We start from the raw sequence: 115,343 nt of genomic DNA, 5'->3' as shown, positions 1-115,343 counted from the left end.
CCGGCTGACAGTGCAATCCGCGGTGTCGGGATGCGGATCAGCTCTGCCCGGATGTCGGTCAGGCTCAACCCCGACAGGATCTGGCTGAGCGCGCCGATACCGATCAGCACGACGACGAGCATCAGCACCGCCACCCCCGCAGTGCGCGTACGCTGTGATGCCCCCAGTCTACCGATGCGGGTGGTACGTAGCGGGAGTTGGGGTGGTAGCTCGCGATCGATCAGGGCATGGTCCTTCACAACTGGCGGATCAGGCGGATGCCGGGCCGGGGGCGCCAAGCGTCGCCGTCGTGGCGCACGGCACCGAGGCCCATCTGCAACTGGAAGCTGTGGCCGATATCCTGCTGGACCTGCGGCATGATGAGGGTCGACCGCTCGCGACCGAGGCGCATGTTGACCTCCACGCCAACGGTGGTGGTCGCCGCCACGTCGTAGAAGCTGGTATGGTTGACGAGCAGCGCGCGGGTTTCGCGTCCGCCCGCGCCGACCTCGCCTACGCCGATCATGGTCAGCGTGCTGGCCCGGTCGTCGAAGCGGTTACCGATCACGTACAGCAACGAACTGTCCCAGCGTCGTCGCTCGCGGTTCCATAGCCCGAGATACTGCACGCCGTGGATGGCGCGGCCCCGGTTGAACACGCCGAAGGTGCCCTGCACCCCGAGCTTGTAGTCGGTGACTCGGCGGTTCTCCAGCGGCAGTTCGAGCTCAACTGCAAAGCCGTCGGCAACGGCATATTCGATCTCGGGTGCCCATTCGACGCTGCGATCTGGACCAGACAGGTTGCGCTGCGCCAATGCGTTCACCTCCAGTTCGCCGCGCCGCGCGCCCAGCGGGCGCACCAGATCGAAGACCATGGGCTCGGCGATTTCAGGCGCCTCCTGCGCTCCTGCCGGAACGGATGCGAGCAGGAGAAGCGGCGCGTACAGCGACCGACGCATCACCGATCACCGCCCATGGCGTATGCGTCCAGCACGTCGCGATAGGTGTCCCACACCATCGCCGACGCCCGCGCCCAGCTATAGTCGGCGCTGGCCTGCCGGGCGCGGCGGCCGATCAGGTGCCTCCGCTCGGGAAACATGATCAGGCGAGCGATCGCCTGTGCAGCGCCGTCGGGATCGCCACCGTCATAATAGACGCCCGCCGCCTCACTTAGCAGCGCGCGCGCGCTGGCGACGTCGACGCTGACCGTCGGCAGGCCGCTCGCCATCGCCTCCAGCGTCACGTTGCCGAATGCCTCGGTGACGCTGGGGTTGAGGAAGATGTCGGCACTGGCGATCGCCCGCCCCAGGTCCGCGCCGTCCAGATGCCCCAAGGCGAGAGCCGCTGGCAGTCGACGGCGCAACCATGCCCGTTCGGGCCCGTCGCCGACGACGACCGGGCGGACGGGCAACCCCGCCGCCGTCAGCCGGTCGATGACCTCAGCATATTCGGCGAGCCCCTTTTCCCGCACCAGGCGACCGAAGAACAGCACCACGCAGCTATCGTCGGCGATACCGATCGATCGCCGCCATGCCATGTCGCGCCGCGCCGGATCGAACCGGACGCGATCGATGCCGCGGCTCCAGAGCCGCACCGCTGCGCCGTGGCCATGGCCGGCGAATTCGTCGAGGATCGGCCGCGTCGGCACCAGGATGCGGTCGTTCCGATCGTAGAAGCGGTGCAGGTGCCGCTCCAGTGCGGGACGGACCAGCGCGGCACCGTAGAAGTCGGCATAGGTCTCGAACCGCGTGTGCAGGCTGGCGACCAGTGGCACGCCCAGCGACCGGGCCAGCTTCTGCGCGGCTACCCCGGTCCAGTCGGGGGCGGAGACGTGGATGAGGTCCGGAGCGAAACGACGGATGTCGGCGCGGACCCCGTCCGGTAGGCCCAGCCCGAGCCGGTATTCGCCGCGCCCTGGTAGGCGGATCGAGGGCACCGACACCAACGTGCCGGTTGGCGCGAAGGCCGGCGTGCGCGTGGTCGGTGAATAGACCCGCACCTCTGCGCCGCGCTGTTCTAGATCACCTACCAGATGGTTGAGTGCACGGTTGGCGCCGTCGCGGACATAATTGTAGTTGCCTGAAAACAGCGCGATGCGAAGCGGTCGTCGCGGCCGGCTGGCGACATCCGACGAGGGGGGGAAGGCGCACGGGTGCGCGAAGGGCGGCAGTCGTCATGAACAGGCGTTTCCATCGCTCGGGTGCCCGCATCCCGGCGAACACCGGTGCAGGAGCGTGCAAAAGCGGCTAGGCGGGGCGGCTTACACACACCTTACGGCCATCCGGCGGGTCAGGGAGCAGAGGCGTCTTTCCATGCGGTTGTTGATCGTCGAGGACAGTATCGACCTCGTCGACGTGTTGCGTCGGCAGTTCGACGCCGCCGGCTTCCCGGTCGATCATGCCGGCACCGTAGAGGATGCACTGCTGATGCTGGGGATGGGACACTACGCTGCCGTGGTGCTGGACATCGGCCTGCCGGATGGCGACGGACGGACCGTGGCGCGGCGGATGCGCGATGTCGGCGACACCACCCCCGTGATCCTGCTGACCGCGCGGGGCAGCGTCGCCGACCGGGTCGCAGGACTGGCGGCAGGCGGTGACGACTATCTGATGAAGCCCTTCGCCCCAGAGGAACTGATTGCGCGCATTCAGGCGTTGCTGCGGCGTTCGGGCATGGTGGTGGACCGGGAACTGGCGTGCGGCAACGTCGTCTATGATCCTGTGACCCGCGACATCCGCGTTGCGGGCCTGCCGACGATCCTGAGCGCGCGCGAGCTGGGCGTACTGGAGGCGCTGATCCAACGGCACGAGCGCGTCGTTGCCAAGGGCCGCCTGGAGGCACAGCTGTTCGGAATGGATGACGAGCTGGGATCGAACGCCGTCGAGGTGTACGTTCATCGCTTGCGGCGTCGACTGACCGACGCGGGCGCCACTGCGCAGATCGTGACGGTTCGGGGCGTCGGCTACATGATGATCGAAGCTGCGCCGTGATACGCCTGCCACGTTCGCTACTCGCACGTATCCTGTGGTGGCATGGCATTGCGGTGGTCGTGACAGCGTTGGCGGTCTCGGCGAGCGTGTACGTGTTCCTGGACGCCACCGTCGATCATCTTGAGCGACAGACGCTCCGCGCACAGGTGCTGGCTGTACGCAGCGCCATCGTCGTGCGGCCCGGCGGCACGGTCGACATCGCCGCATACGACGCCCGGCGCCCTCCGCTGGCGGCGGGGATGACCGTGATGGTGCTCGATGAGCGGCGGGTGCTCACCGATGGCATGGTTACGCCCGCCCCACTCGCCGCTCCGCGCATTCCCCGGCGGGACGACGAGACGTACTTCACCCGGCGGTCGCGGCAGAGCTTCTATGCCGGACTCAGTGTCCCGGTCGTCGTCGCCGGCCGGCGCCTGTGGATCGTGGCGATCCAGAACCTGGACCACCCCGCCAACGTCATAGACGACGTCGTCCGCCAGTTCCTGCTGCATGGTTTCTCGGTCGTATCGCCGCTGCTGCTACTGCTGCTGGGCATCGATGCGCTGATCGTGCGCCGCGCACTTCGTCCGGTCCGGCGCGCCTCGGCGCTGGTGCGAACCATTGATGCGTCGCGGCCCGATCTGCGCCTGACCGATCCAGCCATTCCCACTGAGGTCCGGCCGCTGGCCGACGCAGTCAACAGCGCGCTCGACCGGCTCACCACCAGTTTGCGCATGACGCGCGATTTCACCGCCGACGCCGCGCATGAGCTGCGTACCCCGATCACCGTCGCGCGAGTTCGTGCCGCCCAGGTCGAAGACCCGGCGCTGAGGGCCGCGCTGATCGCGGATCTGGACGCGTTGGCAAGCACCGTGGGACATCTACTCGACATCGCCGAACTGGATTCGATCGGCCAACTGGCAATGGCGCCAGTCGATCTGTCGGCGACCGCGCAGCACGCCGTCGCGACGATTGCGCCGCTTGCCTTCCGGCAGGGCAAGACTCTGGAGATGCGCGAGGACGGTGCCAACATCGTCGACGGGCAGCAGCAGTTCATCGAACGCGCACTGGGGGCACTTCTGGAGAACGCCGTCAAGCATACGCCGCGCGGCTGCCACGTCGTCGTCGACGTCCGCGAGGCCGGGGTAATCTCGGTCGCCGACGATGGGCCGGGTATCGCCCCGAGCGATCAGGAACTGGTGTTTCACCGGTTCTGGCGGCGCGACCGAACGGCCGCGGCGAATTCCGGATTGGGGCTGGCGATCGTCCAGCGGGTTGCACTGGCACATGGTGGCAACGTGGTGCTGATGTCGCGGCCAGGGCTCACGGTTTTCACGCTCAGGTTTTTCGCTACGTGAACGGGGGAGGGGGCGTGACGCCGCCATGGTCCAGATCTCATAATTCCCCACGCATTTACGCCTTGGGAGCTGATACCCAGGATTCTAAACCGCCGTATTTGACGTGAGGCAGGGCACAGGCTGCTGTTACTGCCCATTTTGGCGAGATGTAAGTTATGGAGCGACCGTATATTCAGTATAAATAAATAATCATCGAGTCACTGCAGGTTGTACGCGATAAAATAAACTTTATCTTGATCGTAAGTATGCGACGTTTCAAAAATACTTCACCTATTTTGATATAATTCTGATTTAAACGTCTGCAGCAAAATTCGTCATTCGATGAAATACTATCTTTAAAAACGCGGTGTGTATGCCTGCGGAGTGGCGAATATCTGATAATAGTTTTGAAGAATATGATAAGGGTATCTTATGTAACCAAGAAGTGGCTGTTAATACCAGCGCCGACGGGGAATCTGGCCAATTAATTCATTAAAAATTACCTGTTTTGCATGAAGTTTCGAAAATACACGTAATACCCGGATTACGGATACGATCAAAGCTATCCTGAGATGGCAATATTTTTCCTGACAGTCATCGTGTCGATGCTATATTCGAGCAGATCGGCATGGACTGACCTCCGGCGCCTTCCAACATGGGCTTAGTTGACCACGTCAGCTGATACGTAACCCGGACGCCGTCATGATCCGACAGCCTCGGACTATCGGCCGAGCCATCGAACATGGCCTCGATCCGTATCGGATGAATCTGAACCTCGGAGCCGCTTTCGAAGAGCTGCAAATCCTGCGTATCCATCCACGGCTCGTCGCCGTCCCACGACTGCCTGACGTCACATGGAAGCGGATTGTCGGTGCAGTATCGCTGCACGATCGCGAACGGCTCCGTGACGTTGCGAAACCGCTCGAAGCGTATGGTCGAAGCCTTCATATTGAAGTCGCCGCCGACGACCGTGGGGATGTTCCGGTCCCCCACGGCAGTGATGAACGCCCCGAGTGCATCGACCTGCAGTCGATGGGCGCGAGCATGGCGTCGTGGAGATACCCGAGACGACGCCTGCGAGTTGAGGTGGGTGTTGAACAGGTTGATCGTGCCCGGAACGCCAGGGATGGCTATCCGGGCGTATAGTATGCCCTTGTTGCTTAAGCAGTCGAGACCGGCACAGCGGTGCTTCCCAAAAGGTTCGGAGCGCACCTGGACAATCGGGTAGCGGCTAAGAATGGCCAGGCCAGAATTGACGAGGTGAACGCCGATCTCGCCCTTGCTCCACCTGAAGGGGGGCGGCATCCTCTCGTCGTCGGGAAGGGTTCCGCCCTGGGTGCGCGACGGTCCAGATACCATGTTCAGATAGCCCAAGTCCCGAACGGCACGCACTGCAGACCTACTGAACATCTCCTGCACCATGACCACGTCCGGCGCAGTGCCATGTTCCCTCATGTTTTTTAGCGTCGCGTTGATTCTTCTCAGCGCCCCACCACGCCTTCCTCGCGCAGGCCATGCGAGACCTTCAATGTTGTAAGTCAGGACGTCGAGGGTGGTGCTGGCACGGGCACCGTCTGCCGACTTGAGGACCTTGCTGTGCCCCGGTGGCGGGCAGTTACGCAAGAGGGGGGCGGGTAGCGCGACGCATCCAGTCGTGAAGGTCAGCATGCAGATCAGGGACCAAGGCCGCATTGCGGACCGTGCAGGTCGATGGATGTCGCGGCGGTTGGGAAACAGCATTAGAAGCCTGCATCTGCAAAGAAGAAGGCGGAAATGCAAGCGAAGGTCCCAGTGCTGAACATCGTCCGGTATTGTAGTACCGAGGATCGTCGATCCGCGTACACGGGCCACTACCCTCTTTAGCGATCTGCGTATGATAGAACGTGCCCGGCTTCGACACCCCGTTCACATCCACTGCTTTCGTGTGTCCAAGGCATACATCGGCCTAGCGAGCCGCCAGGCTTGTTCCGATCGATAGCGTGCTGGACCCACACTTTCGCGTCTGCCATTCGCCTTTCCTGTTCCAACACACTTGATCGAATGTCGGCAGCGGCGCGGGTGAGGGTTGCAGATACCTTGGGAATTGCTGTTCGCCGTAAGGCGTGAGACTGTTGCGCAGCTCACGCAATCGCATTCGAGCGATCGTTGCGAGGCTTCCTCTGGAGCTGAATATGACGTCGCGTCCAACGGCTGCCGCGGTCCGGCAAAAACCAAGCTGCGATGCAACGGTCGCAAAACCGGAATATGTGCGCGTTCCATACTGATCCAAGGCGTTCTGGCCGGCTCTGGTCGTCTTGTTTTGGCGGGTGAAGTACCGATCGAGTGCTAACCATGAGGATTTCAATTCCTCGCCGTGATCTACGAGCAATGCATTATACGTCCCCTGTGTAAGAAGCATTGGCTCGAATTGGCACTGGAGCGCCGCCACGTTAAGCGCGGCTCTCAATGTCCAGACCATGCCCGCCGCCATCTCCGCGTCGAAAGCTCCAGGCAGTTGCTGCATGATGTCCGGTTCGATCCCGCTCACTGGATCACCAGCATAGTTATATTCCTTGATGTAAAACTGAGCAGATGCGGGTGTCGTAAATATTAAAAAATATACCGCTATTAGCAAAGACACGTTCGTACGCACGATAGTCAAGCCTCCGTTTGCTTGGCATTGCGTCCCATCAAGGATGAAAGTGGCGGAGCCAGGACTGGCTAGATCCATTTACTATCATACTTATTCTGATGATCGGCTTGGATGATTCATCTTCCAGCAATGCACTCATCCAACTGCCACCAAGGCAGTTGACCTGACTTTGCTTACACACACCTTACATTATGAGGTGCCGATCGGGATATTCCTCGGCTCGGTCAGCTAAGATGATCATATAGCCCACCGGGCAGACTTGCCGCCGCTGATGGGGAATGAGGATCAGCCTGATAGCCCTTTCACGATTTTCAACGCATTTGACGCATTTGACGCATGCCGTGGGCATCAGCATGTCTGTCGTATTCACTGGTGTCTGAAAAGCAGTCAGGCCTCGCATCGTGGCGCGAGGCTTGACTGCTCATGCTTACTTAGAAATGACCAATTACGCCAAACATCGGTCGCACCGTGTTGAAGTCGCCAGTGGTAGTGATTTCAGTACGAAAGCGAACGCCCTCTTTCTTTACCAGACCGTCGAGGCCAATGGCCTTGGGGCCAAACTCACCGCCGATACCGTACGAGATACGGCCAAAGTCACGACTGTCGGTGCCATAGCGATCGAAATTGACCCAGCGATATCCGACCTTGCCATAGAACAGCCCGGTCTCACCGGCGCGGACGCCTGCGCGACCATGGACCCCATATTCCCAGTCGATGTCGCCTGTGAAACCCTTGGCGGCATGACCTTCAGCGCCAACGAAAAACGCACCGATCGGGATGTTGACGCCGGCGACACCTTCAACCAGGCCGCCCTTGAGGCGGTCGCCACGGACCGACGAGGGAATGCCGCCACCCGGATTGCTTTCGAAACCTTCATAGCCTCCCATCAAGCCGACATAGGGATCGATCCCGAACTTGCGTGAGCCATCGGCCGTCGTATCCTGTGCAGACGCGACCGTGGGAATCAGAGACGCAACGGCAAATGCCGCGACCAGCAACTTGTTCATACTTGTATCCTTTAAGCGACCCGCCATCGTTGCGGCGTGGGTCAAAAGGCAAATGCCTTTTGCAGCTAAGTGTTTCATGAACATAGCATAAATGCGACAAACTGTGCCCCTAAGGCCACCGACACTCAGGCCTCTGCCCAGCCCGTTTGACGGTAAGAGGCGGGGTCTAGCCATCCATTGAGGTTATCGACGATGCGGTCAGCCCAGCTTGCCCCCCTCGAAAGCAAACCTTTCGTTTGCCACCATTTCAAGCCGTCCAGCCGACCGATTCTGGTCGCGTGTAACCGTCAAATATCGATGTGAATGAATGTCTGAAGTTGCGATGCGGGAGAGGGGGCGTGAACGTCCGGGTCTGGGTCTTGCTCGCGCTGGCGATGAAGGATAGCTGGATGGGATCACCGGTGACCCGCAGACTCTTCAGAGCCCTGTTTCAGGATCAGGCTGAGGCGCTTCCAGCGGCTTCGGTCGAGAGCCGGCAAATCCTCGCATAAGCGTGGGTGGCTCGATCGCGTTGTCTCGGCAGCGGCAATACCTTTTTGAAGGTTGTCCTCTACCTCACGCCATTGCGGGCTGCCAAAAGCAGCTTTGGGCAGGATGCCCTTGCGATAAAGCTGTTCCTGCCGCTCCATCGCCCAGCCGGGGCAGTTACGCACGATCGTCATAGCGTAGCCGACCGCCCACACGTCTGTGCCATCATGATGGGGCGGGGGATCCGCCGACGGCATAGCAAGCGTAAGCATCATTGCTATGTACGGCACCATCTTTAGCGACCTTTCACGACTAGTTCGCCTGTGACGGCGGACGCGGCGACATCGACGAAATTCAATCCAGTCGCACGCGCTGCAATCACCCGCGTCGCGAGATCGTCAGTGGCCCCGGTCCAGCCGGTGCCGGAGATACGGAAGATGTCTGCCGGGGGGGCGTAGCCATTGCGCCAGACCACCCGGGGCGCGGGGCTGTTAGGCTGCGGAGACTGCTTCTCCCATCGGGTGACGCTAAAGCCGTCGGCGTCGGTCATTTCGACCATCCTGCCATCGCTGTGCTTTGTGTCCAAAGGATCGCTCTCCATGTGGATCGTCATGGTAACGTAGCCGCGAGCCTGAACAGGAGACGCACACCGGGCAGTATCCACCGGATGGAATGAGACAACACCATCGGGCAGGGCCATCGCGTCGACCAATCGACGAGACACGAAGATATCGCCGTCCTCGAAAAAATCGAGACTGAAGGACGAATCGCGGATCTGCAGCACGGGTGTGACGCGGTCAGGTCCCGATGAGGTACGGGTTTCTCGTACCTCGTCCTTGTTGCGGATGAGGCTGAAGTTTGCTTCTCGTTCCGCCAGCTTGAAGTATCGTTCCAGGCCATCAAGGCTCTGTTGAATTGTCCACAACATCGGCGGCCTCATCGTAGCCGCGGGTAATAGCGACCGCGATCGGTCTTCAGCGCGCCTCGGAAACGCAGGGAAATGGCGTTCATCTGAGCTTTCAGAGACGCGGGGGTAGAGCTGTTGCCCGTGCGACCAAAGGCCCAAGGGCGTTCCTGACGTCGTTGTCGTAGCTCACCCCTTGAGAGCCATTGTGAAACGGCAGTTCGGTTAGATTCGGCGGCAGAACATACGTGGCCATGTTCGCGGGCAACGCGATGAGGTTCCCAACCGAATCCATCTTCCAGCCGGAGGCGGCAATCGCCTGCTGCACCGGGACAGGCAAACCTGCAACGACGGCGAAGGGGACCAGATGGTGCGCCTGCCAGCGCTGGTTACCCATGATAGAAAGAAGGGTCCTGGCGCGGGTGCTACTGGCGCTGAGAGTGGGAGACACGGCAGAGGTTCGCTCGACCACGAGAGGTATCTGCGCCGGCGCCGCGGCAACAGCTTCGTCCACGATCCTGTCGATGGCCGCGATGGCTGCAGCATCGCCACGTGAGGCTAGGCCAGCAGTACCGGGATGGGCGCGCTCATAGCGCATCACGCCAGCGGCGACGCGCTCATTGACTGGGCCGGAATATGGGACCTTGCTCCAATAACGGTAGTTCACGGCAATGTAATTCTGCGCCCAGACGTATGCCCGTGCCGCGAGGACATTCGCCGCATTCCCCCGATCGAGGCCGAACCTCTGCATTACATCGGCGACCCGCGATCTCTCTGCGGCGTCATGAAGCTGATTGAGCAGATCCGAGGCAGTGAGGATGTTGCCGCCTAGACGGATGGCTCCCCTTGGTAGCGTGGCAGGCCCGCCTGACCCCCAGGGTACGCTGGATGCCGTTCCAGCCTGGACAAAGCGCGTACCCGGCACCGTGCCCAGATTTCCCAGCATACGACCTTCGAATAGCATCGACGTCGTGTCGGTTCTCGATCCGGTCAGACCATCGATGACGCTGAGAGCATCGGACAGATCCGCCGGCATGGCGGCCTTCGGCAGGCTCATGTCGATTTCCCGTTCGTGCTCGATGAGATAGCATGTCCTCCCGCTATCACCAACCGGATGTCTTTCAGCGCCTAGGCTAAGCCTGATGCCGAAACCCGCCGTACGCGAAGAGAATGAGCGTTTGAAGTTGAAGGGCGGGGAAAGGGCCGTGAATGTCTGGTGTGGATTCTCGTGCTCGCCGACGGGACGAATTACAGCCAATCCAATCACTGAAAATTCACCTGTCGGCATCGCGGCGACACCAAAATATCGTATCTCAGCAAACCCCGAACGACATAAACAAAGGTTCGATAATATTAGTTATGTTAAATAAATATTTATTTCCAAATTTGGCATTGACGCAACTTCATCGGCCGACGCCAAAAGCGGCGGGTCGTTCGGCACGAGAAGCAAAACCTGTACGGCATCGCATTTCATCAATATACCACAGGATGATATTGGACGCGACAAGATAACCATCAGTGCGCCGCTATACGTTCTGTCCGGAAGCCCCATAGGCTTTTGGCGAGATCCAATTCATCGCGCTTCGCCTTTCCAATCATCCCCGCAAAATAGGCGCCGGGGGTGAGACGGATTTCGGCGCGCGAGTGGCGTTCGGCAGTGATCATGATCGCCACCGCCGCAGCATCGGGGCCGAGCTTATCAAGCGCATCAACGTAGACACCGATCCGAATGCCGAGATCGTTGCGAAGACGAGATGCTGCGCGATGAATATCAGACCAGGCCGGCCTGCGGGCTCCGACGTACATAGCTGCCGTGGGGAACATCTCCATCAGTTCCGCCGGCCGCGCGTCGAACCGACTGTTCGACGGCGAGGCTGGAAGGTCGGCTGCGATATGGGCGGGACCGTTCGGATCAGAACTACAATTTCGTGTAGCTTGTACATCTTTGATGGAATGAGGTCTGGTTTGTATATGTATGGAGGGCTCATTTTTTGACCCCGACCCACCATTATTCTCGGGAAACATGTACCTATCGATGGTCGTTGCGACCAACTGCTCGACCTCACTCAACCGGCCAAGCGCATCTTGAAACGGGTCGCTATCACGGGCTGAGCTCGCCTTGGCTGCTTCTGCCGCAACACGATCGATAGCGAGCTGCAGATCAAGCCAATGCGACCCGGTCAGCCGCATGTCTGCGGCCTGCGCAACTGCCTGACTGACAATACGCCGCACTCGGGCGATCTCCTGACGCCCTTCCTTGAAGAGGCGAGATTGCGCAGAATACGCGTCTGCGAGCTGCCGCAATTCCTCAAAGCGGATACGCAATGGCGAAAGATCAACGCCAAAGGCGGCGGAGATCGCGCCGTTCTCGTCGCGACGGCCCGTACGGCGTCCGTGACCGCTGTCGCGTGCAAGGATCAAACCCAGTGCACGCAGCTGGCGCAGCCGGGCCTTAATGGCGCTTACGGTCTTGCCTGCGACCTCGGCGAGTGTCAAATTGCTCGGCCAAGCAATCGGCGAACGGCCGGCCTTCCAATCGTCTGCATGCGTATAGCCGATGAGGTGCTCGAGCGTCTGCAGCGCACCGATGCCGATCCCGAGCGCTGGTGCTGCCCGCTTGACGATCGCGAATACGGCTTTGCGCTCGACTTCGGCAGGCGCATCGGCGAGCCTTGCCTCCAGTGCTCTCGCGATCTGACGTGAAAAGGCCGTTATCGGTCGGGCGCCTGTCCCGCCGGTAAAGGCCGTTTGGATATAGGTCATCGTTCGTCCCCTCTGTCGAGGGACCGTCAGCAGGCAAAGCGGAGGCGTGGCGCGAAGCGCGCTCCCTTGAACCGAGGTTCGGAAACCGATACGTGGAGGGTCTCTGTGTGACCGGTCAGCGTTTGGCGACGCTACCACGTTGCGATTTCTGGGTGCCCGGCCTTCGCGTCGGGCATTCGTTTATGCGCTCACAGTCACTCTTTCCGTTCGCCCCGCACACGTCGACGACCGACGGCCGGGAACACAAGGGGAAGATGCCAGCTCAGCGATTGTCTCGAAAGCAGTACGATTCGTGCTTTCACGGACTTTGAGTGTTTAATGTTCGTGCTTTGGCGGACCCCAAACTGCGCCGTTCGTGCTTTGACGGACCGAAGATCGTGCTTTGGCGGACCGGATCCGGCGAACTCATCGACGCGCGTTCGTGCTTTGACGGACCAATCGCCGAATCGGTCTGCGCCTGATTCGCCAAGGGCTTCAGCTGGCGACTACGGCCTTTTTCGGCGTCAGTGTAACAAAGGTAGGGGCCGCGACTCGACGTTTCGCAGCGCTTTCCGGGGGTACATCCACTTCATTCAGGATAATGCCGTAATCCGGGATTGTATCCGCGTCAGCAATACCCCTGAGAACATGCCGGAAATGCTTGAGGGTGTTCTGATAACCGAGTTGGAGACGCAGATCGTTCAGGCCAACCTGAACGGGGCCGTCAATGCAAGTCGACCGCGCGACTTCATACAAACGACGTTCGACCGGGCCGAGTTGAAAATAGTGGGATGAATACTCTAGAACGCGGCGGTCCTGCAGAATCGCGCGGTATAACCAGTCGCAAAGGCGAACTTTCACACCCTTGAGGCGCTGTTCGCCGGTTCTTGTCTTCGTGTATTGAAGGATTGCTTCCGAAAGCCACGAGAAGAAGCCAGTTTGCCCCTCACCGCCTGCTTCGATGTTGGTCTTGATCTGCGTGCCCTGAAGTCTTCCCAAGGCGTCCTGCAGGCGCGTGTAGGATCGAGCGGATCCGTTGACACCCGTCACGCGGAAGAGATCATGGGCCGTAAAGTAGAACTCTTGAGCAACGCGCTCGCCAGCATCCATCTTCGCAACCAGCAGGCTTGCAATATAAAGAAGGATTTCTTTGTCGTAGATCGTCGCGACCCCGCTTGGGCCGGCACCGATTTCGATCGAGACGGTATCTGTCTTGTAGACAAGTGACTTTTTCGACCCGGCCTTTGCAAGCGCGAAAAAGGGGTACGCCATGAGCGAATGCTCGCCGCGAACCTCGGTTAGAAGGGGGCTGTCCAGAACGAACAGGTCGCCTTGGCTGGGGTATACCTCGGTCATGCCGCTGTCGCCTCGGTCCGCAAAAGCACGAAAAGCCCTCGTTGAAGGTCCGCGAAAGCACGAAACGAACGAATTCTTACGAGGAGAAAAGCGACGATCGGGGCCAAGTTAGAGTGAACTTCGTGTTTTAGCGGACCTACCGTCAGCCTGCCCTTAGGCGCCTGACGGTCGACCTGGAGGATATGGGGAAGGCTTGGAATCATGGGCTGACGTTTAACAGGTTGGTTGCGGATATCACAGCCGTAGAACGACGCTTTGCCCCGATGCGAGGTGCCGCCCCGATGGGCCGCTCAATCACTGGATTGGGCTGCTCGTGCAAACAACCCTGCTCATCCACGCATAAGGAAAGCTGTAATCTGCAGGTCGAGCCTTTGCTCGATCGCAAAGCGTAGGCGCGGCAACATCGTCACGTTCGCCCTGCGGCGACGACCGCGGTCAGTGCGGCACGATCACGGCCATAGGTCTCGTAGATCCACTGGATGATCTCCTCGCGGCGCTCATGCTCGAAGTCGACGTCTATATCCGGAGGCTCGCGGCGTTCGCCTGACACGAAGCGTTCGAACAGCAACTCGTGCTTGATCGGATCGATGCTGGTCACGCCGAGCACGAAGCAGACGCAGCTATTCGCGGCCGAGCCGCGGCCCTGGCAGAGGATGCCGCGCCGGCGGGCTTCGCGCACGATCGCGTAGACGGTGAGGAAGTAGGGCGCGTAGCCAAGCTCGCCGATCAGCCGCATTTCGTGAGTGATCTGGTCGGTATAGTTCTGCGGCACCTCGCCATCGAACATCCGCTCGACCGCCTCGGTCGCCAGCCGTTCAAGCGCACCTTGCGCGCTCAACCCATCGATCAGCTTTTCGTGGGGATACTGGTACTGCAGCTCACCAAGGTCGAAGGTGCAGATGCGCGCGATATCGACGCTCGCCTGCAGCGCGTCCGGATAGGCGCGGAAGCGGCGGACCATCTCGTCAGGCGATTTCAGCGCGCGATCTGCGTTGACCTCGCGGCGATAGCCAAGCTCGTCGACGGTGCATTTTTCGCGCACCGCGGTCACCACGTCCTGCAGCAGCCGCGCCTCTGGCGCATGGTAGAGCACGTCGCCGGTGACGACGGCGCGCACCCCGGCGCCACCCGCCTGCCGTGCCAGCGCGTCGATCCGCACCGCGTCCCCCGGCCGTCGCCGCTGGAACAGCGCCATGTAGCCCCGTCGCCCGTAGATCGCCCTCAGGTCCTTGAGCGCAGCGAGGTTCTTCTCATCCGCCTCATGCGGCAACAGGATAGCGACGACGCCGTCCGACCACGGCTGCAAGTCATGCCAGTGCAGCAGGCAGCCGCCCTTCCCGGCCCGTTTCTTGCCGACGGTCAGCAGCCGCGTGATCCGCGACCAGGCGGGACGATCGGTCGGATAGAGCAACAGTCGTCGTCCGCAGGACAGGTCGACGCGGGTCCCGGCGATCGAGCGGACGCCGGTCGCCTTCTGGGCTTCCCATGCGCGGACCACGCCGGCGACGGTGCCGATGTCGCTGACGCCGATCGCCGGATAGCCAAGCAATGCAGCAGCCGCGAACAGCTCGTCGGGCGACGACGCACCGCGCAGGAGCGAGAAGTGGGTGAGCACCTGCAGCTCGACATAGTGGGTCATCCAAAGACCCCGTGCATCCACCAGGACAGGTCGCCGGTGTCGTCCTCGAAGCCGTCGCCGCGGCGGAACACCCAGAAGCGACCACCTTCCTCGTCCTCGACCCGGTAATAGTCGCGCACCGCCCACACTTCCGCATCGCGGCGCCACCATTCGCCGTGGACACGCTCGGGTCCGTCGCCGGCGACGACCTTGTAGGTGCGTCCACGCCATTCGAAGCGTCGCGGGGGCTGGTCGGGCATCAGCGCGATCACGCGGGACAGCGGTTCGGGCCGCGCAAACAGGCGGATCGGCCGTTGCCAAGCCGGCCAGTTTCCGGGCATCCCGGTCGGGTCGGAGCGGGCGACGGCTCGCTCCGGCACATGGCTGTCGACGGGCGCGATCCGGAACACCGCTTGTGGCCCGATCCGGCCAGCGATCACGTCGACCAGCCGTGCCGGATCACGCACCAGCGTCTCGCCGGCGAGGACCGCACCAAGGTCGNGATCCGGAACACCGCCTGTGGCCCGATCCGGCCAGCAATGACATCGACCAGCCTTGCCGGGTCACGCACCAGCGTCTCGCCGGCGAGGGCCGCGCCAAGATCGACCGCATCGAGTGGTTCGGTATGCACCGCGATCAGCCAGAACTGCTCGAAGCCCATACCGGGATCGATGCGCTCGATGCGCAGCTTGAACAGCCGCAGCAGGTGCGGCACCTCGCGGGTCGGCCGTGACGTGCCTACGCCCACAACCTGCTCGCTGCCGTCAACGCGCAATCCCGTCAGGCGCAAGGCGCGGGCACCCAGGCCCCTTGCCTGCAGCAGCTCGGCAAGATCCGCCAATAGATCGGCCATGACCTGCTCGATCGCCTCGGCGGTGCCGATCGGCTCCAGCAGGCGGCGCTCGACCATCGGCACCTCCGGATCCTCGCGCGGCGTGATCGGCTCGGCGACGCCTCCCAGCGCCTGATCGAGCCGAGTGATCGCCGCCAGGCCAAGCCGGCGGGCGAGCGGCCCGCGCGCCACTGGCAGCAGGTCGGCGATGCGTTCGAAGCCGAACTTGCGTGCGGCCACCAGCGCGGCCGGCGCCAGGCGCAGCGCGGCGATCGGCAGCGGCGCGATCGCGTCCACTGTTCCTCGCGGTTCGACGCGGATAAGGTCACCGTGCCCGAAGCGAGCCAGGGCATGGGCGGCACCGGCCGTGTCGGCGACAGCAAGACGCGCAGTGAAGCCGGCACGTCGGCAGAAGGCGAGCAATCGCCGGCAGAACCGTTCCTCCCCGCCGTGGAGGTGGTCACAGCCGGCGAGGTCGATCCACAGGCCATCTGCCGGGGTTACCGCCGCGATCGGCGACCAGCGTCGGACCACGAGCAACGCCAGCCGGTCGAGCAGCGCTGCGTCCGCCTCCGGTTCGGCGGGGCGAAAGTCGAGATCGGAGACCAATGCGCGAGCGTGAGCGGCGGCCATGCCGCGGTGGATGCCAAGCGCCTGCGCGCCGGTGCAGGCGGCCACTACCTCCTCGCGTCGGCCGACCTTGCCGACCAGCGCCAGCGGCGCATGCTCGATCGGCGCGAGGACAGCTACGACCGGTCGTGATGCCGGCGGTGTTGCCTTGTAGGGATGGCTGGCCGCTTCCGAGCGTCGACCAAGCTCGCGCATCGGTGGCTGGGCGTGGACCGGCAGCGCCGCGATCTGCGCCTCGATGTCGCCGCGTGATGGTGCGCTCTCGCGCGCCCACCGCGCACCCGGTCGCCATCCGCCGCCCCGCGGCACCGAACAGGCACCCGGATCGTCGTCTACCGGTAGCTGGAGGACGGGCCGCTCAGGCAGCCGCGAAGCGGGCCGTTCCAACCGTCTCAGCCGCTCGATGGCCAAGTCCGGCAGGAACAGCGAGACGACCCGTCTCATCGCTACCCTCCACGATCAGGGAAAAGCCTTCACCACCACGTTGCCGTGCTAGTTCAACCAACCATCTCCCTCTTCCTACACCCGCGACATTCAGCCGCTCGGACGACGCGGTGCCAATCCGCCAGCGTGTCCACGCGGCGGATGGCTCGGCAAGCGGGTCTTCATTCAGCCCCCGTCGGCGACGCAGCAGCAGTACCGGCATGTCCGCCTCGGCCGCGACCAGTTGCAGGCGGCGGGTGGCGACCATCGATACCTTGCTCGCCTCCGCGACGATCGCGGCTGGCGTGCCGTCACGTATCGCGTCCTCAACCACCGCCAGCAGTGCGGCATCGTCGCGAGGCTGGGCGTGGATGACGCTGGCAGACGGCAACCCGACTTGCGCGAGGCCGGGTGCGTAGAGGTCACACCGGCAGCTTGCCCAGAGCACTGGACCGCCGGTACCGGCCGCCTCGCGGGCAGCGATCCCGGCGATGAATAGCGTCGTGGCCGCGTCGTCGGCCAGCGATCCGGCCCGCGCGGTTGCCTCGTGGAGAGCCCCGGCACGCAAGCCCCCTGCCCCAAGCCGGCCGTCGATCGCCTCGACACCGAACGGCATCACGCGGTAGTCGGTCGCCGGCGTGGCGATGGTCCGCAGCTGCGCTATGCTGGGCGCTAGGGAGGCAAGGGCGGACATAAGGGCTATACTCGATTCGTTCCCTTTATGTTCTGTTAACGGGGGCGATCGGTCAAGGGGCTTTCTCGCCGCCTCCGTCTGCTCCGCCGGCAAGGCCGACCACGATGCTCTCGACCGCTACCCGATTACGTCCGCCCTGCTTGGCGCGCTGCAGCTGGTCGTTGGCAGCGGCCAGGACAGCCTTGGCTTCCCGACCACGCACCGCAACGACGCCGGCAGACAGGGTGACATGGCCGAGCGGCTGGTTGCTCTCTCGCACCCGCATGTCGCGCGCGCCGAACGCCTCGCAGGCCCGGGTGACCATCTTGCCAGCAGCAGCGAGGTCGATGTCACTGGCCAGGATAGCGAACGTCCCCCCCTCCGATCGGGCGACGACGTGGCCCGGGCACTGGTCGATCAGGTCTCGCGCCACGATCTTGATAAGCCGATCGCCGACCTCGGCTGAATGTGCCTCGTTAATGCCGCGCAAGCCATCGATGTCGACCAGCGCCACGCATGTGCGTTGGCTACCTGGTTCGGCTGCCAGACGCTCATCCAGTGCGGCTTGATTGATGAGACCGGTCAACGGGTCATGCTGACCGATGGTTTGCAGCGCCGTCAGCTCAGCCCGGATATTTCTTGCCTGCCTTGCTGCTTCGGCAAACCGGACTTCGGCATTTTCGGCCCGTTCCAATACCGTGGCAATCAGCGGTCCGGCGCCGCCATCCGGGGAATCGAGAAGGGCCGCAGAGGCGACGATCAGTTCACGGTTGAGGTCGCTGACGGTTTCCAGGGCGTCGCTGACGACGTCGAGGACGCGCAAGGTGATGTGGTCGATCTGGGGCGCGAGCAAACGCAGCGTGCTGCTGGGCCGGAACCTCTTGACTTGGGCGGGCGTGAGCCGGGCACCGCCGTCGATGACGCCGTCGACCTTGGCCCGAAAGTCTTGATCGTCGCCGTTAAGGTACTCATGCGCAAACGAATAATGGTCTGGCGTATGGGAGAGCCGATGTCGATCGAGGAACGCAAGGACCTTGCCCCCACCCTGCGATTGACTGTTGTGATCCGTCACAAATTTCCCCGTTTCGGAATGGAAGGCATGCCCCGCCTACCAGCCTGCCGATGGTCATGCTGAAGCCGCTCATGACAGATGTGTCCTAACGAACTCACCCAATATGACCGATGATCCACCCGTCGTGGCGCAGCGTGAGATTTCCCAATCTCGCCTTGCAAGTTTGCCGTCTCCGTGAAAGCTTTAATCGCGAAGGGCGAGCGGTGGCTAAACGACCGAAGTGAACCGCACCGGGTTTGATGGAGCATCCGTCTTTCAAAAGGCGGATGCCATATCAAAAGGTCGCCCCACAACCGGCGGTTCATGCCGTTCCGATACCTTCTCAAATTCCGCCGTTCATTCATTTTACCGGATGGATCGTTAGGCTACCCGGATAATTTGTTTCTACGGTTTCAAACGACCGGAGAGCGGATGTCCGTTATAGGATGATGTCATCATATTCCTGGCCGTCCGTTTAAAGGGAAACGAACGGCTCTGAGCGGCCCCGGTTGTAATCTGGTGGTGGAACGATGTCGCAGCAGGCTGCTTTTTAAGCGGCCTATCAGCTTTGTGAGGATGATGATGGCCACCAAGCACTTCACTGGGAACGAGGCAATCACAGGGTCAGATGCGCTCATCATCGTTGATCCGCAAATCGACTTTTGCCCCGGTGGCCGACTGGCAGTTGCGGGGGGAGACGAGATCATGACCGGGATCAGCCTACTGGCCACGCAGTACCAGCACATAGTTATGACGCAGGATTGGCATCCAGCCGGGCATCTGTCTTTTGCGAGCAGCCATCCCGATCGGCAGCCATTCGAAACAGTGCCGATGCCGTATGGCGAGCAGGTGTTGTGGCCTGATCACTGCATCCAGGGAACAGCTGGCGCCGAGTTCCATCCCGGCGTGCACAGCGCACTCACACGCGCTCACCTCGTGATCCGTAAAGGCTACGACCCGACGGTGGATTCCTATTCGGCCTTTTTCGAGAACGACAAGACGACGAGGACGGGGCTGGCCGGCTATCTGCGCGAAAAGCAGGTTCACCGGTGCGTGTTCGTGGGATTGGCCTATGATTTCTGCGTTGCCTGGTCGGCGCTCGATGCTCGGCGTGAGGGCTTCGAAGCGTCTATCCTGAAGGACTATACGCGAGCGATCGCCATGCCGGTACCCGGTGGGACGACAGTCGACGCGGCGGAAGCCCAGTTCCGCGCGGCTGACGTCCGGTTTTCTTGAAACGCTAAACGACCCACAAATGGACGTTCAGGCCGCCCCGCTCGCTTCCTAACTTCGGTCATTCATTCATGTAGACTGGTTCGTTCCCCGTAAACGACATGTCGCGGACGCGGAACGGCAAAAATGGCACTTTGCGGTCGTCCTGTTGCAAGGTCTGAACGGCAGCTGTTGACAAAGCTCGTTGTTCACATGCGGCAGGTTGACCGTCAGCTCTTGTCAAAATACGGCGTTTAGCGCTTATTCGTGCGGCATGGCGTTGCGACTGGAGCTGGGCCGGTAACAGACTGGCAGCTCTCGACCGCGATTTAGGAGCAGTAGGACGTCAGTTAATGTCAGTGCGATGGGCGCAAAGACCACAAGCAGTCGCACAGACCGAAGACGTTTCCATCTATTCATATCCAGCGTCCTTCCGCTGCCGATGTTAACGGTGTGCGGTGCCGGGCGAAGTTATTCGGGAGGTGGTGTTGATGAAATTTGAGGGGGACGCAGGGTGAACGGGACACAGCCGACCGAGCAAAACGATCAAATCCAGATTGCGATCATCGACGAGACCTATGGGGTCATCGAGGAGGACGCTGACTGGAAGATCGCTCGCGAAGAGCTCCGACGCACGCTGGAAGCGGAGCATGGCCTCCCTTTTGAAGACGGTGACATCGGCCCAGGCGCTAGCCTACCGGCCTTTATCACCTTTCTTAGCGGCACGGCGCCGGTTCCGCTTTGGACGATGAGTGCCGCGCTATTCTTTCTCGGCAAGCCGATCATGGAAAACCTAACGGCGTGGCGCGATGTGGCGAGCAAACTGCGCGCCTTTCTGAAACGTCCTGTAGCGCTAAATCGGCACGGCGCGGCTATTATCGCCGTTGAAGCGGTGTTCGATCAGATGGGTGGCCTACCGCGCGAAGTGCGTCTTTTGAGCTATGGTACACGGCATGTGGATGACGACGAGGAAATAGTCGACACCGGCATCGCCGGAGCCACGCCGACTTTGTTTCTTGGCTTCATCCGCCACGTCTTTCGGATTGAAGCTGATGGCGTCACGTTTGCAGTCGAGGTCGATGGCCGCATCGCGACCACCAAGCGGATCGATTTAGAGGGTATCCCATCGTCCTAAGGCACTGGGACAGGAGAGAAAAAAATTCATGGCTCGCAAGGAAAACCCGAGCGCAAAATCGCGTTCAGCGCCTTCCCCTTTGCCGGCTTGGAAGAAGCCATGGATTTGGTTTGTAGGCGTGGTGGCGGCCATCGCGTTGTTACTGACCAACGTCAATGCGATTCTTTCTAACACTCGCGCGCTACCGGACGAGATTCGAAAGACCAGCGATCAGTTTTTCGACTGGTATGCTGATTATGCGGGCTGGAAAGGCAAGTGGAGTAATTATCCTGAGGGACGCAGTAATATGGCCGAGCTTCGGCTCACCGGTGAAGCATTTCGTCTCGACATAGATGACGTAGGTTCAGGATCGCTGACCGGGTCGATCGAGACGAAAGGTATTTGCGACGGGGTGCCGCTGTTCGACCGACTGCTTATCGAAGGAAATGTCACAAGTTCGCGCCATGCGAAAATCAAAGCGTTCGATTATATTGGCGGCCACAAACGCACGTTTGCAGCTCTCGCGCTGCAACGAAACGGCGAGGTCATGACTGTAACTCCAAACGAGGATCCATCCGCGCTCTTTGCCAAGGAAAGCCGGATCGCACTCGATCCGGACGATCTACAGGCAAGCGCGGACCGCGAGCCAATCTGTGGCAACAAACGCAAGCAGTTCATCAAACGCGTATTGGAGAACGCTTCGCAAAAAGGAACGTAATTCGCATGCGTATGCAGCGGTTGCATGTCCTAGAGGCTGTTATGAGCCTATGGCGAGTTAAGCGGCTTGCTTCATCATGAGGCATACGAAGGCGACGACATGAAGTCCGTCAAGTGTTTCGGCATAGCGTTCATAATCTTTCACGAGGCGGCGGTAGCGGGTTGCCCAGGCGAATGATCGTTCGACAACCCAGCGGCGCGGCAGTAGCACGAAGCCGCGTTTGGCTTCCGGCAGCTTGACGACCTCCAGGGCGATACCGTGCCCGGCCTCTGCATTGGCGGCGCGCTCGCCGGTATAGCCCTGGTCTACCAAGGCGATTTCGACGTGGCCATCGGTGACGGCCCGCACGGTGCGGGCGAGCCGTTCGACCTCACCGCGATCCTCGGCGCTGGCGGGTGTGACATGCAGGGCTAACAGGTGTCCCAGCGTGTCCACCGCCATGTGGATTTTCGAGCCTTTCTTGCGCTTGGCCCCGTCATAGCCTGCCCGCTCGCCGCTTTCGGGCGTGGAGCGCAGCGTCCGGCTGTCGATGATGGCGGCGCTGGGCTCCGCCGGGCATCCTGCGGCCAGTCGCAATACACCGCGCAGATCGTCCACCATTGCCTCGAAACAGCCCGCTGGCAGCCAGCGTTGCGTCTGCTGGTACACCGCAGCCCGGGGCGGCAGGTCGTTCGGCATCCACCGCCACGGTGCGCCCGTCTTTACGATGTAACGCAGGCCATTGAACACCTCACGCAGATCATGCTCTCGCTGACTCGTATCCTCTCGCTGCAACAGCAGGTACGGCGCGATCAGCGACCATTCCTCCTCGTTAATGTCAGACGGATAACCTCAGCCATCGAGACGCGCGAAGTTGAGGTCATCGGTGAAAGCCTCCATAGTCTCGCTTTCGGTCTCGCAAAAGCGGACCAGATCCAACCAGAGCCGCCAGCCGCTTTTCATATTGCGGATGCGAACCGCCGCTTTTGGGCCCAGATCGGTGTCGATCATGTCGAGATCGCCAAGACCATAGACGTCCAGCTGATTGGCGCGCTCGCCGATCGCGCGTTCGCCAAGGCGGAACGCCCCTTTGAGATCACTCGCCAAGATTCTAATACCGTCGAAACCGATGCGAACGGCGTTGGTGTGTTCCATCTTCGCCGCTCGCTTCGCGACCGCCCCGATGAAGCGGCGAAGTTCTACGGGCACATCGCGCAAGCGCTCGACATAGTCCTTCAGCTCAATCGCGGATTCAGCGAGCTCGTGTGGCGCATGGCCCCAGCCCACCGCCGCATCTAGCCGGATCAGATTTGTCGCGTGGCTCGGTTGATCCGCCTCGGTCCAGTCGGTCAGCTTCTCCAAGATGGCGCGATCGGGGTGTGAGAAGCGGCTCTCGTGATCGGCCTTCATTTTTTTCAACTTTGCCACGGTGTAGACCGCGATGTCATTGGTCTTCTGGTGGTGCGGGTAGCACATAAGCATCAGGTTCGCGGCTTGGCGGCGCGCTTCGTTGGTCATGGCCACGTTGAAGCGTTCGCCATCGTCCTCGGCCGCTTCGATATGACAGACCTGACCGATGAAAGTGCCTTCGGCGTCCATCATCAGCGCGCCGCATCCCGGAAAGGCGCAGAGATTGCCAGACTTGAGGAACACCTCGCGCAGGGTCTGGCTTTTCGGCGTCAGGCGCTTCGCCTTTTCGGTCACTATCGTCATGATGCCGATATAGGGACAGAATTTTCGGGGGGCGATATGACGCACGAGGAACTTGGATACCGCGTGACCGGCGAGCGCCGCTCCCCGAAGCGCTGCTATGTCTATGCGCATCTCGGGCCAGACCGGGTGCCCTTCTATATCGGCAAGGGGACGGGCACGCGTGCCTGGTCAACCGATCGCGATGCGCAATGGCACCGACTCGTGCGCACCCGGTGCGACAGTGCCTATGAGATCGTGATCCTGGCAGAAGATCTGGGCGAGGAGGACGCGCTCGATCTGGAAGGCGACCTGATCGCCAAGCATGGCAAGACCCTCACCAACTGGGTCAATCCCGGGCGCCAGTTCGACTATGCGGAACTTGACCACTTCCATAAGCTGCGCGACGCGAACACCAGCTTCATTTCCGCCACGCGCCCGCTTGAGACGAGCGACCCCGAAGCCGCGGTCGCGCGCTACCGGCAGGCGATCGAACAGATGCATGAATACTGCGCGATCACTTATGAGGCCGGGCTGGTCGCCGAGCTGCGTAACGAGATCGGCCATCCGGCGCATGGCGACATCGCCGCGCTCGATCGACTGACGCTGGTACTCCGAAAGCTCGGGCGCTACGCCGAGATCGCCCAGGCAATCGACGCCTATTTCAAGCGCTATCCCTCCTGGGTGTCCCCCAATCATACCGTCGTGAAGCGCCGCGCCGAGGCAGGTGCGATCCTCGCCGGCGAGCGCAAGGCCCCGCGACTTTCCGTGCCCAAGCCACGCAACCGCAAGACCGGTACGGTGCCCGAGGAGGAACTTGCGCCGATCCTGGTGAAGGCGCGCCGCGACCGTGCGCCGTGGGATTGGATGGTCGCCGCCAAGCTCTGCCGTGCGCATCATGATCATGATCGCGAGATCGCGTTGCTCGAGGAGTTTCTGAGCGGCCCCCGCGTGCCGGGGCGCTCCTGGCTAGATGTGGAGGAGCGGCTGTTCAAGCTCAGGGCGATGTTGTCTGCCTGATCGATCGCGGCGCGCCAGCGCCGCGACAAAGGACGCGCCCGTGGTCGGCAACAGCCGGGCAGGTGACCTGTCGTGCTGGCAGCTCAGCCACGGTGCTGCGATCTATAAAGCAAAATGGGATAATGGCGGCTGAGTCGCAGCTGCATGTCTGGCCGTCGCGCACCACAGCAAACTAACTTCTGTCCGAAATTTGTTTCTGCTTTTCGGACAATGGTGTATCGGTTGTGTCCGAAATATGTGAGCAAATCTCAGACATGGATACGCCAGACCTGAAGACACAAATCGTGAAGCGCATGTCGAAGGCGACACCCCGTGCCGCCTGGACGCCTGTCGACTTTATCGATCTCGGCACGCGGGATGCGGTCGATAAGGTACTGCAGCGCCTGGTCAATGCCGGCGACCTGCGCCGCATTGATCGCGGACTGTACGACAAACCCGCCATCAACAGCCTGACTCGCCAGCTCAGCGCGCCCGATCCGCGGCAAGTGATCGACGCGATCGCGCGGCGTGATCAGATCCGGGTGCTGGTCGACGGCATGACCGCCGCCAACGATCTGGGACTGACCAACGCAGTGCCCTCGAAGATCGTGGTGCATACCGATGCGCGGCTGCGCTCAATCCAGCTCGGCAACATGATCATCACGTTCAAGCCGACGGCGGCGAGCAAGCTCTACTGGGCGGGCCGGCCTGGCATGCGGATCGTGCAGGCGCTGCATTGGCTGCGCGACACGCTGGCCGATCCCGACGGCGTAAACGACCTCAGGGAGCAACTCGACAATATCCTGCACAGCGGCCCGAACGCGACCAAGGTCCGCAACGACCTTCGCGACGGGCTGTCGACCCTACCGACCTGGATGCACAATTTCCTAAAACCCCTGCTGACCGCGAGGCGCGCCGCATGAACCCCGCCTATGACACGATCCTGTCCGCAGATGATGAGACGCGCGCCGGCCTTTTCACGGCCGCCGCGCAGCGGATCGGAACGACGCCGCAGAATGTCGAGAAGGACTTCTGGGTATGCTGGACGCTCGACGCGTTGTTCAACGGCCTGCCCGAAGGGCCGCGCCTGTTGTTCAAGGGCGGCACCTCGCTGTCGAAGGGATTCGGACTGATCCACCGCTTCTCGGAGGATATCGACGTCACCGTGTTCCGCGACGATCTTGGCGAAGCCTATTCGGTCGAGGATCTCCATGCCCTGAGCGGCAAAAAGCGTGAGAAGGCGCTCGATGCGATCCGCGAGGCATGCGAGGCGTTCATCAACGGACCGATGCTCGAGAACCTGACGCGGATCGCGGCAGAAGCGTCGGCGCGAAACGGCATTGCCGCGGGCCAGTTGAAGGTCACGCCGGACGCTAAGGACAAGCAGGCGCTGCTGGTCCAATATCCGACCGCGACCGATCCCGACCCGTACATCCCCAAGGCGGTGAAGATGGAATCCGGCGCCAAGTCAGCGCTCGACCCGAACTCGGTGCGCTCGATCAGGCCCTATCTCGAACAGGATGCACCCGGCCTCGACCTGGAGGTGAAGAACGTCGCCATCGTCGATGCTGAGCGCACCTTCTGGGACAAGATCGTCATCCTGCACGGGCTGCGGCACTGGTATGATTCCAAAGGTGTGCTGCGCGGCGGCGGCAACCGTATCTCACGCCATTATTATGACCTCCACGAACTGATGCAGGCGGAGCTCGGCGCGCAGGCGATCGCGGATCCTGAACTTGGCGCGGACTGTGTCGCGCACGCATGCATGTTCTTCAACAGGCCGGCATTCGACCTCGCGAGCGCCGTCCCACCGACCTTCGCGCTTATGGCAGAAAGCGACATGTATGACGCGCTAAAGCAGGACTATGCGGCAATGTCGGGCATGATCTTCGGCACGCCGCCAAACTTTGAGGACGTAATGGAGAGCATTTCGATCCTTCAAGCTAAGGTAAACCAATTGCCGGAACAAAGTCCAGCTGTGCCATAATCCCGCTTTCGCAGCCTATGTTCGACGTCTTCGCGCTGACGCTGCCGCGCGGACACGCCTTTCAGCGAAAGCCAGCGCTCACATCAACGAGACTGAATAACGTGAGATGGTCGGGAGCAGCCGCCCGTTACTTCTGCGCCATGACCCAGTTGCAGTCGCGCGAGTGACCATTCTGCCTACCCAATTTTCGCCATTTATTGATCATGGTCGTCTCGGTACCATTGACCGCTCCGCGAGGCCGCCCGACGCCGGTCTTACAAGCGGCCGATAAGCCTCGCCTTGGTTGACTCGTCGCAGAACGCCGCCGCGATCGCGGAGTGGGTGATCCTCGCATCGACATCCGGGTCGCCGATCGCGCGCCGTGCTAGCCCGTATTCCTTCGCAGAGGTGGTCGAGAAGAACGCGGGATCGTCAGTCCCTAGCGTCACGACGCAGCCCGCAGCGGCCAGCGCCGCGATCGGATGCTGGTCGATGTCCAAGCATACGCCGAGCGCGACGTTGCTCGAGAGGCAAACCTCCAACGGAATGCCGAGCCGGGCCAAGGCGGCCATCACCGCCGGGGACTCGGCGGCGCGCACGCCATGGCCGACGCGGTCAAGGCCGAGCGCCTCGATCGCCGGCAGGATTGTCTCCGGTCCGAGGTGCTCGCCCGCGTGGGCAGTCACCTTCAGGCCTTCCGAGCGCGCGATGGCGAATGCCGGGCGGAACTCAGCCGCGTCATGCATCAGTTCGTCGCCGGTCAACCCGAACCCGACCAGTCGCGGCGATCGGCACGCGATGGCGGTCCGCGCCGCGTCGATCGCCGCATCGGGCCCGAGCTGCCGGACAGCTGTCGCGATCACGCGGCACTCGATGCCGGTCAACTCGCGCGCTTGGTCCGCCGCGCGATCGAGCGCTGCCAGCTGGTGGGCAAAGGGAATGCCGCCACGCCGTTCGTGCGGCGGGGAGAGCATAAACTCAACGTAGGCCGTGCCCGCGCGTCCGACGCGGACGAGGTGCTCATGCGTGACCTCTTCGAAATCAATGGCGGTGCGAATTGCGGCCGCCACCTCGTCATAGACCCGTAGGAAGGAGGGGAAGTCGTACCAACCGTAGCCCGGCGTGCTGAGCGTCCCCTCGCGCATTGGAACGCCGTTCCGCCGCGCCAAGCGTTCGGCAGTGGCCGCGGCGATGGTGCCGCGCAGATGGACGTGAAGGTCGACGTACATGCGCTAGGCGACTAGGGCAGGTTTATCAAGATTGTAACTGGCGCAAGGCGCCGCGCGGAAGCCGACGATGACGCCAATTCGATTCCTTTCCAGGAACGAGCATAAGATAGCCGAGGGCGCCCGCATCCTCGCTAGCGCTGACGTGCGGGTCGTACCCATACACTTCCCCCTTACCGAGCTCCAGACGGACGACGTGCCCGCGCTGGTCAGAGACAAGACGCTCAAGGCATTTCACAAGGTGGGTCGCCCGCTTTTCGTCGAGCAGACCGGCCTGTTCCTCGACCGGCTCGAGGGCCTGCCCGGTGGCCTCACCCAAGTTTTCTGGGATGCGCTCGGCCCCGATCGGGTCAGCTCGCTGTTCGGGCAGGGAGGAGGCACGGGCGTGATCGCACGCACCCGGATCGGCTTCTGTGACGGACGTGCAATACATCAGTTCGAAGGCGAAATCCGCGGGCGGATCGCCGCCGAGCCCCGAGGCGACCGGGAGTTCCAGTGGGATTGCGTGTTCATCCCGGACGGTTTCGAACAAACCTTCGCGGAGATGGGCGAGCGAAAGGATGATATCTCGATGCGCAGACGCGCCCTCGACGCCTTTGTGCACTTCCTGAAGGAGGTGGCACGTGCTTGAGGACCTCGCCAGGCAGATCCGCGAACGCAAGGTCGTCCTGTTTGCCGGGGCCGGCCTGTCCGCCCAGCTCGACCTGCCTACCTGGAGCGGCCTGATGGCACATATGGCGAGCGAGCTGGGCTACGATCCCGACGTACTAATTAGACCGGGGGCCGACTACCTCCAGATCGCAGAATACTATCGCCTAGAGAAGGGCAGCGTTGGTCCGCTCCGAAGCTGGATGGACAGGAGCTGGCATGTAGATGACGAGCGCCTCCGGACGTCCCGTGTCCACAACCAGATTGTCGACCTTGAATTCCCCTTCATATACACGACGAATTACGACCGTAATATCGAGCGAACCTTTGATCTCAGGGGTAAGAGATATTCTAAGGTCGTCGGAATGCTCGATGTCGCAGAAGTCCGAGCAGAACTGCCCCACATCGTCAAATTTCATGGCGATTTCGACGATGACGCTTCTCTCGTGCTGACCGAGTCAGATTACTTCGAGAGACTCGACTTCGATACCCCGCTGGACATTAAGTTCCAGGCGGATGCCCTCGGTAGGAGCATCCTGTTTGTTGGCTACAGTCTCGCCGACCTGAACCTTAGACTGCTGCTCTACCGGCTGCAGCGCCTTTGGGAGCGGTCAGGCCAAGCGCGACGCCGCCCGAAGTCGTACATCTTCCTGATGCGCCCCGACCCGGTGCAGGAGCGCGTGTTCGCAAGCCGGGGCCTTACGCCGCTGGTCCACGAGGGCGAGACCACGACGGACGCGCTCGCCGACCTGTTCGATCAGCTGCTCCACATCGTGCGCGCCAGGGTCTGAGGCACTTTGCCTGACGGAGGAACACCTCCTCGCCCGAGACGCTTAACCTCGCTCAGGCAAGATCCTGCCGTGGGACAACAGGCGAGGGCATCGCCACAACACGACACAAAGGAGGAAGAAATGACGCAAATGAGGAAAAAATGACACTTTACGTAAGATTCGACTTCAAAAACCCAATTGTCGTGGTGTCTGGCGTTGACGAACCAACGGTGCTGCACGGCGCCTATGTTGGTGTGCAAACGTCGAATGATGCCAACCTATTCAACTTATACGCGATGTCGCACGAGGGAAATCTGGTCGGTACGGTCCTTGGGCATATGGGTTGCCAAGTGGTGGAGAACATGGAACCAGGATTCCAAGCCGGCACCGCGTCACCTAGTGGATAGATTTTGACGAATGCACCCCGCCGAAATGGCGGGAATCAGCCATTTTATGCCGAAGGCGAGGGACTCATCCGTTGTGTTCTGACTACTAGGAGCTCGGATCGGAACCATCCGGCGTAGGCGAAGTCGAGCCGAAGATTACATCGCGACCATCCCGTCCGGGCCACGAGCTGCCGACCCACTTCCCTGCTCACCGACTTCAGACTTCCATTCATTTCCGCGATGCGATCGGACGTGTTCGACTATATCGAGCGCTTTTACAACCTGACGCGTCGGCACTGGACGCTGGGCTATTCAGCCCCCTAGACTTCGAGCGGCAAGCGCATGTAGCCTAACGTGGTGTCCATGGGACCGGCAGCAGCTCACGTCGTTCCTTCCTCGAGCCAAACTGTCATAGTCGATAGATCACTCAAAAGGGGGCAGCTCAGGAACGTTAATAGGCTCAACGGGCGGACGTTTCTGATCTGCTAGTGTTAGGTGAAACGCTCACACGATAAGCGCCCTCGGCCTCAGAAAGGACCGTGCCCCACTCCTTGGTCTCGTCAAGCAGGGTAGAGTATACCCCATTCGACAAGCGCCGCAGTATCGTAAAGCCACCGCTAAAATCCCCCGTTTGCTCGACCGTGCTCCTCCACTCACTCCAGTCAACGACGAACGCGTTCAGAAGCCGCTCAAGTGTGTACTGCGCGGTCACGGTACGGATGTGACCCTTGGTCCCTCCAAACAGCTCATTGCCCGCTAGGCTTGCGGCCGCTGCAGCGAGGAGGATGTAACCAAGCCGCGATACGCCGGTCCATGTCGGCACGGCGGTCTCCAACAGAGGACATGCCAGCCCCGCCGTTCCAAAGAGGAAGGCGGACCAGCGAAACAACGAGGCCGTCCGTCTGCGAGCGGTCCGCGTCCGGTAGTAGTACGTGACCTCCGCCTGAAAGAGCGTGGTTGTGGCCGTAGCGAGTTGGTCCAGAGACGAGGCGGTATCCTCCTTCGCCCATGTGAGAGTCTGAAGCGCCTTAAAGTAGTCAGTAAGGCGAGCCGGATCCTCGACCGGTCTGCGTCGTCGCGCATATACCGCCGCAAGGACGACGCCGACAAATACAAGAACCACCATCGCCGCCACCCATCCAAGCCATGGCGAGAGGCCATCACCCAGCGGATTTACGCTGAATGAAACCACTTGACTGTTGGCTCCCGCCTTCATCATGCAATTCTCCGATGCCGCGTTAAGCTACCTGCCTCATTAACCGAACAGCGATGGACGCTATCCTGATCATGGGGTTTGTCGACGGTGCGTTAGAGCAAAATCCGAACAGCGTGAATCGTTGAGGGATTCCTAAGGGGGCTGCAGTCTGATTTATGCTTGTCACCGGCGACGGGAGGGCCGTCAGATGGGTAAGCCGTTATCGATGGACCTGCATGAGCGGGTTGTTGGTGCCATTTCGTGAGGCATGTCGTGCCGAGCGCCGGCAGCGCGGTTCGAGGTGAACGCAGCCAGGGCGGTGAGGGCGGCACTTCAACGCGATCAGGGAAAGCCAACGGTCAAGCCACAGGGTGGTGACACGCGCTGGATGTTTGGTCCCAACGATTGATGGTGCAACAACCACAAGCGAGAGGAAGGAAGCGCTATGGGTCAGGTTCTACAGGGGAGCGCCACGACGACAGAGGTCGTCCGTCGAGCGATACAACATAGTAAAGCCTGTCCTGAGCCTGTCGAAGGGAGAGCCTGAGAGCGCTGGCCAGGCGCCACGGCGTCAACCAGAAGACGATCGCCAAGTGGCGCAAGCGCTCGTCGACAGCCGATCTGCGAACCGGACCCAAGGAGCGCAGGTCCACGACGCTGACGATCGAGGAGGAGGCGGTCGTCGTGGCGTTCCGACGCCACACGCTGCTGCCGCTCGACGAATGCCTCTACGCGCTACAGGCGACGATTCCGCATCTGACCCGCTCCTCGCTGCATCGTTGCCTCCAGCGGCACGGCATCTCCCGCCTGCCGGACATCGAGGGCGACAAGCCAAAGCGTCAGCTCTTCAAGCGCTGTCCCATCGGCTTCTTCCATATGGATATCGCCGACGTGCAGACCGCCGAAGGCAAACTGTGCCTGTTCGTCGGCATCGACCGCACCAGCAAGGTCGCAGTCACCCAGCTGTTCGACAAGGCTGATCGACGGACAGCGTGGGAGTTTCTCGAACACCTGCTGAAAGCCGTGCCTTACCGAATCCGCACGATCCTGACCGACAATCCTGCCCTGAGCGAAGTCGAAGGGGGCATTCAGTTCGCCGAGCAACCCCGCAACCGAAACACCGCCTGGTCGCGTCAGATGCGCTTCGACATGATCTGCGAGGTAAATGGCATCGAGCACCGGCTCACGAAACCGAACCATCCGTGGACGAACGGTCAGGTCGAGCGGATGAACCGGACCATCAAGGAGGCGACCGTCAAGCGCTTCCACTACGAAAGCCATGACCAGCTGCGGACACACCTCGCCGACTTCATGGCCGCCTATAACTTTGCCCGCCGGCTCAAGACGCTCAGCGGTCTCACGCCCTACGAATACATTGCCAAGATCTGGACGTTAGAGCCAGACCGGTTCATCGTCGACCCAATCCACCAGATGCCGGGACTGAACACCTAGGGGCCGTTGAACACTTCCCGCAAATCGTGCTCCCGCTGTCCCGCATCTTGGCGTTGCAGCATCAGGTACCGCGCCACCAGGGACCATTCCTCGTTGCTTAAATCAAATGGATACGGCTTGCGGCAAATGCTCATCCCAGCACGGATGACTCACCAAATCTCACAGGTCGATAACAGCCTCTAGTATCGTACTTTTGCATTTCTGATCATTCTTCAGAAATAGGCGGTCTGAAGTAAACTTCCATCGTTACGATTTTGCCGCTAGCTTGGCGATCACCTGGTCGCGCGAGCGTTTCGCCGCTCACGCGCCAGACCGTAACGGACGGGGCGTAGTTTTGCGCAACAAGCAGGCAGCACAGGCTGAAGATTTTGGGCCCAAAAGGAATTAGTATCGGGCGCGACCTTTGGACCAGACCATAGACTAGGGTCTCAAGTACGGCGTGCACTCGCGCCGGCTCTTCAACCGAATAGCTCATCGAGCGGTCATCGCTGAGCATCACTTCGAGGCTACGATTTGCTTCCTTGACAGCATCATCATAGCGACGGTCCTCACCGGTCGGTATAAATGCCCATGCTGCGGTTGGTTCAAGGAACTCGAGCGCCCCCAAAGCTAGGTCTGGCTCATAGCCGAGCCCCACGACCGCTGTGATTGGCAGTTCAGGCTTTGACGTCCAACCAGCAAACTCTGGAGTTACGGGCTGCGACACGGCCACTGGCGCATGTTCCGCATTACCTTTCACATAAGCCGCAGGGAGATACACGAATGTCGCATTCACGCCGTGGGGCGCGTCAAGCTCAGCAATAAGACGAATGATGTCGGCAAGCATCGGGCGTGACATCGATGATATATCAATCAGTACTGAGACGGGGACTTTGCTGAGATTACAATGCTCCTCAACCATTTCCTGTAACAGGTGAGCAATGATCGGGCGCCGGTTATCGAGGATATAGTAGTCGCTAGCGCTTAAGAACGTGCGGTTTGCAAGATACGAGACATAATCTTCATTTGGAAACGCCAGTGCGACCTTTCGTTTCGCATTGACCAGCTGTTTACGGGCCAAATGGGTCGATCGGCTTTCATACCCCAAAGTGCCAATAAACAGATCATGCACTTCCTCGAGTTCGCCGCTTCCAACCACTTCGATTAGCATGGTCATATGTCATCTCGAAACAACGGGGTCGGGTTATTGCGCTCATCCACGAGAAGGCGATGCAGCGACCCTTCACGCCCCAAAAGTAGCGGCAGCCGGTAGCTCGTGGCGAGCATGTATGACAAGCGGAAGCGCTTGCCCTTAATCGAACTGGCGATTGCTTCGGCACCTGAATCCGGCACTAGAATTATAGCTCCGGCGTTAAGCGCCTTACCCAAGGCCTCGATCATTGCTTCCGAGGTGTTGGCATCTATCGTGAACGACAAAACGGGATCCGGCGTAAAATCGTCAATGACGATATGCCGAAAGAAGCGGTCGCCAATCGCATCCAGCAGCGAGAGTAGTCCGCGCGAAGTCACTTGGCGCTGGCGAAATGTGTTGGACCCATCCGGGACGTATGGAATCGTCTTTAAAAGCGCCCGGAAGCGGTGCGCAGCGGTTGAAATCGCAAAAGCCTGAGTCTCTCGCGGAACGCGTCGGCGGTCCTCGACATAGCGGCGAATTAGTGGCCCCATGAGGCCGATCAGCCAGCGCGGATTGCCTTCAACGATCGCCAGCATGGCCTCGACGCCGTAGTAGATGTTTGGATTTTTCCGGCTTCGGCCAAGTCGCTTTCCACCGCCAATCGACTGTTCCTCGGACCGAAATGTTTCGCGCGTGGCGACAATCGATGTCACCTTGCGTACGATGCTCGCCCGCACGCTGGACGGCAGCGTGTCCATCGCCTCCAGATCAACGTCATTAACGCTAAGATATCGCGCAAAACTTGGGTCACGAGCGGCCAGTCGCTTGTAGCGCATTTGGAGGTCTGATCCGGCCTTGTAGGCGGAGGCGTGAACATCCCTGCTTTGTTCGACCATATCGACTGATGCTGACCCAAAAATATCTTCAGGACGTGCATCGCTGCAACCGGCATCGTCGATCATCGCCTCGAGCAATGAGCGCGAGAATTGAAAACCCTGCTCCTTGCGCGCATACCACAACTCAATCGGCTGATAGTCCTGCGACGGCATCGCTGAGACCGCTTTGTTTAGTAGGTCAGCGTCCTCGTGATAAGGACTGAGAGACAGCTTAAAAAGTAGATTCTGGTTCGTGCTTCGCAACGCTTGTAGGAGTGCTTGGCGAATCGGCTGCGGAGCAATCTCGAGTTCGTCGAACAACAATGCCCACTTGCGATAGGGCTGATCCGCGACCGCATTGAATTGTTCGACGCCATATGAGACGGCTGACAAAGGACTGAGAAAAAGGAAGCTGGTATCGGAAGATTCAGGGTTAAGCCGATCAACGCCGGCCATCGCTAGCTTATTAGCGATCTGCGCTATCCTCAACAATCTTCCCTGCAGCGCAGCTTGGACCGCTCCAAGCGTTGGTAGTTCAGTTGTAAGCTCCCACTGCATTGCAAGCGAACGCGACAAGGCGCTTATTTCTTCGCGTTCGAGCTTAACGTGCAGTCGCGCGAGCGAAGGAACTTTCGCTACCGCCGGGCTCATCGTCTCGATCATTGCGCGAACGACCGCAGACAGGATGTGGGTCGTGAACGCCGAAAAACCGAGGATAGTGCGCACGTCTTCGGATAGTCGCTCTTCCCCAAGGGCAGTCAGTTGGGCGCCCCAGCTGATATCGGCTGCCACGAACACACCAATGAAATCAATCTTCTCACGATACCCGTCTGCTGCCGGATGATTCCAAGAGGCCAGCGCCGGCAGCTGCAACATTTTGAGCAACGTCGTCTTGCCGCTGCCGCGGGGACCAACAACAATTCCGTGATTTCGTAAGATCAGTTCGTTGAACTGCTGGGGCGGAATGAAGCGCTGCGCGACCTGCGTTGGATCAAGATTCCGAGCGTTAAACGATTCAAAGACACTGGGAGCTGCAGATAGGATCGTCATTTGCGTCCCACCTCAATGATCTTTCCATCTTGCATACGCATGACAATTTGATGATCCTGCCTCAATCTCAAAATAACAGCTTGAAGATCCTGTGGGTGCAGGAAACGCAACCTTGGCAATAAGCCAATGAGTTCTTCGCCGCTTAAAGCACTGGCCTGGGCCGGGAAGTATGAGGCAATGTCGCGAGCAATACTTCGGACAGCTTCGCGGCAGCCAAACCCTAAGCTGTGCGGTAGGCCGGATAAATTGCCTGCCGGCTGCCAGCCCATCAGCGTTATCCAGTCCCATGCAGTGATCGTACCGGCGATGTCGAGACCCAAACTATCAAGATCACCGACCGGAATTTCAAGGATGTAAAACTGATTGCGCGCTCGCGCGCTCTGACTGTGATGGAGTGCGACACTAAACGAGCCAGCCGAGAAAATCACTGGTGATGATGAGCTACCGGTCGCGTAAGCCAAGCGAGGAAAATGCTTATGTCCGTGTATCAATATCCATGACCCATGAGCGCCAGAATCAAGGAGCTCAATCAGGCGGTCGCCGCCGAGCATTTCGCTATAATCTTCTTCTTCAACCGGGTTGTAGGGCGCCGGGTGATGATGACAGACTAAGATATTAACCCGGCGGTGATCGGTCGCCAAGGAGGCTCGCAGTGCAGAAATCGTTTTCGAGCTGACGCGGCCATACTTGTATTCAGGACTAGCATCGGTGCCGTAACCGTGAAACGCTGCTGAGTTTAGAAGAACAATGCGTAAATCTCCCTCAGTGAAAACCGCAAAGTTTCGCGACCAGTATTTGTCACACTGCTGCTCGCTAAGGCCAGGGAACATCGGATCGAGTGCTTGGAGATTGCCCTTTGGGTCGACGTCTCCGTGTGCATTGCGCGAATCGACATCATGGTTACCGCTCGTCGCGAACAGGTTTTGCGCTCCCAGCTGAGTTTTAAGTCGCTGAAGCTTTTCCCACGCAAACATGAGGGCGGCGGGGTCCGCCCTATCCGCGAGGTCACCGGGGCAAATTAAGAAATCTGCAGATAGCCCCTCATCGGCGATCAGCTTCTGAATCCCCTTGAATGGATGCTTCTCCGGCGAATCCTGCGTATCGGCCGTCCCGATGAACGATGGCCCGCCTGCACTCGAAGAGCCATTGAACACGTGGAGGTCGCTTACCACCGCGATCTTGATCACTTGGGCGCTCAAGCGGGGGCGCTCATTTCGCTCTCGGCGATAGGCTCACGTTGTATCGCCATTGAAACTGGTTTCACCAATGCGGCTGGGGTAGGTTGCCGGTCGGCAAAGCGCGCTCGTATATCTTGGTAGGCGACGAAGATGTTCTCCTCTACAATATGCTTTTGCGGACCTTTTGAGCCACCCATCGTCGAATGCAAATGTGACATTTTGACCGGTTGATCGACATATTGAAAATGGCAGCAAAGAAGATCGACCACTCTGTCGGTTGAGTTTCCAAGCAGTCCGTTGCTCGGATAGCTCAGTACAAAGACAGCCGGCAATCGTGCTGCGGCAGAAACGAGATCGCTAAATGCAGCATCAACGGACGATTTAAGCGAAAAAGCTGAACTGAAGCGGTCCGCACGGTATTGTCCTTTACTTGCGGTCTCTGGGTAGTCGTAGAGAACAATATTTTCGAGCAAATGGTAATAACGGGAATATTGGTCACTTGTGTAAGGGGGGTCGGCATAGATGACCGCTGGTTTCCGCTTCATGCTACGCAGCGATTTTAGCAGATCGGCAGCATTTCTACTGAACGTGCGATTACCTCGCCGCCACTTAACCGTTCCCAGAGGGCGGGCGTTGATCAGGGCATCGCGCCATAACGACCACATGCTCATCCGGCGCTTGCGCACAATGCGATGAATGTTGGTTGGACTGGGTGACAGAAACTGCGCGAAATGTCCTGTGGAATTGTTCGCAGTGATGATTGCCTGACAAAGCGCCAGCACCATCCAGCGATGTTCGGTCTGGTCAATATCGCCATCTAGAAGCAGCCTGTCCGCAGCGTAGCGAATTGAGTCAGCTTCTATCGCCTGCGTCAGTCCCACATAGGTGCCACCATGGGTCGTCGCCACCATGCAGTGGGCGCCCGCTGCGCGAAGCTCTACGCGCTTCTCTGTGCCTAAAGTGCTGATATCATCGATCAGCGTCTTCAAACGAGAAGGGTCAGGCGCGCCAAGCAACAGTTTCTCCTCAGAGACACTTGGTCCAAATACCTCAGTCAAAACATGCCGATTGTACGCGAAATGAACTAAAGCCTTTTGGACAAGGTCCGGCGCCGTGGTGAAAGCCATAGCGGCGCAGAAACGCTGCTGCGTTAGTAGTCCAGAGAAGGATTGCACATCATTGGACCAGATGGCACGGTTCGACCCAACCTGGGTCCCCACCGCCGCTATACCCGAGAAAAGATCGAGAAAAGGACCAGGTGCCATGGAGCTAACCAGCTCCGCGATGCGCGGCGCCAGCAGCTTTTTGGTTCCCATGTAAGTGAAATCCGCCACGTCGTCCCGCTGACCAATCCGATTTCACACCTCGATCCGCTAGCGATCGCTTACCGGTTGATAACGGCGCTCGCTCAATATCGCAAATCAAGACCGAGTTTACGGGCTTCCCAACATAAGTCGACCGAAGGCGCGTCGGTTCCGTACATTATTCACTGTCGGTTTGTCATCACTGCGATTTTGGGCGGGGTCCGAACCGCATTTCTATCGCGCCGTTCGGCGCAATCGAAGGGTCGCTGGCGGTGCGATGGCATGGTGAACGGTCGATGACGTGTAGTAGCCATCACCCCTATCCCAGAACCTAATACCAAACCGTATTTACCACAATCGCCAAGAGTCCGCCCCCGCCGGCGGCATGAGCTAAGTGCCGGTTTCGGCGGCCGCCACCCGAAAGCGGCCGGTCCGCTCTCCATCATCGACGGGGTCCGAAGCCCCCGGCCCCCTCCTGAACAAACGGCAGCTTACAGCAGTGGACTGCCCGAAAGCGGACCGACCGCAATCCACCAATTCAGACATAACGTCGTCGCGCATATCCTGCAGACTGTGTGAAAGCCCGGCCTGAGGATTCCCGTAGATCTCGGCCCATGGTATGTTTCTGCCATGGCGCATCTGGCTGGAACGGACCGCTCGCAGCTCCTGCTGCTGCCTGAAGCGGTGGATGATTATGTCGGGCAGGACAATCCGGTCCGGTTCATCGAGGCGTTCGTCGACGGGCTCGACCTTGGCACGGCCGGGTTCGTCCGCGTGCAGCCGAAGGCGACGGGGCGGCCAGGCTATGACCCGGCCGATCTGCTCAAGCTTTACATCTACGGCTACCTCAACCGGGTTCGTTCAAGCCGGCGCCTGGAAGCCGAGACCCACCGCAACATCGAGGTGATCTGGCTGCTGCGGCACCTCAAGCCGGACTTCAAGACGGTTGCCGATTTCCGCCGCGACAACCGTGCCGCCTTCAAGACGGTGTTCCGCGAGTTCGTGGTGCTGTGCCGCCAACTCGACCTGTTCGGGCGCGAACTCGTGGCGGTGGACGGTACGCGCATCAAGGCGGTCAACAACAAGAACCGCAACTTTACTCACACCTCGCTCACCAGGTTCATCCAGGAGGCCGACGAGAAGCTCGCCGGGTACATGAAGCGGCTCGATGAGGGAGACGCCGACGATGACCACACGCCGGGCGGCGGTTCCGGCCGGGGTAACGGCAAGCTGGCCGAGAAGATCGCAGCCATCCAGGGCAAGCGTGACCGGCAGAAGGCGCTGCTGGGCGCGATGGAGCGCACCGGCGCCGAGCAGATCTCGCTCACCGATCCGGATGCCCGCGCGATGGCGCGCATGACCAAGGTGGGCGTCGGCTACAACATCCAGCTCGCCGTTGACGTGAAGCACAAGCTGATCGCCGAGCAGGCGGTGAGCAACCAAGTTCTCGACCTGGGCCTGCTCGCCGAGACCGCGACAGCGGCAATGGAGGCGCTCGGCGTCGACCGCATCGAGGCGGTCGCCGACCGCGGCTACTTCAAGATCGAGGACATCGAGGCCTGCGAGAAGGCCGGCATCACCGCCTATGTCCCCAAGCCGATCCGCGGCCCTGCCGTGCGCGATGGCTTCTTCAGCAAGGAGGTGTTCCGCTACGAGCCTGACCGGGACGTGTTCGTCTGTCCGGCTGGGGCGGTGCTCTCGCCGCGTCACTTCGGCAAGTCGCGTGACAATGTGAAGGTCGACTACACCAACCGCGCTGCCTGCAAGGCCTGCGAGCTGAAGTCTCGCTGCACCCGGACCTTCCGCCGCGTCTCGCGCCTGGAGAACGAGGCGGTGCTTGACCGCATGGCGGCGCGGCTGGCACTTCGTCCCGGCGTGCTCGACGAACGGCGAAACAGCGTCGAGCACCCGTTCGGCACCATCAAACAGTGGATGGGCCAGGGCGCGTTCCTGATGCGCCGGCTGGAGAACGTTTGCGGCGAGTTCAGCCTGACCGCGCTTGCCTACAACATCAGGCGAGCCATCACCCTGGTCGGCGTACCGGGCATGATCGCTGCGGTAAGGCCATAATCGACGCCTTTCCGAGCCTGAGCGTTATCTCGGATGTCACATGAGCCGCCTATGGGCGCCTCAAGGCCGCCGGAGAGCGGCATCGAGCTGATCTCGCCAGAAATTACACCGGCCAATGACAGCGGAACTTACGCAGCCCCGGCTCACGGCTTTCCACACGGTCTGCCTGAGTTTCGGACGTCGCGTATGTCGTTGTTTTTGCCACAGAAGCCATTGATTGGAAGGGCGGACCAACCGTAGCTGCCGGTGAACGTGATGACGTCCACGTAGTAGCGCAGTAGTAGTTCTGCACTGCGAGTGTGGGCACACCATCAGCGTTGACCAGTTCGGCGCGGCTGGCACGGTCGTGTCCCGGCACACGACCGCAGCGGGCTCCAGTCATCAAGCAAGTGGTCTGCCGGTGCTGCTTCAGGCACACGCTTGGCCGTAAAAGTCTCCCAATAAATCCTACCATTGCTTAACTCGATACACTCTCATTCCGACGGCAATGCGGCTTGATCAACCAGCCAGAACAACGCCTCCCTTGTCTCCGCGACAAAGATGCCAATGATCTCATGGGGGTGTTCTTGCTCGGCCGTCAGACGGACAAGGTAGGCGGTCATGACAGAAGTGTTATGCCAACGCCTGTTCAGATCAAATAAAAAAAGCCACCAGCCTCTTTGCCAGCAGCACCCCAGCTATTCCAGACCTATGGAATAACAATCGTCACAGGTCTTATATCCCGCTTCCGCCTTCTGTCGCAGACAGCCAGAGCAATAACCTTGGGCGATCAACTCCGTCCTTCTAGCAGCTTGAAGCTCGATAAAGCGCAGTGGATACGCAAACATCCGTGTGAGGGCCGTCCACATACGGGTTGCCATCATCTGCCGCACCAGATCAATTCAAGCTTTTAAAATTGCAACCATATCGGCTGATATATCAATTGCTTATGATTTTAGCAACTGCCTCAACTGACCCACTTTCAGGTCGAGCCGCCAAAAGGCTCAGCCCTGATCAGACCAAAAAGGGCCGCTGACTTTTAATCAGCGGCCTCGCACCTTCACCTGAACATCGGGAGAAAATCAGGCGTAAGTGACTTTGTCAGAACGCCGACGATACCGAGCGGTTGCACCGATCATACCCAAACTGACGAGCATCATCGCCTATGTTGCTGGCTCAGGAACGACTGGCGTCGGGACGAACGATGTTACCGAAGACGTCGCAGCATCAGGATTGCCCACAACTGCCGCTAGTATGCCGGAGAAGCCTACACGCGCGCGGTTGACGTGGTATCACGGATGCGATGGATCGGTTGAGGTTGGAATAGCCGATGTGAGCAAATGGTAGAATTTAGAGAGGGGGAAGGGTAATTCAGATGTCGAGATATATTTCTTAGGCTCATTGCCGTTCAAAAAGTTTCTATCTCTTCGGTGGTACCCTTTCTGACATCACCCCGAGGTGATCGAAAACATTTCCTCCAGCGTGCTTCGACATTAGCTATGTGGCCTGTCTCAAAATGGGACTCAATGAACCTGACCGCATCCCTGCGTTTGCTCTGGACGTATGTTGTACGGGTGGAACCCCCACCCGCATCACGGGAGAAGCAGGGATGAGATCGACAGTCAAAGGAGCCGCGCTTGCGCTGGCCATCAGCACAATGTCTATTGCAGGGTCGGCCAATGCGGCGACTATTTTCGCCGTCGACGGGCTGAACAACCTCGTATCCTTCAACAGCGCGGCACCCGGCACCTATCTGTCATCGGTCAGGATAACCGGCTTCTCCGACAGCGTTCAAGCACTCGACTTCCGCCCCGCCAATGGTGCGCTGTATGCGCTCGCTGGCAATCGGACGCTCTACACGATCAATACGATCACTGGTGTCGCAAGCGCCCTTGGGGGCGGGGCGCTGGCGATCGAGGGAACACTGTTTGGCTTCGATTTCAACCCAGTCGCCGATGCGATCCGGATCGTGAGCAACACGAACCAGAATTACCGGGTCAACCCCAACACCGGCGCGATCATCGCCCGGGATACGGACGTCTTCTATCCCGGTGCTCCGGGACAGGATCCCGACATTATTGCCAATGCCTATGTCAGCGGTAGCACCACGCAGTATGCGATCGATTCCGCCGCCTCGACGCTGGTACGGCAGAACAACAACGCCGGCGGTCTAACGACGGTCGGTGCGCTGGGCGTCACCGTCGGCGGGCGGACGAGTTTCGACATCGCCGGTTCCGACGCCTTTGTGCAGAGCGGTCGCAATTTCTACTCGGCCAACCTCCAGACCGGCGCCCTGACGCGGATCGGCCAGACCGAAGACGAGCTGTTCGGGCTTGCGATCGCGACGCCGGCCATTCCCGAGCCTGCCACTTGGGCGATGATGCTCGTGGGCTTTGGCATGGTTGGCGCCGCTACGCGCTATCGGCGCAAGAGCGTGAAGGTATCGTTCGCCTGATACCCTGCCCGCTTTGGGCATGGAAAAGCCGTCAGTCGGAAGGCTGGCGGCTTTTTCGTGTCGGTAAGCCTCGTCAGGGACAAATTTCGCGCCAGTCGCTGCTTAAGCGTCTCGCTGCACAGTACACCAATGACAAATCATTACTGAAACCGAGACCTGCTCGTTTGCGGCGACTACATTCCCCGTACACCAAGCTTGGCTATCTGAAACCGGTACTAGGTGCTAAACGCCGATCAAGTACGGAGATGAATACACGATCGAAGATGTGTAACGATGAATAGGACGCAATATCCGATTTTGATTAGATTCCTGTCATCGTCAGCTGACGCAAAACACATGATTGCCGACACCCCAGACCGGCGGTCCCGCCGGCGCCCTCAGGCTCTCTTCACTATGCTGTATCGCTCGACGCACGACCTCTGTCGTGGTGGCGCTCCCGTGTAGAACCTGGCCCATAGCACTTCCTTCCACTCGCCTGTGGATGATGCACCATCAATCGTCGGGACCAAACATTTAGAACGTTCTTCCAAGGGTTGGCCGGATATTAGCGACCGCTGGCGCGCGCCGGTGCAGCAAATTCTGCGTTTTGCAATACGGAATGACCGGTTGTGGTGGAAAGCCGAACGTCCGCTTCGGAACGACGCTATATCCGAGCAAGGTCATTCTCTTAGGGAAGGCCGCAGATTGTTCGTTCCGTTCCAACGATCACGGTGTGTCCTACCGCAGCAGCCACGCCGTGGTTCTGTTCTCACTGGTGGAAGATCACGCTTTCCTCAATTGGCGCTTTACCGATCCGGTATTTGTTCGCTGCGTGCGTCTCATCGGGGTAGCCGAAGGACACACCGAACAGCATCTTCAACGACGGGTCGATATCCAGAACCTTGCGGATTGTGTCGGCATAGAAACCCAGCATGGTCTGCGGAATGCCGCCCAACCCATGAGCGGTCAGCGAGAGCAGAAAGGTCTGGCCATACATACCCATGTCCCCAGCGACGCGGACGTTGTCGCCGAACGATGGCATGAACAAAAGGGCGACATGTGGCGCACCGAAGAAGCTAAGGTTGAGTCGGGAAGCTGTCCGGCGATCCTCAGTGGCTTCTCGTGCCACGCCCATCGCCTGATAATAGGCAGCCCCCTGACTTCGGGCACGCTCGCTGTAAGGACCGTAGAAGTCGCTGTGCGCGAAGCTAAAATCGGGAGTGCTGTGCCCCACATCGTCGTCCGCGAGGATCTCCCGGCTCAACTCGTCCCGCTTGGCACCGGAAACGATGTGCATCTGCCAAGGCTGGGTGTTGCAGTTCGAGGGGGCGAGTTGCGCGTCTTCCAGCACGGCTCGAAGCACCTCGTCGGGCACAGGGGTGGGCAAAAAGCTTCGCACGGAGTGGCGTTCTCGCAGGACAGCATGGAATAGCTTAAGCTCAAGCACTTAGATAAACTCCGCTCTAGAACCAGCAGAAGCACCTTCCCACCAGTCAGACGCGCATTATCTAGTGCGCAATACATATGTCCGCTAGAGGCCTTTTTATGAATGATCATGTTTCGAAGAGCCGTGGTGAGGTAGACAAGCAGCTCGCGTTTGCCCTCTACGGAGCAGCCAGCCGCATGGCCCGAATGCATAAACCGCATCTGGAGCCGCTCGGACTGACTTTCCCCCAGTATCTAGTGATGCTTGAGCTGCTCGACGTCGCGCCCGTTTCCGTCGGCGAACTTGGTGGGCGGGTCGGCATGGATACCGGGACCATTACGCCTTTGGTCAAACGACTGCAGGCTTCGAGCCTCGTGACACGGACACGCGACACGGTAGACGAACGACGTGTATTGGTTGACCTTACTCCCGAAGGGCGCGCGCTTGACGTCGAAATCCGGGGGGTCGCTGGCAAGATCACCTCGGCCTGCAAACTCACCGATGATAACGTAGATGAGCTACGTCGCTCGCTTGAGAACCTCGCCGGAGGCGTCAGCGGCTAGCCCTGTAAAGGCGGGAGAGAGCGTCTTCCTTTAGGAGCTGCAGCGAACTTCCCGAGTGTCGGAATTTGGGCGACTGCCGACATAGCCCTATCGCGTATATGCCAATTAACGCGGCAATGGTCTGGACGTCTCGTTGAATGCCAAAAAGTGACGATGTGCCGTTTCGTCCATCAGGTGCTGCATGAGCGTCCAATATCCAACGACTGCGGCCTCACCAGCGGCGGCATAAGCACGTGCCATATTGGCTTGTAGCTGATCGAATAACTCATGTTCCAGCGCAGCCCCCTTATCGGTCAGGTACAGCATTTTCACCCGACGATCCTGTGTAGAGGTACGGCACTCTAGGAGCCCATCATCGGTCAATTTCTTTAAAACCCGACCAAGCGACTGCTTTGTGATACCCAATGTACTGAGAAGACTTCCGACCGATATACCCGGCCGTCGGGATACAACATACAGTGCCCGGTGATGAGCTCGTCCCAGACCTTGAGCCGCCAGACTTTCGTCTGCCCGGTTAAGATGCGACTTATGGGCAAACATCAACAGATCCATGCCGCCACGGATCGCGTCTGCGCGGAGAAATTGAGCGGCGGGGGGTACAATCGGTTTGGTCACGTCCACCGTATATAAGACCCTGCCTCAGTCGCAATTCATTCGATTGTTAAACAAATATCAAAACGACCTCGAACGGCAGCATCCCGGTAAACCCAACCGCCCCTTCTCGGCCGCCTACATTCCCCTGTTGGACATATCGCGACTTCCAAAGGCAAGGGGGCGGACGATGTGCCGGTGTCGCACAATACTGTCGCAAAACTAATTTGATCTGATGCATATCTGCGACTGCGTGTTCCGATACCCCTGGCCGCGGGCTCCAAACATCACCTGCCTCCTAGCGCAACCATTCCCTACCGCTTGGGTTTTTGATACATGGGCATATGCCTGTGGTGTTTCGTATTGATGGCCTGCGGGTCGTGATCTGGCCCAACGATCATCGCCCGGCACACGTGCACGTGAAGGGTCCGGCAGGGGAAGCGGTGTTTAACCTGAACTGCCCTGGCGGACCACCCGAACTGCGAGAGAGCTACGGCTTCAGGCTGTCAGACGTGAACAGGATCGAGGCCGCGCTGGCGGAGGCGGTGCCGATGCTGTGCGAGGAGTGGAGGACGATACATGGCGATTACTGAGCAGGAACTGGCGCAGGCTGAAGCGCGGATGGCCGAGACCCGTGCCGCGGGCCATGCAGTGTCCGCACGGTATGATCGCCGGCGATCTCGCGTTGTGGTGGCACTCAACACCGGGGTCGAACTGACCTTTCCAACCCGGATTGCCGAGGGGCTGGCTGATGCCTCACCGGAAAGCCTGGCCGAGATCGAGATTAGTCCAGCTGGGCTGGGCCTGCATTGGCCCAAGCTCGATGCGGATCTCTACGTCCCTGGACTGCTTCAGGGGGTATTCGGATCCAAGCAGTGGATGGCTCGCCAGCTCGGTGCGGAAGGGGGCAGGGCGCGGACCGAAGCCAAGGTTGCCGCATCCCGCCTGAACGGCCGCAAAGGTGGCCGACCCCGCAAGCACGCCAGCGCCTGACCCGTTGCCATACCCGTCAGCGGGGTTGATCCCGTCGATACCACCACGCCTCTGCCGCCTGAGGTTGTCGTCAGGGTTTCGACAGAGTGGGTTTGGCCTTCGTCAGCTGGCTTTCACGATGCTCGCGCAGCACGCGCTGAACCGTGGAACGCGATACCCGGAACAGGCTGGCGAGCTGGGACGGCGACCCTTGGCCTGATTCAGCCTTGGCGATGATCTCGGCACGCTGTGGCGCGGTAAGGCTAGGCCGGCGACCCAGCAGCCGTCCGGCACTGCGCGCATGCGCCAGCCCGTTCATGGCGCGCTCGAACTCGGCGAAGGCTCCCAAAGTCTGAGTCATCAACCGGCCTGCGGCCGTTGTGGTGTCCACGGCCTCGGTGAGGGACCTGAAGCCGGCGCCGGCTGCGGTGATCGCCTCCAACGTGAATAAGAGGTCGTATACCGAAGCCATGTCGCCGATTGTGTTGGCTGCGAACTGAAGCCCCGATGCACCGTCAGCCGGAAACGCAGCATCACCCGCCTCGTCAGTGAGGATGCCCGCGATACCGTCCGCGCTCTTGCCGGCACCGACGCGTATGCGCACGCACGGCGTCGAAGACAGCGCATCGAGCGCGTGTTCGGCCACCTGAAACGTAATCTGGGGCTACGAACGCTTAAGCTGCGGGGCCTCGCCGGAGCAGCCGAGGAATTCACTATGGCTGCCGCGGCATACAATCTTCAGCTGCTCGCCCGGCAGGCCGCGCCGGCCTGATACGCGGCGCATCCTCCGGTGCCCGGCGCCGCCAGCCGTTCGCCACGACGATCCCAAGCAGCCCTTTTTCAACAGTCTCGAGGGGTTTTGACGCCACGTGCATCGTTACCTGGGAACGGCCGGGGAGTAGAACCTCTCACCTAAATCACCCTGCCCCAGCCAGACGCTGCGCCACTCTGGGCCTCACATCGCGGTGCCGATGCGACGATGGAGCCGTCATGCCGCGGCGATGAAAGTTCTTTAATTTCCCGGCCTTATTATCGCTTTGGCAGCGGTGGTAGGGATGCTGATGTTCAAGAACCTGTTCAGGGAACGACGCCGTTCCGATGTCGTACATGGCCTCTCCAGCCACGATGCATCGGCAGAGCCTGTCTTCACGCGTTTCGCCGATGATGCGGCACTGGCGTTCAATGCACCCATCGCCGCCCTGACCCTGATCCATGACGACCTGCAGTCGATCATGGCCAGCCACGGTTTCCCGATCGGCTGCATGGTCAGGAGCAACAGCTTCTGCACCTATGCGATCGATCATCCAGGCGTACTGGAATGTTGCGATCCCGATGTGGATGCCCGCTTTGCGCATCTGCCCAGCGTGACCGGCGACCCGGGGGTCCGTTACTATATCGGCGCGCCGCTGCGACTGCTGAGCGGTATCGATGTCGGCACGCTGTGTGTGATCGATACCGTCAGGCGTCTACCCGCATCGGCGGATCAGACCGCTTACCTGCTCGGCTTGGCACGGCAGGCATCGATGGCGCTCGACGCCCGGCTGGATATCTGGGGCCATGCGGCATGATGCGGGTCGCCTGGTGCATTGCGCAGGAGCACGACCTGCGTCTCGTCGTCCTGGCGCTTCTGGTCGCGCTGGTGGGCTCGGCGGCGACCATCCAGCTCTCCGGCCGGATCAGATCGACCGGGGGATATAGCCGCCTCGGCTGGATCGTGCTGACGGCGGTGGGAACGGGTACCATGGTCTGGGCAACCCATTTCGTCGCCATGATGGCGTTTCGCACCCGTGCCCCGGTCGTACTCGATCCGGTCCTGACGCTCGTCTCCCTGCTCGCCGCCATCGTGCTGGCGGCGCCCGGCCTGGCGATCGCCGTCCATCGACGACGATGGGCAGGGCTGCTCGGTGGCGGGATCGTCGGCCTTGCGATTTCGATCATGCACTATCTCGGCATGGCCGCGTACCGGGTCGATGGCCTGGTCACATGGGATGGGCGGTATGTCGCTGCATCCGTAGCCCTTTCCTCACTGCTTGCGGGAGCCGCGTTCCACGTCCTGCGCGGGCGTGATGTCCGCAGCAGCGTAAGCGCTGCCGGGTTACTCGCCCTGGCGGTCGCCGCCCTGCACTTCACCGGCATGGCGGCGGTGAGCATCGCCGTGCTGAAGCTGGGTGACGGGCTGTCGGATCTGACGATGACGACGCTGGCCGTCACGACGGCGGTGGCGGCAGGCATCATCGTCGGCTGTGCTGCGATCAGCGCCCTCATCGATGGTCACACCCGGGGTGAATCCTACCGCCGGCTGCGGCGCATGGCCCTTCATGATGCCCTGACCGATCTTCCCAACCGGATGAGCTTCAACGAGGAGCTGGAGCGCCGGTTCAAGGTGAAGGGCGGATACAGCTGCATGGCGATCGCGATGCTCGATCTTTCGCGCTTCAAGGTCGTCAACGACACCTATGGCCATCAGGCGGGTGATCAGGTGCTGATGGCGCTGGCGGCCCGGCTCTCGGCCAATCTGCAACCGGGGGAATGCGTGGCGAGACTGGGCGGCGATGAATTCGCCGCGGTCATATCCTATCAGGAGCCGGACGACCTGACGCGGTTTCTCGCGCGAGTGCGCGCCGCCTTCGACCACCCGTTCGTGTTCGATCGCTTCAGCGCCTCGATCGGTGCCAACATCGGCGTTGCACTGGCCCATCACGATGGCTTCGATCCCGACGCCCTGCTCGCAAAGGCCGACCTTGCCATGTACCGGGCCAAGGCCGCCCATTCGGCGGAGCCGTGCTTTTATGACGCGCAGATGGACGATGCGGTACGTGCGCGTCGTGAGCTCGTCGCCGATCTGCGCAATGCCATCGAGGCCAGGGCGTTCGAGCTCCACTACCAGGTCCAGGCATCGCTCCCGACCGGCGAGATAAAGGGTTACGAAGCGCTGGTGCGCTGGAACCACCCGACCAGGGGCATGATCTCACCGGCGTGCTTCATCCCGCTGGCAGAGGAAAGCGGCGAGATCGTACCGCTGAGCATCTGGATTTTGCGCCAGGCTTGTATTGAAGCCGCCCTCTGGCCGAACCGGCATGTCGTGTCGGTCAATCTGTCGCCAAAGCACTTGGGCGACCCCCGTCTGGTCGAGACCGTACGCGCCGCTCTTGTCGAAAGCGGACTGCCCGCCGAACGGCTGACGCTCGAGTTGACCGAAAGCGCGATCATCGATGACCGCCGGTTCGCGCTTGAGCAACTGCGAGCGCTGAAGGCGATGGGTATCGCGATTGCGCTCGACGATTTTGGCATCGGCTACTCGTCGCTCGACGTGCTGCGGTCGTTTCCGTTCGACTGCATCAAGCTAGATGCCTCGTTCGTTGCCGAGATCGACCATGACGAGCAGGCGGTCCTGATCCTGAGATCCGTCGCGACGCTGGGCAAGATGCTCAATATGGCAGTCCTGGCGGAAGGGGTCGAACAGCCGTCACAGCTGGCAATCATCGCGCGGGAAGGATGCTCTGCGGTTCAGGGCTACATCATCGGCAGACCTTCACGCCGTCTCATCGATCCTGAACACGTCAGACGGATGATGATGCTTAAACCTCACCCGGTCCAAGCCAACCCGGCAGCGGCGCGAACTCACGTCACAACGCTTTGACGCGCTCAAGCAGAAAGTGATTTCTCTACTTTTATATCGCAATCTCGCTGGCTGTTTCTCGATGTGAGGCATGTCTCGTACCTAACCGTTGACAGGAAGTGTCTTGTACCTATGTGCTTGATAAGCGTTTGACAGCACCCAATGCATCAAGCCTTCCGCATCATTTCAGGAATCTCATGACCCCCGAAACCAACACCATCGAGCNCTGCAGCAGCTCGGCGAGGTCCGCCAACAGGTCGGCGATGACCTGCTCGATCGCCTCGGCGGTGACGATCGGCTCCAGCAGGCGGCGCTCGACGATCGGCACCTCTGGATCGTCACGCGGCGTGATCGGCTCGGCGACGCCTCCCAGCGCCTGATCGAGCCGGGTGATCGCCGCGAGGCCAAGCCGGCGGGCAAGCGGCCCGCGCGCGACCGGCAGCAGGTCGGCGACCCGTTCGAAGCCGAACTTGCGCGCTGCCGCCAACGCGGCGGGTGCCAGGCGCAGTGCGGCAATCGGCAGTGGTGCGATCGCGTCCACTGTTCCTCGCGGTTCGACGCGGATGAGGTCACTTTGCCCGAAGCGAGCCAGAGCGTGGGCGGCACCGGCCGTGTCCGCGACAGCGAGACGCGCAGTGAAGCCGGCACGCCGGCAGAAGGCGAGCAACCGCCGGCAGAACCGCTCCTCCCCGCCGTGGAGGTGGTCACAACCGGCGAGGTCGATCCAGAGGCCATCTGCCGGGGTTACCGCCGCGATCGGCGACCAGCGCCTGACCGCGAGCAACGCCAGCCGGTCGAGCATCGCGGCGTCGGCTTCGGGTTGGGCCGGACGGAAGTCGAGATCGGAGACCAGCGCGCGAGCGTGGGTGGCGGCCATGCCGCGGTGGATGCCAAGCGCCTGGGCGCCGGTGCAGGCGGCCACCACCTCCTCGCGTCGGCCGACCTTGCCGACCAGCGCCAGCGGCGCATGCTCGATTGGCGCAAGGACAGCTACGACTTGGCGCATTGCCGGCGGTTTTGCCTTGTAGGGATGGCTGGCCGCTTCCGAGCGTCGACCAAGCTCGCGCATGGGTGGCTGGGCGTGAACGGGCAGCGCGGCGATCTGCGTCTCGATGTCGCCGCGTGATGGCGCGTTTTCGCGTGCCCACCGCGCACCTGGTCGCCATCCGCCGCCCCGCGGCACCGAACCGGCACCCGGATCATCGTCGACCGGCAGCTGGAGGACAACCCGGTCAGGCAGCCGCGAAGCGGGCGGTTCCAACCGTCTCAGCCGCTCGATGGCCAAGTCCGGCAGGAACAGCGAGACGACCCGTCTCATCGCTACCCTCCACGATCAGGGAAAAGCCTTCACCGCCACGTTGCCGTGCCAGTTCAACCAACCATCTCCCTCTTCCCACACCCGCGACATCCAGCCGCTCGGACGACGCGGTACCGATCCGCCAGCGTGTCCACGCAGCGGACGGCTCGGCAAACGGGTCTTCATTCAGGCCACGCCGACGACGCAGCAGCAGCACCGGCATGTCCGCCTCGGCCGCGACCAGCTGCAGGCGGCGGGTGGCGACCATCGATACCTTGCTCGCCTCCGCGACGATCGCGGCCGGCGTGCCGTCGCGCACCGCATCCTCAATCACCGCCAGCAGCGCGGCATCGTCACGGGGCTGGGCGTGGATGACACTGGCTGACGGCAGGCCGGCTTGCGCGAGACCGGGTGCGTAGAGGTCACATCGGCAGCTTACCCAGAGCACTGGACCGCCGGTACCGGCCGCCTCACGGGCCGCGATCCCGGCGAGGAACAGCGTCGTGGCCGCGTCGTCGGCCAGCGATCCGGTCCGCGCGGTTGCCTCGTGGAGAGCGCCTGCCCGCAAGCCCCCTGCCCCAAGCCGGCCGTCGATCGCCTCGATACCGAACGGCATCACGCGGTAGTCGGTCACCGGCGTGGCGATGGTCCGCAGCTGCGCTATGCTGGGCGCTAGGGAAGCAAAGGCGGACATAGGGGCTATACTCGATTCGTTCCCTTTATGTTCCTAGACATTCTCCAACATTGCAACCCCCTTTGCGCGTCCCATCGTGGCTCACCCATTCAGTTGCCCGGAGGCGCTGACTACGACCCGCGCAAATGCGCTGCCATTATCCACGTGTCCGGCGATAGCTCGCGCCAGAAATACCGAGCACTACCAGTCTGTTAACCTTATCCGGTTACGAATGCCGTCAGTAGGCGAGATCGCGCCTTCCCGGGATATGTGACGATGCGCATTCTGCTGATCGAAGACGAGCCAACGACGGCGCAGGCCATCGAGCTGATCCTCACCACCGAGGGCTTCATCGTCGACAAGACCGATCTGGGCGAAGAGGGTTTGGACCTCGGCAAGCTATACGATTACGACATCATCCTGCTCGATCTGAACCTGCCGGATATGCATGGCTATGACGTCCTCAAGAGGCTTCGCACCGCGCGCATCGCAACGCCGGTGTTGATCCTGTCGGGGGTTGGCGACATCGACAGCAAGATCCGCTCGTTTGGCTTTGGCGCCGACGAGTACATCACCAAGCCGTTTCACCGCGACGAACTGACCGCACGCATCCATGCCGTGATCCGCCGGTCCAAGGGCCATGCGCAATCCGTGCTCAGGATCGGCAAGCTGCTGGTCAACCTGTCTGCCAAGACGGTCGACGTCGATGGCACGCGTGTGCACCTCACCGGCAAGGAATACGGGATGCTGGAACTGCTGGCGCTGCGCAAGGGCACGACCCTCACCAAGGACATGTTCCTCAACCACCTCTATGGCGGCATGGACGAGCCCGAGCTCAAGATCATCGACGTCTTCATCTGCAAACTGCGCAAGAAGCTCACCCTGGCATGCGGAGGTGAGAACTACATCGAGACCGTCTGGGGGCGTGGGTATATGCTGCGTGACCCGGATGTGGCTGATGCGGCAGCCGGCATTGCTGCATAGGCCATGACTGCCTCTTGAAACGGCCAGCAGACGGCGGCACTTGCCATGAACGCAAACCGTCAGCAGTTCGAATGCCAACCACTATCGGCAACTTGCTTAGCATGTAACAAGATAATGTTTTCCTCTTTCGCCTTGTTCCTACGGTGTCAGCGGCATGATCGTTGACGTATTGTTGACTGAAATGTGCATGAGTGAGGCTTGCTGACAAAGCGGTATACGGCATCGTTGCTGTGCTGGCCTTGTACCTTAGCAACGGCACGCCCACGTCAGCTATTTGGAAGGGTGCCGATGAGCTACATCATGGTCTATTTGAAAGATGCCAGGGAAATTAGCCGCGAGCCAGTTACGGGTAAGCTCGGCGAGGCCATGGTTCATGCTGAGGATGCCGTACGAAGCGGCGAGCATGAACGGGTTGAAATACGCAACGAAGATGAGAAGGTCATATACAGCCATCCTCGCTTGATATTTGGTGTTCCCTGAACCTTCAGGTCCGGTAGTCACTCATGAAGGTGCCGCGTCAGATATCGGATTACCTTGAGAGCACCAACACGAGTGCCGATCAGCCGGATAGTTTGGCGGCGCGGATCGTTCTGTCAGCCTTCCCGCAGTGATCCTGGAGCAGGTTTTTGACCAACGTTGCACTCGTCGCCGGTGCAGGTGGCATCATCGGCAAGGCTCTCCTCGAAGAGATTGCCGGAACGGCAGGCTGGCGTGGGGTGGCCCTGTCGCGTAGCCATGGTGAAGTTGTTGCCGACCTCAGTGACGCTGCGGCAAGCCGAGCTGCATTAGCAGGCGCAGGCGATGTCACTCACGTCTTCTATGCGGCCTATGGACCGGGCGGCGGCCTGGCAGAGGAAGACACGCGCAATTCAGCCATGCTCCGCAATCTGCTCGATGGTCTGGAGGCGGCCAGTGCCCCGATCGAGCGGGTGGTGCTGTACCAGGGGGCGAAAGTTTACGGCGTTCACCTCGGACCAGTGACGACGCCATTCTACGAGGACGAGAACCCGCGGCCCATTGGGCCGAACTTCTATTTTACGCAGGAGCGCGAGCTACAACGGCGCCGCGCTGCGGGTGGACCGGAATGGTCGATCCTGCGACCCGACGTTGTCGTCGGCGACGCAGCCGGCAATGCGATGAATATCGCGACGGTGATCGGCGCCTACGCCGCCTTGTCTGCTGCGGACGGGGCGGCTTTCCGCTTCCCGGGCTCCCGCACGACCTACGATGATTGTTTGGTTCAGGTAACGGATGCACATGCGCTGGCGCGTGCGAGCCTATGGGCCGCTACTGCCAGCGAAGCAGCGGATCAGGCGTTCAACTATGTTCATCCCCCGTTCCGCTGGCGGCGCCTGTGGGAAAAGGTTGCCCGGCATTTCGGCCTCGAGAATGGCGAGCCTATTCCATTCACGCTCGCCACCCATATGCCCGCGCTCGAGCCCGTCTGGCGCCAGCTATCCACGGGCTTACTCCAGACCGATTTCACAAAGGCGGTGGGGTGGGGCTTTGGCGACTTCATCTTCGGCACCGAAGCCGATGTAGTCTCCGATATGACCAAAATCCGTCTCGCCGGCTTCCATGAGGATCTTGACCCCGTTGATGCCTTGATCCGGGCGATCGAGCGTCAACAGGCTGCGGGCGTAATTCCTCAAATCAAACCAGTCAGCCAGATGGCGCTGTAACGGCTTGGTTCGGCGCTTCGTACGCGAGAGGGCGACGACCTTTCGCCAGCTGACGATAGCGGGTTGACCTAATCCCGGCCGCTCCCGCCCCCTTCCCCGCTCCCCACCTTCAGACGCTCGTTCATGGTCGCTCTGCCGCCTGATGTTACGGCTTCGAATATCGTGATGAACACCAAAACGTGGAAATCTTAATCGTTTTGAGTGCAATTCGAGCATAGGTATCGCTCATGCTTACAGCCCGACAGATTGACCTGGTGCAGGACAGCTTTGCCGAGGTAGTGCCGATTACCGATGCGGCAGCGGCAGAGTTTTACCGTCGCCTTTTTGAGATCGCACCCGACACCCGCGCCCTGTTCAGCCACGATATGGCTGAACAGGGCCGTAAATTGTTTTTGACCCTGGCCACAGTCGTAGACGCACTGGATCCGCTAGATACAATTGTGCCGGTCGCGCGCGAGCTGGCAATCCGCCATGTCGCCTATGGCGCACGCGAACCACATTACGCTGCAGTCGGTTCAGCACTGGTGGAAACGCTACGTGTAGGCCTTGGGCACGCGTTTGACCGTGATACGGAAGCAGCCTGGATCGCTGCCTACCGTATTCTGTCCGATACCATGCTAGCTGCGGTTCGCGCGCGAGCCTGACCTCCCATGAGCGAGATCATGGCGTACAATGACGACGGGCTGCGTGTGCAGCTTCGCGCCATGGCGACGCGCCTGACCGATATTGCCGGGTGCGTGGCATCTGAAGCCGAGGCGGCAACTGCGGTTGTGCGAGGAACCGTAGAGCAGGCTCACCGTATCGCCGATCTGGCCGCGATGTTAGCGGAAGCGGCTGGCGCGATTGAAGAGAGTGCGCGCCGGCAAGCAGATACGCTGGCCCATATCCGCGCTGGTCTGGCGATCAACAAGCCGGTGATCGATGCGCTGACGAGTTCGGCACAGGGCGTTGCCTTGATCAGTGCGGATGTATCCGTGATTGCACGAGAAAGTCAGATGCTCAGCTTCAATGCACGGATCGAGGCGGCGCGAGCGGGGGACGCAGGTCGAACCTTTGCTGTCGTAGCAGCAGAAATGTCGGCATTGACCGGCCGTACCAAGCGAGCCACCGATGACATCGGTGCCCGCGCATCAGCCATCGCGCGCGATGTCGGTGCCGCAGATAAGGTCGTTGCGGCGCATGAAGCATTGACCGTTGAGCAGGACAAGTTGCTGTGCGCATCGCTGGTTCAGGCTCAGCGTCAACGTGAGGCTGTCGCGGAATTGGCCATAATCACGGCCGACACGGCTGACGCGGCTGATCAAACGGCAACTGCGATCGGGCGTGTCGGTGCCAACGCAGTCGCGGTCAAGGTGCTGGCACGCCAGCTTGCCAAGCTCGCAAGGGTACCCCTAGATTCGACGTCAGCATGATGCATGTGGCGTGTGTTCGCCAACTTAGCTTCTGTCTCTGAAAATTCGACCCACAACGAGACGTTCAGGCACCTTTCCTCGCTCCCTGATTTCCGCCATTCGTTAATCTGGATGGTAGACTGCCAAACTGCGACGATGCGGGGTCGCTGAAACACGCATTGACGGTCTAGCACCACGTCAATGGCTCATGGCGGTGGCGACGCTGCCAGAAACCCTTTGCCGGGTTCGCCGTTGGCACCATCGGGGCATAGGGCACCGGAGTACCCAGAGATGAACGATCCGCGCGTCGAGGTTATGATCGTATCAGATGCGGCCATGACGCCATGACGATCCCGGCACTGTTCCGCCCGCTGACGGTTGGTCGGCTGACCCTGACGAACCGGATCGTGATTGCCCCCATGTGCCAGTATTCAGCGCAAGATGGCTGCATGAACGACTGGCATCTGATCCATCTTGGTCAGCTGGCGCTTTCGGGCGCAGCACTGCTGACGATCGAGGCAACCGCCGTCGTGCCAGAGGGGCGCATCACTTATGCCGATGTCGGCCTCTGGGATGACGCCACCGAGGCAGCGATGGGACGGGTGCTGGACGGCATCCGTCGGTGGTCCGACATGCCGATCGCGATCCAGCTGTCGCATGCCGGGCGAAAATCATCGACCGAGGTGCCGTGGAAGGGAGGCGCGCAACTACCCCCTGGCGCCGCTCACGGCTGGCAGACGGAGGCACCGTCCGCTCTTCCCTTCGCGACCGATGGGGCGCCACCGACAGCACTTGGCCAAGACGGACTGAGGCGGGTTCGCGACAGCTTTGCTGCCTCCGCTCGGCGCGCCGCGCGGTTGGGTATTGACGTGATCCAGCTTCACGCCGCGCATGGCTACCTTCTTCACCAGTTCCTGTCGCCGCTGTCGAACCGGCGCGAGGACGAATATGGGGGCAGCCTGAAGAACCGGATGCGCTTTCCGCTCGAGGTGTTCGACGCGGTTCGGGCCGCCTTTCCCGCTGACCGGGGCGTCACCATGCGTGTGTCAGGCACCGACTGGGTAGAGGGTGGATGGGATATTGCAGGCACGATCGCCTTTGCACAGGCGCTTGAGGCCCGCGGCTGTGCTGCCATCCACGTATCCAGTGGCGGTCTTGACCCTCGTCAGGACATCCCAGTCGGCCCCAGCTATCAGGTGCCGCTGGCACGCGCCGTCAAGCAGGCATGCAGCATGCCCGTCGTCGCCGTTGGTCTGATCAGCGACTATGAGCAGGCGGAAGCGATCGTTGGCACCGGTGACGCTGACATGATCGCGCTCGCCCGCACGATTCTCTATGATCCGCGCTGGCCCTGGCACGCAGCTGCGCATCTCGGTGCCCAGGTAAAGGCGCCGCCCCAGTATCTACGCTCGCAGCCACGTCGCTTCCGCGACCTGTTCGGCTCGCCATGATCACCCACAAACAGACATTCACATACCCTTCCCCGCCTCCCAACTTCTGACGCTCATTCATTTCCGCGCTATGACTGCTTTTGGCAGCCAGCGTATCATTCACAAATATCGCAATCTGGTGGTGAGTGGTCCGGCCGCCTTGGGGCGGTGATTTCGGCCAATGGCGGTCGCCCTAGCGCCAGGCACGGGCCCATACGCCTGAACGTGACGCCAGCGCGTCCTTTAGCAACGTCCGCTTCAAATTGCGCAACAGCTTCTGCGAGCGCCAGCTTTGGGTCAGGTATAGGGGCCCGGGCCGGGACGGCGCACCTTCGAAAACACGAACTTTTTCGCTCGGAGGCGTCATGCTACGTGCCGCTCCGGAGTGTCGGCTGGGGGATGAATCGGATTGAAGCGAGTTAAATCGGCGGTGACGGCCATGGGGTTGCTAGTCACCGCCGGGGCGTCCGCCGCGACACGGTCACCCATGGGTCTGCGGTGTACGGCAGTCACGACCTGGGCATGCGGGGAAGCAAAGACCTGCGAGCGCCGCGGCAGCGAGGTCAAAGAAAGCTACAGCTTTGATTTGGTGACGATGACGTATCAGGCACCGCACGATCGGGGAGCAATCACCGAGTTCGAAATCGACGACGGTGGCTTCATGACCTTCGTGCTCGGGGGCGGGCGGCGTTACGTCCACAAGAACGCTGACGCGGACGATCCGATGACGTCGTTCCTGTACATGTTGTCGCACGATATGCGCGAGTTGCAGTGCAACGCCCGCTACGCTCCGGATGCATCAGCGGTTGAATCCGGCGCTAGCCGCGGTCTCACCGGTCATTACTACCTGTCAGGTGTGATGGAGACGGGATCTGAGCTGGTGCTAAGTCCCGATGGAAGCTTCGCCTGGTTCATGAGCCATGGTGCCGCGGATCAGGCGGCGGAGGGCAAGTGGCGGATCGACGGCGAAATGCTCGTGCTGGACGCCGGACCCAGCGCTGGCGCAGAGCCGGCCTTCCGGCAATTGCGGCTGCGGATCGACCATGGTGCGCTGCTCCTGAACGGCGCGGGTAAGGGCCGGTACGAACGGCATCCATAAAAGCCGGAGTTGATCCTTCGTACCGGCGAGGTAACACCCCGAGCATGGATCATCGCCACCACCGCGCGACCACGGCGCCGACGCGCTCTGCCCCGAGGCGTATTCCCGTGCGAGCGATGGTCACCGCCGCGCTCGCTAGCGCTTTGGCGGCATCGCCATCCGTAGCCCAGGCCGAGCATGAGGCCGTGCTGACGCCGGCATCGCTGACGCAGGTGCTGTCCTGCCAGTCGCGCGACGCGCTCGGCACCTTCGCCGAGCTGCTTTTCCTGCAGAATCGCCCGCCGGCGTGGATGCGCCCAAGTAAATTGCCCGAGGCACTCGACGGCATGATCGGGTTGTATGGCTTCGCGGTCGAGGGAGATGTCTCGGTGTTCGGGGAGCCGGTCGACCACGTCTATTTCATGAGCGACTGGGTCATCGCGCTGCTGCCCCGCGCAAGCGCCGAGCGGGTGATTGCTGCCCAGAAGATGGCACGCGCGCCGATCGCGATGACGGAACAATATTACCGCTTCGTCGATCCCGAGACCGGGCCGATGATCGGCGGGTTCGCGCCGACCGGCGATGCGATGGCGAGAGTGTTGCTCGATGCCTTCGGTGCTGATCCGACGCCGAAGTCCACGAAGGGGCCGCCGTCGTTGACACCGAAAATGCTGCTGGTCGGGTGCAATTACGCCGTGGCGTCTCAGGAGGATTTTCTGGCTGCGACACGTGGCGCGGAGGATACAATGCGCAAGGCAGGCGCGGATATTCGGCGGATGGCTGAAGAGGGTGAGGCTCGCCCGCCACGGTGATCGTTTTGCGGCAGGCGCGCGGCCGGAAGCGACGTGTATCCGGCCGAGCTGGCAGGATGCCTTCGGATCGCGAAGATCACCACGATCGCCAAGCACTCGCAGTTTCGGAATGCTCGATGCCAGGTTTTACGCAATGGGCATTCCTACCGTCTCGTCGGGACGGGAGTTGCCATCGAGAACACGGTACGTCGATACGCCGTGTCGAGTGGGAAAGAGACAGTGGCGATGACGTTGCGCTTTGCAGCCTTGGCGACGATCCTTGGCGCGTTATTGTCGCCTGTGGCTGAAACCTGGGCAGCATCAGCGAGAGCCATATCGACGATCGACCTATCAAAACCGTTCGCGACACGATCACCCTGGCAGTTCATCGCTACCCAGGGTGAGGATGTCGAGGGTTTATCGGGCGAAGAGGCGCCAGGCCCAGTCTCGCTGTGTATCACCAACGATAACGGTCAATCTTGCCGCCCCGACGCCGACGACATCCTCACGCCACAGGACGGGAAAGATGTGTTTTCCGAACCCCATGTTCTCGGCAACGTCGCCCTGGTGCATCCCAGTGACACAACGACCCTGCTGCTCGTCGAGATCGGCAGCCTCTCGGCCATGAACGGCGATCGGCGGGTAGCAACGCAGCTGTTCGGATATGATCGCGGGCGGGATGTGTTTACCCAGGTTTACGCGCACGTGACCCGCAAGAACAACAATCAGGAAATACGGTACATCGCCAAAGGCGTACTCAGAGGATCCATCATCTCGGCCGAACCAACCAGCGACGCACCATTCGGTTTCTGGATCATCGTCAACCGGTCCGTCGCGTCGGGCGTCTACAAGCAGGTGCTGCGCTACCGCAGCGCGACGACATACGGTGACGGAAACCGTCTGGCGGTCATCGACTCCGAGATGCCGGGTATTCAACAGCGGCTCGGCTTGTGGAGGCCAGGACAGCCCTTGCCGCTGCCGCAGTCCGGCTGCGCCAATCCTCATATGCTGGATGGTGCATTGTGGTGTTGATGCCGTGACCTCCGGCCGGCCTATCCAGATCGCACTTGCTCCACACCGTCCCGACATCCGTCATGATGCCCGGGACGGTGCGAAGAGCTGCTGCTAGATGATGCGGTCGGTCTAGAAGCGGACCATGCTCTCGAGTTCGTTAGCACGGGTCGCAGTCTTCATGACCAGGCAGGTGCTGTTGATCGTCTCCTGATCAATCTTGCACTCATAGTCCCGGGCCTTCAACCACGAACGCTGCGCGGTACGAAGGGCCAGGCGCTTGTCCGGCGTCTTCGCCAGCTGACGCATGACTTGCTGATATGCCTTGTTCAATCGCGCGTCCTGGGCGGCGATCTCAGACTGGGCGCAGATACCCTGTTGCACCGTGTTTGTTCCCGCTCGGGACGCACAGGCGGTGTATCGATCCGAGATACCCGCCGGCGCCACCTGGGCAAGCGCGGGACTACCGGCGGACACCAGAAATGCCGCTGCCGCCAAAAATTTTAACTTCATTGAATGTTCCCCTGCTGCCATGATCGTTGCGACACCAATGTAGTTACGATCCCCGCCTCGTGTCCACGCGCCGGCGCCAACGCCTCAAGCCCTTTGCCACTCCAGCACGTAACCGCTTGTGAATCCACGACTGTCGATGCGAGAAACATGACGAAGATTGCCCTTTTCCTCGCGACCGCTGGGCTTCTCACCGGACCCGCAAGGGCCAATGACAGCACTGCGGAGCGTGCGGCCGGTGGCTTGGTCCTGACCCGCACGGACGCGATCGACATGGTCTCCGAAGACCTGTTCGTGTCGGCCGGACTGGTGAAGGTGCGCTACGTCTTCCGTAATCGCACCGCGGCCGATGTCCGTACCACCGTTGCCTTTCCGATGCCCGACGACGACCTTGCCCAACGCGACTATGCTGACGTTGCCGTCCCAACGGAATTCGCGACGTTCGTCGGCGGCAAGACAGTGAAGATGTCGGTCGAGCGCAAGGCGATGGTGAGGGGTGAGGACCGTACGTCGCTGCTGGCGGAACTGGCCGTTCCGCTTACAGGCGACATGGATCTGCAGCTTGACCGGCTCGGCCGGCAGGAACGTCAGCGACTGATCACGGCAGGGCTGGTCGTACCGGAAGACGGCGGCGATGGCATGGCGGGACATCTGGAGCCGCTCTGGACCGTCAGGGAAACGTGGCACTGGGACCAAGTCTTCCCTGCCGGTCGCGACCTTATCGTCGAACATCGATACGTACCCGGCACCGGCGGAAGCGTCGGCACCGACCTTGTCGCGTCCAGCTATCGGCGGAGCGGGCAGGGCAAGGCTTATGTCGCGCGCTATTGCGCCGATGCGCGCTTTCTGGCGGGTGTCGCCAGGCTTGCCGAACACGCAGGGGCCGCATCCGCTGCTCTCCCAGAATATCGTGTGGGCTATGTACTCAAGACGGGTGCCAACTGGCGTGCGCCGATCGGCAGTTTCCGGTTGGTCGTCGACAAGGGTGCGGCCGCGAATCTCATCAGTTTTTGTGCGGACGGCGTGCGTAAGATATCGCCGACGCAGTTTGAAGTGCGTCGAACGAACTGGCGCCCCGATCGCGACCTGTACGTGCTGATTGTGACGCCGCGCTGATGATTGACAGCTGGGTTTGCAGGCGTCGCGGAGATGCCGCTTCCTCATGATAGGAGGACGATTGCTTGATCGGGTTCCAGACCATTCTTGCCCGTGTGGTTCAGATACCGACGGCTGGCAGGCTACGGACCATCTTTATCCGTTATCGTATATCCTAGGTCCTCTCGTGCAGCGTTCCATTGCCCCCGCAGAGGATCGAGAAAAGGACGCCAGCATGGTCTCCTCCGACCCCGTCGCATGGAGTTCCGGAAAAACCGTGGCGGGGCGGATTGTCTCAGTGACACTTCCTGTCGCCACAGTTAGTTAGTTCGCGTGCAGGCCATCCGGCATCTTCTGACGCAACGCCACTTGGCCGTGCTGATCTGCGCGGCGACGCTGCTGCTGAAGCTGCTCGTCCCGACCGGCTACATGATCGCAAACGATCACGGCCGCTTCGCCATCACGATCTGCTCGGGCATCGCACCCGCAGCAATGACGATGGGCATGTCTGAGATGCATGGCGATCCCGCAGACCACGGTAAGTCGAGGGATTATGGCAAGGCGGAGATGCCCTGCGCGTTCTCCGGGCTGTCAGCGGCGGTCATAAGTCCGATCGATCCGATCCAGCTTGCCGCACTGATCGCCTTCGTCTTGGCCATGGGGATAGCGGCGACCGTTCTGCCGGCCCCGTCGCCACCAGCGTTCCTGCGACCACCCTTGCGCGGGCCCCCGGCTTACCTCTGACCTGTCATTCCGCGTCGCCTCACGCGACGCGTCCGTGAACTGCGGCCCAGTGCGCGTCTCGCGCCGGGCCGGTCGAAGGTATTGCCATGATCCGAACTTACCTGCTGGCCGGCGCTGCGGCGCCGTGCCTGCTGCTGGCCTTTCCGGCTGGCGCACAGATGCGAAGCAACGACGCTACCTCTGAAGAACGCACCGCTGCCACGATCATCGTCAACGGCCAGCGTGATCCACTCAAACTGAACGATCAGGCGCAGGCAGGGAGCCGGCTTGGCCTGACGATCCGCGAGACGCCGGCGAGCATCGAGGTGCTGACGCAGGAGAATCTTCAGGTGCGCGGCCTGCGCACCGCGCGTGAGACGTTCAACGATGTGGTGGGCGCTATTGCCGGCAACGTGCCGGGCAATCCGGCGGTCGTCTCCATGCGCGGCTTTGCCGGCAATACCGTATCGATCCTCCAGGACGGCGTACGGGTGTCGGCATCGACCGTCGTCCAGCGTGACAGCAACAACTGGCACTATGACCGGATCGAGGTCCTCAAAGGGCCGGCCTCGGTCCTTTACGGCGAAGGGGCATTGGCCGGCGTCATCAACAAGGTAACGCGCAAGCCGGTCCTGGGCGAAAGCCATCTCGACACGCTCCTGTCCGTCGGGAGCTTCGACACGGTGCTCGCGGCCAGCGGGGTCAATCTGCCGGTGTCCTCGACGATCGCGGTGCGCGCAGACGCGAGCTACCAGCGGTCGGACAGCCTCTACGATGTCGACAACAACGACACCTTCTCGGCTGGGTTGACCGCAAGCGCGCTGTGGCGGCCAAGCGACCGCCTGTCACTACTGGTCGCGGTCGATCATTTCGAGGATCGCTACGATGCGACCTATCAGGGCCTGCCGCTGATCCCTGGCCAGTATGCGCTGCGTCCGACCGACGCGGTAACGAGTGCGAACGGCCTGGTCGCCGATCGCGCACTGCGACGCCGCAACTACAATCCGCAAGGGGCCTATTCCGGCGCCAACGAGACAACGGTTCGCTCAAGACTGGACTGGTCGATCGGCAGCGGCTGGACGTTCGCGCTCGACCTGACCGGCTACACCGCGAAGCGCGACTTCCTGCTGGCGGACAGTCAAACCTTCGTCGCGCCCACCACGGCGTTTCCGAACGGCAGCTTCCGCCAGACCTATCAGGATTTCCGCCACGATCATCAGTTCTGGAACGCGCGCGGGGTCGTCGGCAATGACAGCGTCATTGGGGGCCTGCGCAACCGCTTCAGTCTGGGCGTCGAGCATAACGACACTGATTTCGTCAGCCTCCGCCAGACGGCACCTATGTCCGCCTTGCCGGTGGTGGACGTACGCAATCCGGCGATCATACCCCTGCCCATGGGAACGGCGATCTTCACCGCCGGCAACGTCACCTTCGATTCCAGACTGAAGCAGACCTCTGTCTTCGCGGAAGACGCGCTGAACCTGACACCCAAATGGCTACTGGTGGGCGGGGTACGCTGGGACCACATGACGCTCGACCGGGCCACGATCCAGAATGTGACCGGTGAGGTAGATCGCAACAGCCCGACCTTCGATCCGATATCATGGCGCGCAGGAACGACCTGGGACGCGGGCGGCGGACTGACCCTCTATGCGCAATACACGACCGCGGTATCGCCAGTGTCGTCGATCCTGCTCGCCTCGATCGCCAACAGCCGGTTCCGGCTGACCAAGGGGCGCGCCTACGAGGCCGGGTTCAAGGCGAGCGGCTGGGGTGGACGGGCAAGCGTGACCGGCGCCACCTACCGCATCGAGCAGAAGGACATCCTCACCCGCGACCCGAACAACCCGGCGCTGACGATCCAGGGCGGGCGCCAGTCATCGCAGGGGGCCGAGCTGTCGGCGGTCGTCGTGCCAGTGAAGGCCCTGCGCCTGTCGGGCGGCGTCTCCTACACCGACGCGCAATATGACGAACTGTCGGAGCTGGTGAGTGGCGTGCGGATCGACCGGCGCGGCAACCGTCCGATCAACATTCCCTCGACCACGGTCAACGCCTCGGCGCTCTACACGATCGCCGGCAAGGTGACGCTAGGCGGATTCCTCCGCCACGCCAGCGCTTTCTACACCGACACCGCCAACACCATCCGCGTCGCCGGCCATACCGTGATCGATGCCAGCGTGTCGTTCCCGGTTGCCCCACAGGCGACCGTGACGCTGCGCGGCCGTAACCTGACAGACGCCTTCTACGGCGAGTATTCCGGCTACCCGACCACCAATATCTATATCGGCGCGCCGCGATCGTTCGAGGTTGCGCTGGCGACGCGGTTCTGACGATGACCGGGCATCAGCGATCAACGGCATCGGGTGCGCGTATCCTCGTGCGTCGCGTCCATCTCTGGCTGGGGCTGAGCCTGGGACTGCTGTTCGCGGTGCTGGGTCTCACCGGATCGGCGCTGGTGTTCTACACCGGTATCGACGCTGCGCTTCACCCCGCGATCCAGGCCGGGCAGGACAATGCTGCGCCCGGCCTGACCGCACCTGTCTGGGACCGCGCACTGGCGACCGGACGCAGCCGCTGGCATGATCCGGGCGGCAAGTGGACGTTGGAGGTGACACCCGAGGGTGGTTTGATCCCGGCGCGCTACTACCCGGCCCCCGGCCGTCACGGCGACCGCCAGATGATCTGGTTCTCGGCCGATGGCAGACGGATCGTTCGTGCCGAGCCGTGGGGCCGCTACCTCATGAGCTGGCTCTACCAGCTCCATATGCAGCTGCTTGCAGGCGAGATCGGCAGTCAGGTGGTAGGCTGGTCGGGTGTGGCCATGTTGGTGCTGCTCGTCAGCGGCGTGCTGGCCTGGTGGCCTCGCGGGAGTTGGCGCAAGGCACTCGCTTTCAAGCGTGACACGGTGCCGATCCGACGCTTGCGCGACCTTCACAAACTGTCCGGCCTATGGAGCATGTTGCTGCTGTTCGTGCTGGTCGCGACCGGCGTGTTGCTGGCGCTCCCCACTGTCACGCGGGTCCTGTTGGCACCGGCAGCGATACCGGCCCCGAAGTCGAGCGACGACGCAGCCAGGCAGATCACGGTCGTTCAGGCGCTTGGCGCAGCGCATCGGGCGCTGCCAGACGGCCGCATCATGTTTATCGATGTGCCGAATGCCCGTGACGGGGCGATCCGGGTACGGCTGCAGGTGCCCGGCGACCCCCATCGACGTTTCCCCGGCAGCTATGTCTTCATCGACCAGTTTTCGGGCCGGCTTCTGGCGGTGCATGATGTTCGGCGTGCGGGCACCGGCACCACCATGGCAGCCTGGGTGCGCACATTGCACGATGGAACGATCGGAGGCCTGGCGACACGCGTCCTTGCTGTCCTGCTTGGCTTCGTGCCCACGCTGCTACTCGCAACCGGTATCCTTCACTGGCTGCGCCGCAGGAAGGCCGCATCCTCTGGCAGGCCATCATAGCCGGGATCAAACACGTTGGTTCCAGCAAGACCCAAAAGTGGACGTTCGCGGACATATTTCGACACCTCGAAATCAGACGTTCATTCATATTCCGGAATCAAAGCTGACGGCGACATCGTCGACGGGCGTCAGCCGCACGGAACCAGCGGCTTCCCGGAACGCTCGCGTATGATCGGAGCATGATGCTCCGCCAAGCGAGGAGCCTGCGCATGTCGACCCCCGAGGATCTGAAGGACATCTACGTCGACGAGATGAAGGACCTCTGGTCCGCCAACGACCAGATGCTCAAGGTGGTGAAGAAGATCACGACCAAGGCAAGCGACCCCAAGCTGAAGGAGATGCTCACCACCTCGCACGAGGGCATCACCAAGCACACGGCCGTACTGAAGGAGCTGATCGCCGGCCAGGACGAAAAGGTCTCCAAGGAGCATTGCAAGGGCATGGAGGGTCTCGTTGCCGAGGCAACCAAGCACGTGCTGGAGGAAGGCCCCAAGAAGGGACCGCTCCTCGATGTGCTGATCATCGCGCAGTATCAGCGGATGACCCACTACGGCATCGCCGGGTTCGGCACCGCTGCAGCCTATGCGGAAGCGCTCGGCCTGAAGGACGACGCCAAGCAGCTGAACGACGCCACCAAGGAAATCTACGGTGGCGACGAGTTCATGACCAAGCTCGCCGAGACGTCGGTCAACCTGCAGGCAGAGGACGCCTGAGCCGTCCGGTCAGGCCGGCACATGCCGGGCGGACCGCAACCGCACAGCAGGAAATGACCCCGGCCATGATACCAAATGCTATCTTCGACACACGCTGTGAGGGTGAAATGGCCGTTTAACAGCTAGTTCAACAGGTCGACCTCGACCATGAGGCCATCTTCATCAACGTCGAGGGCAGCAGCTACACGTCCGGCCCTGAACAGGCGGGATCAAACACTTATTCAACCGTTCGAACGGCAACCATGATTTTGGCAACCACCAAAACGCTGACTATTGTCGGCAAAGACATTCACGATATCAGCTTCTTCTACGCAGAGATAAACCGCGTCTTCATGGCGGAGGAGAATTGGAAGCTCGGCGAGAGTTTGGACGCGCTGGATGATATGCTGCGCGGTGGCTATGGTGCCATTCGGGGATATCCGTGTGTAAAACTGGTCTGGAAAGATATCGGCGTTGCCCGTTCGAGCCTCGGACTGGAAGCGACGCGGACATACCTGCGAGCGAAGCTTGAACGACCTGACCTATACAACGTTGATTGGATCAATGATCAGCTTGCGGCGCTGGAAGCCGGCACCGGTCAGACTTACTTCGAGATCATTCTTGAGATTATTGCCGGACACCAAAGCATCGAACTTGTCTCTGACGAATTGAGTCCCATAATGCCGGCACACCAGCCGTGAAACGCCAGAGGAGATTTTCTCCGATTTTCGTCCGCGTGGTTCGCTTCGTCGTGCTATTTACCCTGAGCCTCATTCTTGCGGCCGTTTGCTCTGCATTGCTCGCTCAGGAAGGTGCGTTGGGCTCCTGTTTTGAGGGGAGTTGTGGGTACATTGGCACCTTATTCTGCTTGCCTATCCTGACGATCGCCTTTTACATATTCTTTGGAAAACTCACGAACCGGTGGCTTAACCACAGGTGACTTCCACCATAGGCGAACATGCCGATATTTGCCGAGTGAACCGCATAGAGTTTGATGGAGCCTCCGCCTTTTGACAGGCAGAGGCCATATGAAAAGGGCGACCCACGATCGGCCATTCCACGCGGCTTGAGGCGTTACTGAAATCGGACCCTTGTTCATTCGGAGCGGGTGGGGTCCTCATCCAGCGTAGCGACACCCATCAAAGGATGCATGACGAACGTCCAGCCGTCACCGCCAACGATCATCAGGCGCAGTGACTGGCGATCTGCGGTGCAAAGAAGTGAGGCCGCTCCTGATGAAGCTGGCAATGAGACGGTCGTACCGTCCTGACGAATACCGGTTGCCCAGCCGCGACGTCCGGCGTGGATCTCGGCAGCAAGTCGCTGTAGCGCCGTTTCCAGCGCAGTGCGGGCGTGGAGACCGGTGACCCATGCGTAGCCAACGGGTGCCAACACCGGTGGTAACATGGTACTTCGACTGGAAGTCGCGCGCGGCTGCTCAACAAGGCGACGGGGTTGTTCGTTTATTCGATGAAGAGGACGGACGCCCTCCATATTCATCATGCGTGTAAACTCATCCATGATCGTTTTCTAGTTCCTGTAGCCGGCAAGCGGGCTGTCAATAGATGCAAGCGGCCAAGTGCTGCGATCCTACAGCGCTACGTGGAATACGCTGGGCTTTCGGGGCAATGCCCAGCTCGAATGTCGATCGTCCATCAGGATTGAGCACGATCGTCGTCCGACGTGCCTCCACCTTTGAACGTGTCGGCCATGCGCCGAAAACCATCAAGCATGCGGGCGTCCAGATCGTTGATAGCCCGGCCAATCCTTGATTCCGAACCGAGGGCCTCATCGACCTTGCGACCGATCCCTGACATCTCCTCGTAGAGTTTACTTGTCCCCTTGCCGCGCTGCCCCGCCAGATAAGCACGTGACGCGACCGCCAGGAAGCCGGATCTCGTCATGCCCTGAGCATCCGCAGCCTCGTCAATGGCCTTGATCAGACGCTCACCCATCGAGATCGTCAGGCGGACCGGCGTATCGTCGACGTCAACGTCGACCCATAGAAGTTGCGCGCCTCCTTGAGCCGCCTCGTCACTAGATGACGGGGACGGCCATTCCATGTCGGCGGTCTCGAGAGACAGCAATCGCTCCCGAAGCGCAGCCCGTGCTTCCCGCAGCAGATCGGGAATGTTGGTGGCATGGACCGCGAGATCGTCGAAGTCGATGAACGCTGCCGTCGCCTCGACGACGCCGTGCTGGAGACGTGCTGGATACGCGACCGTCGTCATTCCTGATCCTTTTTTACGTACATTTACATAAACCAGTGAACCGCAGGCGAGTTCACAACGTTTGGCTGATAATTCCACGACCTCACCGTGATCCGGGCCTGAACAAGGAAACAGACCATGCGCTACGTAGCCATAGCGGCAGCCGTATTGAGCCTGGCAGCATGCGACGGGCCGAAGGAACAGACTGGCGAGGCCCAGGATCGCGCCAATGCCAACGCAGCTGGCGTTGAATATGAGGGCAATGGTCCAGCAGAGCGAACCGGTGAAGCACAGGATCGTGCCGAAAAGGCAGCCCGCGAGAGCGTCGATGCCCGTCAGGACCAGATCAAGACGGAAGCCGACACCCAAGCCGACAAGCTCGAAGAGCAGGCCAAACAGCTGCGTGACGAAGCCAAAGCCCGCGCCGAGGCAGTCGGCAATGCCACCACAACCCGGTAACGAACGTAAGGAAACGATGATGAAGTTGAGATTGATGACGCTGGTCGCAGTTGGATCGCTTGCCCTGACGGCGTGTGGTGGCAAGGGCGACGACAAGCTCGGCGATCAAGCACGTCAGGCCGCTGATGACCGTGCCGAGGTCATGGACGCACAGGCCGCCAACATGAGTGGCCCGGGACGCGACGCGCTGAAGGCAAATGCTGACGCAACGCGGGAAGCCGGCGAAGCTCGCGAGGAGGCGATCGACGATGCCGATGTCAATGCCGACGCGATGAACAATGGCCAGAAGGCTGCGCTAATCAACGGAAACTAGATGCTGATGGCCTCATCACTTGTATTGGCACCTTTACGCCGATGATTGTCTTTGTCGTCGCTAACGATGCCAATCTCAATATTCAGACAGGAAAATCCGATGGCTGATCCGCACAACACCGACGGCGCGCCACCTCGTTCGATTCACATCGAAAAGAAGAAGGTCAACTGGTTGGCATGGGCCGCGCTGATCGCTGGTATCCTGGCGCTGTTATTCGCACTCAGCCGTTGCGGTGGTGATGATACCGCTGCTGTTGCACCGGTGCCGACATCGACACCGACCGATGTGGTCGCTGTCACTCCGAACGCCGCTTCTGCCACCGCATTGGCCGGCACGTCTGGTCTCGGTGGTTATCTTGCTGGCACCGAGGCGGCCCCGCGGACGTTCCAGTTCGAGAAGCTGACGTTCGATACAGCCAAAAGCACATTGCGCCCTGACGATGCACAGGAGGTCGGCAACATCGCAGCCGTTCTTAAGCAGTATGGCAACACCCGCGTCCGCATTGCCGGTTATGCCGACGCGCGCGGCCCGGCTGCTGCCAATATTGCCCTCGGCAAGGCGCGGGCCGACGCCGTCAAGGCCGGTCTCATCGCGCAGGGCATCGATGCGTCGCGCATCGAAACCGTCTCGGGTGGCGAAACCGACCCGGTCGACACCAACGCCACGACGTCCGGTCAGGCCGAGAACCGCCGTACCGAACTCGTCGTCACGTCACGCTGAATACCAATCGACCAGGAGAGAACATCATGACCCGTACCATCACCGCCTTGTTCGATGACCGCAATGACGCCGAAGCTGCACAGGAGCGTCTCAAGCAGTCGCGTGTCGATGCCGATCATATCCGCATCCATGACAAATCAAGCGACGGCTATAGCGAAACTAACCGTTCCACTCATGAGGACCGGGGTATCTGGGCATCGATCAAGAATGCATTCCTGCCCGATCAGGATCGCCATACTTACGAAGAAGGCGTGCGTCGTGGCGGCTATCTGCTGACTGCCGATGTCGATGATGACGCGGTGGCTGATGCGATCAGCGTCCTGGAAGAGGCGAACACTGTCGACATTGACGAGCGTTCGGAATCCTGGCGCTCGTCGGGTTGGGATTACGCACCCGGCGAGGCTGCTGCAGTAGCCGCGAGCTATGGTGCTGGCAGTTCAGGAGATCGCCGCGACGATACATTGGGCAACGACAGGGTGTCGAGCGGGACGACCTCGCCCTACAGCCGTCGCGATCTCGATCGTGGTTCGCCGCGCGTACGGTCTTACGGCAATGACGCGTATACCGACTATGACACCGATACCAACGGTCGCGACCAGGCCACCGGCAGTAAGGCAAAAGGTATGGCTAACGAAGCCATCGGCAACGTCAAGCAGGCTGCCGGCAGCGTGTTCGGTAACGAGAACTTGAAGCGCGACGGCACCGAGCAGGAGCGTCGTGGCGAAGCCGAGCAGGGCAAGGGACCTGATCGCTCCTACTAAATGCATAACGGGAGCGGTGGTACAGCCATCGCTCCCTTTTCATATTCGACTGAGCAGCAGGCCGGTACAGGCGCCCAAAACTGCCTACGGGCCGGCAATCAGCAGCGCCGCGACATGATCGACACTCATCAGTTCTGCTCGACATCCACATTATCAGCGCTGACTATGCAGCGCGCGATGGCGCCGCACGACGACCCATTTGCGGACGTTCATGGCCGATTGCGCGCTCCTCAACTTCAGACATTCATTCATCGAACCCTCGACCGCGCGATCGACGTGCTGCTCGAGGCATACGCGCGCTGGTGGACGGATTAGGGCAGGCATGACCTTCTCGTCCTCGCCTGCTGCGATCTCGTCTGCTCAGCCCTCGTGGTCATAGAGGCTGTGCAGTATGATCACGTTGCCCTCCCTCGCGACCATTCGGCGGACCGAGCCACTGAGAGGCCCGATATATGTCGATCATGGCTGATCGAACGGCACAGTCATGATTGATGCGCCTGGTAGGCCGTACTCGAGACAGCACACCTCAGCCTGAGAAGGCTCATTGGGATCAACACGGGGCAATTTCTAGATAGTTGCAACCATATCGGCCGCATGCCACGGGTTCAGAATAGAGGATGCCGTGCGTGGATTGCTCGATGTTGAGAGTTGCTGTCGGGCAGGTTGTACGGTGTTTCCTGGCGTTTGGGGCCGCGACCCTGGTCGGGTACCCAGCCGTCGCTTCACTACCGGCAAATACCTGCTTCGCGGTACGATCTATTGCTTCAGACGATCAACCGCCTTCCCTGCCCGATTGCAAGGGAAGCCCGTCTGGTTACCAGCAGGCGTCGTTGTGGCTTCGCCTACCGATCGGAAGCTCGACCAGTCAACCTACGCTTCTGCTCCATACGACCCGGTTTGATCGGCTGAAGGCGATCTTCGTGTTCGCGGACGGATCAAGCGAAACCCAGGAAATTCACCGCGGCGCCTTTGCCGCTCATTGGCGGGTTGGCGGCCAGCTTTCATTCCAGCCGCATGAGCGAAAGGTGCCACTGAGGACCGTCTGGCTGAAGATCGATCGGCTGCAAAGCTACGGGCTCCTGCGGGTTCGCATCGTACCGGTTGACATGGTGGCTCGCCAGTTCGAGCTGTGTGCCACCCTGATCGGTGCCGCACTGGCCTTGCTGGCCGTGACCGTCGTCTACAATTTCACCTTGGCGGGCGCCATCCGCCGCCGCCTGTTCCTGTGGCACGGATTATGGGCGAGCATGATGGTGTGTTGGGGGCTGATCTGGTCACAAGGCGCGCTGTTCCTTTTCCCGCAGATCGCCGGCACGTCAGCTGCCCAGATCAGCACGGTTCTCTCCTGTCTGGCGATCCTGTTCGCGAGCCTTAGCGCGCTCGACGTCCTGCAAAGGGTATTTCCACGCCGAATTCGGCTTGTGGTTTGCTGTGCCGCCATTGCTACCGTCCTGCTTGGTGGCTGCTCAGCCATACCCGGAGCGGATTTGGCGATCATCGGCACCGGCTTGGCGATCCTGACCCTGTCGATCCTTGCCATCATCGGATCAGGCCTCGTCATTGGCTACCGGCGGGGTGAGCCGGACGCACGTGATCTGCTCATCGCATGGATCTTCCCTATGCTGATGCTTGCGGCCACCCAGTTGCTCGACTTCAGCGAAAGCCTGTTTGGTGGCGGTGCCCAGATCGCGGTGCTGTTCGCATCGGCGTTCCAGGCAATCTGCCTGTCCGGATTGGCAACACATCGTCTGGGCGTATTGCGGACTGAAAGGGATGCCGCGATCGCGTCGGAGAACGCGCTGGCGGAACTAGCGGATCGCGATGCCCTGACCGGCCTTCTCAACCGGCGGGGGTTCGTACATCGGTGCGAGCAGGCATTTGGCCACCTCCATCAGGTCCCGTTCGGCTTGCTGCTGATCGACGTCGACCGCTTTAAGCGGATCAACGACCAGTTCGGGCATGAAGTCGGCGACGCCGTGCTTGTGGGGTTGAGCGCACGCTTGCGGGGGTTGGAGGACCGCTACAATTGTTTAGCCGGTCGTTTGGGCGGCGAGGAGTTCCTGGTCGGGATCAGCGGCCTGCCAGCACCAGCACTACCCCAGTTCGCGGATCAGGTCCGTGAAGCACTCCGCACCGACGATGACGGTATCTACCCGGCCATGACAGTCAGTATCGGCGTTGCTGATGGCACCGCCAGCGGACCGTTCGCCACGCTCTACAGCAAGGCCGACCGTGCACTGTACCAGGCCAAGACGAGCGGGCGAAATCGTGTCGTAATTGGTGAAAGCGACGTGATGGCTCATAAACCGGACCGGATGTCGGACTAGGCCGCCCGGTGCCGCTGTGACCAGGCAGCCGCTCTCTCGAAAAGGGGGATCGGCCGATGACCCGATATTCGGCCCCTCGCCCGACTGACGGGCCTCAAGCGCTTTATCGGCGACGAAGCATCTTCCTTGCCGCCCTAAAAACGGAGTCGATGACTGAGCGGTTGGTATCGGGCAGTATGCCTGTCATCGTGTCACTGACATCTTGCGACGCATGCATCGGGACATCGACGTTGACGACATCCTCCCGGGGCGAACTCAGGCCAGTCGCCCGATGTCGGGCAATGGCCACCACCTCCACGTTCGCCTGCTCTGCCCGGACGATACCTGCATCATCGATCTCAAACCCGTGCCGGCGAGTAACCCAGCTATAATCGCTCCGCCACGAACGACGTGATCTGTCGTGCCATTGCGCAAGGGCTGCATCGGCAGCTTCCCTTGCCTGATACCTTGACCAGTCGTTGACCTTCATCATGTGGCTGAGTGCCGCTTCTTCACGCCCCTCCACCATCGACTTGCCCCAATGGCGGACATGATGACACGGCGGGCAAAGTGCGATGACGCTTTTCAGCGTCTGCAGGCTCGTGACATCATCATACTCCCATGCCTCGTCGGCCTCGACGGGCCATTCCGGGCCTCGACCGCCGCAGACGATGCATCGCTTGCCGCTCTCTTCATAAGCCGCACGGCGTACCACGTCCCATTGCTCACGGGTGAGAAGTGCTCGCAGATTCCTCCCCCACAAGGTCTGCGGCACCATCCAGGGCCGAATGAATGGCGGAGACAGTTCCGGGCGAAACATCCGCGGTACGAAAGGCCGAAGGGCTGGATATGCCGACGTCGCCAGCACGTCGCGGTCACACTGCCAAACGCGTTCGCTGGCATGCCAACGTGCCCCGGCCTGGCGCGCTTCCTCCTTACGCGAAAACGGGACGCACAATGGGATCATCGTCATCAATGTGGCATACCTACTGCCACGCGTCACTGCATGCTGGTCTGTTAGACGACAGGCACAGCCAGCTTATGGCCAAATCTAAGCGGTTGACGGCATTTGGAGTGTCGCAGTCGTACGCTGACCGAAGCCTGACCCATTTCCGGTCATTCTCCGGTTATATTCGGCATCCCAATTTCGGTCATTCATTCATTTTGCGAAGTGAGAGTGATCCCGTGGGCACTTTCCTCGCTCAGCGCACGCCAGCCGTACTGGCGAGGATCAAAAATGGGGGACTCCCGCGCCCCCGCGCATGACCAACTCGATCGCCCATTGACGTTGTCGGTGCGACGGGGCTGATGGTCATGTGAGCATCGGTCCCATGTCCCTCATCCTCGGTTTGTTCGAGGCACAGATGCTGGTGCTGGCGGCTGCTATCATCGGGCGGGGCGGGATGGCGCGACGCTCTCTCGGAGCGTTGCTGATCGTCCTGTGCGGGGTGCTGACGCCGTTCACTATCGGCTATGCAGGTTTCTACGATCGATGGCCGTGGCTTTCGTTCGCGCCGTTCGCTGTTCCTCTGGCGATGGGGCCATTGCTCTACGCGCACCTGAACACCCTGATCTTCGATCGCCCGATACCCCATTGGCACGCCGCGTTGCCGGTGGCCCAGTTCGCTTATCAGGCTGTCGCTTTCTGCCTGCCGCTCGATCTGCGCGGCGCGTTCGACCGGCAGGTGCAACGCCCTTGGCTTGATCCGATCCTGGCGGCGCTGCTGCTCGCATCGATGATCGGATATGCTGCCGCTGGGCTCCGCGCCCTGCGCCGCCATCGAGGCTGGTTGCTGGCGCGCCGATCAGACCTTGCTGCGGCAAGGCGCGTGCGGGCCGTGCTGATCGCCTATGCCGCGATCGTGACGGTGCGGACGGGATACCTGATCGCTGATGCGTTGATCGCGCCGCTCTCTTACTTCGATATGTTCGGTTTCTACGTCGTGCTGGCTGTCGTCGGCAATTATCTGGCGATCGAGGGCTGGCGGCAGGCGGACGCCCGACCGCAGCCGATCGTGGAGCCGATCGAGCGCGACTGGCGGCCGATCGCGGCCGAGTGGACGGATCGGATCGAAGCGCATGGATGGTGGCGCGATCCGGACCTCGATCTTGCCGAGCTGGCCCGCAGGCTGGGGACCAACACCGCCTATCTATCCCGCGGCCTCAACGAGGGGCTGGGGCTGGGGTTCGCCGAAGCGATCAACGGGCTGCGCGTCGAGCATGTTGCCGCCCGCCTGCGGGACGGCACCGATGGCGATATCCTGACGCTTGCGATCGATGCCGGCTTCGGATCAAAGGCGACCTTCAACCGCGTCTTCAAGGAGCGGTTCGGCGTCACACCCTCGGCCTATCGTCGCGTCTCAACCGACAAAAATGACGCGGAACGCCCGGATTTGCAACGCACCACCTGACCGTTATCGGCATCGGCTCGGGGCACATCCGCTCGGAGCAAGACCATGATACATCTCGATCGCCGGCACCTTCTGACGCGAGCGTCGGGCTTGGTCGCAACCGCCTTTCTGTCCGCTCCAGCCAAGGCGAACGATACGCTGCTGTCACCTGCGGCGATGCGATCAGATATCGCCATCCTGTGCGACGCCTATGCCAGCCTGCATCCCGGCCTCTATCGCTATCTGACCCCGACGAAGTTCCAGCGCGAGCGGCAGCGCCTCAATCGCTTCGCTGCGACGCCCCACACGCTGGGAGACTTCTACCTGGCGCTGTCGGCTTTCACCGCAAGCATCCGGTGCGGTCACAGCTTTCCCAACCCCGCCAACCAGACACAGGCCGTCGCGTCGGCGCTGTTCGGCAAGCCCGATCGCTTACCGTTCGCCTTCGCATGGCTGGACCGGCGCATGATCGTCACCGCCGATCTCGGCAGCGGGCATCATCTGCCGATCGGAAGCGAGGTCATTGCGATCGACGGTGTCAGCGCACGCGACATGCTGGCGAAGATGCTCCCTTATGCCCGCACGGACGGCAGCAACGATGCGCGCAAGGTGGCCGACCTCGGCATACCCGGCGATGCCGATCAGCCGACATTCGACGTGCTACGGGCGCTGCTGTTCCCATCGTCAGCCCCCTCGGCCCGTGTCGTGGTGCGGATCGCTGGCCGAGCCGGGACGATCGCTTGCCCCTTGATGACGGCCGCAGCGCGGAGCGCGGCGTTGCGCCATCCCTCCAGGGATTCCCCCTATGGCTGGACGTTCGAGGTGCGTGGCCAGGTCGGCATCCTGACCATGCCGACCTGGGCGGTTTTCCATGAGAAATGGGATTGGCAGGGCTTCATCGACGCCAGTCTGGACACCGCGGTCGATCGCCAGCTTTCGGGCATCGTCATCGACGTGCGTGACAATGGGGGAGGGCTCGATTGCGGGGCGGCGATCATTGCCCGCCTGATCGAAGCGCCGCTACCTGCCGACAGCTATTCCCGCCATGTACGCTACCGCAAGATACCCGCTCGGCTGGCCCCCTACCTCAAAACCTGGGACCGCAGCTTCAAGGATTGGGGAGCGTCGGCAATCGGTCCTGACGCGGCCGGCTTTTACACTCTGATCCGTCCCGTCGACGCGTCCGACACCGATACTATCCAGCCCAGGGGTCGCCGGTTCGCTGGCAGGGTCGCCGTTCTCGTCGGCCCGAAGAACGCTTCGGCCACCTTCGGCTTCGCAGGCCTCATGCAGCGTCAGCGGCTGGGAACGCTGGTTGGCGAGCAGACCGGCGGCAACCGCCGTGGCATCAACGGCGGTGCCTTTTTCTTCGTCGGATTGCCGGCATCAGGCGTCGAGGTCGATCTGCCGCTGATCGCCTATTGGCCTGAGACACCGCAGCCGGATGCTGGAATCATGCCGGATTTGATCGTGCCAGTCCGAGTAGCCGATCTGAAAGCCGAGCGGGACATCGCGCTGGCGCAGGCATTCGCCATTGCTTCAGGATGATCCTACTCACACATATTGCATGCCCGTCCGAGGCTGTAACGACCCACAAACGGTCATTCAGGCACCCTTCCCCGCCTCCCAACTTCGGTCGCCCGTTCATGTCGGGAACGTAAGCGCTTTGAAACATTGATCCGGGGGGAAGCCGCATCGTCGGCGATGCCATCGTGCTCGGACTGCGGATGAAAGTTGGGCGATAGCTGGTCCGCACAGGCCGCCAAGGCAGCTTCTTCCAAGTATCAATACGATCCACGCTCACATCAAATGTCCGACGTGTCGATGGATGCAGCTACCAACGTGAGTCCCGCCTCTTCCGAAGCAACTGCGAAACCGCGATAGTCGCGTATCTCTGAATGGCCGGTCCCGATTGGATGTTGATGGGTGAAGGAGATGGCGAGCCCGGTAGCACCCGAAGCATCTGCGGCAGAGAGGCCTGCTACCGTATCCTCAAGAACGAGGCAGTGCGCGATCGGGGCGTTAAGCCGTTCCGCGCCAAGCAGGAAACATGCAGGGTCGGGCTTTCCTTGTTCCACGTCTTCCGAGGTCACGAAAACAGGAGGGATATCGATGCCGGCTCTGGCAAGGCGTGCCTCCGCAAGTGCGCGTGATGCCGAGGTCACAATGCCCCATCGGCCCGCTGGGATACTGTTCAGGAATTCAAGAGCACCAGGAATTGACTCCACCCCTTCCGTATCCTCGATCTCCCTGCTTGTTATCCATGCCGCCTCAGCAACAGGATCCTGTACGCCCAGGCGCCGCATCGTTTCCACGGTTCGAACGCCATGCATGATCGAGAGGACATAGGCCGGGTCAAAGCCATGCATCAGCGCCCAGCTTGTCCAGGCACGATTGGCAGAATCGATGCTGGTGATCAGCGTGCCATCCATATCGAACAGAAAGGCGGCAAAGTGACGGTCGCTGAAGGGAGCCGCAGGAACATCATTCATGGGAATGTTCACTATTCGAGGTCACCAATCGGAGAGCTACCATCGTAGCTCTCCGATCTTTCATATCAGGCCGCGGACCGGCTATAGAACCTGGCGACGGTGTTGCGATAGCTGGTATCAAATTCGGGTGCGTCGCTTGCCTTGAACCTGGGGGCGCTGGCGACCTGCTCCTTGGTGATATTCAGCACATAGCCATCCTTGCTGACGTCATAGTTCAGGTAGGACCATGGCAATGGAAAATATGAGTCGCCAAAGCCCAGCGTGCCGCCAAATGACATCACGACATAAGCGACCCGGCCAGAATATTTGTCGACCATGAAGCTCTCGATTTTGCCAAGGCGCTCACCATTTCGGCCGACCACTGGCGTGCCCTCAACCTTCGAAGAGGAGATGAGCCGCAGGTTCTCATCGGTTTGCAGTCGTAATTCGAAGTCATCTTGGGTTCGGAAGCTTCGGCGCGCCAGCAACACCGCTCCCGCCGTGGCGGTGAGGGCGGATACGCCGAGCCCGATCGCATTCCAGTTCAGTCCTGACGTTTTGCGGTCTGCTCCCTTACCCCCAAACGAACGCGACGAGCCATCCTGCTCCTCCTCAAACATGAGGGCATTGGCGGCGTTTGCCGACAAGCGAACCTTGTTACCTTCAATATCCGCAACCAGACCAACCGACAGGTAATGATGGTGCCCCTTGTGCGCTCCTTCACCGCTGTCACGCTTGGTGAGCTTGATACGGTTATCCTGAACGTGATCAACGGTGCCAACGTGAACGCCATCGGCACCGATGACCTCCATGTGTTCCTTGATGGCATTGATATCGGCCATAACGTGCTCCCGTGGTTGAACTGGCCGCACAACGGCTGGTTGACGTAATGTATGCACTCACAGCGAAGAGAGGCTGGGACTGCCGTCGTCATGACGAGGTCGTCAGGCTTGGGTGTTGATGAAGCCGCTGGCTATCGACATCACGACGGTGGACGCCGTGTGCATGGCAATCAAAGCGCGGATCAGCTAGGCGCCAGGCTGTGGCATAGCGATGGATGCGACCCGTACAGCCATTAACGTCAAAGGTAAAAGCGGTGGCTGATCCGCCCCCAGCCGCGTTATCCGATCAGCCACCGCATCGACAGGAGAGCTGACATACCCGACGTAGTTTTGGAGCGGCTTGCCTGGGAAGACCCGGTCATCGATACCCTCATGTTGCCGAGCGGGACCATGACCCTGCGGTACGGCTTTGGCTCAGGCCTCACGACGCGGGCAGGCGATGCCCCGGGGCACGTCTGGGCAATTGGCGACCGCGGACCGAACATCAAGGTGCGGGACCTGATCAGCCAGTACGGGCTAAACCAGCTGACACCGCTACTCAGTGTGTCCGGGGCGAAAATCATGCCCCGCCCCGATATCGGACCGACGCTCGCCGAATTGCGCGTGGAGGGCAACGTGGTGACGCTGGTGCGCATGGTTCCCCTCACCACCGCCAGCGGGCACCCGGTGTCGGGGCTGGCCAATCCAGGTAGCGAAGACCTGATGAGCGAGCCGGTGTTCGATCTGGCCGGCGCGCCCATCGCAGCCGACCCGGACGGACTGGACACCGAAGGGCTGGTCGCCCTGTCGGACGGCGGCTTCTGGGTCGGCGACGAGTTCGGGCCGTCGCTGGTTCGGCTCGATGCCGACGGAATGGTGATCAGGCGGCTGCTCCCGCGAACCCCGGGCACGTCATTGCCGGCCGATGTCCCGGCCGACCTGCTGCCGATCGCGGCGAAGCGGCAGCTTAATCGCGGCTTCGAGGCACTGACGATATCGGCGGACGAACGCTGGCTGTTCCTCGCCTTCCAAAGCCCGCTCGCGCATCCCGACGAGGAGGCGCATGAGCAGGCCCGTCACGTCCGCCTGTGGCGCATGGACGCCGATACGGGGCGGGTCGCGGCACAATATGCCTATCCGCTCGACCCACCTGGCAGCTTCGCCCGCGACTGCGCGCTGGGCACGTTCGAGCGCCGCGACATCAAGGTCAGCGAGCTGCTGTGGGTCGGCCCCGATACGCTGCTGGTGCTGGAACGGGGATCGGCGACTACCAAGATCTATAGGTGTGCGCTGGCGCCCGAGGCGGTGCTGGCGGACGGGCATCTGGACGCGGCATCGCGCCCGACGCTGGAGGAGCTAAGCGCTGCTGACGAACCCGTATTCCCGGTGCTCGCCAAGACGCTGGTGTTCACCAGCGACGACTTCCCCGAACTGGGCGCGGATATGGAGGGCATGGCACTGCTTTCCTCCACCGAACTGCTGCTCGTCAGCGACAACGACTTCGGCGTAACGGGTGCGGCGACGCAATTCTGGCGGATACGTCTGCCAACACCCCTTAGCGCTAAAGCCTGACGCGTCGCTCGCGGAACCGCAGCGCGTCTGGCTGGTGGGCATCCCGATTGCTTAGCGAAAGGATGCCATCGCCGTTCAGGCCCAGGGCGCCCGTCATCATGGCTGGGGCAATCGGTCCGCGCTCGAACTGCGCATGGCCGAGCATAAGGTAGCGATCGGGCAACGTGCCCCCAGCCTACATGTTCTCACCACCATGCCGATCGATCCAGACCATACCGCCACCATTGTCACCAGCCGAGCCATCCGGGCCGGCCACGAAGAGGATTTCGAACATTGGGTGGAGGAACTGAACCGGCTTGCCCGCAGCGCACCGGGGTATCAGGCAGCGATCCGGCTCGGTCAGACTGCAGGCTTCCAGCATCTGCTCTTCCGCTTCGACAATCGGGCCGCGGCCGAGGCATGGCTTGAGGACGGGCAGGTGCGCGCGCACGTCGCCATTGCCGACGGCTTTTCCACGGCGCTGCGCCAGATCGACACCGGCGATGGCGTCACCTTCGAACTGCCCAGCGACGCGAGCGCGAGCAAATGGAAACGGTTCGTGACGACCTGGCTGACGGTATTCCCGGTCCTGCTCGTTATCAGCCTGGTGGTCCGGACGGCGCTGAAGGATGCCCCGCTGCCGCTGCAACTCCTGCCCTCGTCGCTGCTACTCACTGCTACACTGCAGTGGATCATCTTACCGCGCCTGCAGCGATATACCCGCTTCTGGCTGTTGCAGGACAGCTCTGGCCGATTGCAAACATGAGGATTTCAGGCATTGTAACCGACCCACAACCGGCCGTTCGGTGCCACCTGAACCTTCTCTAAAACCAGCCGCTCGTTCATCTGCGCGCATTACCGCTCTTCTACCCTTCACGGTCCCGCTTCCTTAGGTAATAACCACGCCGAACGGGGGAATCGGAATGACGCTTGACGACCTTGACGCGAAGTTCCGCGAGGCAAGCTGGCTGATTGCCAAACGCAGCACGGTGGCAGCAGGGCAGGCCTTGATCTTCAGCGTCGGCAGCTTGGACGATGCGGCTGAGGAGGTGGCGGCGATCTATGCGCTGAGTGGAGAGGAAAAAGCTCGGGTCCAGCCCACCCACGCGCACGCCGCGCTGGAAAGCGTTCAGACAGCCGCAAGCAGCCTTTTCGGCGAAACGCTCGGCATGAGCGCAGGCCAGGCCGCGTCGGCAGCGAAGAAGGCGGTCGCAAGCGGCAAGAAGCTTACGTTTCTCAAGACGCTGATGCAGGCTGGTCCCAAGGCAGCGAACTTGGCTGTTAGCGGCGGTAAAGCGGCCGGTAACGCGGCTGGCAAGAGCACCCCCTGGGGCTGGATCGCCACCGCAGCGTATGCCGTTGGTACGGGGTCTTGGTATGCCTACAATCTCCACGCCTTTAATATTGCTGCCTACGATCTAGTGCGGCTCCGCGAGCGCATAGAGCTGCCCCCAGAGCGGTCGGACGAACACGGTCTCCTTTCCGCCGAGACGTTCGCGCCGGTCCTCTCATCTCTATCTACCAGTGCGAGCGCAGTTGGGAGGCAGGCTAGCGCAGCCTGGGATGGCGCGCTCGACGCGGGCGGTCACGTCGCCAGCGCGACGAGCGGATTCTTCGGTCGGCTTTCCGCAAGATTGAGAAAGAGCCCGGCAACAGCTCTTGATGACGAAGCGGAAAAGAAGTTTAGCTGCTCAAGCCCACCCCTCTCACACTCTGGAAGCGTATAGCCTCACCGTAGCATGCAGTAGGTCCTGCAACGTGACGACTTCCATTTTGGAATAACAGCATTCGTATCAACGTTTTGCACCGTGCAGCTTTCCGATCTGAAGCACTTTGAGACCAAAAATTCGTTGGGATCAGACTTGCAGACCCACAAGCGGGCATTTGGCGCGCCCCTTCCGCCTTTCAGCTTCGGACGTTTGTTGAGCCAGGTGCGGAGTTGTAGCCTCGTCGTGAGACGAAAATGGTGATATTGGGTGGTTTGCCGCCGTCAAATTCCTATAGATCGGCCTTTAAGATTATGAGATAATTCCCAGCGGAGGTATCTATTATGCGGAACTGAGTCCCCCAGCCCCTTGGGAGTCCCGTCGATTTACTCACAGGCGGAAAAAACTCTAGGTAGCAGGAAGTAATTAGGTGGGTGACCGCACTGGCGCGAGCGAAATTTCTAGTCTACAACTCTTTCTACGAAGGGTAACCGGTGATTCCGCTAAAATGGACCAAAGCCGATCTTCGATATGCCAAGATCACCGGCGCGAAAGTTTTTGCAAGCGATTATCGCTCCGGCGACCTCGGTTGGGGTGATACCTGTGCGCATGCGTTCATCATCCGCGCTACCTTCGTCACGAAGCGCTTCACTGGGATCGACCTGACCAGGATCAGCGCCGAAAACCAACCTTATCGGATCGTGACCGCTCACGATATTCTCCAGGCGGGCTATGATCTCGCGATCGGATTGATGTCGCCGCCCAGGGGCGCGACCTGGAAGGTCACCGGCCAATTCTGCCGCGTTGGCGAGATTCCCGAATTTTTAAGCCAACCGCTCGCGATCCTCATCTATGACGATTTTCTGACCTTCCAGAGAGCGGCGCAGGAGCTGCGCGAGGAGCGCGGCATCGTCCGCTATGCAGATGTCCCGCCGGATGCGCTACTCCCCGAGAAGCCGCTTGATCAGATGCTGGCCGAATGGCGCGGCCTGGTCGTCGACGCGTCGTTGGCCAAGCAGCATATCCTCTGGTCGGCAGCGCCCTATCGGCCGTCGAGCCAATTTGGCAACGGATCTCTGAGCTATGCGGGCGGCCAATGGAGCCGCGCGGACCCCGCCTATCCCGCCGAGGAAAGCGCGGCGGCAGGCGCAATCTATGCGGAGCTCACGCAGCTGAAAGCCGATGCGCTGACCGTCGAGACGACCACCACGACCCAACAGGTTGATCCAGCGTTCCTCGAACCCGAATGCGGCCTTGGCCGGCTCGAGGACGGCGTAATGACCTTGCTGACGGGCACCCAGTCGGCCACCGGCGAGCGCCGGGCGCTCGCTGCAATCACCAAGGACCCGAGCGGTGCGCCGATCCGCGGCATCGAGATCATGGGCGCGGATCTCGGTGGCGGCTTTGGCGGCCGCGACATGTCGCCGCATATTTTCCAGCTGGCCTTCGCCGCGCTCTTCGCTGGCAAGCCGGTCCGCCTGGCCTATGACCGGTTCGAGCAGTTCCAGGCGGGGCTCAAGCGCCACGGCTCGGCGGTCCACAGCCTGATATCGGTGACTGCTGACGGCCATCTAGATCGCGCATTGGTGCATTTCGTGTTCGAAGGCGGCGCCGAGATCAATCTGAGCAATCCCGTCATGCAGCTCGGCGCGTTGCATGCGACGAGCTTCTACAAATTCCGGCAGGCGAGCGTGAACGGCGTGGTGACGCGTCGCGCAGTGCCCGTGGTCGGATCCATGCGCGGCTTCGGCATCCCGCAGGTCAACTTCAACATCGAGACCGCGGTCGACAAGCTCGCGGTGCTGCGCCTGAAAAGCGATCCGGTCGGATTTCGCCGTGACCAGGTCCTGCGTCACGATCCCGATCCGGTCAAGGCGGACTGCGACATCGCCGGCACGCCACTCCGCTTCCATGTCGCCAATGCGGAGGTGTGCGAACGCGCCCTCGCCCATCCGCTGTGGCGCGACCGCGCGGCGGCGCGCCAAGCGGCCGCCCGGCGCGGGATCTATCGCGGGGTCGGCTTCGCCGGCTGCATGCAGGCCTATGGCACCTCAGGTGACCCCCAGTTCGCTGCCGTCCAGCTTGAGCGCGACGGATCGGTGACGATCTGGAGCGAAACCGTCGACATGGGCCAGGGCGCGCGCCAAACGCTGGCGGCGGTGGCGAAAGGCTTGTTCCATAGCGCTGCGCAGGTCAGATTGGGCACCGCCGAGCCCTTCGCTGTCTTTTCCGCGCAGATGCTCGACCATGCTAGGGTCAATGCACTGCCGGTCCCCGACAATTGGGGCAGCCGATCGTCGGCGAGCGCCTCCAAGACGGCCTTCTTTCATGTTCATGTACTGCGCGAGGCGGCGGCGGCATTGCTGCGCTTCCGCATGCTCCCGGCTCTGCGCGATCTTGTCGGGTCGGTGCAGGATGATGCGGCGCTGATCGCCTGCTGGACCGAGCGGGGTTTCGGCGTCGAGGGCCGGGTCGTCACCCTGGCGGAGATCGCCCGGGCGATCGACGATGCCGGAAAGGAGCGCCTCGCGATCGCGCACGGCTTCTTCGCCAATGGCTGGTCCCGGGCGCGCTTCGTCGAGGGCACGGTCGAGCATCGCTGTTTCGCCGATGCGATCGGCTTCGCCCGGAACGACGGCAGCCCCCCGACCCTGATCGCACCGCTCGACATGGTCTTCGCCGAGCAGAAGGGGCCGGGCAAGGCGCGGATATCGCGATCGGGCTATGCGGCCGGGGGGCATCTGATCGCGGTCGAGATCGATCGGCAGGCTGGCACGATCCTCGTCACCGATGCCGTCGCCATCGTCGATGCGGGTGAGCCGATCATCGCCGCGATCTTCGACGGCCAGGTCGAGGGCGGTCTCCAGATGGGCATCGCGCATGCACTGTTCGAGGAATTGCCGCGCGAATCCGCGCTTGATCGCTATGTTAATTTCGACCGCTACATCATGCCGCGCGCATCCGATGTCGGTGCGATCGGCCTTGAGCAGATAAACGTCCCGCTGCCCCCGGATGGCGCCCTCAATGCCCAGGACGCCTATATCCGCCACAAGGGCGCCGGTGAGATCACGATGACGACGGTCGCCGCCGCGATCGCCAACGCGATCGCGCATGCGCTCGGCCATCATGGCGAGACCGCTTGGCCGAGCCGATTGCCGATCCGCATTGCCAACCTCCATTTCGTAGGGGCACCCGGTGCTTAGAAAGACCTCCGACATCAGCTTCACCGTCAACGGCGCCGTCATCGCGGTCGAGGACGCGCCTGACGACATGCATCTCGGCCATTATCTACGCGAGGTGCTCGGGCAGACCGGCACGCGCATCGGCTGCAGCGTCGGGGAATGCCGGGCCTGCACGGTGATGGTGCGGCACGCGCCCAGCGAGCCGCCGGTCGCCAAGCAGGCCTGCATGATCGCGATGCGCCATGTGAACGGCTGGGACGTGACCACGATCGAGGGGATCGCTTCCGAGGCCGGCCTCCACCCCGTCCAGCAGGCGATCCTCGACGAGGACGCGATGCAATGCGGCTATTGCGTCGCGGGCTTCGTCGTAGCGGGCGTCGTCGCCTATGAGCAGATGGACGCAATCCCCGACCAGAATCCCGATACGGTCATCGAGGCGGTGGCCGGCCATAATCTCTGCCGCTGCACCGGCTATGGCCGCTATCGCCGCGCGATCCGGCGCGCCATCGACGAGCGGCTCGCATCGGCCGCGACAGCCAAGATGGCGGGCTTTGTCGCAGACGCGCCGGCCCTGGCTGATGAAGGCGCCGCGATCGGTCCGTCGCGCGGTGCCGGGGCGCTGACGTTCGTTGGACGCGACTTCAGTCTCGACATGCTGGAGATGCCGGTCGCCGAGAGCCTGATCGCGGGGGCGGTCGAGACCCCGGGCTATGTGCCGTTGTTCGCCAACCCGCTGGTTGAGCTCATCCGCCTGATGCGCAGTGCCGCCGAGATCGAGCATTCGCTGCTCGTCCAATATCTGTTCGCCGCCTTCTCGGTGAAATGTCCGCGCTATCTGTCGCTCGCGGGATGGGCGAGCCATCGTTATGGCGGCCGCCCGCTGCATATGCTCGGCGTCGCGATCGAGGAGATGACGCATCTCGACATCGTCAACGGGCTGCTCGTCGCGCTGGGCGCAGGACCACATCTCGGGCGGCAGCAATTTCCGTATGAGCAGGATATTTATCCCTTCGCCTTCGCGCTCGAGCCGCTCAGCCGCGAGAGCCTTGCGAAATATGTCTATGTCGAGGCACCGGCGGACCGGATCGCGCCGCAGCAGGCCGATCCGGCCAACCAGGCTTTTGTCGACGAACTCTACCGCACGCTCGGCCCCGCCCGCCATAATCAGGTCGGCTCGCTCTATCGTAAGATCGCCGCGGTGCTCGAGGAGGTGCGGCAGCGGCAACCCGATCTCATCGATTATGGGCTCTGGGCGAAGCGGCTCGAGGCGGTCATGGTCGAGGGCGAGGATGAGCATTTCGAGCTGTTCCGGTCGATCTTTCTCGGGACCCACGCCGCGCTCGACGGCCCCCAGGTCTGGGATCCCGCCAGCCCCGACCATCCAAGCCATGCGCTGGTGGTGGTCTCGGGCCTTCCCCCCGCCGGCGAGGCGATCGGCGACGCGCTGATGCCGGCGCTGCGGCACATCGCCAATCTCCACTATTGGGCGGTCTGCATGCTCCTTGACCAGTCCTATCGGCGGCGCGGCCGCTACCATAATGCGGCGCGCCGGCACATGACCGGCCCGTTGCGCAGTGTCGCGACCGCGCTCGCGGATCTCGGCCAGGGTTGCCCGTTTGACAGCCTGCCCCAAGGCTATGCGCCCGGGATCGACGACGCCCAAAATCTCGCGCTGACCTTGACGATGGTGCGCGAGATCACCCAGGCGGAGGCGCGCTTCGCGCCCTTCCTGCCGGTCGATTATGCGCGCCGCTGCGCGCTGGAGACCGCGGAGGAGCTGCTGGTCACGCTGTGATACGTGCGGTGGCTGCTCAGCGGTCTTTCGCCGGGCGGGGTGGCGCGGGGTCAGGCCTTCAGCCTCTCCCACGCGTCGCGCACCGCGGCGGCGAGCTTCTGGTCGGCGACGGGGTCCGGATCGATCTTGATGATCTCGCTGTAGAGCGGCGGCATAGCGGCACAGACATCTTTGACCTCGGCGCGCGATATCCGGTCGACGCAATATTGATATTGCATTGGGTTCTGCTCTGGAACCGGTCCCTCCATCGTTGAGCCATAGGCGCCGAGGACCATATAGCTCTGCGCGCCGTGATCGGGCCCTAGCGCTGCGACGAAGGTACAATATTTGGGGTGTGCCAGAAACAGATGCGGATCCTCTGGATAGGTCGCCCGATCGGTGGCATGGAGCTGGAACAGCTCATGGCGCAGCCTCGCATAAGCGCGAGTGCATTCCATGAAGGCGGTGCGGATCGGGCTCGATTGCTCGTCGCCGGCCCTGATCAGCATGAGATTGCCGAAATGATCCAGCAGCGCAACTGCGTCGCCGGGCCCGCCCTGTGCTTGATCGCGCGCCATCGCCTCGGCAAGTGGTGCTGCGAGCCTTACGTCCGGCGCATATTTCCGGAAGTCGACGCTGAGTGCCAGCGGATCGGCGTTGCTGAGCGCGACCCGGACATAATGGTCCTCGGGCAGGTCGCGAATGTCGAGCAGCTGCTCGGGCGGCAGATCATTGTTGATATCCTCGCGCACCTTCATCAACGTATCGTCGAAGATCATCTCACATAAAGCGGCGGTCTTCTCGTCGATGGTCCCATCCCCCGCAGGAAAGACCAGCGGCGCGCCGCGTCCCGGTCGCGCGAAGCCGCTCTGGCCGACGATCGCGGGATAAGAAAAGGTCGCTTGGGCCGCCGGACGCAAACCGACGGGCAAGGTGTGGAAATTGTCGAGCGAGTCATAGTTGATGCCTGAGGTCGTGTCCTCAGCGACGGTGACCGCACGGAATCCGGCGGTAAGGATTGCGCCTGTGCACATGCAACAGGGATCGAGCGAGGTGACGACGCTGATCGTGTCGGCCGGGGGCAGCGCTACGCCGCCGGCGAGTTGTTTATAATACCAGTCGACGAGCTGGCGTTCGCCATGGGCTGTCGGGTCCATCAGGGTGCGGTCAACCATCACGCGATTGTGCATCTGATGGATGACCGTGCCATCGCTGGCGACGAGCAGCCCGCCGACGCAGAAAGTGTGGTCGCCATAGGCCAGCATTGCTTGGGTGGCCGCCAGTTGCGAGGCTTGTTCGACCGAGCTGATCTTCACAGACGTCATGCTGTTGGTTCCCTTGTTCGTTTCCACCCCGCGGCGGCGTTTGATTGAGTGGCGATCATCTTGTCGCTCGTTCCTGCACCGGAAAATCCTCGCTGGCGTCGAACAACCGGCGGAGCTCGACCAGGCAGGCCACCTCCGACAGCTGGTCGGTGCGCAGCGTCGCGCCGGGCCGCAGGCTGAACCGATCGCGATAGGCCGCCAGAAAATGCGCATGCCAGTCTTCGGGCTCGTCGTCGTCGAACGGGCGTAGCTCCAGTCTCGCCCGGGTGGTCGCTTCGTCGCACCAGAGCAGCGCTGTCGGGAGCCACAGGTCCCATGTTTTGGCGAAGAGGTCGTGCGGGACCAGTGTCGCGACGGTCAGCCAGCCCCGGTCGAAGATGAGACGTTCGTCGGGCGCCGCAGCATCCAGCTGCGCGAGGATCGCTTTATGCCCGATAGCCAGCACGTCCTCGGGACGGTCGGCCTGATAGGCCGTGATCAGCCGGCGGCCGGGCTCGCCGCCGAAGGGGCGGGCGTAGCGTGCACCGACAGCATGGGCGAGGCCGCGTGCAAGGCTGGTCTTGCCCGCGGCATCATGGCCGTCGAGCGCGAGGATCTTCACGTCGCGCCGACCGGATAGGGATGGAGCACGACCTGCTGGCGCTCATCGTCGGCATCGAGCCAGAAATGGCGGGCCTCCCCCGCCTCGAGCAGGCTGCGCGCCTCGCCGACCAGTTCCATCTGGCCGCGGGGCGACACGCGGACGCCGGCGCGCTCGCTCGTCGGCTGGAGGGTGACCGCGCCGCCAGCGACGGCTACGGTGACGCGGGCCCCCTGTTTCGGCGCCATGCCGAGCGTCTTGCGCGCACTGAGCGGCAGCGAAACGACACCGCCGGGCGAGATCTTCAGACTGCGATTCCTGATCGTCACCATGGTCCGTCTCCTGTTCAGGCGGCCCGCAAGGCCGCCCTTTCGCCGAAAATGATCGCCTGAAGGCGCTGATAGCGCTCGAGCACGTCCGCGGCCTCGCCGCCCGAGCGCCATTCATCCTTGTCGAGCGCCTCGGCCTGATCGGAGGCGGCGCTGCGCACCCGCATGCAGTCGGGGCTGATCTCGCCGAAGATGACCCGGCCGGTCCGGTCGATGAAGAAGCAGATGTCGATGAGGCGCAGGCCCCGCGACGCGAAGAGCTGCTCGATCCACAGGAAGGTGTCGCGCGCGAGGCGCTTGGCCCGCGGTAGATCGTCAAGCCAGATCGCGGCATAATCATCGGGCAGCGGTTCGTCGGCGAGCGCGGTGCCGCCCGCATCGGTCAGCGGATGCCGCCAGTCGAAGCAGACGAGCGGCTGATCGAAGCGCTGCCATTTCTCGAGCGGCGCGCCCCCGCCGGCCGTCGGATGGTCCTCGACGAACCGGTAGCGGTGGACCGGCGACCCGATATGATAGCGCTTGACCCGGACCTCGATATTGCCTGGCTCGACGACATGCTCGGCGAGCAACGGGCCGTCTTCGGTCTCGACCAAGCCGAGGAAGGCATGGGCGATATGACGGTCACCCGGCGCGCTCGCCATCGCCCGGAACAGATCGGCGCTGAACCGGGCGCGGACGGCATCGGTCCCGGGCGCGATACCATAGCGGCGATGGGTGAAGGAATAGACGGTCGGCAGGAGCCGGGCGAGCGCGATCCTGGGCGTCAGCAGGCGAATTTCCTTGCTCTCGCCTTTGGTTAGCAGCGGCAATGCCTTGAAATCGAAGCGGAGCTGCTGGAGCAATTGCTCGATCATCGGCGCACGCCCGTCCAGCGCGATCCGGAGCGGTTCGCCGGCCGGGCCGGTGAGCTCGATCACCGACCGGGTGGCAGCGAGCAGGCGGACCGGCAGCGCGAGCGCTTCGCACTGGTCGAGGATTGCCGCTGTGGCGCCGCCAATGCGGTGCGGCCTGGTGATGGTCATGCCGCTTCCTCCAGCTGTGGCGCGATGATGCCGAGCTCGGCGTTGAGCTGTTCGAGCGCGTTCAGGGTGGCGACCGCCGACGCGGCGAGCGGGCGCGCCGGCCCCTCGGTTAGCACGGCGCGCTGCTCACGCTCTGTGTCGAACCCGGTCCGATCCTTCAGCCAGGCCTGGATCTCCGGTTTGCTGTGGTGCCGGCCGTTGGCTCCGAAGGTTCCCTTGGCGACATTGGCCGGGATCTTGACGAAATATTCGTGGAGATTGCGGCGATCATCGGGGCCGGACGCCGGCTCGCCGAGCGCGCGCGCCAGCATGCCCAGTTGCTGGCGCTGGCGGACGATGCCGAAGCTCAAATTGCGGGCGAGCAGGACCGGGACGGGCTTATGGGGAAGCTCGACCTCGCCGAGGACGCAGCGCCCATAACTGGCAAGATTATCGCCGGACAACAGCTGCATGCGCCAGAACTCGGCCTGGGTGTACACGCCGACATTGAGCTCCTTGCCGCCCCATAGGAGCTTGCGGTTCTCGAGCAGGCGCAGGACGTATTCGGCATCGTCGACGACCAGGATCGCGTCGATATCGGCATAATCGTTGCTGGTCAGGCTCGAGCCATAGACGACGACCCCGGTCAGTCCCGGCAGCCAGTCGGCCAGCCAGGCGGCGAAGCCGAAGCGTTCTTCGGTGACCGGCTTCAGGGCAACGACGGTCACCCGTTCCGCGGCCGTGTCGGCCGACAAGGCATCGATCAGCGCCATGAAATGACGGCGCAGCGAGAGCAGGATCTCGATCGGCGGCTCGGCCGACGATGACAGCCTCATGATATCGTCGCGCAGCACCCGGCCGTTGGTCCCCGCGGGGAGCGCGGCGCTAGTCGCCGCCTGCCAGAGCCGGTCGAACTTGCTTTCGAGGGTGCCGCGCGACCAGCGGCCCTGAATGATCGCGGCCGACAGGGTGACGCTGGCGAGGAAGACTACCGATTGCAGCCAGAGTCGTTGGAGGCCGGCGGAATCGGCGCATCCGTTCGGGGCCAGACCATCGAAGCGCATCAGTCGCCTGGCCGGCAGGCCGCCATGCCGTTGGCAGGCCGTATGGAGGGTGGGTTGGAACAGCGCCGACCAAGCGAGCAGCCGGGGCGAGATGATCCGTGGGTTGGGCAGCCCTTCGCCGAGCGCCCAGCGGTAGCCCGCAAGAAGCGACACCGCATCGGGTTCGTCGCGCAGCAGAACATAGCTCAGGCGGTAGGGCTCGCCCCGCCAGCTTTTCCGATGGGTCACCGTCCGGACCGCCGCGACGCAGTCGGGTGAGAAGAGGTTGTCCATCGCTCGGCTACCCGCGCGCCATCAGGGCTTGAAGCCCTTCACAAGGTCGTTCTTCTCTTGGAGAAGGATGGCATCATCCCGTTTCTGGTTGTTGCTGTTGGTGGCGGTTTCCCAACTGCCGTAGAGCGGATTGCTAATCAGGAACCAGCGCGTTCCCCATTGATCGAGATATTTCTCGGCCAGTGTCGTGCGGTCGGCTGGTGTCGGGGCGGGGGGTATGAGCGGCTCCTTGGAGGCAACGAAGTCGTTAAGATCGTCGCCAATCAACAGCAGGACTCGATAGCTTTTGGCGACATATGCCCGTCGGTCAGTCTTGTCGCTTGTCCATCCCTGCTCCTCGCTGGTAAGAACGGTGTCAGACGCGGACGGATCGGGTAATTTGATGCCGAGCTTGATAAGATTGCTGCGGGTCGCCGCTTCCATACAACTCGTGCGATTGGTGACGAAGAAGACCGTCACGCCCTTTGCTTTCGCATGCTCGATGAATTGCAGCGCGCCGGGAACGAGCCCGGCTTCCTCCATAGATACCCAATATTTCCAGGCGGCGCTGTTGTAGCCCTCTCGCCGTTTGACGAGCTCGCCTTGGAAGCGCGAATTGTCGAGCACGGTCTCATCGAGGTCCATGATCACCGCGGTCGGCTTCGGGAACGGCTTCGCCGTCTGTTCGGTCGCGGCAGTCCAGTCATGGTCGGCCAGAGCCTGGTCGAGTGCGGAGGCGGCCTGTCGATATTTGGCGAGTGAGTCGACGCGATATTCGGCAGCGGTCTGGAACCATAGCACGCCCGTCGTCCGATCATGGGCGTCGCGAATGACGAGCCCTTTGGGCAGTTTCTTGAAGTCGGGGAAGACGGCGGGCGAAGGCGGCTGTATCGGCGCGCACACCTCGGCCATAGCGGACCCCGAAAACATCAGCACGGTAAGGCCGGCGACAATGCCAAAAGTCGATCGCATTTCCGATGCCCCCAATGTCTTGATGCGCGAGGCTTGCGCAATCGAGAAGAGTTTTCAATCAGAAAATCCATTACTTTTTTGAGTTTCTCCGCGACGGTGCCATCTCCTCCGAAGCGCTGTCGCGCCCGCATTGGATCGAATCAACCATTTGGGGCTGACGACGACATTGTTGCCAATCCCGCTATCAATCTGCGGCTTCGCAACTGCCGCCTGTTCACGCAGACGAAGCTCCTCATAGCCACAAATCTAGCCACGGGCATGACGTGGGCTGGAAGAAGCGCCTTCTCTCAAAAGTTAGCTATCGCGTAAGGGAATCTCCAATGGGATAGCCTGCGTGCAACCGAAGCTGTCCTGCCTAGAGGTGGCGGCTTCTCCGAAATCTGTTCCCGATTGGAGATGGTGAAACGTGACTGAGCGGCGTAGCGTGCCGCGCATCCGGACGATATCGTGACCCGCGGAACATATTCGTTTTGAAAACAGGGGATTGTCTGCCCGGTATCGCCAGCTGGCCGCTTTGTCCGCAGCCGACATTCGGAAGCGCTGTGAGAACAACCTGAACTGGTCGAGAGCGACCACCCTCCCCTTCCGCCGCGGCGACCCACAAGACGACACTCAGCCACCGTTTTACAGTTACCGCCTTCGGACATCCGTTAATGTCGGGCCTACGCAGCGCCTAGTGTTGTAGGATGGCGAGAAGTGGGACAAACCCATCGTTCCCATGCCACAGGTTGAACGTCTGCTCTTATGAGAAGCTGACGTCCACGCCTTGTCCGAGCAGCGTCGCGTTACAACTGAAGCTGGGCCGGTAGCGGACTTGCGGCTTCAGGCGCCGCAAACGGCAAAAGCTGATGCTCGCTGATATCGCGTTCGAGCGGCCAAACGGAGCTGTTTGCGGCCATGCGGGTCTTGGTTGTCGCAGTGCGCGAGCGTACAGCTAAACCATTCACTGTCGCAATTGATCGATCTAGCCAGATGCGACGCGCCGACCGATTCCAGAATGGCGCTTCAATTCCGCGCGGGCACGGTCCGGCCCGCCGGCATCACGCCAGCGCCGCGCCCGGTTCTGGGCGGCGCGCAGGCTGATCCCCATTAGATAAGCAATCGCGAGCGGCGATTTTCCCAGGTCGAACAACCGGTAGCAGATTTCTACACCCTGCGGTGTCAGATTCCCGGTCTGCTGCGCCTCGTAGCCGGCAGAACGGAAGTTCCAGGGGGCACGCGGGTGGAGATCGTCGACCAGTCCGGTACCGCTTAGGCTAAGTTCGGGTCGCAATGCTTCGAAGCGCTTCCGCTCGTCCTTGATCTGGGCGCGGATGCGCCGATCAAGCCGAACCAGATCTTCCTCGAATACCCGCTCAGCATGCTCGAACAGGAGATGATCGAACGAGGACCGGTAAAGCGCGCTGATTCTGCCGAACCGGTCCCAGAGGTCACCCCGATAGACTCGCAGCCGATCGAGCGCTTCGGACTTGTAGGCCGGCGCGGCGTACGCGACATAGTTGGTGGTCCAGTAGGACCGCGTGACGTCCGCCATCACCAGATGGATGTGGTGGGCGACTTCGTTGCGATACTGAAGCAGGGCGACCAGCTCATCTGCCTCGGCGGCCTCGAACATGCCGTTCGCGACTGCATGCCCAAAGGCGCGACGGAGCTTCTTGCCTTCCTTGGGGTCGTGCGGCGCGGGAGGCGCCATGGCCGCGGCCTCTTCGGTGCTGATCTGCCCCGCTGTCTCGGCGGCGGCCACAAGCGCGCGCATTAGCTGCTTCTGCCGCGCCTCGGCCGCCGTCTCCCAAGTGCCGGCGCCGCCCACTACCGGCACGAGCGGAAACACATTCTCGAGCATGAACTCGCGTATTTCGGCGGTGTAGAAGAGATAGAGGCTGGCCTCTATGGCCCGGTAGCGCAGCACGTTCCGCTCCAGCGCCGAAGCCCGCCCGCCGCGCGGATCGTCATAGCGGCTGTGCGGAAAGGCACGGCCCTGCTCTCGGATCCTGTGCTGCCTGACCACACCCGGCATCTCGATGCTCCGCCGCTAGATCAGCTTGCCTTGATCCTGACCGAGCATCTTGTTGATAAAGGGCCGCATATAGTCGCTGACCTCATCGAAATCCTCCCGGCGCAGCAGGGACTCCTTAACCTTCGGATTGATCGAGTACCCGTTATACTCGACGCCGTGCATCGATACCGTTCCCAGCACAAGCTGCATGTCCTTCGGCCGGTTCTTCAGAGCGAATGCGATCATCGCGGTGGCGTTTTTTTCGTCCTGGTCCTGTTGCAGGGGAGTGTCCAGGATGATCGGACAAAGGCAGGACGTCGTGAACTCCCGGATCGTGTGCAGGAGAGCGAAATGATAAGCCAAGCTCGCACGCGGCCCATAGCTTCCCGTTTCGTTGATCTTTGGCGAGACGCTCTTCTTCGCTGCCTTTCCGAAATCGACACCCAGATCCAACGCGAATGCGGTGAGCTTCTGGGCATAGAATGACACGATCTTGGCCTTGCGTTCGGAATCGCTGAGTTCCTTCATCAGGGCGTTCGCGGCATCCTCCTTCTCGGACCAGCCTGAAATTGCCAGATCAATTACCTCGCGCTCCGCCGCGATCGTCGTATCGACGATGCGCTCGCTTTCATCCTTCAGCATGTCGCGAAGCTTGATCTCGCCGCGTTCCTCGTCGAGCAGATTGTCAATGCGCGCGATCCGAACCCCGTAGCCGGCCAGGGACTCCATCTGACGCGCCACATCCGACTCGACTTCGACCAGTGAGTGCTGCGCGCTTGCCAGAAAACCCCGGCACGCATCGGCATCGTTGATCAGGCTGAACCGGCTAGCAAAGTCGTTGTCGTGAACGGTGTTGCAGGTCGGGCAAACAACCTGTGCTCCCGTCAAGCTCTGCGAGAACTTCACGTCCGCATCCAGCTCCTGCAGCGCGACCCTTGCAATCTCGATCTCCTCAACCAGCACGGCCCGGCGCGATTGAAGCTCGGAAATTTTCCTCTTCACGCCCTCATAGATCGTCCGCAGCTCGTTCAGCTCCGTGAGCAGCTGCTCGATCTGGGTCCCGAACATCTCGGGCGAAAAGGTCACTGTGACGGGCGACCGGCCATTGCGCAGGCGCGCAGTCGCGCGGTCCAGAGCGCGGCGCTCCGCCTTAAGTTCATTCTGCTCGCGCTGAGCTTCCCCCCGCTCGGCCTTGGCTTCGTAATACTCGCGAGGTCGGATGCCGGTGTGATATTCGAGGATGCCGCGCTTGAAGTCCGCGATCATGGAAAGCCCCTTAAAGGAGCCCCAGGTGTCATCCCAGCCCCGGTCCTGATCCTGATAGAAGGGCAGGAAACAGAATTGCGGTGGCGGCACGATCAGGTCGTTATACTTCGTCGAAAGCATGACGTTGAAGTCGAGCAGGTCGGCAATTTTCGGCCCGACGTCCTTGACCAGACCGGTGGCTCTCCAGAGCAGCGTGTCGTTGGCATCGAACAGTGAGAACTGATCGTCCATGCGGAGGATCGCGTAGGACTCCTCCCCGACCGAGAATCTCAGCATTATAGTGACCGAAGCGTTAGCCCACTTCTCGTTGATCACCGATGAGTCAGCGCCGAAAGCTCCATAGATCGATTTGATGAGGTGCGATTTCCCGGTATCGTTTTCTCCAAAAATCACGGTTGAGGACGCGTCAAATTTCTCCTGACGCGCCTTCTTCTCGATCCGGGAGAGGAGCAGAAGCCTTTGCAACTTCAAGCTTTTCATACGACTTCTTTCTGAGGCTTCTAACCAGACGCTTGAACCGATCTTGCTGCTTAATTCGCGTATATCTCATAGATGATCATCGCTCTCAGCCGGGCCGGGCTGAACGGTGACAGGTATTTCTGTCCAGCTTCTTCCACTTGCACGAAAACAGCCTCTACCATCTGCGTGAGGCCAAGGCTCGCGTCGTTGACAACAGGTGCCAAGTTCGCCGTGATCGCCATTCTAACCCGGTGGACAGCCCGGTCGGCCGAATTCAGCGCGACCGTGCGATAGACACCATACTCGCGGCTGACGAGGCGCTCCTCGGAAAATGGGTAGGTTAGGTGCGGCGCGATTTCGCTCCACTCCGGCGAGCGGCTATTGTTCGAGATGGCATCGAGCCATTCCTGGACATTTGCCTTGGTCAGGCCCTTGTCCTTGATTGATTGTTGCAGCGAAACGATGTTGCCAGAGAAGTTGGCCTTTCGTCGGCACTCTTCGACAATCGCCTGATACACGGCGTCCGGGCTGAACCAGACTTCTCCCAGATTCTCCGTGATGAAGGTTTGTAGCTTACCCTTAGTATGGGAAACGACGTCTCCCAGGCTGAGATTGGTGTGCTGGAAGCCCAGCAACCCGATCTGCGCCTTGGTGGCGGACGGGTAAGCCTCCTGGACGGACTTGATGACTTTCTCGAAGTCGGCCGTCTCGCATTCTTTCAGCCGGAAGGTCCCGTTCGTATTAAACCCGCAGAGCTGGTTCGAGACGAAATCCACCGAGAGGACAGCATCGGCGAACTTATCGACATTGTCGAACATCTTGTCGACGTAGGAGGGCTTCTCGTTAGTGCCGGTTTCTGTTTTCACCTTCTCGCGCTTCAGGAGCGAGGTGAGCGTCCAGCCGCCATTCGTTGCCTTGGACTTTACCTGATAGAACCTGGCAGTTGTTGGTTCGATCGCGCTGTCCAGAAGAATGACATCGTCGTGAAACTCGAAGACGATGGCATAGTCATCCTGCGCACCATGTTGTTGGAACAACAAGGCTAGGCCCCACATCGTCTGATAGTCGTAACGACCTCCTGTCGCCGCCTTCTCCCGAAGAGGCTTGCTGATAAGGTCGGCCGCCAAGGTCATATTTGATCCCCCCGAGCAATTTGATGCCCACGCGAAACGGTGTTGGCAATCACAAAGCGAGCACGCAGCTGCAGCGCGACCCTAGCTTCAGAGTAGAATGCCGCGGCCGAGCCGCTCGACGCGAAGGGCAGCGCCCCCCTCTGCAACACGCGCAGCCAGCAGACAGGGTCGCGTCATGCGTACACTGCCGTCAATCCGAGCAACACGACGATAGTCGGGCGTCACAATCCAGTTTTCGCCGGCCACCTCATCGCGCTCGACCCGATACAGTCCCGGTGCGACCGCCACCTTACCGACAAGCGTCCGGTCCGCCGCAACAAGGTGCCAGCGCTGAATGGCGGCGCTGAGCGTCTCATCCCGGAACCGCTGCCACAGCGCTGCAGTCTCGGGAGTCGGCCAGTTCCCACTATCGGTAAGAGCGACAATGGCATCGCTTTCCAGCCACTCCCGCATGCCCGCGCCATCGAGAAAATCCGCCCCGCCGGTTTGAACCGCAGCCATGGCCGCGCGACGCGACGGCAAACCAGCGCGCACCAACATCGACATCATGAAATCGGGAACGCCTGCCTCCAGCGCAGCGGCAGCTCCTCCGACAATCGTGTCTGGTTCCCAGCCAAGCGTCAGGCGCCGTGTCCGGAGCGCTTCGAGCGCCCAGACCAGCTTGTAGGTGAATACATCCTCGAGGAGCTTCATATTATCCGCGCCAATCGCATCGACATCCGCGCCCGCGACCCAGGCCCGCAGCACAGCTTGCCAGTTATCCGGAAGATCTGCATCCGGCGTAAACGGACGAATAGCGAGCAGTCGTTCGGCAAGCGCGACCAGAGCATCGCCCAACGCTTCGGCGTCGCCGCGTAAGGCCGCGAGATCACCTTTATCGACAAGCGACGCCAGCTCTTCCGCGATCGCATCGAGGGCAAGCCCGGCCTCAAGGCCAACCCCCATCGCAAAATGACCCTGTCGTTGCAGTGGCGTGGTCGAGTTCCAGATCAACTTGGCGCGCGTTTGCAGGATGAAACGATGGTCGTTCCGCGCATGATCGCTTTCTCGGTCGACCTGTCTCGCCCAGAGCGATCCTTGTAGCGCCTCGTCCAGAAGCCGGGGCAAATCGTCGCTATCCGAGTCCAGCGCCTCGACCAGCCCGAACACGGTCGCGTCGAGCTTCTCGACGAGCTGCGAAAGAGGTTCCTGCTCTACGGCCTGATTGGCTTCGTCATCGTCTTCGGCGGTATCCGCCTCTTCCTCGGATGTCTGCCAGCCTTCGCGCGAATTGGTTAGATATTCGACGGCGTCGGCGCGATTGAACACGCCTTGTGCTGCCATTCGCTCGACGATCAGGTTTATGATCTGGATGAGCCCGCTACGCAGTTCGCGATGCCGCGCCGAGTTGACCAGCCCCCGCCAGATACCGAGCCGCCAGTCGTTCTGATCGAATATTACGTGGAGGACGAGGCCCTCCACATCGATGAACGCACGGCCCGCACGGCCGGCCACATTCGCGAATTCCTCACCCTTGATGAGTTCGCCAGCGCGATACAGCGAGGGGGCAAGCAGCACGGCCGCGTTCAGATTGAGCCCCTGCGACAGCGTCGGCGACGCCACCGTCACCTTGAGCACGCCCTCGGCAAGCAGTCGCTCGATCTCGCGCAGGAAGGGATTAGGCAGCCGACCATGGTGGATCGCGACGCCGAGCCTGAGGCAGCCGACGGCGGGGTGATATTCGCCGAGCCACTCCCGCCCGATCTCGAGCGCCCGAGCAATCGCGGCTTCATTCTCGAGCAGGGGCGGAAGATAGCCGCGTGCGCACAGGTCGACGATAGTTGCACCATAACCGATGACCGAGTTGGCCTGGGGCTGGAAGATCAGCGTGCGCTTGTCCTGCTCGGCGAATTCCCACGCCGCGAACAGCGTAAGTTCCTTGGTGTTCGTTGGACGCGCCTTTTTGTGTGGATGGATTGGGCCAGCCACTTCGACAAACCGCGCGACCCACGGGCCATCGGCCTCCAGGTCGAAGCACAGCTTAGCCGACTGCCCCTGCCACGCAATCGTCCCGAACCGCTGCCGGGTTGGCCGCCAGTCGGACTCCACCGCTTCGCCCGGCGCGTCGGACCGAATCCACGCGGTCAGATCCGTCAACGGATCGCCACCGGGCAGGACCGCCGACAGGCAGATGATGCGGCGGCTGGCATTATCCGGCCGGCGCAACAGCCGTTGCACGAGGATTTCGTACCGAATCTCACGTTCAGTCGGACCGATTAAATGACCCTCGTCAAGCACGATGAGGCCGACATCGTCGATGATGGTCGAGTCGGACCGGAGCGCGAAGTCGAGCTTCTCCGGCGTGGCGATGATAATCTTGTGGGTGCGCAGCGCGTCTTCATCGCCTGGCGACATGCCCGATGCGCCGTACAGTGACGACACGGAGAAACCGAGCGGCGCAAAGCTGTTGCGGAAGGAGCGCTCGGTCTGCGCTGACAAGGCACGCAGCGGCGTGACGATGAGTACGCGGCGTCCCGTCGAAAGCGTCATCAAGGTGGCTATCTCCGCCACCCTAGTCTTCCCCGCGCTGGTCGGCAGCGCGACGACAAGATCATCGGTCAGATCGCTCGACCGCCGCGCGGCCTCGCGCTGCGACGGCCATAGTTCGACTTCGGCATTCTTGCGCGCATAGAGGGAGCCGAGGAACAGCCGCCGCAGATCCGGATAGTTTTCTTCGCCGCCGGGCGGCGCGTCGTGCGGCAGATTGACGTGCAGCGAGTGCGCCCAAAGATCGTCGATGAGGTTCCGGCACAGCCGCAGTAACCACCAGGCCGGGACAACACCCGCGTTGGACGCCAGATCTAGGCCGCCATCAAGCAGCGCAATCGCCTCGGTAACCAGCGCCGCCTCTCCGGTCTGGAGAGCAAAATCGTAGTGGGCCAGCGCGCGGCAAACCGTCGAGTTCAGGATTTCGGAGATGGCTTGGTCGGTGTCGATATGATGTTGTTCAAGCGCGAACCAAAGACCGTCGTCGCTCAGGCTTCCATCTGTCAGCCTGTCGCGAACGTGGCGCCGCAGGCCGTCCAGATCGCGCAACATGAGAAGGATCAAAGCGGTTTCGGCCGGACTTTCATTGAAGCCGCCGCCACGGTCGCCGAACAAGGAGAAAGCGATCGCTGAGAAGCCGGCGAGATGATAGGCGGCTGCGGCAATCGTGCGATAGAAGCTGCGCGTCGCCGAATCCGGCGCGCCGTTCCGCACCAGCGCCTCGAAGGCATTGGCCGCGAATTCGAACCCCTTGCGTCCGATCTCGCTATCGCCAACGCGTTCCTTGTGCGCCAATGCGGCGCGCAACAGTGCGAAGCCATATTCAGCGAGATCGGTTTCGATCGTTCGGCCGAGCGGTGGCGCATCGACGGGGAGCACGCCCTCGCGACGGATGATCGACCAGGCCGCCCCGCGCTTGAGAAGGCCGCCCCACACTCCGTCCTGGGTCGCATCGACGATGAAAGCGATCAATTCATCAGGCGTTTCCAAGCTTGGCTGCCTCAACGTAAACGGCCCCGATAAAGTCGCCATGATCGGGGACGCGAAGGTTAATGCTATAGTGGCTTCGGGCGCCGCCGGCGCCGTCCAGGTCCGCCTTAAGCGATGGCGGCGGTACGTTGCCGGAGAGCGTGAAAAGCATATGATCGATACGGCCGGGAGGTAGCGATTTCTGACCGATTTCGTCGCGCAGCGCCTGGCCCAGCGCTTGGTCGGCAGGGTCGTTGCTGTCGAGCAGTCGATCGGCGACGAAGAGCAGCGATTCCGGCGTACATCGCCCGTCATCACGGTCCAGCGCCTCCCGCCCGTCGGTTATCGCGGGTTTGGCCAATTCCTGGCGGCTCTTTGACTCACCCTTTAGGAGGCGGAGCTGTCCGCCCTCCGCTAGGACGACACCAATGAAGTCATCGCCTCGCAGCGCCATGTTGCGACCGTCCTTGAACCGGAGACGTTTGACCGGGATACGGAAACCAAGCGTGTCTTCGGCAAGTTCGGACGCGAGGATTTCTCCAAAGTCGCCCGACCGCGCTCGTTCCTCGGTGGGCATTCGCGTGCGCAGGATCTCCGCCGCCTTCTCATATCCGAGCCGCGCCGCATCGGCAGCAATCCGGTCGAGATGATCGTAATGGCTTCTGACGGTCTCGAGAAGCAGCGCCCATACCCGTTCGCGTCCGCCGCCCTTTTCAGTCAGCAGCCAAAGACGCTTACGACCCGTCACCTCTTCGGCGCATACGCACCAATCCCAGTATAGCGGCATGCCATCCCTCCGACGGACCTTATGGCAGCTTCCGGAGTTGCCGCATAACACCTTGAACGGCGGCAACTGGGGCGCATTGCTGCCAAGCGGTTTGGTACCAACCGAGCGGCAGATTCTGGCCGAAGCTGCCGTTGAAAGCCCGTTCGGCGACCGACGCAATCTGGTCGTGAGCTGCCGCGCCTCCGTGACGCACAAGCAGCCATTCCCGCCCTCCGACGCTTAACTAAGCCTAACGGCGCAGCGCGGGTTGGGCTCTGTTCACTCGTCTGGATCGATACCGTCATCCTCGTCGTCACCGGCATCCGGCTTCGGCTGAACGGGAGTTAGTTGTTTCCGACTGAGTCCCGCAGCGTGAAGCGTGGCCCGGTTACGCATCCAGGCATCATTTACTAGATCCTGCCACTGAACGACCTCAATCTGACCGCGATAATCGCCGCTTAGCTGACGGATTCGCCCTTGCCCGTTCGACGTCGTGTTCCAACCCGATAGCTGCAGCTCCAGATCGCCCACAATGTCGGCGACTACGTAGCAATGGAAGACGCAGTCCTTGGCGACCCGAACTCGAGCCCGTCCGAATGACTCGATTTCTTCACCCTGTAATTGGGCAAGGTAGCGAGTAATCTGTTGTTCGATCTGGTCCTTCGGACCTTGATACGCCCTGCGTCCTGGTTTCTTGAATTCCACCACCATGATCGTTCGAAGCGGTTCGGAGATATCGACCGCTTCAGGCTGGTCGGGGTCGGTTGAGCCCAGTCCATATGCCAGATCCCAAAGAAACAGATCGGGCCGATCGGCGGACCCCGCTTCCACGAGGACGTCATCGAGGCGTTTGTCCGAAGAAAACGCTCGCGTGAAAGCCAACCGTTCGTCAACGATCCACAATTCGTGCGCGCGACTTTTGCGCTCGGCAGAGTCGTCGCCCCTGACGTTCATCGGGCAGATGAAGGAGTGGAGAGTCCGTTCTAGATGGAAATCGTCGGAAGAGCCTTCACGCAAACGTATGCGCGTGATCAGCTTTTCCAGAAGCTCCAATGCTAGCTTTCTTCGAACCACATGTTGCGCGAGGGCAAGCTGTTCCGAGGCCTGAATCTCGCGGGCCGCTTCCGCCACCGACTCCCCGAAGCTGAATTGCACATCGCTATCGAGGGCGTCGATCAACCTTTGCAGCGTCTCCTGCCGTTCCTCATCGCGCCTAATCTGGAATTTGACCAGGAACGAGGCGAACTCCTCAGGCGTCGCGGCATGAAGCGGCACGCGGCCGAGTTGCGTGTCGTCGTCGTCAAACCCGAAGGTAGGATAGCGCTCTACAAAAGATTCATAACGTTCGCGACGCTTAGCGAAGTACTTCCGAACTTGGTCGGGCAGCATGCGGGTGCGGACCGCCTCCATGCATTGCCTGCTGATCTGCTTCAGCGTCCGTTCGGTCAGATTGAACGCCGTGCGGCCCTCGTTAACCCGAAGATCGAGGTACTCACCCGAAACACAGCCGTGAAAGGCGAGATCCTTTTCCCCATCGCGCTCCAGGCTGTCGATCCCAAGCAGATTATCCACCTTCCTGGTTTCGACGGTACGGTCGTTCGCCAACAGATGAAGCTGGTGAAGGCCGTCCAGGCCGGTGCTAGCCTCCGCGCGGCACACGAACCCGACGATATGCAACTCGCCGAATTCTTCGCTCGTGATGGTGGTGTCCATCGGTGCACCGATGACCAGGTCCGAGACGGCTTTGGGATATTCAACGGCTTCGCCGTCAACGTCGACCAAGATGGTCGGCCCACCGCCCATTAGGAAATCCGCAATGAAATGAGCACTGAAATAGCGAAGGAAGGTGTCGGACCGCTTCGGGAACGGCTCCGCATATTCCTTCGTGCGTAGTCCCTTGAAGCGAACCTTGGTGCCATGGCGCACGCCAAGCTCCACTGATTCGTTTTCGATAGTTGGAACAACTTGCTCGGAATTGTTGAGGACAAAAGCAAAGGCGCGCTTTGCGGTGCCGCCATCCGATGCGTAAATGCTGTCCACCTTGATCTCGTCGAAAGCATCTAGCCAGAAGAGCCGTCCGACGCCCTTGCCGCCCTTGCTTTTCTTAAAGTCGGTGTCGATCTCACAAAAAGCGGCGTAGCGTTTGGCATCAAGACCGATGCCGTCGTCCGCAATCACGATCTGGATCCCGCCCGCGTCCGACAGGTTCGAAACGGTGATATCGATCCGGCCTTTCGAGACATCGTCGCCATAGGCATCTTCGATGGCGAACATCGCGTTGCTCACGGCCTCGAACAACGGCTGAAGGCTCTGGGTTGCGTTCGACGGCTTCGGAAGCTTGCGAACGCGATTTTCGATATTGGGCGTAAGCGCCGGCAATGTGGCTGCCCCCGTAGGAAGTGGACCGACACGTATAGGCTAAATGACCAGTACGGCCAGCGCTACGAACCGCGAAATCACCGCGCCGGCGTCGCGACACCACGCGCGCCCTTACCTGCCGTCACTTTCAAGCTGAATGAATGGTCGAAATCTAAGCTCGGCCTCCTAAAGCGGCCGTTCTGCTTTCCACCAGTTTCACCCAAATGCAGACCGCCCGCTTTTGGCACCAGACCATCCTCAACGACTGACCCTCCGCGCTACCATAACGAGACAAAGCTGGGCAATTTTGTCGTTCTATTCGAGGCACCACTGGGCTACCCCGGCGCGATGAAATTCCATGGTCCGATCCTGGACAACCTGAATAACGCGATGGCCAGCGCCCGTCGCTTGCGGGGCCACCCCGTCTACAAGGATACCCTCACCTACTGGAATGAACTGATCCACGAAGCGAGGCGGATCCAGCGTGAGCCAGCGTACGAGCAGGCTGACTTGCTCGAGGCCGCCATCGTCAGCCTGGAAGTCGAACTGGCAGAGCGGGGCGATTGAGACGGCATGGCGCGGCCGCGAGAAAACGGCGCGGAGGTTGTTCGAGATACGGTAGGTAGGTGAAGACGGGGTGAGCCTGGTTGCCCACCCCGCCGCCTGATGTCAGGCCTTGGTGAGATGCTGCGAGATGTACTTGTTCATCTCGAACATGGTGCACTTGTCACGGCCGAACACCTTTTGAAGATCGGCATCGGCCAGGATCTCGCGCTTGTTCTCAGGGTTCTGCAGGTTCTTGGACTTGATGTAATCCCAGACCTTGCTGATGACCTCACTGCGTGGCAGGGCATCGTTGCCCACGATCACGCCAAGCTCCTTGGATGGCTGTACGGCTGCATGGATACCCGTACCCGCCTTGGTCTGCGTCGCTGCCGCTTCCTCAGCACCGGCTTTTTTCTTCGTCGCCATCGTCTCTTCCCCTGATAATCGGCGCTCCTGATGCCGCTTGCAGGACGAGACGGCAACCGCCGATATCGTCAGCGATGCTCCACCCATTTCCGCCGGTTCCACGCCCGTGAATGAGCCACGTCGCCAAATCGCCAGAAGCGGGTGACACGTTCATGCTGTCCCGCTCTAACCAGCGTCCAGCACTCGCCAGCAGGCAGTTCCACAATGCGATGGATGTGAGCGGCATTGATAGAGTAGGCCTGTCCGACCAGGCGATGCCGGCGTTCGCTATGCCAGCTACCATCCGGCCTGACGTGGAATACCTCCTCCACGTAGCCGCCCTCGAGGATCTCAGTCTGAAACGACCAGGGGTGATCGTGCGGATCCGCATGGGGTTCCTCGAGCCGGAAGCGGTGCAGCACCCGACCATCATCGAGATGGTATTTGGTGAACGCCCGCGACATGCGTTCGACCCGAACGATTGCTGTACCAGCCGGGACATGGCCTCGTGCCGCACGCGGTACCCTCAAAGGCATACCAACCCGTCAGCTGTTGCTGTCGGCAAGTTCGTGTTCGCGCCTTCTCCGTCGGGCAACGGCAAGCACCGATACACGGTGCCCCGCGAGATGCCGAGCTGCCGCGCGATGTGCGCCGGCTTTACGCCTTCCGCTGCCAACCTCCGCACTGCCTCCGGATCGATCCGCACCTTGCCGCCCTTGTAGACCCCCCGCGCCTTGGCGGCCTGGATGCCTTCCATCTGCCGCTCGCGACGCAGGTTCGTCTCGAACTCGGCAAACACCCCCAGCATATCAAGGAATGCCTTGCCTGCCGCGGTACTGGTATCGATCGGTTGTTCGGTGGCTTTCAGCGCCACCCCCCTGCCCTTCAGCTCGTGGACGATGTCCTGCAGGTCCTTCATCGACCGGGCAAGCCGATCGATACGGGTGACGACAAGCGTGTCGCCGGCACGCAGGAAATCGAGCAGGATCTGCAATTCGGTACGGGCGTGGCGCTCGGTACCCGACTTCTTCTCCGAGCGGATCGTCTGACAGCCGGCCGCCCGCAATGCCGCTTCCTGAATACCGAGGTCCTGTTCGACAGTCGATACGCGGGCGTAACCAAATAGCGCCATTTGGACCTCATCTGTTCGATCAGCGTCTAGACCACCTCAGGCATGTGTTCAATATCGCTGCAAACCACCCTGATTAGACGACGCTACCGTTCCAATGGCGCTGTTCGATCACGGTATACCCTTCCCGGACAAAACGATCGTAATACGATCCGTTATGTCGTGGGTACGTTAAGCGGCTTGGCGGATTGCGAACTGCTAGTGGCAAACGGCGTTGCCCAAGCTCGGCCGTCGGAAATCACCTGTTTGTCGCACAGTGGCGTTTCAGACTGAGTTTTCTGATCAACAGCTTACCGAACGGCCATCGTGGAAGGATTGTAGCCCAGCCGCTTTCGCCTCCTCCGATGGCGTGAGCCAGTATCTGTTCATGTCTAACGGCGGGTGATAGCCGTCGAGCTACTACGATCGCATCGTTGATGTGATGGAGGAACTGGTGCGCTTCACGGTGCTGCTGCGCCCCACGCCGCCCAGCTTGTCGATCGCTATTCCAAACGAAAGGAAGCCGGCGTGCCGATCGACGCGGCAACCGATCTGTCGAGCATCGCTACCCCCCCACAGTAACTCAGGCTGCTTGGTGGCGGACCTCGTTCGTGGGTCGGCCGGTGCATTTCGCAAACAGCTCGATGGCCTGATCGCAAACGAGGCAATGACCTTCGCAACAATCGTGCATAAGGAAAGCCACAAGATCCGACAGCGCCGGGAAGATCGCGCTGTAGATGATCGACCGGCCCTCGCGACGGCTCACGACCAAACCAGCCTGTTCAAGCTGGCTCAGATGAAAGGATAGGCGCGAAGGCGGCGTGCCGCCCAACTCCTCGCCGATCGCACCGGCAGAGCGGCCCTCCGCCCCCGCCACGACCAGCAACCGAACGATGCGCAGACGGGTCGCATTCGAAATGGCGGCGAACGCTGTCAGCGCTTGATTCTCATCCATGGTCAGTCCAATGGTTCAATATCATTTGAAATATAGTCGTCCTTGTTGGACGGCATAAGAGGCGATCGATGAACCTTAACCGGGTCGTCGCGAACGGGCCAGCCATCGCTCCCGTATCGCGGCCGTGCAATGCGAACCTTGCTGACGGGTTGCTATTGCTACTTAGTCGCTACGTTTGGGGTGGCGCGCTTATCGGGCTGCTCGTTGCAATCATGTTAGTTTCGCCGGCCAGCGCCCAGACAGCCGCGCCGGTGCAAGCGGCATGGCGGCTGCTTGATTACGTCGCGGTGGATTATCCCGAAGCGGTCAAAGGCGGCCAGATCGCAAGCCCGACCGAATTTGCCGAGATGACGGAGTTCTCCGCCTCAGCGCGCGAGCGGATCTCCGGCCTGGCGTCCTCGTCATCCAAAGCCGATCTGATGCGCCGGGCGACGGCGCTGGAGCGGCTGATCGCCGCCAAGGCCCCGGCCGATGCGGTGGGAACGGCAGCGCGCACCCTCGCGGCGGACCTCATCGCCGCCTATCCTGTGCCGCTCGCCCCGGCCGTCGCGCCCGATTTCGCACGCGGGCAAGCGCTGTTCAACCAGACCTGCGCAAGCTGCCACGGCATGACCGGGGACGGGAAGGGGCCGAAGTCGGTCGGCCTCGATCCCCCACCGATCGCATTCATCGACAAGGCACGCGCCCGTGAGCGCAGCACGTTCGCATTCTATCAGGTGCTGGAACAGGGCATCGACGGCACCAGCATGGTGAGTTTCGCCGATCGTCCGCCACAGGATCGATGGGATCTCGCGCTCTATGCCGGCACTTTTGCTTTCCCTGCGAGCAAGGTCGCGGAAGGTGAGCGCATCTGGAAAAGCGACGCTGCCCTCCGCAGTCGGATCAACATGGAAAAGCTGGTCGGCATGACGCCGGCCGCGCTTGCCACTGATATCGGCGAGGCGCGGGCCGATGCCGTGATCGCCTATCTGCGCCGCAACCCGTCCGTGGTGGTGCCACAGGTCGCCGGCACGCTGATGCTTGCCCGGACCCGTCTCAATGAAGCCGTCACCGCCTATGCAAAGGGCGACCGCAAGGGTGCGACCAACTTTGCGCTGTTCGCCTATCTCGACGGGTTCGAGCCGGTCGAGCCGATGCTGTCGGCACGCGACAACGCGCTGATGGTGCGGATCGAAGGGGCGATGGGCGCGCTGCGTGCTGCGATCGCCAAAGGCGCGCCGCCCACGACGGTGCGCGAACAGGCACGCGCGCTCGATGCGCTGTTCGGCGAGGCCGAAACTGTGATCGCGCCTGAGCAGGCGTCCGGCGCATCGAGCTTCTTCGGTGCTTTCACCATCCTGTTGCGCGAGGGGTTGGAGGCGCTGCTGATCGTCGTCGCGATGCTTGCCTTCCTGCGTAAGGCGGAACGCCGCGACGTGATGCCCTATGTGCATGGTGGCTGGGTCGCGGCGCTGGTCGCTGGTGCCGCGACGTGGGCGGTCGCCACCTATGCCGTAGAAATCAGCGGCGCGAGCCGCGAACTGACCGAAGGGTTCGGCTCGGTGTTCGCCGCGCTGGTGCTGCTGTGGGTCGGCATCTGGATGCACGGCAAGAGCAACGCCGATGCGTGGCAGCGCTACATCCGCGAGAAGCTGACCACCGCGCTCAATGCGCGGTCGGCGTGGTTCCTGTTTGGCCTGTCGTTCATCGTCGTCTACCGCGAGGTGTTCGAGACGATCCTGTTCTACGCCGCGATCTGGACGCAAGGAAACGGCGGTGCCGTCCTGGCGGGTGCTGGATCGGCCATCGCGATCCTCGCCGTCATCGCCTGGGTGATGATGCGCTACAGCCGCACGCTGCCGATCGGAAAGTTCTTCGCCTACAGTTCGGCGCTCATGGCGCTGCTGGCGGTGGTGCTGATCGGCAAGGGCGTCTCGGCGCTACAGGAGGCCGGCTATCTGCCGGTCAATCCACTGGGCGGGTTCCCCCGCATCGAGATCCTTGGCCTCTATCCGACGACGGAAGGGATCGCCGCGCAGGCGGTGATGATCGCGCTGCTGGCGCTCGGCTTCGGCCTCAACCGGCGTACCGCCAACAAGGGAGCGAAAGCATGAACCCCGCGACGCTGCGCGATCGTCTCGAAGGCGGACAGATCGCCATCTACTTCGCCGCTGTTGTCCTCGGGGCGATTATCGCTCTCATCGTGCCGGGGACGGCATCGTGGGAAGCCGCGATCAATCCGGCGTTGGCGTTGATGCTGTTCGTCACCTTCCTGCAAGTCCCGCTCGCGGAGCTTGGCCGCGCGTTCGGCAAGGTGCGTTTCCTTAGCGCGCTGGTCGCGACCAACTTTATCGTCGTGCCGCTGCTGGTGGCGGTGCTGATCCCGTTCGCGCCGGCCGATCCGATGGTGCGGCTCGGCATCCTGCTCGTGCTGTTGTGCCCGTGCATCGATTACGTCGTCACCTTCGCGCACCTGGGCCGCGCCGATGCGAAGCTTCTGCTCGCCTCGACGCCGATCCTGCTCGTCGCCCAGATGCTGCTCCTGCCGCTCTATCTACGCCTGTTCCTCGGCGCGGACGCTTCGCGGCTCGTCCAGCCCGGTCCGTTCCTGCACGCCTTCCTGTGGCTGATCGTGATCCCGCTCGCACTGGCGATCGTGGTCCAGCTCTGGGCGCGACGCGGTGGAGCCGGCGAGCGTGCATCGACCCTGCTTGGCCTGCTTGGCCTGCTGCCGGTGCCGGCGACGGCGCTGGTGCTGCTGATCGTAATCGCCGCAGTGATGCCGCAGCTCGGACAGGCGCTGCCGGCCGCGCTCGGCGTGATGCCGATCTATATCGCCTTCGCCATCGCCGCCCCGCTGCTGGGCTGGGCGGTGTCGCGGATCGCGAAGCTGGACGCGGAATCGGGGCGTGCTTTGGCGTTCAGCGCCGCGACCCGCAACTCGCTGGTAGTGTTGCCGCTGGCGCTGGCAGTGCGGGGCGCGGTGCCCTTGCTGCCGGCGATCATTGTTGCGCAAACGCTGGTCGAACTGGTCGCCGAACTGGTGTTCATCCGCGCGCTGCCCCGCCTCGGGTCGGCTACGCCAGTCGTGGCCTGACGGTCGCTCCCACATAGACAGGGGAGGGTCGCATAGCGGCATCCCGAAAGGCCGCTACCGTTGCGAACCATCCCTGCCGCGATCCGGGGCTTGCCCTGGTCGATGCTTATTGCCCTGCTCGCCATCACGGCGATGGGTCTGGCGACACTCTACTCCGCTGCTCGCGGCCAAATCTGGCCGTGGGCGGGCAATCAGGCGATCCGCTTCTGCGTGCTGTTCGTCGGCATGGTCGCGCTGTCATTCGTGCCTGTCTTGGCTTGGAAGCGTAACGCCTACAGCTTCTATGCGATCACGCTCGGCCTGCTGGTCGTCGTGGAGCTGGTCGGCAAGATCGGCATGGGGGCGCAGCGCTGGATCGATCTCGGCGTCATTCGCCTGCAACCGTCCGAGTTCATGAAGATCGCCGCGGTGCTGGCGCTGGCGCGTTTCTACGACAGCGTGCCGGCAGGTTTCGTCAGTCGTCCGGGCGTATTGGCTACTGCTGCGGCAATCGTCGGGGTTCCCGCCGCCTTTGTCCTGCTACAACCCGACCTCGGCACCGCGACCATGATCTCGCTGGCGGGCATCACAGTGATCTTTCTTGCCGGTACAGCGATCCGCTGGTTCCTGGGGGCCGGTGCGATCGTCGCGGCCCTGCTGCCGGTCGCGTGGCATGGGCTGCATGATTATCAGCGCAACCGAATACTCATCTTTATAAACCCGGAAAGCGATCCGCTTGGCACTGACTACCATATCAGCCAGTCCAAGATCGCAATCGGATCGGGCGGGCTGTTCGGCAAAGGGTTCCTCCAAGGCACGCAAAGCCACCTGCAATACCTGCCCGAACCGCATACCGACTTCGTGCTGGCGACGATGATGGAGAAGTGTGGCATGGCTGGCGGCGTGGGCGTACTGATCGCCTACGGCGTCATCATCCGCTGGGCGCTGCGCCGTGGGTCGGAGGGTCAAACCCGCTTCACCCGCCTGACTGCTGCCGGCCTGGCATTCACCCTTTCGCTCTATGTCGGCATCAACGTCGCGATGGTGATGGGGCTGGCACCGGTGGTCGGAATTCCACTGCCCCTGCTGTCCTATGGCGGCTCGGCCATGATGACCGTGCTGACGCTCCTCGGTATCCTAATGGCGATCCATCGGCAGGAAACGGATGGACGTCGATCGGATCAAAGCCAATTTTGCTAAGCCTGCAACAGGCTGGCTTCGTGCCGATACGATCTTCCCGCAAAGGCACCTGGCACGAGAACGGCAGGCAACAGCGACTAGCTCGTGTCTGCATTCAGGGATTCCGTTTGATGTGAAGTTCTGATTCAAGGCTGGCGGAAGGAGCCAGCGGTGAGCAGACGGACACTGACGGATGAGCAATGGGCGCGGATCGAAGGTCACCTTCCCGGACGCAGGGGGATGCCCGGCCGGAGTGGAATGGATAACCGGCTGTTCGTGGACGCGATCCTGTGGATGGCGGGAAACGCAGCACGCTGGCGGGATCTGCCGGAGGTGTTCGGCAAATGGTCAGGGGTTCATGCGCGGTTCCGGCGCTGGTCGCACGCAGGGATATGGGAGAGGCTTTTCCATAGCATGGCCGACACGCCGGACTTCGAATACGTCCTGATCGACAGCACCATCTCGAAAGTCCACGCCGATGCGAGCGGCGCAAAAGAGCCTGTGCTGAGCATGTCGAAGCAGGGGCTGAAGCTGCCGCGATCGGTCGCTCCCGTGGCGGGCTGACGACCAAATTGCATGCAGCCGTCGATGCCATCGGTCTGCCGATCCGCATTCATCCCACGCCGGGGCAACATGGCGACGCCCCGCAAGCCAGGAACCTCCTGGCCGGTTTACAGGGCGTCGGGCACGTCATCGCCGATGCCGCCTACGACGCCGACCCGCTACGCGCCTTCATCGTCGATGATCTCGGCGCGACCGCGCAGATCAAGGCAAACCCCAGCCGCACCAAGAAACCGTCAATCGACTGGCGGCTCTACAAGGAGCGGCATCAGGTCGAATGCTTCTTCAACAAGCTCAAACGCTTCCGCCGCATCGCCCTGCGCTGCGAGAAAACCATCACTGCCTTCATGGGCTTCGTACATCTCGCCTGTGCCATGATCTGGCTACGATGAATGCAGACACAACCTAGAGCTGTATCGCCCCGCACCTAGTCGCGCCAACGGCACCGCCGTGATCGTCGCGCTAGGTGGTGGCTTCGTAGCCCTCGGCTACACTTTTGGTGGCACGGACGTGGCGCGGGCATTGCCGATCGCGGCATCACCGCCTTCGTGTTGAAGTACCGGACGATCCGGAGCGGCGACGGGCCGATGCGGATGCCGGATGTCCATATGAAAGAAATGGGTATCGTCATGTCGCGGACGGAGACGGGCAGACCGGTGGAGATGCCGCGCTTCGCCGGCGAGCCTCATGCGATCGAGGACGGCGCGCGAGCCATGGCGATCGTCCGGCAGCGCGCACGCGAGTGGGGCATCGATCCTCACAAGGTTGGCGTGATTGGATTTTCAGCGGGCGCGTATCTTGCGGCCGATCTGGCAATCGGCGCCAAAGCGTTGCGGCCTGACTTTGTAGGCCTGATCTATGGCGGGCTGCGCACGCCGGTCTCGAGAGATGCGCCTCCGGCATTCATCGCCGGCGCGGCCGATGACGAATATCTGCGAAACGATCCCGTGCTGCTCTACACTGCATGGCGGCAGGCAGGAGCTTCGGCCGAGCTGCATTTGTACGAACGAGGTGGCCACGGGTTCGATCTGCACGCGAAAGGTACGACGAGCGACCACTGGTTCGACGAGCTTGTCTGGTGGTTGCAATTCCACGGTCTCGTTAAAACCGCAGCGAAATAGCCAGACCGTAGCGTTCGGCTATGGCGATTGCCCAAAGGCATTGATCGGGATACATCGGCGCCGCTGATTTGCTTTTGAAGCAGGCTGGCATGATCGCGTCGGTGTCCTGAGAGGGACTTAATAGGGAACGCGGTGAGGGTGGTTCGCCGCCTGAATCCGAGGCTGTCCCTGCAACTGTAAGCGGCGAGCGCGATGCACATCGCTTCTTCCTTCGCAGGAAGGGGCAGCCACTGGGCCGGACATTACGTCATAAAGGCTTGGGAAGGCCGTGCATCGTGTGATAACCCGCGAGCCAGGAGACCTGCCGGCGTCTGGTCGCTCTTGCCTGGCCCAGGGGGTGGCCGCGGCACGGTACTCCGTCGAGCGACGACGTGTGCGGTGGGGACCGCACGGGCATGCGTGCCGGTCGCGATGGCGTCCGGCTGGCGCGGATGCCGGCCGTTCGCGGGAGGTCCCTGCCGGGTTCGCTCGACGCCCCGGGGATTACCGTAATGCCATTCCTATTGTCTCGCCTCGCGGTCGCGGGGGCTTTCCTGTCGCCTGTGTTCGCAGCACCGCTCGGCGCTCAGTCGTTGCCTGCCTCCGACAATGAGGATATTCTGGTCGTCGGCCAGCAGGCGCGCGACACGCTCACCACGCCGAACGCGACCGGCAGCCGCCTTAGCCTCACGCCGCTAGAGACCCCCGCGACGATCTCGGTCATCGATGGCGCCACAATCCGCGCACGCGGCGACCTGTCGGTGATCGACGCGACGAGCCGCGCACCGGGCATCAGCAACGCGGGCAACCCCGGCAATGGCGGCACCGCGCTCGCCGCGCGGGGCTTCAGCGGTCAGGGATCCGTGGTCCAGCTCATCGACGGCGTACGGCTGTTCCCGGCGGCGGGCACGATAACCTTTCCGACCGATCCGTGGATGGTCGAGCGGATCGACATCCTGAGCGGTCCGGCCTCGGTGCTCTACGGCCAGGGCGCGCTGGGCGGCGCGGTCAATGTCCTGATGCGCAAACCCCATACGCAGCGGACGCAGGTGGAAGGCGAGATCGGCTATGGTTCGCAGGACAGCTTCCATGTTGCGGCGGGCGCAGGCGGGCCAATCACCGAGCGCCTCTCGTACCGCATCGACGGCAGCTATCGTCGGTCCGACGGCTATGTCGATCGTGGCCAGTCGCGCAGCCATGCCGTCTCGGGCACGCTGCGCTGGGCACCGACCGACACGCTCGTCGTCACCGCGCGCGACGATTACGGCGACCAGAAGCCGATGCGCTATTTCGGCACGCCGCTGATCGAGGGACGGCTCGACGACCGCATCCGGGACCGCAACTACAACACACGCGACGGCTTTATCCGCTACCGCGACAACCGTACCAGCCTGCAGGTCGACTGGACGCCGAGCGATGCCGTCACCGTCAGCAACCAGGCCTATCGTCTCACCTCCAAACGCTCCTGGCTCAATCTTGAAAGCTATTGCTGGATCGCCGCGGACGGCGTCTGCGCCAACGGCAGTGGCAACACCGGCACACCGGGCAGCATCCTGCGTACCGACATGACCGGCATCGTCCACGACCAGACGCAGTGGGGCGATCAGGGCAGCGTGACGATCCGGACAGGCATCACCGATGGCGTCAGCAACGACCTTGTGATGGGCTTCGACGTCAACCTCATCAAACTCACCTACTCCCACAACTTCGGTTCGGATTCCCAGGTTTCGGAGGTCGATCCTTTAGCGTTCAATCCCGGTCTGATCGTCGATACGCAGGGGATCGCACCGCGCTATCGTACGCGCACCAACGAATATGCGGTCTTCGCCGAGGACCGGCTGAAGCTCGGCACGCACGTCTCGATCGTCGGTGGCGTGCGCTACGAGCGCGACAAGATTCGCCGCTGGTCGATCGACTATCCAGGCGGCGCAAGCACCGAGACGTTCGCGCTCGACAAGCGGCTGCATAACGTGACCTGGCGGGTCGGGAGCGTCTATCAGCCGATCCCGACGGTGTCGCTCTATGCGCAATATGCCACCGGCGTAGACCCGCTGGGGACGCTGACCACCTATTCGACCGGGCAGGTGCAGTTCAGCAACGCTGTCGGCGACCAAGTCGAGGTCGGCGGCAAGGCTGTGTTCCTTGACGGTCGCGGCACCGCCACCCTCGCCGCCTACCGCATCGTCAAGAAACGCTTGCTGGCACAGTTGACCCCGACGAGCCCGGTCGAGCAGGTCGGCCAACGATCGGCCAAGGGTATTGAGGCTGCGGTGTCGCTCGATCTGCCTTACGGCGTCGGGATCGATGCAAACGGCAGCGTGCTCGACGCGCGGTTCGACGACTTCACCTCGGGCGGCACCAGCTTCGACGGCAACATCCCGCCCGACGTGCCCGAAACGCTGGCCAATCTCTGGCTGCGCTGGAACGCCACGCGTGCGCTCCAGACGCGCGCCGGGCTGCGCTACGTCGGGCGCCGCTATTCGGACAACGCCAATGCGTTCCGCGTCCCCAGCTACACCGTGGTCGATGCCACGCTTTCCTATGCGGTGACGCCACGCCTCGCGGTCAATATCCACGGCTACAACCTTTTTGACCGGGACTACGCGCTAAGCACGTACAACAATCAGCAGTGGGTCCTTGGCCGTCCCCGCTCGGTTGACGTTTCACTTCGTGCCAGCTTTTAACGCCCTCAGGCGGCTGGTGCTTGGCAAGACTGCCCTCCGCTGGCTGTACCTCGTTCATCGCTGGATCGGCATCGCCAGCTGCCTGTTCTTCGCCATGTGGTTTCTGTCCGGGCTGGTGATG

The 115,343-nt window shown here is 61.5% G+C and carries 103 protein-coding genes, 11 pseudogenes and 1 riboswitch (2 of these 115 running past the window's edge); of the genes and pseudogenes, 58 read left to right on the top strand and 56 right to left on the bottom strand.

Translation table 11 applies throughout. From position 1 onward, the window contains the following. From IFT82_RS09020 to IFT82_RS09010, 3 genes are all read right to left on the bottom strand, one after another. Positions 1-122: the beginning of a lysylphosphatidylglycerol synthase domain-containing protein gene (locus tag IFT82_RS09020; protein WP_207105769.1), read on the bottom strand. The gene continues 796 nt to the left of window position 1, outside the view; only the first 122 of its 918 coding nucleotides appear in the window; its start codon is at positions 120-122; its stop codon lies beyond the left edge, outside the window. A gap of 113 nt (positions 123-235) precedes the next feature. Further along, entirely contained in the window at positions 236-853 is a 618-nt protein-coding gene (locus IFT82_RS09015) for a hypothetical protein (protein ID WP_244646616.1), read from the bottom strand. 83 nt (positions 854-936) lie between these two features. Next, positions 937-1,977 (bottom strand): glycosyltransferase family 4 protein, encoded by a 1,041-nt coding sequence (locus IFT82_RS09010; protein ID WP_446740950.1) that lies wholly within the window; start codon positions 1,975-1,977, stop codon positions 937-939. 313 nt (positions 1,978-2,290) lie between these two features. On the opposite strand from IFT82_RS09010, the gene IFT82_RS09005 reads away from it, so the two are divergent. Together IFT82_RS09005 and IFT82_RS21315 are read left to right on the top strand one after the other, a co-directional pair. Beyond that, the gene (locus IFT82_RS09005) at positions 2,291-2,968 is read left to right on the top strand and encodes a response regulator (RefSeq protein WP_192125963.1); all 678 of its coding nucleotides are present in this window, start codon (positions 2,291-2,293) and stop codon (positions 2,966-2,968) included. 86 nt (positions 2,969-3,054) lie between these two features. After that, positions 3,055-4,305, top strand: a complete 1,251-nt coding sequence (locus IFT82_RS21315; protein ID WP_207105768.1) for an ATP-binding protein — start codon at positions 3,055-3,057, stop codon at positions 4,303-4,305. A 573-nt stretch (positions 4,306-4,878) separates the two neighbouring features. On the opposite strand, the gene IFT82_RS08995 is transcribed toward IFT82_RS21315, so the two are convergent. From IFT82_RS08995 to IFT82_RS21305, 13 genes and pseudogenes are all read right to left on the bottom strand, one after another. Continuing rightward, positions 4,879-5,952: an endonuclease/exonuclease/phosphatase family protein gene (locus tag IFT82_RS08995; RefSeq protein WP_192125961.1), complete on the bottom strand. Its 1,074-nt coding sequence runs from the start codon at positions 5,950-5,952 to the stop codon at positions 4,879-4,881. A gap of 277 nt (positions 5,953-6,229) precedes the next feature. Continuing rightward, positions 6,230-6,916 (bottom strand): hypothetical protein, encoded by a 687-nt coding sequence (locus IFT82_RS08990; RefSeq protein ID WP_342355077.1) that lies wholly within the window; start codon positions 6,914-6,916, stop codon positions 6,230-6,232. A gap of 431 nt (positions 6,917-7,347) precedes the next feature. Continuing rightward, complete coding sequence (locus IFT82_RS08985) at positions 7,348-7,923, bottom strand: opacity protein (protein WP_192125959.1); 576 nt, start codon at positions 7,921-7,923, stop codon at positions 7,348-7,350. A gap of 395 nt (positions 7,924-8,318) precedes the next feature. Further along, entirely contained in the window at positions 8,319-8,585 is a 267-nt protein-coding gene (locus tag IFT82_RS08980; RefSeq protein ID WP_192125958.1) for a hypothetical protein, read from the bottom strand. Between the two features lie 101 nt (positions 8,586-8,686). Next, positions 8,687-9,319, bottom strand: a complete 633-nt coding sequence (locus IFT82_RS08975) for a hypothetical protein (RefSeq protein WP_192125957.1) — start codon at positions 9,317-9,319, stop codon at positions 8,687-8,689. A 91-nt stretch (positions 9,320-9,410) separates the two neighbouring features. Then, positions 9,411-10,583: a hypothetical protein gene (locus IFT82_RS08970; protein ID WP_207105767.1), complete on the bottom strand. Its 1,173-nt coding sequence runs from the start codon at positions 10,581-10,583 to the stop codon at positions 9,411-9,413. Between the two features lie 227 nt (positions 10,584-10,810). After that, entirely contained in the window at positions 10,811-12,058 is a 1,248-nt protein-coding gene (gene repC, locus IFT82_RS08965; RefSeq protein ID WP_192125955.1) for a plasmid replication protein RepC, read from the bottom strand. 474 nt (positions 12,059-12,532) lie between these two features. Next, the gene (locus tag IFT82_RS08960; RefSeq protein ID WP_192125954.1) at positions 12,533-13,393 is read right to left on the bottom strand and encodes a replication initiator protein A; all 861 of its coding nucleotides are present in this window, start codon (positions 13,391-13,393) and stop codon (positions 12,533-12,535) included. A 412-nt stretch (positions 13,394-13,805) separates the two neighbouring features. Beyond that, positions 13,806-15,032 (bottom strand): annotated as a pseudogene (locus IFT82_RS08955) (PHP domain-containing protein); the annotation flags it as partial. Beyond that, positions 15,029-15,512, bottom strand: a pseudogene (locus IFT82_RS21455) (DUF6504 family protein); the annotation flags it as partial. The pseudogenes IFT82_RS21455 and IFT82_RS08955, both read right to left, overlap by 4 nt. A 1-nt stretch (position 15,513) precedes the next feature. After that, the coding region (locus IFT82_RS08945) for a Y-family DNA polymerase (protein WP_244646615.1) at positions 15,514-16,917 on the bottom strand (1,404 nt) is incomplete at its 3' end. Continuing rightward, positions 16,832-17,590 carry an ImuA family protein gene (locus IFT82_RS08940; protein WP_192125952.1) on the bottom strand — a complete coding sequence of 253 codons (759 nt, stop codon included), beginning with the start codon at positions 17,588-17,590 and terminating at the stop codon, positions 16,832-16,834. The genes IFT82_RS08945 and IFT82_RS08940, both read right to left, overlap by 86 nt. 52 nt (positions 17,591-17,642) lie before the next feature. Next, positions 17,643-18,641 (bottom strand): diguanylate cyclase domain-containing protein, encoded by a 999-nt coding sequence (locus tag IFT82_RS21305; RefSeq protein ID WP_192125951.1) that lies wholly within the window; start codon positions 18,639-18,641, stop codon positions 17,643-17,645. A 555-nt stretch (positions 18,642-19,196) separates the two neighbouring features. On the opposite strand from IFT82_RS21305, the gene IFT82_RS08930 reads away from it, so the two are divergent. From IFT82_RS08930 to IFT82_RS08920, 3 genes are all read left to right on the top strand, one after another. Next, positions 19,197-19,856, top strand: a complete 660-nt coding sequence (locus IFT82_RS08930; RefSeq protein ID WP_244646614.1) for a nicotinamidase — start codon at positions 19,197-19,199, stop codon at positions 19,854-19,856. Between the two features lie 490 nt (positions 19,857-20,346). Beyond that, positions 20,347-20,967: a hypothetical protein gene (locus IFT82_RS08925; RefSeq protein ID WP_192125949.1), complete on the top strand. Its 621-nt coding sequence runs from the start codon at positions 20,347-20,349 to the stop codon at positions 20,965-20,967. A 28-nt stretch (positions 20,968-20,995) separates the two neighbouring features. Then, a complete protein-coding gene (locus IFT82_RS08920) occupies positions 20,996-21,664 on the top strand; it encodes a hypothetical protein (RefSeq protein ID WP_192125948.1) in 669 nt (222 codons plus the stop codon). 57 nt (positions 21,665-21,721) lie between these two features. On the opposite strand, the gene IFT82_RS08915 is transcribed toward IFT82_RS08920, so the two are convergent. Continuing rightward, positions 21,722-22,480 carry an IS5 family transposase gene (locus tag IFT82_RS08915; protein WP_192126055.1) on the bottom strand — a complete coding sequence of 253 codons (759 nt, stop codon included), beginning with the start codon at positions 22,478-22,480 and terminating at the stop codon, positions 21,722-21,724. A 15-nt stretch (positions 22,481-22,495) separates the two neighbouring features. Continuing rightward, entirely contained in the window at positions 22,496-23,356 is an 861-nt protein-coding gene (locus IFT82_RS08910) for a hypothetical protein (RefSeq protein WP_207105766.1), read from the bottom strand. Positions 23,357-23,392: 36 nt separating this feature from the next. On the opposite strand from IFT82_RS08910, the gene IFT82_RS08905 reads away from it, so the two are divergent. The 3 genes from IFT82_RS08905 (at position 23,393) to IFT82_RS08895 (ending at position 26,318) form a co-directional block, all read left to right on the top strand. After that, entirely contained in the window at positions 23,393-24,352 is a 960-nt protein-coding gene (locus IFT82_RS08905) for a hypothetical protein (protein ID WP_192125946.1), read from the top strand. Between the two features lie 293 nt (positions 24,353-24,645). After that, positions 24,646-25,254: a DUF6088 family protein gene (locus IFT82_RS08900; RefSeq protein WP_244646635.1), complete on the top strand. Its 609-nt coding sequence runs from the start codon at positions 24,646-24,648 to the stop codon at positions 25,252-25,254. Beyond that, positions 25,251-26,318 carry a nucleotidyl transferase AbiEii/AbiGii toxin family protein gene (locus IFT82_RS08895; RefSeq protein ID WP_192125944.1) on the top strand — a complete coding sequence of 356 codons (1,068 nt, stop codon included), beginning with the start codon at positions 25,251-25,253 and terminating at the stop codon, positions 26,316-26,318. The genes IFT82_RS08900 and IFT82_RS08895 overlap by 4 nt, the downstream gene beginning before the upstream one ends. A gap of 254 nt (positions 26,319-26,572) precedes the next feature. Here the strand turns inward: IFT82_RS08895 and add are convergent, their stop codons facing one another. Then, positions 26,573-27,526: an adenosine deaminase gene (gene add, locus IFT82_RS08890; protein ID WP_192125943.1), complete on the bottom strand. Its 954-nt coding sequence runs from the start codon at positions 27,524-27,526 to the stop codon at positions 26,573-26,575. Between the two features lie 67 nt (positions 27,527-27,593). Between add and IFT82_RS08885 the strand changes: the two genes are divergently transcribed. From IFT82_RS08885 to IFT82_RS21300, 4 genes and pseudogenes are all read left to right on the top strand, one after another. Further along, entirely contained in the window at positions 27,594-28,154 is a 561-nt protein-coding gene (locus tag IFT82_RS08885; RefSeq protein ID WP_192125942.1) for a non-canonical purine NTP pyrophosphatase, read from the top strand. Next, positions 28,147-28,962 carry an SIR2 family protein gene (locus IFT82_RS08880; RefSeq protein ID WP_192125941.1) on the top strand — a complete coding sequence of 272 codons (816 nt, stop codon included), beginning with the start codon at positions 28,147-28,149 and terminating at the stop codon, positions 28,960-28,962. Before IFT82_RS08885 ends, IFT82_RS08880 begins: the two co-directional genes overlap by 8 nt. A gap of 140 nt (positions 28,963-29,102) precedes the next feature. After that, entirely contained in the window at positions 29,103-29,348 is a 246-nt protein-coding gene (locus tag IFT82_RS08875; protein WP_192125940.1) for a hypothetical protein, read from the top strand. A gap of 222 nt (positions 29,349-29,570) precedes the next feature. Further along, positions 29,571-29,680: pseudogene (locus tag IFT82_RS21300) on the top strand (IS3 family transposase); the annotation flags it as partial. Positions 29,681-29,787: 107 nt separating this feature from the next. Here the strand turns inward: IFT82_RS21300 and IFT82_RS08870 are convergent. Continuing rightward, positions 29,788-30,546 (bottom strand): SLATT domain-containing protein, encoded by a 759-nt coding sequence (locus tag IFT82_RS08870; protein WP_192125939.1) that lies wholly within the window; start codon positions 30,544-30,546, stop codon positions 29,788-29,790. A 421-nt stretch (positions 30,547-30,967) separates the two neighbouring features. Between IFT82_RS08870 and IFT82_RS08865 the strand changes: the two are divergent. Continuing rightward, positions 30,968-31,974, top strand: a pseudogene (locus IFT82_RS08865) (IS481 family transposase). A 2-nt stretch (positions 31,975-31,976) separates the two neighbouring features. Here the strand turns inward: IFT82_RS08865 and IFT82_RS20835 are convergent. The 5 genes and pseudogenes from IFT82_RS20835 to IFT82_RS08845 form a co-directional block, all read right to left on the bottom strand. Further along, a pseudogene (locus IFT82_RS20835) lies at positions 31,977-32,108 on the bottom strand (IS5/IS1182 family transposase); the annotation flags it as partial. Between the two features lie 71 nt (positions 32,109-32,179). Then, on the bottom strand, positions 32,180-33,130 hold the full coding sequence (locus tag IFT82_RS08860; RefSeq protein WP_192125938.1) for a hypothetical protein: 951 nt from the start codon (positions 33,128-33,130) through the stop codon (positions 32,180-32,182). Next, positions 33,127-35,013, bottom strand: coding sequence for an ORC-CDC6 family AAA ATPase (locus tag IFT82_RS08855; RefSeq protein ID WP_192125937.1), 1,887 nt, complete (start codon positions 35,011-35,013; stop codon positions 33,127-33,129). The genes IFT82_RS08860 and IFT82_RS08855 overlap by 4 nt, the downstream gene beginning before the upstream one ends. Then, complete coding sequence (locus IFT82_RS08850; RefSeq protein ID WP_207105765.1) at positions 35,010-36,212, bottom strand: metallophosphoesterase family protein; 1,203 nt, start codon at positions 36,210-36,212, stop codon at positions 35,010-35,012. Before IFT82_RS08850 ends, IFT82_RS08855 begins: the two co-directional genes overlap by 4 nt. Next, positions 36,209-37,525, bottom strand: coding sequence for a DNA adenine methylase (locus IFT82_RS08845; RefSeq protein ID WP_192125935.1), 1,317 nt, complete (start codon positions 37,523-37,525; stop codon positions 36,209-36,211). The genes IFT82_RS08850 and IFT82_RS08845 overlap by 4 nt, the downstream gene beginning before the upstream one ends. Before the next feature lie 600 nt (positions 37,526-38,125). Here IFT82_RS08845 and IFT82_RS08840 point away from each other — a divergent pair. Then, positions 38,126-39,565 carry an IS1182 family transposase gene (locus IFT82_RS08840; RefSeq protein WP_192125934.1) on the top strand — a complete coding sequence of 480 codons (1,440 nt, stop codon included), beginning with the start codon at positions 38,126-38,128 and terminating at the stop codon, positions 39,563-39,565. A 473-nt stretch (positions 39,566-40,038) separates the two neighbouring features. Here IFT82_RS08840 and IFT82_RS21175 read toward each other — a convergent pair whose 3' ends face one another. Beyond that, positions 40,039-40,167, bottom strand: coding sequence for a hypothetical protein (locus IFT82_RS21175; RefSeq protein ID WP_274602224.1), 129 nt, complete (start codon positions 40,165-40,167; stop codon positions 40,039-40,041). A 459-nt stretch (positions 40,168-40,626) separates the two neighbouring features. Next, a pseudogene (locus tag IFT82_RS21450) lies at positions 40,627-40,731 on the bottom strand (PEPxxWA-CTERM sorting domain-containing protein); the annotation flags it as partial. Between the two features lie 422 nt (positions 40,732-41,153). Between IFT82_RS21450 and IFT82_RS08835 the strand changes: the two are divergent. Continuing rightward, on the top strand, positions 41,154-41,999 hold the full coding sequence (locus tag IFT82_RS08835; RefSeq protein WP_192125933.1) for a DUF4394 domain-containing protein: 846 nt from the start codon (positions 41,154-41,156) through the stop codon (positions 41,997-41,999). A gap of 748 nt (positions 42,000-42,747) precedes the next feature. Here the strand turns inward: IFT82_RS08835 and IFT82_RS08825 are convergent. Beyond that, positions 42,748-43,425, bottom strand: coding sequence for a nitroreductase family protein (locus IFT82_RS08825; RefSeq protein ID WP_192125932.1), 678 nt, complete (start codon positions 43,423-43,425; stop codon positions 42,748-42,750). Between the two features lie 98 nt (positions 43,426-43,523). Here IFT82_RS08825 and IFT82_RS08820 point away from each other — a divergent pair, with 98 nt between their 5' ends. After that, entirely contained in the window at positions 43,524-43,967 is a 444-nt protein-coding gene (locus tag IFT82_RS08820; protein WP_192125931.1) for a MarR family winged helix-turn-helix transcriptional regulator, read from the top strand. Between the two features lie 105 nt (positions 43,968-44,072). Here the strand turns inward: IFT82_RS08820 and IFT82_RS08815 are convergent, their stop codons facing one another. Next, the gene (locus IFT82_RS08815) at positions 44,073-44,582 is read right to left on the bottom strand and encodes a MarR family winged helix-turn-helix transcriptional regulator (RefSeq protein ID WP_446740954.1); all 510 of its coding nucleotides are present in this window, start codon (positions 44,580-44,582) and stop codon (positions 44,073-44,075) included. Between the two features lie 320 nt (positions 44,583-44,902). On the opposite strand from IFT82_RS08815, the gene IFT82_RS08810 reads away from it, so the two are divergent. Together IFT82_RS08810 and IFT82_RS08805 are read left to right on the top strand one after the other, a co-directional pair. Then, complete coding sequence (locus IFT82_RS08810) at positions 44,903-45,151, top strand: DUF4160 domain-containing protein (protein WP_192125930.1); 249 nt, start codon at positions 44,903-44,905, stop codon at positions 45,149-45,151. Further along, complete coding sequence (locus tag IFT82_RS08805; protein WP_192125929.1) at positions 45,138-45,551, top strand: DUF2442 domain-containing protein; 414 nt, start codon at positions 45,138-45,140, stop codon at positions 45,549-45,551. The genes IFT82_RS08810 and IFT82_RS08805 overlap by 14 nt, the downstream gene beginning before the upstream one ends. A 70-nt stretch (positions 45,552-45,621) precedes the next feature. Here IFT82_RS08805 and IFT82_RS08800 read toward each other — a convergent pair whose 3' ends face one another. Then, positions 45,622-46,002, bottom strand: coding sequence for a recombinase family protein (locus IFT82_RS08800; protein WP_446740953.1), 381 nt, complete (start codon positions 46,000-46,002; stop codon positions 45,622-45,624). Between IFT82_RS08800 and IFT82_RS08795 the strand changes: the two are divergent. The 3 genes and pseudogenes from IFT82_RS08795 to IFT82_RS08785 form a co-directional block, all read left to right on the top strand. Next, positions 45,988-46,302 (top strand): annotated as a pseudogene (locus IFT82_RS08795) (transposase); the annotation flags it as partial. The gene IFT82_RS08800 and the pseudogene IFT82_RS08795 sit on opposite strands and share 15 nt — an antisense overlap. Positions 46,303-46,585: 283 nt before the next feature. Beyond that, positions 46,586-47,098: a GAF domain-containing protein gene (locus IFT82_RS08790; protein WP_244646613.1), complete on the top strand. Its 513-nt coding sequence runs from the start codon at positions 46,586-46,588 to the stop codon at positions 47,096-47,098. Further along, positions 47,095-49,170, top strand: coding sequence for a putative bifunctional diguanylate cyclase/phosphodiesterase (locus IFT82_RS08785; protein WP_192125928.1), 2,076 nt, complete (start codon positions 47,095-47,097; stop codon positions 49,168-49,170). The genes IFT82_RS08790 and IFT82_RS08785 overlap by 4 nt, the downstream gene beginning before the upstream one ends. A gap of 205 nt (positions 49,171-49,375) precedes the next feature. Here IFT82_RS08785 and IFT82_RS08780 read toward each other — a convergent pair. Together IFT82_RS08780 and IFT82_RS08775 are read right to left on the bottom strand one after the other, a co-directional pair. Next, positions 49,376-50,467: Y-family DNA polymerase (locus IFT82_RS08780; protein WP_244646612.1), on the bottom strand; the 1,092-nt coding region annotated here is incomplete at its 3' end. Then, positions 50,382-51,062 carry an ImuA family protein gene (locus IFT82_RS08775; RefSeq protein WP_199860408.1) on the bottom strand — a complete coding sequence of 227 codons (681 nt, stop codon included), beginning with the start codon at positions 51,060-51,062 and terminating at the stop codon, positions 50,382-50,384. The genes IFT82_RS08775 and IFT82_RS08780, both read right to left, overlap by 86 nt. Positions 51,063-51,395: 333 nt before the next feature. Here IFT82_RS08775 and ctrA point away from each other — a divergent pair, with 333 nt between their 5' ends. The 9 genes from ctrA to IFT82_RS08730 all read left to right on the top strand — a co-directional run bounded on the left by ctrA (position 51,396) and on the right by IFT82_RS08730 (position 59,507). Then, on the top strand, positions 51,396-52,103 hold the full coding sequence (ctrA, locus tag IFT82_RS08770) for a response regulator transcription factor CtrA (protein ID WP_192125926.1): 708 nt from the start codon (positions 51,396-51,398) through the stop codon (positions 52,101-52,103). Positions 52,104-52,391: 288 nt separating this feature from the next. Next, positions 52,392-52,583: a hypothetical protein gene (locus tag IFT82_RS08765; protein ID WP_192125925.1), complete on the top strand. Its 192-nt coding sequence runs from the start codon at positions 52,392-52,394 to the stop codon at positions 52,581-52,583. A gap of 146 nt (positions 52,584-52,729) precedes the next feature. Continuing rightward, positions 52,730-53,785 (top strand): NAD-dependent epimerase/dehydratase family protein, encoded by a 1,056-nt coding sequence (locus IFT82_RS08760; RefSeq protein ID WP_192125924.1) that lies wholly within the window; start codon positions 52,730-52,732, stop codon positions 53,783-53,785. A gap of 227 nt (positions 53,786-54,012) precedes the next feature. After that, positions 54,013-54,429, top strand: coding sequence for a globin family protein (locus IFT82_RS08755; RefSeq protein ID WP_192125923.1), 417 nt, complete (start codon positions 54,013-54,015; stop codon positions 54,427-54,429). 6 nt (positions 54,430-54,435) lie between these two features. Continuing rightward, positions 54,436-55,197, top strand: a complete 762-nt coding sequence (locus IFT82_RS08750) for a methyl-accepting chemotaxis protein (protein WP_192125922.1) — start codon at positions 54,436-54,438, stop codon at positions 55,195-55,197. 323 nt (positions 55,198-55,520) lie between these two features. Then, on the top strand, positions 55,521-56,627 hold the full coding sequence (locus tag IFT82_RS08745) for an NADH:flavin oxidoreductase/NADH oxidase (RefSeq protein ID WP_192125921.1): 1,107 nt from the start codon (positions 55,521-55,523) through the stop codon (positions 56,625-56,627). A gap of 418 nt (positions 56,628-57,045) precedes the next feature. Then, complete coding sequence (locus IFT82_RS08740) at positions 57,046-57,705, top strand: hypothetical protein (RefSeq protein ID WP_207105764.1); 660 nt, start codon at positions 57,046-57,048, stop codon at positions 57,703-57,705. Positions 57,706-57,821: 116 nt separating this feature from the next. Then, a complete protein-coding gene (locus IFT82_RS08735; protein ID WP_207105763.1) occupies positions 57,822-58,496 on the top strand; it encodes a hypothetical protein in 675 nt (224 codons plus the stop codon). A gap of 33 nt (positions 58,497-58,529) precedes the next feature. Then, positions 58,530-59,507 carry a hypothetical protein gene (locus IFT82_RS08730; protein WP_192125918.1) on the top strand — a complete coding sequence of 326 codons (978 nt, stop codon included), beginning with the start codon at positions 58,530-58,532 and terminating at the stop codon, positions 59,505-59,507. Positions 59,508-59,618: 111 nt separating this feature from the next. Here the strand turns inward: IFT82_RS08730 and IFT82_RS08725 are convergent, their stop codons facing one another. Then, on the bottom strand, positions 59,619-60,020 hold the full coding sequence (locus tag IFT82_RS08725) for a lysozyme inhibitor LprI family protein (RefSeq protein WP_207105762.1): 402 nt from the start codon (positions 60,018-60,020) through the stop codon (positions 59,619-59,621). 126 nt (positions 60,021-60,146) lie between these two features. Here IFT82_RS08725 and IFT82_RS08720 point away from each other — a divergent pair, with 126 nt between their 5' ends. The 6 genes from IFT82_RS08720 (at position 60,147) to IFT82_RS08695 (ending at position 66,670) form a co-directional block, all read left to right on the top strand. Further along, complete coding sequence (locus tag IFT82_RS08720; protein WP_192125916.1) at positions 60,147-61,112, top strand: DUF4424 family protein; 966 nt, start codon at positions 60,147-60,149, stop codon at positions 61,110-61,112. Between the two features lie 354 nt (positions 61,113-61,466). Next, on the top strand, positions 61,467-61,835 hold the full coding sequence (locus tag IFT82_RS08715; RefSeq protein ID WP_342355082.1) for a DUF2946 family protein: 369 nt from the start codon (positions 61,467-61,469) through the stop codon (positions 61,833-61,835). Positions 61,836-61,921: 86 nt separating this feature from the next. After that, positions 61,922-64,144, top strand: coding sequence for a TonB-dependent receptor (locus tag IFT82_RS08710; protein ID WP_192125914.1), 2,223 nt, complete (start codon positions 61,922-61,924; stop codon positions 64,142-64,144). Between the two features lie 2 nt (positions 64,145-64,146). Then, on the top strand, positions 64,147-65,277 hold the full coding sequence (locus IFT82_RS08705; protein WP_192125913.1) for a PepSY-associated TM helix domain-containing protein: 1,131 nt from the start codon (positions 64,147-64,149) through the stop codon (positions 65,275-65,277). A gap of 209 nt (positions 65,278-65,486) precedes the next feature. Then, entirely contained in the window at positions 65,487-65,990 is a 504-nt protein-coding gene (locus tag IFT82_RS08700; RefSeq protein WP_192125912.1) for a YciE/YciF ferroxidase family protein, read from the top strand. Between the two features lie 242 nt (positions 65,991-66,232). Beyond that, positions 66,233-66,670, top strand: a complete 438-nt coding sequence (locus IFT82_RS08695) for a barstar family protein (protein WP_192125911.1) — start codon at positions 66,233-66,235, stop codon at positions 66,668-66,670. Between the two features lie 394 nt (positions 66,671-67,064). Here IFT82_RS08695 and IFT82_RS08690 read toward each other — a convergent pair whose 3' ends face one another. Beyond that, entirely contained in the window at positions 67,065-67,490 is a 426-nt protein-coding gene (locus IFT82_RS08690; RefSeq protein WP_192125910.1) for a hypothetical protein, read from the bottom strand. A gap of 134 nt (positions 67,491-67,624) precedes the next feature. Further along, entirely contained in the window at positions 67,625-68,200 is a 576-nt protein-coding gene (locus IFT82_RS08685; protein WP_192125909.1) for a type II toxin-antitoxin system HicB family antitoxin, read from the bottom strand. A 117-nt stretch (positions 68,201-68,317) separates the two neighbouring features. Here IFT82_RS08685 and IFT82_RS08680 point away from each other — a divergent pair, with 117 nt between their 5' ends. From IFT82_RS08680 to IFT82_RS08655, 6 genes are all read left to right on the top strand, one after another. Then, positions 68,318-68,638: a hypothetical protein gene (locus IFT82_RS08680; RefSeq protein ID WP_192125908.1), complete on the top strand. Its 321-nt coding sequence runs from the start codon at positions 68,318-68,320 to the stop codon at positions 68,636-68,638. Positions 68,639-68,654: 16 nt separating this feature from the next. Further along, positions 68,655-68,951, top strand: coding sequence for a hypothetical protein (locus IFT82_RS08675; protein WP_244646611.1), 297 nt, complete (start codon positions 68,655-68,657; stop codon positions 68,949-68,951). A 99-nt stretch (positions 68,952-69,050) separates the two neighbouring features. Then, positions 69,051-69,671 carry an OmpA family protein gene (locus IFT82_RS08670; RefSeq protein WP_192125907.1) on the top strand — a complete coding sequence of 207 codons (621 nt, stop codon included), beginning with the start codon at positions 69,051-69,053 and terminating at the stop codon, positions 69,669-69,671. Positions 69,672-69,697: 26 nt separating this feature from the next. Further along, on the top strand, positions 69,698-70,432 hold the full coding sequence (locus IFT82_RS08665) for a CsbD family protein (protein WP_192126062.1): 735 nt from the start codon (positions 69,698-69,700) through the stop codon (positions 70,430-70,432). A gap of 114 nt (positions 70,433-70,546) precedes the next feature. Next, complete coding sequence (locus IFT82_RS08660) at positions 70,547-70,747, top strand: hypothetical protein (protein WP_192125906.1); 201 nt, start codon at positions 70,547-70,549, stop codon at positions 70,745-70,747. A gap of 605 nt (positions 70,748-71,352) precedes the next feature. Next, on the top strand, positions 71,353-72,759 hold the full coding sequence (locus IFT82_RS08655; RefSeq protein WP_192125905.1) for a diguanylate cyclase: 1,407 nt from the start codon (positions 71,353-71,355) through the stop codon (positions 72,757-72,759). 103 nt (positions 72,760-72,862) lie between these two features. Here IFT82_RS08655 and IFT82_RS08650 read toward each other — a convergent pair whose 3' ends face one another. Together IFT82_RS08650 and IFT82_RS21445 are read right to left on the bottom strand one after the other, a co-directional pair. After that, positions 72,863-73,516 (bottom strand): hypothetical protein, encoded by a 654-nt coding sequence (locus IFT82_RS08650; RefSeq protein WP_207105761.1) that lies wholly within the window; start codon positions 73,514-73,516, stop codon positions 72,863-72,865. A gap of 114 nt (positions 73,517-73,630) precedes the next feature. Further along, positions 73,631-73,705: pseudogene (locus IFT82_RS21445) on the bottom strand (DUF5710 domain-containing protein); the annotation flags it as partial. Positions 73,706-74,069: 364 nt separating this feature from the next. On the opposite strand from IFT82_RS21445, the gene IFT82_RS08645 reads away from it, so the two are divergent. Further along, the gene (locus IFT82_RS08645; RefSeq protein WP_192125903.1) at positions 74,070-75,149 is read left to right on the top strand and encodes an AraC family transcriptional regulator; all 1,080 of its coding nucleotides are present in this window, start codon (positions 74,070-74,072) and stop codon (positions 75,147-75,149) included. Between the two features lie 90 nt (positions 75,150-75,239). Then, a complete protein-coding gene (locus IFT82_RS08640; protein WP_207105760.1) occupies positions 75,240-76,676 on the top strand; it encodes a S41 family peptidase in 1,437 nt (478 codons plus the stop codon). A 257-nt stretch (positions 76,677-76,933) separates the two neighbouring features. On the opposite strand, the gene IFT82_RS08635 is transcribed toward IFT82_RS08640, so the two are convergent. From IFT82_RS08635 to IFT82_RS08625, 3 genes and pseudogenes are all read right to left on the bottom strand, one after another. Next, positions 76,934-77,620, bottom strand: a complete 687-nt coding sequence (locus IFT82_RS08635; protein ID WP_192125901.1) for an HAD-IA family hydrolase — start codon at positions 77,618-77,620, stop codon at positions 76,934-76,936. A 65-nt stretch (positions 77,621-77,685) separates the two neighbouring features. Next, positions 77,686-78,219, bottom strand: a complete 534-nt coding sequence (locus IFT82_RS08630; protein ID WP_192126050.1) for a PRC-barrel domain-containing protein — start codon at positions 78,217-78,219, stop codon at positions 77,686-77,688. Beyond that, positions 78,202-78,441, bottom strand: a pseudogene (locus tag IFT82_RS08625) (DUF2171 domain-containing protein); the annotation flags it as partial. The gene IFT82_RS08630 and the pseudogene IFT82_RS08625, both read right to left, overlap by 18 nt. A gap of 330 nt (positions 78,442-78,771) precedes the next feature. On the opposite strand from IFT82_RS08625, the gene IFT82_RS08620 reads away from it, so the two are divergent. From IFT82_RS08620 to IFT82_RS08600, 5 genes are all read left to right on the top strand, one after another. After that, positions 78,772-79,992, top strand: coding sequence for an esterase-like activity of phytase family protein (locus tag IFT82_RS08620; RefSeq protein WP_192125900.1), 1,221 nt, complete (start codon positions 78,772-78,774; stop codon positions 79,990-79,992). 133 nt (positions 79,993-80,125) lie between these two features. Then, positions 80,126-80,737 carry a hypothetical protein gene (locus tag IFT82_RS08615; protein WP_192125899.1) on the top strand — a complete coding sequence of 204 codons (612 nt, stop codon included), beginning with the start codon at positions 80,126-80,128 and terminating at the stop codon, positions 80,735-80,737. A gap of 157 nt (positions 80,738-80,894) precedes the next feature. Beyond that, a complete protein-coding gene (locus tag IFT82_RS08610) occupies positions 80,895-81,698 on the top strand; it encodes a hypothetical protein (protein ID WP_192125898.1) in 804 nt (267 codons plus the stop codon). A gap of 473 nt (positions 81,699-82,171) precedes the next feature. Then, positions 82,172-84,880 carry a molybdopterin cofactor-binding domain-containing protein gene (locus IFT82_RS08605; protein ID WP_192125897.1) on the top strand — a complete coding sequence of 903 codons (2,709 nt, stop codon included), beginning with the start codon at positions 82,172-82,174 and terminating at the stop codon, positions 84,878-84,880. After that, on the top strand, positions 84,873-86,654 hold the full coding sequence (locus IFT82_RS08600; RefSeq protein ID WP_192125896.1) for a ferritin-like domain-containing protein: 1,782 nt from the start codon (positions 84,873-84,875) through the stop codon (positions 86,652-86,654). The genes IFT82_RS08605 and IFT82_RS08600 overlap by 8 nt, the downstream gene beginning before the upstream one ends. Positions 86,655-86,704: 50 nt before the next feature. Here the strand turns inward: IFT82_RS08600 and IFT82_RS08595 are convergent, their stop codons facing one another. The 12 genes from IFT82_RS08595 to IFT82_RS08535 all read right to left on the bottom strand — a co-directional run bounded on the left by IFT82_RS08595 (position 86,705) and on the right by IFT82_RS08535 (position 103,650). Further along, positions 86,705-87,958, bottom strand: coding sequence for a nucleoside deaminase (locus tag IFT82_RS08595; RefSeq protein ID WP_192125895.1), 1,254 nt, complete (start codon positions 87,956-87,958; stop codon positions 86,705-86,707). 55 nt (positions 87,959-88,013) lie between these two features. Next, positions 88,014-88,559 carry a hypothetical protein gene (locus IFT82_RS08590; RefSeq protein WP_192125894.1) on the bottom strand — a complete coding sequence of 182 codons (546 nt, stop codon included), beginning with the start codon at positions 88,557-88,559 and terminating at the stop codon, positions 88,014-88,016. Further along, positions 88,556-88,870, bottom strand: a complete 315-nt coding sequence (locus tag IFT82_RS08585; protein ID WP_192125893.1) for a hypothetical protein — start codon at positions 88,868-88,870, stop codon at positions 88,556-88,558. Before IFT82_RS08585 ends, IFT82_RS08590 begins: the two co-directional genes overlap by 4 nt. A gap of 14 nt (positions 88,871-88,884) precedes the next feature. After that, a complete protein-coding gene (locus tag IFT82_RS08580) occupies positions 88,885-89,721 on the bottom strand; it encodes a phosphoribosylaminoimidazolesuccinocarboxamide synthase (protein WP_192125892.1) in 837 nt (278 codons plus the stop codon). A 164-nt stretch (positions 89,722-89,885) separates the two neighbouring features. Continuing rightward, positions 89,886-91,205 (bottom strand): hypothetical protein, encoded by a 1,320-nt coding sequence (locus tag IFT82_RS08575; RefSeq protein WP_192125891.1) that lies wholly within the window; start codon positions 91,203-91,205, stop codon positions 89,886-89,888. A gap of 21 nt (positions 91,206-91,226) precedes the next feature. After that, on the bottom strand, positions 91,227-92,114 hold the full coding sequence (locus IFT82_RS08570) for a 5'-nucleotidase, lipoprotein e(P4) family (RefSeq protein WP_244646627.1): 888 nt from the start codon (positions 92,112-92,114) through the stop codon (positions 91,227-91,229). Positions 92,115-93,120: 1,006 nt separating this feature from the next. Further along, entirely contained in the window at positions 93,121-94,173 is a 1,053-nt protein-coding gene (locus tag IFT82_RS08565; protein ID WP_192125889.1) for a hypothetical protein, read from the bottom strand. Between the two features lie 15 nt (positions 94,174-94,188). Then, positions 94,189-95,883 (bottom strand): hypothetical protein, encoded by a 1,695-nt coding sequence (locus tag IFT82_RS20830; RefSeq protein WP_244646610.1) that lies wholly within the window; start codon positions 95,881-95,883, stop codon positions 94,189-94,191. A 65-nt stretch (positions 95,884-95,948) separates the two neighbouring features. Beyond that, the gene (locus tag IFT82_RS08550; protein ID WP_192125888.1) at positions 95,949-97,010 is read right to left on the bottom strand and encodes a dsDNA nuclease domain-containing protein; all 1,062 of its coding nucleotides are present in this window, start codon (positions 97,008-97,010) and stop codon (positions 95,949-95,951) included. Positions 97,011-97,097: 87 nt separating this feature from the next. Next, the gene (locus IFT82_RS08545) at positions 97,098-100,508 is read right to left on the bottom strand and encodes a DEAD/DEAH box helicase (protein WP_244646609.1); all 3,411 of its coding nucleotides are present in this window, start codon (positions 100,506-100,508) and stop codon (positions 97,098-97,100) included. A gap of 4 nt (positions 100,509-100,512) precedes the next feature. Further along, positions 100,513-101,292 carry a Hachiman antiphage defense system protein HamA gene (locus IFT82_RS08540; protein ID WP_192125886.1) on the bottom strand — a complete coding sequence of 260 codons (780 nt, stop codon included), beginning with the start codon at positions 101,290-101,292 and terminating at the stop codon, positions 100,513-100,515. Positions 101,293-101,550: 258 nt separating this feature from the next. Further along, positions 101,551-103,650 (bottom strand): hypothetical protein, encoded by a 2,100-nt coding sequence (locus IFT82_RS08535; RefSeq protein WP_192125885.1) that lies wholly within the window; start codon positions 103,648-103,650, stop codon positions 101,551-101,553. A 327-nt stretch (positions 103,651-103,977) separates the two neighbouring features. Here IFT82_RS08535 and IFT82_RS08530 point away from each other — a divergent pair, with 327 nt between their 5' ends. Further along, positions 103,978-104,196 carry a hypothetical protein gene (locus IFT82_RS08530; RefSeq protein ID WP_192125884.1) on the top strand — a complete coding sequence of 73 codons (219 nt, stop codon included), beginning with the start codon at positions 103,978-103,980 and terminating at the stop codon, positions 104,194-104,196. A gap of 102 nt (positions 104,197-104,298) precedes the next feature. Here the strand turns inward: IFT82_RS08530 and IFT82_RS08525 are convergent, their stop codons facing one another. From IFT82_RS08525 to IFT82_RS08515, 3 genes are all read right to left on the bottom strand, one after another. Continuing rightward, positions 104,299-104,601, bottom strand: a complete 303-nt coding sequence (locus tag IFT82_RS08525) for an SWIB/MDM2 domain-containing protein (RefSeq protein ID WP_184117173.1) — start codon at positions 104,599-104,601, stop codon at positions 104,299-104,301. A 68-nt stretch (positions 104,602-104,669) separates the two neighbouring features. Then, entirely contained in the window at positions 104,670-105,044 is a 375-nt protein-coding gene (locus IFT82_RS08520; protein WP_192125883.1) for a hypothetical protein, read from the bottom strand. A 62-nt stretch (positions 105,045-105,106) separates the two neighbouring features. Then, positions 105,107-105,712 (bottom strand): recombinase family protein, encoded by a 606-nt coding sequence (locus tag IFT82_RS08515; protein WP_192125882.1) that lies wholly within the window; start codon positions 105,710-105,712, stop codon positions 105,107-105,109. Positions 105,713-106,097: 385 nt separating this feature from the next. Here IFT82_RS08515 and IFT82_RS20825 point away from each other — a divergent pair. Further along, a pseudogene (locus tag IFT82_RS20825) lies at positions 106,098-106,270 on the top strand (arsenical resistance protein ArsH); the annotation flags it as partial. A 1-nt stretch (position 106,271) separates the two neighbouring features. Here the strand turns inward: IFT82_RS20825 and IFT82_RS08510 are convergent. Further along, complete coding sequence (locus tag IFT82_RS08510; RefSeq protein ID WP_192125881.1) at positions 106,272-106,643, bottom strand: ArsR/SmtB family transcription factor; 372 nt, start codon at positions 106,641-106,643, stop codon at positions 106,272-106,274. Between the two features lie 212 nt (positions 106,644-106,855). Here IFT82_RS08510 and IFT82_RS08505 point away from each other — a divergent pair, with 212 nt between their 5' ends. From IFT82_RS08505 to IFT82_RS08475, 7 genes and pseudogenes are all read left to right on the top strand, one after another. After that, positions 106,856-108,736 (top strand): FTR1 family protein, encoded by a 1,881-nt coding sequence (locus IFT82_RS08505; protein WP_244646608.1) that lies wholly within the window; start codon positions 106,856-106,858, stop codon positions 108,734-108,736. Beyond that, positions 108,733-109,719 carry an arsenic resistance protein gene (locus tag IFT82_RS08500; RefSeq protein ID WP_192125879.1) on the top strand — a complete coding sequence of 329 codons (987 nt, stop codon included), beginning with the start codon at positions 108,733-108,735 and terminating at the stop codon, positions 109,717-109,719. The genes IFT82_RS08505 and IFT82_RS08500 overlap by 4 nt, the downstream gene beginning before the upstream one ends. A 102-nt stretch (positions 109,720-109,821) precedes the next feature. Next, a complete protein-coding gene (gene rodA / locus IFT82_RS08495) occupies positions 109,822-110,898 on the top strand; it encodes a rod shape-determining protein RodA (protein ID WP_192126048.1) in 1,077 nt (358 codons plus the stop codon). A gap of 150 nt (positions 110,899-111,048) precedes the next feature. Next, positions 111,049-111,830 (top strand): annotated as a pseudogene (locus tag IFT82_RS08490) (IS5 family transposase). A 156-nt stretch (positions 111,831-111,986) separates the two neighbouring features. After that, on the top strand, positions 111,987-112,559 hold the full coding sequence (locus IFT82_RS08485; RefSeq protein ID WP_207105758.1) for an alpha/beta hydrolase fold domain-containing protein: 573 nt from the start codon (positions 111,987-111,989) through the stop codon (positions 112,557-112,559). An 82-nt stretch (positions 112,560-112,641) separates the two neighbouring features. Further along, positions 112,642-112,882: riboswitch (cobalamin riboswitch) on the top strand. A 168-nt stretch (positions 112,883-113,050) separates the two neighbouring features. Further along, on the top strand, positions 113,051-115,222 hold the full coding sequence (locus IFT82_RS08480) for a TonB-dependent receptor (RefSeq protein ID WP_192125878.1): 2,172 nt from the start codon (positions 113,051-113,053) through the stop codon (positions 115,220-115,222). Next, on the top strand, positions 115,194-115,343 hold the beginning of the coding sequence (locus tag IFT82_RS08475; RefSeq protein WP_244646607.1) for a PepSY domain-containing protein. Its footprint extends 1,323 nt past the window's final position; only the first 150 of its 1,473 coding nucleotides appear in the window; the start codon lies at positions 115,194-115,196; its stop codon lies beyond the right edge, outside the window. Before IFT82_RS08480 ends, IFT82_RS08475 begins: the two co-directional genes overlap by 29 nt.

The sequence above is a fragment of the Sphingomonas sp. CFBP 8760 genome (genome assembly GCF_014841615.1).
Lineage (GTDB): Bacteria > Pseudomonadota > Alphaproteobacteria > Sphingomonadales > Sphingomonadaceae > Sphingomonas.
This window is presented reverse-complemented; position numbering and strand designations above follow the sequence as displayed.

Bases quoted from the DNA above. Each gene is read 5' to 3' on its own strand.
- IFT82_RS09015 (WP_244646616.1), bottom strand. From the start codon at position 853: ATGGTCTTCGATCTGGTGCGCCCGCTGGGCGCGCGGCGCGGCGAACTG.
- IFT82_RS09005 (WP_192125963.1), top strand. From the start codon at position 2,291: ATGCGGTTGTTGATCGTCGAGGACAGTATCGACCTCGTCGACGTGTTG.
- IFT82_RS08995 (WP_192125961.1), bottom strand. From the start codon at position 5,952: ATGCTGACCTTCACGACTGGATGCGTCGCGCTACCCGCCCCCCTCTTG.
- IFT82_RS08985 (WP_192125959.1), bottom strand. From the start codon at position 7,923: ATGAACAAGTTGCTGGTCGCGGCATTTGCCGTTGCGTCTCTGATTCCC.
- IFT82_RS08980 (WP_192125958.1), bottom strand. From the start codon at position 8,585: ATGACGATCGTGCGTAACTGCCCCGGCTGGGCGATGGAGCGGCAGGAA.
- IFT82_RS08975 (WP_192125957.1), bottom strand. From the start codon at position 9,319: ATGTTGTGGACAATTCAACAGAGCCTTGATGGCCTGGAACGATACTTC.
- IFT82_RS08970 (WP_207105767.1), bottom strand. From the start codon at position 10,583: ATGCCGACAGGTGAATTTTCAGTGATTGGATTGGCTGTAATTCGTCCC.
- repC (WP_192125955.1), bottom strand. From the start codon at position 12,058: ATGACCTATATCCAAACGGCCTTTACCGGCGGGACAGGCGCCCGACCG.
- IFT82_RS08960 (WP_192125954.1), bottom strand. From the start codon at position 13,393: ATGACCGAGGTATACCCCAGCCAAGGCGACCTGTTCGTTCTGGACAGC.
- IFT82_RS08940 (WP_192125952.1), bottom strand. From the start codon at position 17,590: ATGTCCGCCCTTGCCTCCCTAGCGCCCAGCATAGCGCAGCTGCGGACC.
- IFT82_RS08930 (WP_244646614.1), top strand. From the start codon at position 19,197: ATGATGATGGCCACCAAGCACTTCACTGGGAACGAGGCAATCACAGGG.
- IFT82_RS08920 (WP_192125948.1), top strand. From the start codon at position 20,996: ATGGCTCGCAAGGAAAACCCGAGCGCAAAATCGCGTTCAGCGCCTTCC.
- IFT82_RS08910 (WP_207105766.1), bottom strand. From the start codon at position 23,356: ATGACGATAGTGACCGAAAAGGCGAAGCGCCTGACGCCGAAAAGCCAG.
- IFT82_RS08905 (WP_192125946.1), top strand. From the start codon at position 23,393: ATGACGCACGAGGAACTTGGATACCGCGTGACCGGCGAGCGCCGCTCC.
- IFT82_RS08900 (WP_244646635.1), top strand. From the start codon at position 24,646: ATGTCGAAGGCGACACCCCGTGCCGCCTGGACGCCTGTCGACTTTATC.
- IFT82_RS08895 (WP_192125944.1), top strand. From the start codon at position 25,251: ATGAACCCCGCCTATGACACGATCCTGTCCGCAGATGATGAGACGCGC.
- add (WP_192125943.1), bottom strand. From the start codon at position 27,526: ATGTACGTCGACCTTCACGTCCATCTGCGCGGCACCATCGCCGCGGCC.
- IFT82_RS08885 (WP_192125942.1), top strand. From the start codon at position 27,594: ATGACGCCAATTCGATTCCTTTCCAGGAACGAGCATAAGATAGCCGAG.
- IFT82_RS08875 (WP_192125940.1), top strand. From the start codon at position 29,103: ATGACACTTTACGTAAGATTCGACTTCAAAAACCCAATTGTCGTGGTG.
- IFT82_RS08870 (WP_192125939.1), bottom strand. From the start codon at position 30,546: ATGATGAAGGCGGGAGCCAACAGTCAAGTGGTTTCATTCAGCGTAAAT.
- IFT82_RS08860 (WP_192125938.1), bottom strand. From the start codon at position 33,130: ATGACCATGCTAATCGAAGTGGTTGGAAGCGGCGAACTCGAGGAAGTG.
- IFT82_RS08855 (WP_192125937.1), bottom strand. From the start codon at position 35,013: ATGACGATCCTATCTGCAGCTCCCAGTGTCTTTGAATCGTTTAACGCT.
- IFT82_RS08840 (WP_192125934.1), top strand. From the start codon at position 38,126: ATGGCGCATCTGGCTGGAACGGACCGCTCGCAGCTCCTGCTGCTGCCT.
- IFT82_RS21175 (WP_274602224.1), bottom strand. From the start codon at position 40,167: ATGACCGCCTACCTTGTCCGTCTGACGGCCGAGCAAGAACACCCCCAT.
- IFT82_RS08835 (WP_192125933.1), top strand. From the start codon at position 41,154: ATGAGATCGACAGTCAAAGGAGCCGCGCTTGCGCTGGCCATCAGCACA.
- IFT82_RS08820 (WP_192125931.1), top strand. From the start codon at position 43,524: ATGAATGATCATGTTTCGAAGAGCCGTGGTGAGGTAGACAAGCAGCTC.
- IFT82_RS08810 (WP_192125930.1), top strand. From the start codon at position 44,903: ATGCCTGTGGTGTTTCGTATTGATGGCCTGCGGGTCGTGATCTGGCCC.
- IFT82_RS08805 (WP_192125929.1), top strand. From the start codon at position 45,138: ATGGCGATTACTGAGCAGGAACTGGCGCAGGCTGAAGCGCGGATGGCC.
- IFT82_RS08800 (WP_446740953.1), bottom strand. From the start codon at position 46,002: ATGGCTTCGGTATACGACCTCTTATTCACGTTGGAGGCGATCACCGCA.
- IFT82_RS08790 (WP_244646613.1), top strand. From the start codon at position 46,586: ATGCTGATGTTCAAGAACCTGTTCAGGGAACGACGCCGTTCCGATGTC.
- IFT82_RS08785 (WP_192125928.1), top strand. From the start codon at position 47,095: ATGATGCGGGTCGCCTGGTGCATTGCGCAGGAGCACGACCTGCGTCTC.
- IFT82_RS08775 (WP_199860408.1), bottom strand. From the start codon at position 51,062: ATGCCGTTCGGTATCGAGGCGATCGACGGCCGGCTTGGGGCAGGGGGC.
- ctrA (WP_192125926.1), top strand. From the start codon at position 51,396: ATGCGCATTCTGCTGATCGAAGACGAGCCAACGACGGCGCAGGCCATC.
- IFT82_RS08765 (WP_192125925.1), top strand. From the start codon at position 52,392: ATGAGCTACATCATGGTCTATTTGAAAGATGCCAGGGAAATTAGCCGC.
- IFT82_RS08755 (WP_192125923.1), top strand. From the start codon at position 54,013: ATGCTTACAGCCCGACAGATTGACCTGGTGCAGGACAGCTTTGCCGAG.
- IFT82_RS08750 (WP_192125922.1), top strand. From the start codon at position 54,436: ATGAGCGAGATCATGGCGTACAATGACGACGGGCTGCGTGTGCAGCTT.
- IFT82_RS08745 (WP_192125921.1), top strand. From the start codon at position 55,521: ATGACGATCCCGGCACTGTTCCGCCCGCTGACGGTTGGTCGGCTGACC.
- IFT82_RS08740 (WP_207105764.1), top strand. From the start codon at position 57,046: ATGGGGTTGCTAGTCACCGCCGGGGCGTCCGCCGCGACACGGTCACCC.
- IFT82_RS08735 (WP_207105763.1), top strand. From the start codon at position 57,822: ATGGTCACCGCCGCGCTCGCTAGCGCTTTGGCGGCATCGCCATCCGTA.
- IFT82_RS08725 (WP_207105762.1), bottom strand. From the start codon at position 60,020: ATGGCAGCAGGGGAACATTCAATGAAGTTAAAATTTTTGGCGGCAGCG.
- IFT82_RS08720 (WP_192125916.1), top strand. From the start codon at position 60,147: ATGACGAAGATTGCCCTTTTCCTCGCGACCGCTGGGCTTCTCACCGGA.
- IFT82_RS08710 (WP_192125914.1), top strand. From the start codon at position 61,922: ATGATCCGAACTTACCTGCTGGCCGGCGCTGCGGCGCCGTGCCTGCTG.
- IFT82_RS08705 (WP_192125913.1), top strand. From the start codon at position 64,147: ATGACCGGGCATCAGCGATCAACGGCATCGGGTGCGCGTATCCTCGTG.
- IFT82_RS08700 (WP_192125912.1), top strand. From the start codon at position 65,487: ATGTCGACCCCCGAGGATCTGAAGGACATCTACGTCGACGAGATGAAG.
- IFT82_RS08695 (WP_192125911.1), top strand. From the start codon at position 66,233: ATGATTTTGGCAACCACCAAAACGCTGACTATTGTCGGCAAAGACATT.
- IFT82_RS08690 (WP_192125910.1), bottom strand. From the start codon at position 67,490: ATGGATGAGTTTACACGCATGATGAATATGGAGGGCGTCCGTCCTCTT.
- IFT82_RS08685 (WP_192125909.1), bottom strand. From the start codon at position 68,200: ATGACGACGGTCGCGTATCCAGCACGTCTCCAGCACGGCGTCGTCGAG.
- IFT82_RS08680 (WP_192125908.1), top strand. From the start codon at position 68,318: ATGCGCTACGTAGCCATAGCGGCAGCCGTATTGAGCCTGGCAGCATGC.
- IFT82_RS08675 (WP_244646611.1), top strand. From the start codon at position 68,655: ATGATGAAGTTGAGATTGATGACGCTGGTCGCAGTTGGATCGCTTGCC.
- IFT82_RS08670 (WP_192125907.1), top strand. From the start codon at position 69,051: ATGGCTGATCCGCACAACACCGACGGCGCGCCACCTCGTTCGATTCAC.
- IFT82_RS08665 (WP_192126062.1), top strand. From the start codon at position 69,698: ATGACCCGTACCATCACCGCCTTGTTCGATGACCGCAATGACGCCGAA.
- IFT82_RS08660 (WP_192125906.1), top strand. From the start codon at position 70,547: ATGATCGACACTCATCAGTTCTGCTCGACATCCACATTATCAGCGCTG.
- IFT82_RS08650 (WP_207105761.1), bottom strand. From the start codon at position 73,516: ATGGTGCCGCAGACCTTGTGGGGGAGGAATCTGCGAGCACTTCTCACC.
- IFT82_RS08645 (WP_192125903.1), top strand. From the start codon at position 74,070: ATGTCCCTCATCCTCGGTTTGTTCGAGGCACAGATGCTGGTGCTGGCG.
- IFT82_RS08635 (WP_192125901.1), bottom strand. From the start codon at position 77,620: ATGAATGATGTTCCTGCGGCTCCCTTCAGCGACCGTCACTTTGCCGCC.
- IFT82_RS08630 (WP_192126050.1), bottom strand. From the start codon at position 78,219: ATGTTTGAGGAGGAGCAGGATGGCTCGTCGCGTTCGTTTGGGGGTAAG.
- IFT82_RS08615 (WP_192125899.1), top strand. From the start codon at position 80,126: ATGGCCGAGCATAAGGTAGCGATCGGGCAACGTGCCCCCAGCCTACAT.
- IFT82_RS08610 (WP_192125898.1), top strand. From the start codon at position 80,895: ATGACGCTTGACGACCTTGACGCGAAGTTCCGCGAGGCAAGCTGGCTG.
- IFT82_RS08595 (WP_192125895.1), bottom strand. From the start codon at position 87,958: ATGACGTCTGTGAAGATCAGCTCGGTCGAACAAGCCTCGCAACTGGCG.
- IFT82_RS08585 (WP_192125893.1), bottom strand. From the start codon at position 88,870: ATGGTGACGATCAGGAATCGCAGTCTGAAGATCTCGCCCGGCGGTGTC.
- IFT82_RS08580 (WP_192125892.1), bottom strand. From the start codon at position 89,721: ATGATCGAGCAATTGCTCCAGCAGCTCCGCTTCGATTTCAAGGCATTG.
- IFT82_RS08575 (WP_192125891.1), bottom strand. From the start codon at position 91,205: ATGGACAACCTCTTCTCACCCGACTGCGTCGCGGCGGTCCGGACGGTG.
- IFT82_RS08570 (WP_244646627.1), bottom strand. From the start codon at position 92,114: ATGTTTTCGGGGTCCGCTATGGCCGAGGTGTGCGCGCCGATACAGCCG.
- IFT82_RS08565 (WP_192125889.1), bottom strand. From the start codon at position 94,173: ATGCCGGGTGTGGTCAGGCAGCACAGGATCCGAGAGCAGGGCCGTGCC.
- IFT82_RS08550 (WP_192125888.1), bottom strand. From the start codon at position 97,010: ATGACCTTGGCGGCCGACCTTATCAGCAAGCCTCTTCGGGAGAAGGCG.
- IFT82_RS08540 (WP_192125886.1), bottom strand. From the start codon at position 101,292: ATGCCGCTATACTGGGATTGGTGCGTATGCGCCGAAGAGGTGACGGGT.
- IFT82_RS08530 (WP_192125884.1), top strand. From the start codon at position 103,978: ATGAAATTCCATGGTCCGATCCTGGACAACCTGAATAACGCGATGGCC.
- IFT82_RS08525 (WP_184117173.1), bottom strand. From the start codon at position 104,601: ATGGCGACGAAGAAAAAAGCCGGTGCTGAGGAAGCGGCAGCGACGCAG.
- IFT82_RS08520 (WP_192125883.1), bottom strand. From the start codon at position 105,044: ATGTCGCGGGCGTTCACCAAATACCATCTCGATGATGGTCGGGTGCTG.
- IFT82_RS08515 (WP_192125882.1), bottom strand. From the start codon at position 105,712: ATGGCGCTATTTGGTTACGCCCGCGTATCGACTGTCGAACAGGACCTC.
- IFT82_RS08510 (WP_192125881.1), bottom strand. From the start codon at position 106,643: ATGGATGAGAATCAAGCGCTGACAGCGTTCGCCGCCATTTCGAATGCG.
- IFT82_RS08505 (WP_244646608.1), top strand. From the start codon at position 106,856: ATGTTAGTTTCGCCGGCCAGCGCCCAGACAGCCGCGCCGGTGCAAGCG.
- IFT82_RS08500 (WP_192125879.1), top strand. From the start codon at position 108,733: ATGAACCCCGCGACGCTGCGCGATCGTCTCGAAGGCGGACAGATCGCC.
- rodA (WP_192126048.1), top strand. From the start codon at position 109,822: ATGCTTATTGCCCTGCTCGCCATCACGGCGATGGGTCTGGCGACACTC.
- IFT82_RS08480 (WP_192125878.1), top strand. From the start codon at position 113,051: ATGCCATTCCTATTGTCTCGCCTCGCGGTCGCGGGGGCTTTCCTGTCG.